Here is a 115,343-nt window from a genome sequence, read left to right on the forward strand (position 1 = left end):
ACCCACGTCGCCGACGTCACCGTCACCACCGGTTACGAGGGCATGACCGGATCGGTCGATGTGGACACGCAGCTCAGCGGCGACGGCGCAGACGTCCGGCTCACCCTGCGCGACGCCGAGGGGGAGGTCGTCGCCCGCGCGGACGGTGCGCACGCACGGTTGACGATCGACGACGTGACGCTGTGGCAGCCGGGTGCGGCGTACCTGTATGAGCTCACGGTCGAGGCGCACGACGGCGGCGGCCTCGTCGACGAGTACACGCTGCCCGTGGGCGTGCGCACCGTCGAGGTGCGTGGCGCCGAGTTCCTCATCAACGGGGAACCCTTCCGCTTCACCGGGTTCGGCCGCCACGAGGACACCCCTGTGCGGGGCAAGGGACACGACAACGCCTACCTGGTCCACGACTTCCAGCTGATGGAGTGGATGGGCGCCAACTCGTTCCGCACCTCCCACTACCCGTACGCGGAGGAGGTGATGGACTTCGCGGACCGGCACGGCATCGTCGTGATCGACGAGGTCGCCGCCGTGGGGCTCAACCTCGGCGTGGCCAGCGGGCTGTTCGGTACGGAGGCGAAGCGCACCTTCAGCCCCGAGTACATCAACGACGAGACGCAGGCAGTGCACAAGGAGCACATCCGCGAGCTCATCGCCCGCGATAAGAACCACCCGTCCGTGGTGATGTGGTCGATCGCCAACGAGCCCGGCTCGCACGAGGACGGCTCGCGGGAGTACTTCGAGCCCCTCGTGACGCTCACCCGCGAACTGGACCCGACCCGCCCGGTGACGTTCGTGAACATGATGCTCGCCGTCGCCGGCCAGGACAGGATCTCGGACCTGTTCGACGTGCTCTGCCTCAACCGTTACTACGGCTGGTACGTCGACACCGGCGACCTGGAGGCCGCGGAGGCCGGCCTGGAGCAGGAACTGTCGCAGTGGCAGGAGATGTACGGCAAGCCGATGATCATGACCGAGTACGGCGCCGACACCATGCAGGGGATGCACTCGGTGTGGGACACCCCGTGGACCGAGGAGTACCAGGTGGCGCTGCTGGACATGTTCCACCGGGTGCACGATCGCATCCCCGCCATGATCGGCGAGCACGTGTGGAACTTCGCCGACTTCCAGACCTCGGCCGGGATCATCCGCGTGGACGGCAACAAGAAGGGCGTGTTCACCCGCGACCGCAAGCCCAAGGCCGCCGCGCACGCCCTGCGCAGGCGATGGACCGGCGGCCCCGCCTGACCCCGACCCGACCCGCCCGATTCCTCCCCGCACCCAGGAGATTCCATGAAGATCGACAAGGCCGAGGTGATCGTCACCAGCCCGGACCGGAACTTCGTGACCCTCAAACTGACCACCGACGACGGCGTCACCGGACTCGGTGATGCGACGCTCAACGGCCGCGAGCTGGCCTGCGTGGCCTACCTCGACGAGCATGTGGTGCCGCTGCTCATCGGCCGCGACCCCGCGAACATCGAGGACACCTGGCAGTTCCTCTACCGTGGCGGATACTGGCGCCGCGGGCCAGTGACCATGGCGTCGATCGCCGCGGTGGACATGGCGCTGTGGGACATCAAGGGCAAGGTCGCGGGCATGCCCGTGTACCAGCTGCTCGGCGGCGCATCGCGCCACGGCCTGATGGCGTATGGGCACGCCTCCGGCAAGGAGACCCCGGAACTGTTCGACTCGATCCGGTCCCACCAGGAGCGCGGTTACCGTTCCATCCGCGTGCAGACGGGGGTGCCCGGGCTGGAATCGATCTACGGCATCGCCTCCAACCACGGCCTGCCCGGCAATGAGGGCGTGCGCTACGACCACGAACCCGCGCAGCGCGGGGCGCTGCCGATGCAGGAGGACTGGGACACCCGCGCCTACCTGCGGCACGTGCCCGGCGTGTTCGAGGCGGTGCGCGCCGAGTTCGGCCCCGAGCTGCCGCTGCTGCACGACGCGCACCACCGGATGACCCCGCTCGAGGCCGCGCGGCTCGGCAAGTCTCTGGAACCCTACGACCTCGTATGGCTGGAGGACTGCACGCCGGCGGAGAACCAGGAGGCGCTGCGCCTGGTGCGCCGGCACACCACCACGCCGCTGGCCATCGGCGAGGTGTTCAACGCGGCATGGGATTTCCAGACGCTCATCACCGAGCAGCTCATCGACTACGTGCGCGCCGCGTCGACGCATTTCGGCGGGATCACGCCGCTGAAGAAGCTCGCCGACTTCGCGGCGATGTACCAGATCAAGACCGGCTTCCACGGCCCCACCGACATCTCGCCGGTCGGGTTCGCCGCGCAGCTCCACGTGGGCATGGCGATCCACAACTACGGCCTGCAGGAGTACATGGAGCACGGGGAGAAGACGAACCGGGTGTTCCGGCAGTCGATGAGGTTCACCGACGGCTACCTGCACCCGGGGCAGAAGCCGGGGCTCGGCGTCGACCTGGACGTGGACGAGGCCGGAAAGTACCCCTACGCCACCGCGTACCTGCCCTACAACCGGCTCGCCGACGGCACGATGCATGACTGGTGACCACGTGACGGTGCCGGTCGCCGAGCTCACCGCCGCCGTGCGACGGGCGGCGGGGCCGGGGCCGCTCGTCGTCGTGATGGGGGTGTCCGGGTGCGGCAAGACGACGATCGGCGCGGGACTGGCCGAGCTGCTCGGCATCCCGTTCCTCGACGGCGACGACCTGCACCCGGCGGCGAACACGGCGAAGATGGCCGCCGGCATACCGCTGGACGACGACGACCGGTGGCCGTGGCTCGATCGGGTCGGCGACGCGCTGGCCCGTGCCCGCGGAACCGGCGTGGTGATCGCCTGCTCGGCGCTCAAGCGCCGCTACCGCGACGCGATCCGCGCCCACGCACCGGAGGTGGTGTTCGTGCACCTCGCCGCGCCGAAAGAGGTGGTGACCGAGCGCGTCGCGGCGCGCACAGGACACTTCATGCCCGCGGCGCTGCTCGACTCCCAGTACGCGGACCTGGAGTCGCCGGGGGAGGGTGAGCGGTGCATCACCGTCGACGTGACGGGGGCGTTGCCGCCGGGGTGGTAGGGGTGAGCCGGTATTCGGCGGTGCGTAATACGCCGTAGTACGATCCGAAGAGGAGTCGGGCCGTTGGATCGCCGCCGCTACAAGAGGGGCCTGATATGACCGAATCCACGCTGGAAGAGCTGATCAACGCCGAAGCGGAGCACGCAGAACAGAACATGGACGCGCAGCCGACGCCGGACACGGTCATCACGCGTCCTGGTCACGCGCGGTCCACTGTGTTTTCAGTGCGGCTGAATCCGGACGAGGCCGCCGCACTGCAGGCCTACGCCAACGACGCGGGGTTGCCCGCCTCGACGCTCGTCCGTTCGTGGATCATCGACCGGCTCCGTGGCGCCGGACCGTCCGACGCGCTGCGCACCGTCGTACGCGAAGAAGTGCGGGCGGCCGTGCGCGAGGAACTCGCCGGCCACCGCCCGGCCGGTTGAGGAACGGCGAAGAGGATCAGGCGTCCCGCAGCCCTTCACCCCTCGCCGAGCACCGACGTCAACCATGCAAGGTCCAGCTCGGCGCGGCGTCGCCTCTCGGCCTCGCGAGTGAACAGATCCAGTGTCTTCGTCAAGACGAGAGTGTGCGGGCTGCCGGTGCGGCGCGTCTGATGCCGCACCGGCAGGTCCGCGTCGTCGATCGCCTGGTGAATCGCCTGGCGTCGCGGTTTCGCCAGCGGCCACTCCAGTGTGCGGGCGCTCGCGGAGTGGAGAAACTCGGCGAGGCGCTGCGCATCGGCATCGTCGCCACCGGACCAGGGGATCGACCAGTCGTCCGGCGCCCTCGGCGTCTCCTGCGTCATGCCGAGCAGTTGCTGCCGGGTGGCCTCGGCGATCGCGGCGAAGGGCTGCTCGTGCAGCGGCACCTCCGAACGCAGGATCTCCATGAGCAATGGAATCGCATTCTCGCCCAGTGCTCGAAACTCCTCGGCGATGGTCGCCGCCGACGCGTCGTCCGTCACCGACAGGACGGCCAATGCTGCCGCGCCGAGCTTCTCGAGTCGTTCGGTCCTGACCAGCCTGTCCCGGAGCCCGGCACGTCCACGAGCCACAGTGAGCAGCCACTCCTGCATTTCGCGGACGATCGATTCGGCGACCACATGCGCGTCGGCGTCCTCGAGCGCGCGGCACAACGGCGGCAGCGTCGCTTCCACCCATCCCGAGTAATCGCGCCAGCCCACGCGGAACCCGTTGGCCCACTTGCGAAGCAATCCACGAATCCAGGGGGTCGGATAGGCGTGTGCGAGGTCGGCGAGCTGCGGTGCAATATCGACCGACACCATCTCCAGTGTGAACGGCGCCAGGATTCGTGACGCGGCGCCACCGTCCTGGACGCCGGCGGCCACGGACAGCGCTTCGGGGAGGGCGTCCGCCGGCAGGTCATCGAAGTAGGGGGCCAGTGCCTCGGCCGCGCCGCGTCCCCGCTCCAGGTCACCGGCCGCGATCGCCTGGCGGACCGTGCCCAGTGCCCACGCGGGGCTCGCCTCGGCGCGCGTGGCGGATGCGTGCGTCCGTGGCCAGACGATGAGGGCGGCGCGCCGGTACCAACGGTCGACCGTGTTGCCGTAGTTGCCCATGAAGCCTTCGTATTCGGAGGCGTACGGCTGCAGCATGGCGGACGGTGTCACCGCGCACACGTCCTCGTCGCGGAGGGGAAGCCGGATTGTGCCCGGGCTCTCGGCGTCGTCCCACCACGTCAGGGTGACGGAGCCGTCCACGCGCTCGCCGAGCTCGTAGTCGTCGTCCCCGCCGTCGAAGTCGTCCGCATCGAAATCGTCGTAGTACCTGTAGCCGCTGCCGGTGGGCCGCGCGTCCCACGTCTCCTGCACCTCGGCGAGCGCAAGCGCGGATTCGCATTCGGCCGCGCTCGCCGCCGCGCGGAGCAATGCCACCCGTTCCGCATCCGCCCCCTTGAGCAGGCCCGGCGTGAGCCCGTGGCGGCTGTACTCGTGGTCGAGCAGGAAGGCCAGGCGGGTCGGAATGCCGAGTTCGCGGCCGTAGGGGCTGCGGACCGGCGTGCTGAAGTGCTCCGTGAGAAGCGCCGACGCCTCATCGGCGGGGCCCGCGAATCGCGGCTTCGACCCGGTCTCCAACACCAGGTTGTACGTCGCGGTGACGCGGTGGCCCGTGCGCACCGGCAGTACCTGGTGGCGGCGGTCCGCGTAGAACGCGACCAGAACCAGCTCGTCGCGCGAACCCTGGAACTGCCTGATCGTGCCGCCGTCGTCGATGGCGAGCTCGCCGCCGTTGTGTGCGGACGGCAGCATCACCACCAGGCTCGCCACCATCCCGTCGTGTTTCTCGGAATCCTGGTGCGGCGCGAAGAACTGCCCTTTGCCATACACCAGCAGTGAGTGGAACTCGGGGCGCAGGCGTGTGCCGTGCTGGAGGCCGAGCGTCTCGCCCAGCCGCTCCAGGGCATCGGCGAGTTCCTCGTCCCACCCCGCGCCGTCGAGGTGCACCAATTCGGCCGGCACCTCCCACGTGTCGCGGACGTCCGTGTCGAGCAGGGTCTCCTCGCCCTTGCCGAAGTGTGCGGGATGGGCGATCGAGATGAGTTTCTTCGCCTGTGGGGCGCGGATCGGCAGAGGCACCACGCCGAGGCCGTCCACCGACAGGGCGAGCGTCCGCGCCGGAAGGCGGAGCGTCGCGGTGTCCTGCGTGTTCGTCTCGGATCCCGCCAGCAGGCGCCGCAGGGTTTCGCGTGGGGGGATGGCCATGGCTTCTCCCTTCGTAGTGGTGCGGGTACAGCGTGCCCGAGCCGCGTCGGCGGCCGCCCCTCACCCCCGCGCCAGCACCTCGACGTGCGGGATGACGAGCACCCCGTCGGGATCCTGCGCCCACCGCAGCCAGGCGGCGGAGATCTCCTCCAACTCGTCGTGCGTCGCCCAGCCGGCGTCGGTGAGCTGGGCGGCGATCGCCGAGTGCAGGATCCGCTCCGCCCACATCCCGCCCCACCAGGCGCGCGACCGCGCATCGGCGAAGCACCACGTGCTGGACGAGACCTGCACGTCGGCGAACCCGGCGGCGCGCGCCCACGCGGGCAGGCGCCGGCCCGCGTCGGGCTCGCCGCCGTTCGCCCGAGCCGCCGGCGGTACAGCTCCAACCAGCGGTCCAGTTCGGGCGGCTGCGGGAACCACGTGAAACCGGCGTAGTCGGCGTCGCGCACCGCCACCACCCCGTCCGGCCGGCACACCCGCCGCATCTCGCGCAGCGCCTGCACCGGATCACCGACGTGCTGAAGCACCTGGTGCGCGTGGACCACGTCGAACGCGTCGTCGGGGAGATCGAGCCGGTGCGCGTCCGACACGACGCACCGCACGTCCACGCCCCGCTCCGCGCAGGCGGCGCGCGTGAGCGACACGGTCTGCTCGGTCGACTCCACCGCAGTGACGTGGCCGGGCGCGACGGCCTCCGCCAGGTCTGCGGTGATCGTGCCCGGCCCGCTGCCCACGTCGAGCAGGTCCATTCCGGCGCGCAGGTGCGGCAGCAGGTAGGCGGCCGAATCCGCAGCGGTGCGCACGTTGTGCGAGCGCAGCACGGACTCGTGGTGGCCGTGCGTGTAGACGGCGGCGTCGGGAGAGTGCTGAGGGTGCGGCACGGGTGCTCCTAGGGTCGGTCGTGCATCCACGACCGACCCTATGGCTACCGATTCAGTATTTGGAACAGCTATCTCAAGATATGAGAAGTAAAGTCAGTCGACGTGAATCGTCCCGTGGCACGTGATCGACGGGAAACCCCACAGCTCGTGATGGTTGTAGGAGTTGAACGTCAGCGCCACGTCACCCGGCCCGCTGTCGATCACGTAGCCCGGCGTCATGTGGGAGCCCGGATTGGCCACCCGCATGGAATCGTGGATCGTCCCGGACGCCCCCGTCTGCAGGTTGGTCCAGTCGAGGGTGAAGTCCGACGTGTAGCCGCCCGCGAAGAACCAGAAGCTGCTGGGGTTGAAGTCCACCTTCGCCTGCCCCGGCGCCTCGGTGTCCTGCAGGACGTAGACCTGGCTGAACGCATACGGTTGGTCGACGATGTACGGGCTGAGTCCGATGCAGGGCTGGTCCATCGGCACCACATCCGAATGCAGCTCCGCGCCGGCGACGCCCGCGCCGCCCACTGTCAACGCGGCCGCGCAGCCGCCCGCCGCAAGGCCCGCACCGATCTTCCTGACGCGTCCCATCATCGCCGCTCCTCCCTCAGTGGTAGCCCGTAAGTCTAAGCCGGTTGGCTCGCTTCTGGAAGAGGAGCGGCGCAACATGGAACGCCGGCCGCTCACTTGACGCCGGCCTCGCCGGTCACGCCGTGCGGAACACCTGCACCACCGACGGCCGGGGCGCCGCGACCTGGCCGGGCTTCGGCGCGCCCGTGACGTAGTCGGGGAACAGCGAGTGCGGCTGGGCGAAAGACCCGTCCTCGCCCGGGTGCTGCACGGCTACGAACACGTTGCCCTCCTCCTCATGGATGAGCGGGCCGCAGGTCTCGGCCTCGCGGGGGACGGCGAGGAACTGCTCGACCCGCCCGCGGCGGTCCCCGTCGAGCGTCACGCGGAACAGCCCGTCGTTGTAGCCGATGGTGCCCGGCGCGCCGTCGGTGGAGATCCACAGGTTGCCCGAGCGGTCGAACGCCAGGTTGTCCGGGCACGAGATCGCCGAGACCTTGTCCGCCGGATAGCCGCTGAAATAGGTTGCCTCGTTCGTCGCCGGATCACCGCACACCAGCAGCAGGTTCCATCCGAACTTCTCCGCCGTGGCGTCGCCGCCCGCCTCCTCGATCTCCACGACGTGCCCGTCGCGGTTCTCGTGCCGCGGGTTGGCCTCGTCGGCGCCGGCCCTGCCGTCCGTGCCGCGCTGGGTGTTGTTGGTGCAGGCCACGTAGACGCGTCCCGTCTTGGGGTTGGGCTCGACGTCCTCGCAGCGATCCATCTTGGTGGCGCCCACCTTGTCCGCGGCCATCCGCGTGAACACGAGCACCTGCTCGACGGACATCCCGGGCACCGCGGATCTGCCGTTCTTGACCAGCGGCAGCCACGTGCCGGAGCCGTCGAACCGGCCGTCGGACGGGAGCGCCCCGCTGCCGTCGATCTGCGCCGGATCCGAATCGCCCTGGAACCGCGCCACATACAGATCCCCTTCGGTGAGGAGCTTCTTATTGTGGGCGCGATCGCCCTCCCGGTACTTGCGTCGGGAGACGAACTTGTAGAGGTAGTCGAAACGCTCGTCGTCGCCCATGTAGGCCACCGCTTTGCCGTTACGCGCCAGCGCCACCGTCGCGCCCTCGTGCTTCATCCGGCCCAGCGCGGTGTGCTTCACCGGCGTCGACGACGGATCGTTCGGGTCGATCTCGACGATGTAGCCGAACCTGTTGGGCTCGTTGCGGAACCCGTCCTGCCGGGCGTCGAATCGGCGGTCGGTCTTCTCCCACCCGTTCGACGTCTCCTCGGGGTTGAGACCGTACCGCTTCTCCTCGGCGCTGGCGCCCTGGGCGCGGAAGTACCCGTCGAAGTTCTCCTCGCCGGACAGGATCGTGCCCCACGGGGTGGTGCCGCCGGCGCAGTTGCCGATCATCCCACGCACCCGCCGCCCGGACGGATCGTCGGCCGTCATCATCATCTCCGAACCCGCTGCGGGGCCGGTCAGCTCGAACTCCGTGTCCGCCGTGATCCGCCGGTTCAGTCGCCCGCCGCGCACGTACGTCCACGGTTCGCGCGCCGACGCGCGCTCGAGCTCCACCACGGAACCGCCGTGTGCCGCCTTCGCGATGCCGTGCCGCTCGGCCTCCGCCGGACCACCGGTCTCCGGGAACATCAGGTCCGGGTTGACGTATTCGTGGTTGCAGTACAGCAACGCCTTGCGCCCGTCCTTGGTGCGTAGGATCTCCAAGTAGTCGTTGTTATAGCCGAACTGGCGCGCCTGGGCCTTCGCGGACTGCGCATGCAGGTTGAACTCCGGTGCATCGCTGAACAACGGGTCGCCCCAGCGCAGGATCGGCCGCCAGTCGTATCCGCCCGGGACGGTGACGGCGTCGACGGACTTGTCCACCGGTGCGATGGGGGCGAACGCCAACGGGCCGCCCGTCGCGCCCGCCCCGCCGCCGGAACCCGCGGCACTGCCGAGCGACCCCGTCGTGGCCGCCCCGCTGGAACCGCACGCGGCGAGCGTCACCGCCATCGCACCCACGGCGCCCGCCCCCAGCAGCCGGCGCCGCGAGAACCCGGCCGAGACGATGTCACGGAAGTACTCGTTGGGCGAGTCGTTGCACACCGGCCGGGTGCAGGCATTCGCGCACTTGTACTGGCAGGTCACCGGGCTGCGCTTGCCGCGCGCCAGCCCTGCCATCGGCAACGATCGCCGGTTCCGCTCCACCATCTGTCGGCTCCCTCTCCACGTGTCGGTGAGGCAACCGTCCCGCGTCCGGGTTTCTCATCGTGATGGTGCGCGTGAACGACGGGTGAAGATCTGCCGTCGGATTATCAGGCCCAGCCGAGCTGGTGCAGCTGCTCGTCGTCGATGCCGAAGTGGTGCGCGAACTCGTGGATCACCGTCACCCGCACCTCGTGCACCAGCTCGTCCTCGTCGTCGCACATCGCCATCAGCGGCGCGCGGTAGATGAAGATGGCGTCCGGCAGCGAACCCGCGTACCAACTGTCACGCTCGGTGAGCGCCACGCCCTCGTACAAGCCCAGGATGTCCGGCTCGTCGGGGTTGCGGTCCTCCACCAGCACGACGACGTTGTCCACTGCCGCGATCAGCTTCTCCGGCAGGGTGTCCAGCGCGTCCGAGACCAGCTCCTCGAAACGTTCCTCGCTCACAGTGATCGGCACGGCGCGCCCTACTCTCCGGCCGACGGCAGCGGAGGGGCCACCGCGCGGCCCGGCGGGGGGAGCGGCTTCGGCTCGGGCACCTTGCCGTCGATCATCAACTCGCCTGTGGCCGAACCCGTGAGCACCGCGTACGCACCCTCCGACGCGCCGGACCCGACGGTGCAGTCCACCTTGCGGCTGCCGGCCAGCCAACTGGGCAGCGACTGCGTGCTCCAGTAGACGGTGAGCGTGGTGTTGTGCAGGGCGTCCTCACCGCCCACGTAGTCCTCGCTGATCTTGCGGCAGGTTTCCCCCAGGAACTCGTCCTGCTTGTCCAGCGGGGGCCAGTCGCCCGGGAACTGCGCGGCCAGGTCCACCTGCCCGGTCACCTCCACGGAATGTTCGGAGGCGCAGTCCACCGGATCCGTCGGCAGCCCGTTCTCGATGCCCAGGCACGTGCCGGGCGGATGCACGCGCGACTGGTCCTGGCCGGCCACGGTGCCCGTGATGGGCTGGAACGAGGCGCCGTCCACCCCCGTCTCCTGCAGCCCGCACAGCACGGTGCGCTCGCCCTGTGCCCAGCCCTTGCCGCCCGGGTGGATCAGGCCCACGGTGAACCGGCCCGACGGGTCCAGCCGCCCGTCCAGGTAGCGGACCACGGCGGGTGCGCACACCGAATCGCGCAGCGTGGCGTACCGCTGGGCGTCGGTGACCTGGGCGTGCGGCCCGAACTCGCTGCTGGGGAAGTCGCTCAGATCCACGCGCTGCGCCACCTCGAACAGGTGCGGCTGGGCGCAGTCCACCTCGGTGATCTCCGGGTTCTCCTGGTCCTGCCAGGTCAAACAGGTACCGGGCCTGGCGCCGCCGAACGCGGGCCCCTCCGCCGAGCCGGTCTTGACGGGCGCGTCCCCCGCGTTCGCCGCCACCGAGGGCTCCGACGAGCCGAAGACGCTGTCGAGGTTGCCGGTGGACACCAGCGTGATCACCGCGGCCGCCAGCGACCCGAGCGCCACCAGGATCAGCGAGCGCCGCATGTTCTGCGCGGTCAGGTGCGGATGGTGCTGCGGCGCGGGCTCGGCCGGTGCGTCCAGCTCTGCGTCCTCGTCGAAGTGCGGGCGGCCGCCGGGCCACGCGTAAGCGGCGCCGGCATCGGCATCGCGTGCGGCGGCGTCGCCGGAAACGGCGTCGTGTGCAGCGTCATCGTGTGCAGCGTCATCGTGTGCTGCGTCATCGTGTGCAGCGGTATCCGGGTGGCTGCGACGGCGGCGGAAGAGGGACATCGCCCACAATGATGCCTGGTGCACGCCGAGAATGCGCACAGGAGCCGCCGATCCGTCGGGCCGCCCGGGCCGCCGCGCGGTATCGCCGCCGGTCGGCGGGGCGGCGGGCGGGACCGGCAAGTAAGGTCATGCGGTGTGATTGACCTGAAGTTCCTTCGCGAGAACCCCGACGCCGTGCGAGAGTCGCAGCGCACCCGCGGCGAGGACCCGGCGCTGGTGGACACGCTGCTGGAGGCGGACGCCGCACGCCGGTCCGCCATCGCCGCGGCCGACGAGCTGCGCGCGGAGCAGAAGGCGCACGGGCGCACGGTCGGCAAGGCCACGCCGGAGGAGCGTCCCGCGCTGCTGGAACGCGCCAAGGAGCTGTCCGACGCGGTCAAGAAGGCCGGCGCCGACGAGTCCGCCGCCAAGGCCGCGCTGGACGAGGCCCACCGCGCCATCTCCAACGTGGTGCAGGACGGCGCCCCGGCCGGCGGCGAGCAGGACTTCGTCGTCCTCGAGCACATCGGCGAGCCGCCCGCCCTCGACGAGCCGAAGGACCACCTGGACCTGGGCGAGGCGCTGGGCCTGATCGACATGAAGCGCGGCTCCAAGGTGTCCGGCTCGCGCTTCTACTTCCTCACCGGCGCGGGCGCGCTGCTGCAGCTGGGGCTCCTGCAGCTCGCCGCGCAGAAGGCCGTGGCGAACGGCTTCACCATGATGATCCCGCCGGTGCTGGTGCGCCCGGAGATCATGGCGGGCACCGGGTTCCTGGGCGCCCACTCGGACGAGATCTACCACCTCGACGAGGACGACCTCTACCTGGTCGGCACCTCGGAGGTCCCGCTGGCCGGCTACCACTCGGACGAGATCCTGGACCTGTCCGCCGGGCCACAGCGGTACGCAGGCTGGTCGTCGTGCTTCCGCCGCGAGGCCGGCAGCTACGGCAAGGACACCCGCGGCATCATCCGCGTCCACCAGTTCGACAAGGTGGAGATGTTCAGCTACTGCCGCCCCGAGGACGCCGACGCCGAGCACCAGCGCCTGCTGGGGTGGGAGAAGGAGATGCTCGCCGCCGTCGAGGTGCCCTACCGGGTGATCGACGTGGCGGGCGGCGACCTGGGCAGTTCCGCGGCCCGCAAGTTCGACTGCGAGGCGTGGGTCCCCAGCCAGGGCGCCTACCGCGAGCTCACCTCCACCTCCAACTGCACCACCTTCCAGGCGCGCCGCCTGAGCGTGCGGTACCGGGGCGAGGACGGCAAGCCGCAGATCGCCGCCACCCTCAACGGCACGCTGGCCACCACGCGGTGGATCGTCGCGATCCTCGAGAACCACCAGCAGCCCGACGGCACCGTGCGCGTGCCCGCCGCGCTCCAGCCGTTCGTCGGCACCGACGTGCTGCGCCCTGCGGGGGCCTGACCTGCGTCCGGCCGCACGCGCCGGCGCCGCCGTGGGCGCGCTCACCGTACTGCTGACGGCGGGCTGCGGCGGCGGACAGGCACCGGAGCCGGCCCCCGCCGCCGATGCCCCCGCTCGCGGTTCTGCGGAGGCCGCCGCCCGCGACGACGGCATGCGCCTGCTCGGCTCGGTGACGGTGCCCGAAGGGACGCGGTTCCAGGGCACGACCGTCGGCGGGCTGTCCGGCATCGACTACGACCCGGCCACCGGGCGGTACGTGGTGATCAGCGACGACCGGGGCGCGCACGGGCCCACCCGCGCCTACACCCTGGACCTGCCGCTGGGCCCCGAGGGCCGGCCCGGACAGCCGCAATTCCTGTCGATGATCCCGCTCGCCGGTCCGGACGGCCCCTACGCCCCGGGCACCAGCGACACCGAATCGGTCCGTTGGACCCCCGACGGGGGAGTCGTCTACGGCAGCGAGGGCGACGCCGCCGGCAGTCTCATGCCGTTCCTCCGCGCGGCGGGCCCCGACGGATCCTTCGAGCGTGACTACCCGCTGCCCCCGTACTACCTCCCGGAGGCGGGGCCCGGCGGAGACCAGGTGCGCGGCATGCGGGAGAACCTGGGGTTCGAGGGGCTGGCGCTCTCCCCGGACGGCCGCACCCTCTCCGCGATCACCGAGAACGCGCTGGTGCAGGACGGGCCGGCCGCGGCCGCGGACACCCCGAGCCCCTCGCGGCTGCTGCAGCTCGACCGCGCCACCGGCGAAGTGGTCGGTGAGTACGTCTACCAGGCGGACCCGCTGCGGACCGCGGGCACGGCGATCGGCCCCACCGTCGCCGGCGTGTCCGCGATGACGCAGGTGGGGCCCGGCGCGTTCCTCACCGTGGAACGGAGCCTGGCGCTGCCCCGCGGGTTCGTCACCAGCATCTACCTGGCCACCACCGACGGCGCCACGGACGTCGCGGGCGCGAGCGCGCTCACCGGCGACGAGACGCCCATGAGCAAGACGAAGCTGTTCGAAACCGAGGGCATGATGGGCAACGTGGAGGGCATCACCCAGGGCCCGGACCTGCCCGACGGTGCCCGCACGCTGGTCCTCGTCGAGGACGACAACTTCGGGCGCGTCGGGTCCACCACGTTCCATGTCGTGCGCGTGGGGGCCTCGCCGGGCTTCTGAGCGCGTACCGCTGCGCGCGGGCCGCACACCCGGGAAGATGGGCGCATGGGCAACGAGAGTGCAGTGGTCGTAGGGGTCGACGGATCCGACAACGCGCGGGTGGCCTTGGACGCGGCGATCACGGAGGCGACAACCAGGAAGACCACGCTGCACCTGGTGGCGGCCTACCACGCGCCGGCCGTGCGGCGGCACAGCGTCGCCGTCGAATACGAAAAGGTGGTGCGCGAGGAGGCCGCCGCGATTCTCGCCGAGGCGGCGGAGCGGGCCCGCGACGCGGGCGCGGACGTGACCACCTCGATGCACTCGGGCGACGCCTCCGGGGTGCTGCTCGAGCAGTCGCGGACGGCCGCGCTGGTGTGGTGGGTGCACGCGGGCGCGGCGGGTTCATGGGCCGGCTGCTGGGGTCGGTGGCCGCGGCGCTGCCCGCGCACGCCGCCTGCCCGGTCCTGGTGGTGCGGCGGCGCGCGGACGGCACTGCCCGGGCGGAACGGGATTACAGTGGCCGGATCGTGGTGGGCGTCGACGCCTCGGGTGCGGCCAACCCGGCCTTGGCTTCCGCCGCGGACACCGCACAGCGGCGGAAGCTGCCCCTGGTGGTCGTGGCGGTGGCGGGCCCCGACTTCGACGCGGATTCCCGGGCGGGCGACGACCCGGACGCCGTGCGCTCGGTCCTGGCGCAGTGCCGGGACTCGGTGGCCGCATCGCACCCCGACGTGCAGGCGACGACCGTGCTCGAGGAGGGGGCGCCCGCCGAGGTGCTCGCCGGCATCTCCGCGACGGCCGAGACCGTGGTGGTGGGCGCGCGGGGCAGCGGCGGGTTCACCGCGATGCGGCTCGGCTCCACGGCGCATGCGCTGCTGGGGCACGCGCAGGGGCCGGTGCTCGTGGTCCGGTGACGCGCCGACCTCTCAGCGCAGGATCATCCCGGTGGTGGTGCCCGAGGCCAGCAGGGCGCCGTCGCTGTCCCGCAACTCGCCTCGCGCAGTGGCGGTGCGCCCGCCCCGGTGCTCCACTTTGCCCACGGCCCGCACCGGGCCCGTCTCCGTGGTGACCCCGCGGATGAACCGGACCGTGAGATCCAGCGTGGTGAACCCCTCGCCGACCTCCAGGGTGGACTGGATCGAGTAGCCCATCGCCGAGTCCAGCCACGCGCTGAGCACGCCCCCGTGCACCGTGCCCACCGCGTTGTACTGGTACTCGCCGGGCACCGCCTCGAGGGTCACGGACCCGCGGGCCAGCGCGGCGATCCGGAAGTCCAGCGCGCCCCCCGACGGCGGGTACGGGATCGCCCCGGAGTGCAGGCGCTCCATGAACTCCAGCCCGGTCAGCCCCTTGCGGGCCTCGGCGATGTCGGCGGGATCGGCCCACGTATGCGTGCGCGAGTGCTCAGCGGTCACCAGGTCTCCTCTGTGCGGGGGCGGATCTTCCCGAAGCGTCTCCCGTACCGTACGACGAATCGCAGCCGAGAGTTGTCCACAGGGCCGCAGGCGCGCGCCGGCCGGTTCGGGCACGCTGGCCGCATGGGGGAGAACGGGGAGGACGGGCGCGCCCGCGGCGCGACCTGGATCAAAACGATGGCGCAGCTCACCGAACACGAATCGCGCAGCACCGTCGCTCGCAGATGCCGCAGCGGCCGCTACGTGCAGGTGCTGCGCGGGGTGTATGCCGACGCCGAGCCGCGCGGGATCGACCGCTGCCGGGCGGTGAGCCTGTGGCGCGCGGACGCCACGTTCAGCCACACCACGGCGGCCTGGCTATGGGGACTGATCGACGAACCGGAGCTGGTGCACGTGACGGTGCCGCCGAGCACCCAACTACGCGGCCCCGGATGGCTCGCGGTCACCAGGAGGGAACTGCCCGGCCCGGGATCGTGGGCGTTCGACCTGCCGGTGGTGGGCATCGCCCGCGCGATCGTCGAGTCGGTGCCATTGGTGGACGCGCAGACCGCCGAGCGCATCGTGGACGAGTACGCACGCAGCGACGAGTGGTATGAGGAGCTGCTCGAATGCTGCCGGCGCGATTCCGGTTGCCGGGGGGTGTCGCTCGCGCGGCGAGTCGTCGAGCGGGCGGCGCGGCGCACCGCATCGGAGGCCGAGCGGGTGGTGGCGCGTGCACTGGGACGGGCCGGATACAACCTCGAGGTGAACAAGGCGATCGGCAGATTCTGGTGCGACCTGGTCGATGAGTGGTCCGGGGTCGTCGTGGAGATCGACGGGCGTGGCCCGCACAGCGAGCGCAGCGTGTTCCGGAATGACCGCCGGCGGCAGAATCGGCTGGTCCTGGACGGTTGGCTCGTGCTCCGCTATGCCGCGGACGACGTTTTCGACGATCTCGATGAGGTCGTGCGCGAGATCATACGGACTGTCGCAACACGGCGGCGAAGCCGGCGCAGGACCGGAGCGCGCTGATCGAACGCGGACGGCCGGTGCGAGGCGGGCGGGCTTGGCACCTGATTCACATTCTGTGGGGGTCGGATGGTGGATCACCACCATCCGACCCCCACAGAATGTGAATCGCGTGTCACGGGGCGCGAGCGTTGTTCAGTCTGCGGCGTTCTCGGCCGAATCCTCCGCGCCCTGCCCGCCCTCGAGCGGCGCGCACCGCAGTTCGTGCCCGCGGGAGGTCTTGCACCGCCCGGTCTCCAGGTCCCACTGCCACCCGTGCATGTTGCAGGTGAGCGTGGTGCCCTCGATGACGCCGAACTTGGACAGGTCGGCCTTCAAGTGCGGGCACCGGCGCTGCATCTGCCAATCGCCGAGCTCGATGGTGTCGGAATCGTCCTTGCCCTCGGCGAACCAGCCGTCCGCGTAAGCGATGCGCTCGTCGGTGAGGCACTTGAAGAACGTGTACAGGTACTCGTTGTATCCGCCGATGCGCCAGGTGCGGAACCGGATGGACAGGAAGATCGAGTTGACCCAGTCGGGCTCGTCGTCGCGCAGCACGGTCCGCACCAGCGAGCGGTCCATGGTGAACCCGTAGCGGAAGCGGCGCTCCACCTCCTTGCGCGGGCGCACGGTGCGCTCGGGGAAGTCGAGGACCACCGTCTCGACGATCTCGCCGTCCTCGGTCATCTGCAGCGCCACCGGGTAGCCGATGCCCTCGCTGATCTGGTCGGTCTGCTTCATGATGGGCTCGAACAGCGCGCGCAGCGGCTCGTAGAGCGACTCGCCCGCGGCGGGGGCCCAGGCGGCCTTCTCCGCCGCGATCACCGGGGCCATCCGGGTGGCCATGTCCTCGATGTAGGCGGCCTTGTCGGTGAAGATCTTCTGCACCTGCGAATCGGGGATCGGGTGGGTGACCGTCACCGAGTCGTGGTCGAACTCCGCGGTGGTGCCCGGGATCATGAGGATTCCGCCGTCGATGCCGTGCTTTTCGAGTTCGCCGAGGAACACCGTCTGGTCCGGGAAGATGTTGGCCGGGTCGCCGGCGTCGTCGTTGAGGAAGCGCAGGTCGTCATCGAGGAACACCGGCGGCCCGGCGGAGGGGATCACGTGCAGGGCGCCCACGGTCTCGACGTAGCTGCGGGCCCGGTCCATCTGCCGCTGGCGCTTCTGTTCGCCGTGGGCGCGTTGGGTGCGCTCGGACATCTCGTACACCCACGGGTACCAGATGGCGCCCGAGTACTGGAGCATGTGCACGTCGATGCGGCCGAAGTTCTCGCCCACCACGTCCAGGTCCACCGGGCGGGCGTCGTTCATGTTGAACGCGGTGGTGGTGCCGTCGGAGACGACCAGCGCCGAGTCGCCCAGCGGCCCGTCGGCGGGCGCGCGCAGGGCGATGATCATGATGTCCAGCACGCCCTTGGGGCCGGTGACCGTGTGCTTGACCGAGTCCTCGGTTTCGTAGAACTTGTGGAAGCCCAGCGCCTCGAGTTCGCGTTTGAGGTCCGGCACCGGGTAGGCCGGCAGCAGCACGGTGGCGTCCTTGTTGACGTGCTCGCGCAGCAGCTGCGGGTCGAAGTGGTCTTTGTGCAGGTGGGAGACGTAGAGGTAGTCGCAGTCGCCCAGTGCGGCCCAGTTGAGCCCGGTGTTGTCCGGGAACGGGAACCAGGATGCGAAGTATGCGGGATTCACCCACGGGTCGCACAGGATCGAGCCTGCCCCCGTCTGGATGTGAAAGCCGGCATGTCCGACGCTGGTGACCTGCACGGTGGAGTACCTCCGAGTTGGATGTTGTTCGGTCGCAAGGATACGGGCAGCGATGCGAAGTTACAGCGGCGGCGGCGGGCTGCGCGCAGGAAGGTGCGCGTGCGACGTGTGGGGAGCGTGCGCAGGGGCGGCGGGGCCGCGGCCGGGGCATGGTCCGGTGCGGGTGCGGCGGATAGGGTGGCCGGGTGGAACCTGTCTACGGCTCGGTCATCCGTCTCGCCAAGGGAGTCTTCGCCTTCGAGGGGCTCCGGTTCACCCGCACCGGGTCGCGGAACATCCCGGCGGACGGCGGCGCGGTGATCACGATCAACCACACCGGCTACATGGACTTCACCTACGCGGGTTACGCGGCCTTCGACGTGCACCGGTTCATCCGGTTCATGGCGAAGAAGGAGGTGTTCGACCACAAGGTGTCGGGTCCGTTGATGCGCGGCATGCGGCATATCCCGGTGGACCGGACCAGCGGGGGCGGCTCCTATGCCGAGGCGGTGGAGCGCCTGCGGGCCGGCGAGCTGGTGGGCGTGTTCCCGGAGGCGACGATCAGCCGCAGCTTCGAGCTCAAGGAGTTCAAGACGGGTGCGGCGCGCATGGCGCTCGAGGCCGGTGTGCCGATCGTGCCGGTGGTCATCTGGGGTTCGCAGCGCGTGTGGACCAAGGGGCACCCGAAGAACCTGGGCCGGACCAACCTGCCGATCCTCATCCGCACCGGGGCACAGATCGCCCCGGAGGGCACGCCGGAGGAGCTCACCGCCCGGGTGAAGGCGGCCATGGCGCGCATCCTCGACGAGCTGCGCGCCGAGTACGCCGCCGAGTTCGGGCCGTACCCGGCGGGCGCCTACTGGGTGCCGCGGTCCCTCGGCGGCGGCGCACCCACGCTGGAGGAGGCCACCGCGCTGGACGAGGCGGACACCGCGGCGCGCACGGCGCGCCGCGAGGCGGAGGCCCGGCGCGCCGCAGGGGACCCTCGGGCGGTCGCCGGACGGTCGGGGCGGGATGATGAGGCGGGTGTGCGGGGTCGGCTGCGCGCGGCGAAGGCGCGCCGCGCGGCCGCGCGCAGGAAGAGGAAGGGCCCGGAAGTCTGGTGAAACGCCCGCTGCTCATTGCGAGCGATGTCGATGGCACCTTGGTCGATGACGCGATGCGGGTGAGCGCGCGCAATCGCGCCGCCGTGGCGGGCGCGGTGGAGGACGGCGCGCACTTCGTGCTGTGCACAGGCCGCCCGCCGCGCTGGATCCGCCAGATCGCGGACCAGCTCGAGCATCCGCCCCTCGCGGTGTGCGCCAACGGCGCGATGGTGTTCGACAGCGCCACCGACCGTGTGCTGGCCGCGCACGTGCTCGAGCCCTCCACGCTGGAATGGGTGGCGGAGGCGGTGGCCGCCGCCATGCCGGGCGCGGCGCTGGCGGCCGAGCGGATCGAGCCGGGCGCGCATTCCGCGATGCACATGGAGTTCGTCACCACCCCCCGCTACGAGCACGCCTGGGAGCATCCGCGCGGCGTGGAGGTGTCCGACGCGGAGATCGCGACCGCGCCCGCGGTGAAGCTGCTGGTCCGTGCTCCGGGGACGCCCAGCGCGGCGATGCGCGACGCGCTGGCGCCGGTGCTGGGCCGGCGGGTGGACCTGACGTTCTCCACGGATGACGGGCTGATCGAGATCGCCGCGCCGGGGGTGACCAAGGCGAGGGGGCTGGCGGACATCACCGGCGGCATGGACGTGGCCGCGTCGGAGGTGATCGCGTTCGGCGACATGCCCAACGACGTGTCGATGCTCTCGTGGGCGCGGCACGGGGTGGCGATGGAGAACGCGCATCCGGAGTTGCTGGCGGTGGCCGACGAGGTCACCGGTTCCAATAACGACAGCGGTGTCGCATTGGTCCTCGAACGCTGGTGGGGCTGAGTACCCGCGCCTATTCATGCAGGTAGAACTACATTCATGTGATTCATGTGGCGCGTGATGTTCGTGTGACAACTGTGACTCGGGTGTGCTTTGCTCGGTGGTGCTGCACGCGGAATAGCCCCTTCGACGAGGAGTACGCCGATGCATCGATCACCGCTGAGGAACACCCTGCGCGCCGTCCGGCGGCCGCTGTCGACCGTCCGTGGCCCGGACGCGTCAGGCCGCCGGCGGAGATCGGCCGCCGCGAAGCTGTCCGCCGCGGCGTCGGCGCCGATGCTGGCAGTGGCCGCCGTCGCGGTGTCGGTGACGGCGGGCGGCGTCGGCGGGACGGGCAGTGCCGGTGGAGCGGTCGCGGACGGCGCCACCGCCGCGCACCTCGAGACGGTCCCGGTGGTCGACGCGCAGACGGTGTTCACCCTGCGCGGGCACGGCCACGGGCACGGCCGGGGCATGGGGCAGTGGGGCGCCTACGGCTACGCCAAGGACCACGGCTGGAGCGCCGAGCAGATCATCGACCACTACTACGGCGGCACCGAGCTGCAACGGATCGACACGGGCGGGATCTCGGTGCGGTTGATGGGGCTCGACGGCGAGGAGCCGTCCGTCACCTCGGACGGGCCGATGACCGTCGACGGCCACGAGGTGCCCGCGGGCGGCGCGGTGACACTGCGCCCCACCCCCGGCGGCGCGGACGTGACCGTCACGCAGGGGTGCGGCGGCGCGCCCACCGACACGTTCGCAGTGGGGAACCCGCGCGTCTCGCCGGTCGGCGGCGGGATGCTCACCGTGTGCGGCGGCAACACCTACCGCGGCGATGTGGGCGTCGCCCTCGACGGCGGCGCACCCCGCACGGTGAACTACGTGGGGATGGAGGACTACCTGCGCGGAGTGCTGCCCGAGGAGATCTCCGCGGGCTGGGCCGACGAGGGTGCCGGCGAGGCGCTCCGTGCGCAGGCGATCGCCGCACGCTCGTACGCGGCGGCCGAGGACCGCTACGGGTATGCGGAGACATGCGACACGCAGGCGTGCCAGGTCTACAGCGGCACCGCCGAGGAGGACCCGCGCACCGATGCGGCCGTGGCGGACACCGCGGGCATGGTGGTCACGCGCGGCGGACAACCGGTGGCCACCGAGTTCTCGGCGTCGACGGGCGGTTGGACCGCGGGCGGCGACTTCCCGGCCGTCGAGGACGCCGGGGACGCGGCATCGCCGGTGCACGATTGGACGCAGACCGTCACCGCGCAGCAGGTGTCGGACGCGTTCGGCGTCGGCCCGCTCAAAGAGATGACGGTGACCGCGCGCAACGGGCTCGGCGCTGACGGCGGACGCGTGGTGACGATGCGCGTGGTGGGCGAGGACAAGACGGTGGAGGTGTCCGGCCCGGAGGTCCGCACCGGGCTGGGCCTCAAATCGGACTGGTTCACGATCGACGGCCAGGACTCGGCGGCCTCGGTGATCCCGCCCGAGTCGTCGGGGCTCATCCCTGACTCGTCGGGCGTGCTGCCCCCGGCCGTCCCCGACTCCGCCGGGCGGGACCCCGAGAGCGGTGACTCCGGACCGTCCGACATCGTCGGCGGAGCGGGGCTGACGGCGGAGGACATCCGGCGCGCGGCGGAGGCGATCTCCGGGGCAGTGGGCGCCGACTCGACACTCGGCGGCGCGATCGACGTGCTCGGCGGCGTAGCGGCCGACGGCCTGCAGGCCTACACGGACGCCCGCGGCGAGGCCCCGCCGGACCGCCCCGAGCCCTGACGGCCGAGCCCGCCGCGCAGCATCCCGCGGCCCGCCGCGCAGCATCCCGCGGCCCGCCGCATGGTGGCATCCGTCACCGTGCGGCGGCGCGCGGTCGACTGCGGGCGTCCCGCCCGGGCGACTTCCGTTACCCTGGGCGTCTGTGTCGAGTGATATTGAGACGAACGCCAACGGGCAAGCGGCCGGCGAGTACGACCTGATCGTCGTCGGCTCCGGATTCTTCGGACTCACCGTGGCCGAGCGCGCCGCCTCCGAGCTGGGCAAGCGGGTGCTGGTACTGGACCGCCGCCACCACATCGGCGGCAACGCGTACTCGGAGGCGGAACAGACCACCGGGATCGAGGTGCACCGCTACGGCGCGCACCTGTTCCACACCTCCAACAAGCGCGTGTGGGACTACGTGAACCGCTTCACCACGTTCACCGGCTACCGGCACCGCGTGGTCACCAACCACAACGGGCAGGTGTACCAGTTCCCGATGGGGCTGGGGCTGATCTCGGAGTTCTTCGGGCGCTACTACTCGCCCACCGAGGCGCGCGCCCTCATCGCCGAGCAGGCCGCCGAGATCGACACCGCCGACGCGCAGAACCTCGAGGAGAAGGCGATCTCGCTGATCGGCCGCCCCCTCTACGAAGCCTTCGTCAAGAACTACACGGCCAAGCAGTGGCAGACCGACCCCAAGGAGCTGCCGGCCGGCATCATCACGCGCCTGCCCGTGCGCTACACGTTCGACAACGGCTACTTCACCGACACCTACGAGGGCCTGCCCACCGACGGCTACACCGCGTGGCTGGAGAACATGGCGGCGCACGAGCTCATCGACGTGCGGCTGGACACCGACTGGTTCGACGTGCGTGATCAGCTCCGCGCGGAGTCGCCGCACGCCCCTGTGGTGTACACGGGCCCGCTGGACCGCTACTTCGACCACAGCGAGGGCCGGTTGGGCTGGCGCACGCTGGACTTCGAGGAGGAGGTCCTCAGCGACTGCGGCGACTTCCAGGGCACGCCCGTGATGAACTACGCGGACGCGGACGTCGCCTACACGCGCATCCACGAGTTCCGGCACTTCCACCCGGAGCGCGACTACCCGACGGACAAGACCGTGATCATGCGCGAGTTCTCCCGTGCGGCCGAGGCGGACGACGAGCCGTACTACCCGATCAACACCGCCGACGACCGCGCCAAGCTCGACGCCTACCGCGCGCTGGCCAAGGCGGAGACGCAGGACTACGCCGTGTTCTTCGGCGGGCGCCTGGGCACGTACCAGTACCTGGACATGCACATGGCCATCGCCAGCGCGATGAGCATGTTCGACAACCAGCTCGTCGATGCCCTCGGCTCCGGGCGTACGGCGGCCGGCAACTGATGGCCGCCGCGCAGTCGCTGCTGCAGCGGATCCTGCTTCCCCGCGGCGGCGAGCCGTTGGACGTGCGGACGCTGTACCTGGAGGAGTCGGAGACCAACGCGCGCCGGGCGCACGCCACCTCGCGCACCTCGGTGCGCCTGGGCGCGGAGTCCGAGGTGTCCTTCGCCACCTACTTCAACGCGTTCCCCGCCAGCTACTGGCGCCGGTGGACGGTGCTGGACACGGTGGTGCTGCGGATCGAGGTCCGGGGCGGCTGCCGCGTGGACGTCTACCGTTCCAAGGCGGACGGCAGCCGGATCCACGTCGAGGGGCAGCGGGCCGACGCGGTCGACCAGGACGGCACCGACCTGGACGACGCGGCCGGCGAGACCCGGGTGCTCGAGTTCTCCGTGTCGCTCGCGCCGTTCGAGGACGGCGGCTGGATCTGGTTCGACGTCACCACGGCCACGAAGACCGACGTGCTCGCGGCCGGCTGGTACGCGCCCACCGCGGCGCCCGGCCGCGCCGCGGTGGCCCTGGGCATCCCCACGTTCAACCGTCCCGTCGACTGCGTGGCTGCGCTGCGCGCCATCGCCTCCGACCCGCTGGTGATGGACGTGGTGGACACGATCATCGTGCCCGACCAGGGCACCGACAAGGTGCGCGACCAGGACGACTTCGCCGAGACGGCGGCCCTGCTGGGCGACCGGCTGCGGATGTACGACCAGCCCAACCTGGGCGGCTCCGGCGGGTACAGCCGCATCATGCTCGAGGCCGTGAAGAACACGGACTGCGAGCAGATCCTGTTCATGGACGACGACATCCAGATCGAGCCGGATTCGATCCTGCGCGCGCTCGCGTTCTCGCGCTTCGCCAAAGTGCCCACGCTGGTGGGCGGGCAGATGCTCAACCTGCAGGAGCGCAGCCACCTGCACACGATGGGCGAGGTGGTGCGGCGCGACATCTTCATGTGGGGCGCCGCGCCGCACGTGGAGTACGACCACGACTTCTCCACGCGCCCGCTGCGCGACCGGGAGGAGTCCCAGGACCTGCACCGGCGCATCGACGTCGACTTCAACGGCTGGTGGATGTGCATGATCCCGCGCTCGGTCGCGGAGGAGATCGGCCAGCCGCTGCCGCTGTTCATCAAGTGGGACGACGCCGAGTACGGCCTGCGCGCCCGCAAGGCCGGCTACCCGACGGTGACGATGCCGGGCGCGGCGATCTGGCACATGGCGTGGTCGGACAAGGACGACGCCATCGACTGGCAGGCCTACTTCCACCTGCGCAACAGGCTGGTCGTGGCCGCGTTGCACATGGACGGCGGGCACCGCGGGCTCATGCAGAACGCGCTCAAGGCCACCGTCAAGCACCTGCTGTGCCTCGAATACTCCACGGTGGCCATCCAGAACCAGGCCATCCGGGACTTCCTCGCCGGACCGGAGCACATCACGTCGATCCTCGAATCCGCGATGCCCATGGTGCGGCGGATGCGCGGCGAATACCCGGACGCGGTGGTGTTGCCGTCGTCCACCGAGCTGCCGCTGCCGTCGCACGCGGATGTGGGCGCGGTGTCGTTGCCGTCGAACCCGGTGTCCAAGGTGGTGCGGCTGGCCAAGGGGCTGGCCCGCAACGCGCGCCCGGCCGACGAGTCGACGCACCGCACACCGCAGCTCAACGTGCCCACGCTGGACGCGCGCTGGTTCCTGCTCTCGCAGGTGGACGGCGTCACCGTCACCACCGCCGACGGGCGGGGCGTGGTGTACCGCCAGCGCGACCGCGAGAAGGCGGCCGCGCTGCTGCGCGAGTCGCTGCGCCTGCTGCGCGAGCTCAACACGCGGTTCCCTGAGATGAAGCGCGTCTACCGCGCGGCGGCCCCCGGCCTGACGAGCCGCGAGCGCTGGTCCCGCGTGTTCGAGGGATGGGAGACCCGTGTCGGCGAAGGATGACCTGGTCGCGGCGGCGGCCGTAGCCGAGACGCCCGTGCTGGCCGCGGTGCAGGACGTGCTCATCGACCGTCCGGGGGTGCTGGCGACGGCCCGCGGCATGTCGCACTTCGGTGAGCACGCGCTGGGCTGGACGGCTGTATCCGTGGTGGGCGCCGCGGTGGACCGGCCCCGGCGCGGCCGCTGGCTGACGGTGGGCGTGGGCGCGGTGGGCGCGCACGCCGCGTCGATCGCGGTCAAGCGCGTGGTGCGCCGTCCGCGTCCGCAGGACCCGATGGTGCGGGTGGGCGTGTCCACTCCGAGCAGGCTCAGCTTCCCGTCGTCGCATGCCACCTCGTCGACGGCCGCGGCGCTGCTGATCGGGAGGGCGAGCGGGGTGCCCGTGGCGGCTGCAGTGGTCCCCGCCATGGCGCTGTCCCGGCTGCTGCTGGGCGTGCATTACCCGTCGGACGTCGTCGCCGGCAGCGCCATCGGTGCGCTCGCGGCGGTGGCGACGGACCGACTCCGGCGTCGGGTGCCGGTGCTCCGCGATCAGCCACCGCCTAGGGTGGCTGGGTCGGAAGGAAACAACAGACGATGAGCGAAAGCGCCGATCACCTGGTGGGGCTCGAGCCGGTCGAGGAGCCGACGGACGCCGAGTCCGTCGCCGCCGCTGCCAAGGTTCCGCATAACGCCCTGGCCGCGCTGGTCAAGGCCATGCGCCCGTGGCAGTGGGTCAAGAACGTCCTGGTGCTGGCGGCGCCCGTCGCGGCGGGGAACGTCTTCGAGTGGGACGTGCTGTGGCCGTCGCTCGTCGCGTTCGTGGTGTTCTGCCTGGCCGCCTCGTCCATCTACCTCATCAACGACGCGCGCGACGTCGAGGCGGACCGCGCGCACCCGGTCAAGCGCTACCGGCCCATAGCCGCCGGGGTGCTGCCGGTGGGCGTGGCGTACGCGGCGTCGGTCGTGCTGGTGGCCGCGGCCATCGGGTTGTCGTTCGTCGCCAACTACCGCCTGGCCATCGTCGTGGCCGTGTACATCGCGGTGCAGCTCGCGTACTGCTTCGGGCTGAAGCATCAGGCGGTGCTCGACATCTGCATCGTGTCGTCGGGCTTCCTGCTGCGCGCCATGGCGGGCGGCGTGGCGGCCGCCATCGGACTCTCGCAGTGGTTCCTGCTGATCATGGCCTTCGGCTCGCTGTTCATGGCCGCAGGCAAGCGCTATGCGGAACTGCAGCTGGCCGAGCGGACGGGCGCGAAGATCCGCAAATCGCTAGAGGGCTACACCACCACGTATCTGCGGTTCGTCTGGACGCTCTCGGCCACCGCGGTGGTGCTCTGCTACGGGCTGTGGGCCTTCGAGCAGGACGCGCTCCGCGGCGGCGTCTGGTATGCGATCTCGATGATCCCGTTCGTCATCGCCATCCTCCGGTACGCGGTGGATGTCGACGGCGGCGTGGCGGGCGCCCCGGAGGACATCGCGCGCCGCGACCGGGCCCTGCAGCTGCTGGCGGTCGCGTGGATCGTGATCGTCGGCGTCGCCGCCTATGTCGTACCGCATATCTGACGAGCCCCGCGCCGGCGCCCCGTCGCGCAGCTCCTGGTCCGTCCGGATGCGGGGCGTGCTGACCCGGTGGGGGGCGCAGGGCGCGGTGACGGCCTGCGGCATCGTCGTCGCGGCCGCGTTGTTCGGCTACGGCGGCTGGCAGCGGCGGTGGATGGCCGACGACGGTCTCATCGTGCTGCGCACCGTGCGCAACCTGCTGGCGGGCAACGGCCCGGTGTTCAACGCGGGCGAGCGCGTGGAGGTCAACACCAGCACCGCCTGGACGTACGTGATGTGGCTGTTCGGGTGGATCACCCGCGCGCGGCTCGAGTACGTCGCGGTGGGCGTGTGCCTGGCGCTGAGCGTCGCCGCCATGGTGTTCGTGATGCTCGGCTCGGCCCGTCTGCTGCGGCATTCCGCGTGGGCACGTCGCGCGAAGGGCCCGGTGATGCTGCTCCCGGGCGGCGTCTTCATCTACGCGGCGCTGCCGCCGGCCCGCGATTTCGCCACCAGCGGGCTCGAAGTGGGGCTGCTGCTGTGCTGGCTGGGCGCGGTGTGGTGGCTGCTGGTGCGGTGGGCGACGACGGAGCGGCCGTCGACGGCGTCGGTGCTGTCGCTGGGGTTTCTCGCCGGCCTGAGCTGGCTGGTGCGGCCGGAGACCGTGCTGGTGGGCGGGCCGGTGCTGCTGCTGTTGTTCTGTGTGCGCCAGTCGTGGCGGCGCAGGGCGGTGCTCGTCGTCGTGTCCGGCCTCGTGCCCGTGGGCTACCAGATCTGGCGCATGGGCTACTACGGGTTGCCGTACCCGAACACTGCGGTGGCCAAGGACGCGGGCGAGGCCAAGTGGGGCAAGGGCCTGATCTACCTGGCGGACCTGGTGCAGCCGTACGTGCTGTGGGTGCCGCTGGTGCTGCTGGTGGTGATCGCCGCGGTGATGCGGGGTCCGGCCGCAGTGCGGACCGCGTCGGCGGGCATAGCCCGGGCCGCAGCGCGGTGGGGCGCAGGCCGGGGTGCGGGTGCCGACGGGGCCGCAACGGGCGCCGCCGCGGCCGGCGCGCCGACCGCGCCGGGGGAGTACCGGCCGCCGCGGCGCATCGCCCGCCCCGCGGCGGCGCGCCTGCGCCGCGCCCAGGACCGGCTGCACTCGCCGGCCACGGTCACCGCGCTGATCGTCGCCGTCGCGCTGGTGTGGCTGGTGTACGTGCTGCGGGTGGGCGGCGACTTCATGCACGGCCGCGTGCTGCTGCCCGTGGTGTTCCTGTTGATCGCCCCGCTGGCGATGATCCCCGTGCCGATTCCGCGCCGGCGCGCCCTGCGCCCGGCCGGCGCCGCGGCGGGGATGCGCGGCATGCTGGCCCCGGCGGCACGCACCGCGGTCCCGGTGCTGGGATGGATCGGCGTGATCGCCTGGGCGTTGACGATCGTCAACGTTCCGGGTGCGGCGCGCCCGGGCACGCTCACCCGCGACGGGATCGTGGACGAGCGTGCCTTCTATGTGACCGCCACCGGGCACGCGCACCCCATCACCTCGCAGGACTATCTGGACTTTCCGCGGATGCGCGCGCTGGTGGACACGATCCGGGCGACGCCGGAGGGCGGGCTGCTCATCCAGAACGGCAGCCTGAACTCCTGGACGGTGATCCCGCCCGCGGTCCCGCCCCCGCCGGGGGAGGCTCAGCACACCGTGTACTTCATCAACCTGGGGATGCCGGGGATGAACACGCCGCTGGACGTCAAGGTGTACGACACCGTGGGGCTGGCCTTCCCGCTGGCGGCGCATACGCCGCGGATCGCCTACGGGCGGATCGGGCACGACAAGAACCTCCCGCCGGACTGGGTGATCGCGCTGCAGGGGCTCGCGGACACCCACGAGGAGGGGATGCCGTCGTGGCTCGACGAGGACTGGGTGCGCCGGGCGGAAACCGCGCTCACCTGCCCGCAGACCGAGTACCTGATCGACTCGTACACCGCCGAGCTGACCTGGGGGCAGTGGTGGGACAACTTCCGCCACGCGTGGTCGCTGGCCGCATACCAGATCGACCCGAATCCGGAGTACGAGATCGAGCGCTGCGACCTGGTGCCGCCGCCGGGCACGGCCCCACGCTGATTCCGGGGCGCGCGTTCGCTCACGCCGGGGCCGCGATGTGAGTAACCTCACTGAATGGGCCCGGCGCGTCGCGGGCGGAGGCTGCGCGGAGTGCGCCGGCGCGGGTGCGTGGCACGATCGCATGCGATTTCAATGCGTGGACGTGCACAGTGTCACGGGCAGGTAACGGATTGCCGTGAACGGTCGATACACAACAGGATCCAGGCGCGTGCGGTGACAGACGCGCGTGCGCCGGTCGCCATCCGGACGGCGAGTTGCATTGCCAGGTCAGGGCGTTTAACTTTGACCGACGATGCAGGCGGGTGTCCACGAGCGGTGACCGACTGGAAGGTCGACACGCAGCAGTGCGGTGAACCGGGTGCATTTCCGATGTTCTCCGAGGCTGCCCACAGGAAGAGGTTCAGGCCGATGACCAATGCGGAACCACGGTTTCTCCGGCGCGTGCGCGCCCGGCTCCTCGGGTTCGCTGCGATCGCGTTCTCGCTGGCGATGCTGACCGGAGTCGCCACCGCCGGCACGGCGTCCGCGTGGTCGTGGAACGACGACGGCCGCATCGTCAAGGAGTACGTGTGGTCGGACGCCATGGCCCGCAACATCCCGGTCTCCTTCATGCCGTCCGCGCGCGGCGGCAACCACGCGCTGATCCTGCTGGACGGCCTGCGCGCCCGCGACGACTTCAGCGGCTGGGACATCGAGACCAACGCCTTCGACAAGTTCCGCCATGACAACATCAACGTCGTCATGCCCATCGGCGGCCAGTCCAGCTGGTACGCGGACTGGAACGCGCCGAGCGCCATCAACGGCCAGGACTTCACGTACAAGTGGGAGACGTTCCTGAGCGTGGAGTTGCCGAACTATCTGGCGAACGTGCACGGCATCGCCCGTGACCACAACGCCATCGCGGGCCTGTCGATGGGCGGCAGCGCGGCGCTCTACTTCGCGGCCAAGTACAAGCCGTACTACTCGTTCGCCGGGTCGTTCTCCGGCTACCTGCACAACTCGATGATCGGCATGCCCGCGGGCATCAGCATCGGCATGCTCGACGCGGGCAGCTTCAACGCCGGCGACATGTACGGCTCGGCGTCGTCGCTCAACCCGGAGTGGGTCTCGCACGACCCGTTCAACTTCGCGCCGGAGCTGCGCGGAATCTCGCTGTACATTTCCGCGGCCAGCGCGCTGCCCAACCCGGATCCGGTCAACGGCGACCGGCCCCAGTCGCTGCTGGACTACTACAACACCACCAACGGCATGGCGCTCGAGGGCCTGGCGCTGGCGAACTCCCGCATCTTCCAGGCGCGGCTGAACTCGCTGAACATCCCCGCCACCTATTCGTTCCCGCCGGTGGGCATCCACTCGTGGAACAACTGGAGCGCGGAGCTGGACAAGGCCAGGCCGCAGATCCTGGACGCCACGAACGGCTGGTGATCCGCCCCGCACACACGTGACGAACGGAGAGGCGCGCGTCCGCTGACGCGCGCCTCTCCACGTCCGGGGACGGCCGACGGTGCTGCACGACCGTCCGCCGCACCACGCCGATGTGACTGATGTTCGGCGTGTGAATGATGTGATTCGCCCTTGTTGGCATTACTGTGACGGTGATCGGGAAACGGTGGTCGGGTCGTTTCCGCTTTTTCGGATCGAAGCGAGGAAGTCTTGATGCGCTCTGACACGTCGTGGAATCGCGGTGAGGCCCACGCCGGGCGTCCGCGGGCGGGGCTGCGCCGCCGGCTCGTCGCGTGGGGCGCGGTGCCGCTCGCCGTGGCGCTGGCGCTCCCGGTGGCCGGGCAGGTGCTGCCCCAGGCGGTGCCCGTGGCCCACGCCGCGCCCGCCGGTGAGGCGGTCCCGGCCGGCGTCAAGGTGACCAAGGTGCAGTGGCTGTCCGCCCGCCGCGTGGCGATCTGGGTGCATTCCCCGGCGATGAACGAGGACATCCAGGTGCAGATCCTGGTGGGGCGCGACTGGCACATCGCCCCGGACAAGGACTATCCCGAGCTGCTCATGCTCGACGGCCTGCGCGCCCGCGACGACCAGAGCGGCTGGACCATCGAAACCGACATCGTCGACTTCTTCGCCGACAAGAACGTCAACGTCGTCCTGCCCGTGGGCGGGCAGTCCAGCTTCTACACCGACTGGGAGAAGCCGGACAACGGCAAGAACTACCAGTGGGAGACGTTCCTGACCGAGGAGCTGCCGCCGATCCTGCACAACGACTGGCGCACCAGCACCGACAAGGCCGCCATCGCCGGGCTGTCGATGGGCGGCACCGCCGCGATGATGCTGGCCGAGCGGCACCCGGACATGTTCGACTTCGTCGCCTCGTACTCCGGCATCCTGTCCACCACCTCGCTGGGCATGCCGCAGGCGATCCAGTTCGCGATGCTCGACGCGGGCGGCTTCCACTCGCAGAACATGTGGGGCCTGCCGTCCGACCCGCGCTGGACCGAACAGGACCCGCTGCTGCACGTGGACAAGCTCAAGGGGATGAGCATCTACGTCTCCAGCGGCAACGGGTTCGCCGGCCCGTACGACCAGCAGTCCGGCATCCCCGGCATCTCCACGAACATCGCGGGCATGGGCCTGGAGATCCTCTCGCGGATGACCTCGCAGAACTTCGCCGCCGAGCTGAACAAGAAGGGCATCCCGGCCAACGTGGTCTACCGGCCGTCCGGCACGCACTCGTGGCCGTACTGGCAGTTCGAGATGCACCAGTCGTGGCCGCAGATCGCGAAGGCGCTCGACGTGGACCCGGACGCGCCGGACTGCCGCGCCACCGGCGCCATCGGCGACCTCGCCAACGGCGTGCCCTGGCTGGGCCGCTGCGTCACGCCCGAATACGACGTGCCGGGCGGCCGTGCGCAGGACTTCGCCGCGGGCCGTGTGTTCTGGAGCGCCGGCACGGGCGCGAAGATCGTGGCGGGCGCGATCGGCGGCCGCTACCAGCAGGTCGGCGGCCCGGGCGGCGACCTGGGTCTGCCCGTGAGCAACGAGCTGGCGACGCCGGACGGGCACGGGAGGTACAACGCCTTCCAGAACGGGTCCATCTACTGGATGCCGCAGACCGGGGCCCACATGGTCAAGGGCGCGGTGCTCGACAAGTGGGGTTCGCTGGGCTGGGAGGCCGGGGTCCTCGGCTACCCGACGTCCGACCCGCGCCCGATGGACGGCGCCTCCGGCACCGTGCAGGACTTCCAGGTCGGCTCCATCTACGTCACCGACAAGGGCGCCTACGAGGTGCAGGGCGCGATCCGCGACAAGTACAACACCATGGGCGCCGAGGGCGGCGCGATGGGCGTGCCCACCTCCGACGAGACGACCACCCCCAACGGCATCGGCAAGTACAACCGGTTCGACAAGGGGATCGTCTACTGGACCGCCGGCACCGGCGCCTGGTCGATCCAGTACGGTCCGATCTTCGACGCCTGGGAGCAGCAGGGCTTCGAGAACGGCCCCCTCGGATTCCCCACGGGCGACCAGCGCGCGGTGCCCGGCGGCGTGGCTCAGGACTTCGAGCACGGCACCATTACAGTGGCGGACGGCAAGACCGAGGTCGCGCAGAAGTGACGGTTCGCCCCGGAACGATGGGATGCGCAGCAGTGACAGGTCGCGTGGGCGCGGCAGGGCAGGTCGAGAGGCGGAGCGTTTCCGCAGTGGTGAGGTCCCGATGAAGAGCACAGCACGCCGCAGCAGGGTCGGCGCGGTGGCGGCTGCGGCGGCGGCGATCGCCCTGGCCGGCGGCCTGTCCGCGTGCGGCGGCAACGATTCGACGGTGAGCTCCACGCCCAGCGCCGCCACCTCGGCGCCGGCGCCCACCGGTACGGCGGAGGCCGGTGCGCCGAGCGCGGACGCGTCGGCCCGGCCGGTGGACCCGCGCCCCACCGCGGTGCCGAAGACCGCGCCGCCGGAGACGCCGCAGGCGCTGCCCAGCGACTACCCCGGGCCCACCGACACGGCGTTGACGCAACGCGACCAGGTGTTCCTCGATGCCCTGCGTAGCCAGAAGATCGGCTTCGCCGATGCCTCCGACTCGGCGGTGAGCACGGGCAACTACGTGTGCGCCGCGCAGAGCAGCAACACCCCGGCCGACCAGATCCACGCGACGGTGCTGGCGACCATCGCGCTCGACGCGCAGTCGCGGGGTGCGCAGGTGGACGCGGAGAAGGATGCCGCCGCGTTCATCGCCACCGCACAGAGCAAGCTCTGCACGTGACGGGCTCCACGCGTTTCGGGGCGGGTTCGAGCGCGCCGCACGTCGGGCGCGCGCGGTGATGGCCGCCCGCAAGTCCCGGCGCCGGCGTGGGCGGCGGTGGCTGTCGGCGCTCGTATTGCTCGCGATCGTGGTCGTGGTCGCGGCCGTCGCCGTGTGGCTGCAGCAGCGGCCGCCCGCCCCGCCGCCGCCCGGGCCGGGGCCCTCGCCCACCACGCCGCCGCCGCAGGCGCAGCCGGCGTCGTGCCCCGACGTGCAGATGGTGGCGGTGCCCGGCACATGGGAGAGCGCGCCCGACGACGACCCGCATCACCCGTCGTTCAACCCGAACGCGCTGCTGCTGAACGTGACGCAGCCGGTGCAGGAGAAGTTCGGCGAGGGGGCCGGGGACGAGGACGGCGGCCGGGTCGACGTCGTGACGGTCCCGTACGTGGCGCAGTTCGCGCGGCCGTTCGCGCCGCCGGAGGCCACATACGACGCCAGCCGCAAGGCGGGCACCGAAGCCACGCGGCAGATCCTGGCCGACCGCTACTCCGAGTGCCCGTTGACGAGCTACGTGCTCATCGGGTTCTCGCAGGGCGCGGTGATCGCGGGGGACGTGGCCGCGCAGATCGGGCACGGCAACGGGCCGGTGCCGGCGGACCTCGTCCTGGGTGTGGGACTCGTCGCCGACGGGCGCCGGGACGCCGGGGCTCCGGGCTCCGCGACGACGCAGCTGGGCGTGCCCACAGGTGTCGGTGCCGAGGTGATGCTGGGCGGCCTGCACGACGTGCCGGGCTTTCCGGGCACCACGATGACCGGCGCCCGGCCCGACGGTTTCGGCGTGCTCGCCGGCCGCACCGTGCAGATCTGCGCGCCGGGCGACCTCATCTGCGACGCGCCCGCGAACCTCGCCGGCGACCTCATCGGCACGCTGACCAAGCTCGGCGCCGCCGTGTCCGCCCCGGTGCACGCGCTCTACGACTCCAACCCGATCCTGCCCGGCGGGCAGACGGCCACCCAGTACCTGACCGGCTGGGCGGAGGACCTCATTGAGGGCGCGCCGCATCCGGCGCACGACTAGGCCCGCCTCCGACGCGGTGGGCGCGCGGTGGGGCCGGTATGGTGACCACGGGCTTCGGTCGTGCTCCCGCGGGGGCGGCGCAGGTTGTGGCGCGGAGCCGCCCGCACCGGCGTGCTACACGGCGTCGCGGGTACTGGCTTCGCGCACGTGCGGACGCTTCAGTAACATGTTCGTGATCTGCGTCGGCTACCCGGCGCGGGCGTGCGGCGGGGGTCGTCCCGGTGCACGCGCGCCGAGGGTGGCCGGCGGCGGAACCGAGGGCGCGGCGGCGCAGGAGGGCGCCGGGGTGTCCGCGTGCCTCGAGCGGGACTGACAGGAGTAGGGATGGAACTGATCGGCGACTTCTACGACGACAACGGGCAGGTGAGCCTCGACCCGGGGCGCACGCTGGTCGACTACGTCGAGGAGAACACCGTCACCTCCGCGGGGACGCTCGCCTACCGGTACATCGACTACTCGACGTCGCGGGACGGCGAGGTGCACGAGCTCACCTGGGAGCAGTTCGGGGTGCGGTCGCGTGCCATCGCCGCGCGCCTGCAGCAGGTCACGCAGCCGGGCGACCGCGTGGCGATCCTCGCGCCGCAGGGCCTCGACTACGTCATCTCCTTCTTCGCCGCGATCTATGCGGGCACCATCGCGGTGCCGCTGTTCGACCCGGACGAGCCCGGCCACGGCGATCGGCTCGAGGCAGTCCTGGGCGACTGCACGCCCGCCGCCATCCTCACCGCCACCGGCTCGGCTGCCGGCGTGCGCAAGCTGTTCCGGCACCTGCCGGCCAAGGAGCGCCCGCGGATCATCGCCGTCGACGCGATCCCCGACGATGTCGCGGACACCTGGACCCGCCCCGCGGCCGGACTGGATTCCATCGCGTACCTGCAGTACACCTCCGGCTCGACGCGCACGCCCGCCGGCGTGGAGATCACCCACCGCGGCGTGCTGACCAACGCGGCGCAGATGGCGGACGGCATCGGCCTCACGCTGGAGTCGCGGGGCGTCACCTGGCTGCCGCTGTTCCACGACATGGGCCTGCTCACCGTGATCCTCCCCGCTGTGGGCGGGCGGTACGTCACCATCATGTCGCCGCGCGCGTTCGTGCAGCGGCCCGGCCGCTGGATCCGCGAGCTGGCGGCCTCCGGCGACGGCGCCCCCACGTTCGCGGCGGCCCCCAACTTCGCCTTCGAGCACGCCGCCGTGCGCGGCCTGCCGAAGGACGGCGAGACGCTGGACCTCAGCAACGTGATCGGGCTGATCAACGGCTCCGAGCCGGTCACCACCACGTCCATGCGCAAGTTCAACGAGGCGTTCGAGCCGTACGGGCTCTCGCCGACGGCCATCAAGCCCAGCTACGGCATGGCGGAGGCGACGCTGTTCGTGTCCACCACGGAGGCCGCCACCGAGGCGCACGTGGTGTACGTGGACCGGACGGAGCTGGGGCGCGGGCGCATGACGCCGGTGGCCCAGGACGCGCCGGGCGCCGTGCCTCAGGTGGCGTGCGGGCATGTGGCGGTGAGCCAGTGGGCCGCCATCGTCGACCCGGACACCGGCGTGGAACAGGCCGACGGCCACGTGGGCGAGATCTGGCTGCACGGCGACAACATCGGCTTGGGGTACTGGGCCCGCCCCGGGGAGACCGAGCAGACCTTCCGCAATCGTCTGGTGAAGCGCATCGAGGACGGCACCCACGCGCAGGGCGCGCCCGACGACGCCCAGTGGATGCGCACCGGCGACTTCGGCGTGTACTTCGACGGACAGCTGTTCATCACCGGCCGCGTCAAGGACCTCGTCATCGTCGACGGCCGCAACCACTACCCGCAGGACCTCGAGATCACCGCCCAGGAGGCGTCCGCGGCCATCCGCCCCGGCTTCGCGGCGGCGTTCGCGGTGCCGCTCAACCAGCTGCCGCCGGAGGTGTTCGGGCACGCCGGCAGTGGGCTCACTCCGGACCGCGACGACGCTTCCGAGCAGCTCGTGGTGGTGGCCGAGCGTGCACCCGGCAAGGGCAAGGCCGACCCGGTCCCCATCGCGGACGCGGTGCGCGGCGCGATCTCCACCCGGCACGGCGTCACCGCCCGGGACGTGCTGCTCGTTCCGGCGGGGTCGATCCCGCGGACGTCGAGTGGCAAGATCGCAAGACGGGCCTGCAAGGCGGCCTACATCGAGGGCACGCTGCGCGGCGGCTACACGCAGCAGGCCTTCCCGGACAGCCACGAGTAGCAGCGGGCCCGGTGGTACGGCACCACCGCAGCGGTGCCCGGCGGGGCCCCGCACACGCACGACACCCGACGAACACATGAAGCAGGTGGCATGACGGACAGCCGGTCGGACAACACCGCAGGGCCAGTGCAGGGCGCGGGGGGTGACAGCGCCGTGCCGATGACGGTGGGCGAACTGCGGGCCTGGCTGGTCGACTGGGTCGTGGAGGCCACGGGCCTGGCGCGCGCCGAGGTGGACGAGCACCGCCCGATGGAGGAGTTCGGCCTGTCGTCCCGCGACGCGGTGGCGCTCAGCGGCGAGATCGAGGACCGCGTGGGCACCGTCCTCGACGCCACCATCGTCTACCAGCACCCCACCATCGCCTCGCTGGCGCAGCGGATCGTCGACGGCCCGGCGGCGGACGAGGCGCTGCCGCTGGACGACGCGTACTTCCTGCAAGGCGGCGGCATCGGCGGGGCCGACGCCCACGACGTCGCCATCGTGGGCGTGGCCACCCGGTTCCCCGGCGCCGGCAGCACCCCGGGCGAGATGTGGGAGATGCTGGCCGCGGGCCGCGACGGCATCGGCGACCTGCCGGACGGCCGCTGGGACGAGTACCGCGCGGACCCGGCGGTGGCGGCCGCCATCGCCGCGGCGAACACCCGCGGCGGTTACCTGGACGACGTCAAGGGGTTCGACGCGGAGTTCTTCTCGATGTCGCCGCGCGAGGTCGAGCACGTGGACCCGCAGCAGCGCCTGGCGATGGAGCTCACCTGGGAGGCGCTCGAACACGCGCACCTGCCGGCGAACGAGCTGCGCGGCGAGCGCGTCGGCGTGTTCGTGGGCACCTCGGCCAACGACTACGCGCTGCTGGAGGCCGCCGATCCGGCGGTGTCGCACCCGTACGGGATCACCGGCAACTCCACGGCGATCGTCGCCAACCGCATCTCCTACTTCTTCGACTTCCGCGGCCCCTCGGTGGCGCTGGACACCGCGTGCTCGTCGTCGCTGGTGGCCGTGCACCAGGCGGTGCGTGCGCTGCGCTCGGGCGAGGCGGGGCTGGCAGTGGCCGGCGGCATCAACATGCTCGTCGCCCCGCCGGCCAGCCTCGGCTTCTCCGAGCTGGGCGTCATGGCCCCCGACGGCCGCATCAAGGCGTTCTCCGACGACGCCGACGGCATGATCCGCTCCGAGGGCGGCGGCATGCTGGTGCTCAAGCGTGTCGCGGACGCCGAGCGCGACGGCGACAGCATCCTCGCGGTGATCGCGGGCAGCGCGGTCAACCAGGACGGCCGCTCCAACGGTCTCACCGCGCCCAACCCGGAGGCGCAGGTGGACGTGCTGCGTCAGGCGTACCGGGACGCGGGCATCGTGCCCGCCCGGGTGGATTACATCGAGGCGCACGGCACCGGCACCGTGCTGGGCGACCCCATCGAGGCGGGCGCGCTGGGCCGGGTCGTGGGCGCGGGCCGCGCCGCCGATGCGCCGGCGCTGCTCGGCTCCGCCAAGACCAACTTCGGGCACCTCGAGGCGGCGGCCGGCGCGGCGGGGCTGATCAAGGTGGCGCTGGGCATGGCCCACGGCACCATTCCCGCGTCGCTCAACTTCCGCGCCCCCAACCCGCACATCGACTTCGACGCCGCGCACCTGCGCATGGTCACGGAGAACACCCCGTGGCCGCGGTACGGCGGCACGGCGGTGGCCGGCGTGTCCGGGTTCGGCTTCGGCGGCACCAACGCGCACGTGGTTCTCCGCGAGTACGTCCCCGCCGACGATGCGGCGGCAGGTGATGCGGCTCCGGACAATGCGGCTCCGGACAATGCGGCTCCGGACAACGCGGAGTCGGGCGAAGCAGCACCGGCCGGCACTGCGGACGCGGACACGGCGGAGACCGTGCTGCTGGCGGTGTCGGGCCCGATGCCGTCGCGTCGCCGCCGCGCCGCCGCCGAGCTGGCCAACTGGCTCGAGACGGCGGAGGGCAGCCGTACCCCGTTGGCGGACGTCGGTCGTACCCTGTCGCGGCGCAACCACGGGCGTTCCCGTGCCGTGGTGCTCGCCGCCACCCGCTCCGAGGCGATCGCCGGGTTGCGGGCCGTGGCGGCCGGCAAGCCCGCGCCCCACGTCCTCGTCGCCGATGGACCCGCCGCGGAGGGGCCCATCTGGGTGTACTCCGGTTACGGCTCGCAGCACCGCAAGATGGCCAAGCAGCTGTACCAGGCCAACGCGGTGTTCCGCGCCGCCATCGACGAGATCGACGAGTACATCGACGCCGAGTCCGGCTTCCGGATCGGTGAGATGATCATGGACGACGCCCAGGACTACGGCATCGAGACCTCGCAGGTGGGGATCTACGCCATCCAGGTGGCGCTGTCGATGCTGCTGCGTCACCACGGCGCGGAGCCGGCCGGCGTGCTGGGGCACTCGATGGGGGAGGCGTCCGCCGCCTACGTCTCCGGGGGGCTGTCCCTCGAGGACGCCACACGGGTGATCTGCGTGCGCTCACGGCTCATGGACGAGGGTGAGAAGACCGTCACCGGCGACGACATCCGCAAGATGGCGATCGTCGAGTACAGCGCGGCCGAAATCCACGATGCGCTCAGCGAGTTCCCCGACCTGGAGGTGTGCGTCTACGCGGCACCGGAACAGACGGTGATCGGCGGGCCCGAGCCGCAGGTGCAGGCGATGGTGGCGCGGTGCGAGGAACTGGGCAAGTTCCACCACGTGCTCAAGACCAACGCCGCCAGCCACACCTCGCAGGTGGACCCGATCCTCGGCGAGCTGGTGGCCGAGCTGGCCGGGCTGGAGACCTTCCCGCTCACGACGGCCCTGTTCTCCTCGGTGCACGAGGGGCAGCGGTTCCCCGCCGGCACCGACGGGCTGCACGACGAGGCCCACTGGTCGAAGAACATGCGGCACAGCGTGTACTTCGATCAGGGCGCCAAGAATGCGCTGGCCGCCGGGCACACGACGTTCGTCGAGTTCGCGCCCAACCCGGTCACGCTCATGTCCATCGCCATGACCTCCTTCGACGCGGGCGTCACCGAGCCGCAGCTGATCCAGACGCTCAAGCGCAAAGAAGACGAGCCGCTGAACGTGCTGCGGGCGCTGGCATCGCTGTACGTGCACGGCCACAAGGTGGACCTGACGACACTGTTCGCGCCCGGGTCGTATGCCGACCTGCCGCGGACGCCGTGGCTGCGCAAGCAGCTGTGGGTGGACGTGCGCGTGGGCGGCGGGGGAGCCGGACGCATCCCCGGCACCCACGTGGCGCTGCCCGACGGCCGCCACGCCTGGGAGATCGCCGCGTCGGCGGTGCCCGACGCCAACGGCCTGGTGCTGGCCGCGGCCGGGCAGCTGCTGTCGGAACCGGCGCTCGGGGCGGTGCAGCACCACGGCGACATCGACGGCGCGGACACCCTGACCACCACGCTGACCCCGCACCTGGGCGGCGCGTCGGTGCAGGTGCACGCGCGCGGCGCGGACGGTGCCTTCCGGCTGCTCACGGAGGCGGTCGTCACCTCCCCGGCGCCGCTGCCCGAGCGGGCGGTGCTCGCTCCGCAGGCGGTGACGGGCGCGGCGGGGGCCGTGGATGCGGCGGACGACGAGTTCGCCGACGACGAGTCCGCGCCCGAGCGGTGGGATCCGGACGGGCCGGTCGGCCTGGAGGACAGGCTCACCCAGATCGTCGCCGAGTCCATGGGTTTCGCGGCCGAAGACCTGCCGCGGGAGATCCCGCTCATCGAGCTGGGCCTGGATTCGCTCATGGCCGTGCGCATCAAGAACCGCGTGGAGTACGAGTTCGACATCCCCCAGCTGCAGCTGCAGGCGGTGCGCGACGCCAACCTGCAGGAGGTGGCCGGCTACCTGCGGTACGCGGTGGACAACCGCGACGAGGTGGCCGCGCTGGCCGAGCAGCAGCAGCGCGAGGCCGAAACCGCGGCTGAAACGGCCGAAACCGCAACAGGCACGGACGGAGCGGCGGCTGCAGAGGGGGCCGAAACCGCGGCAGCTCCGGCCGCCGCGGCGCCCGCCGCCGACAAGGCCCAGGACGTGCCCCCGCGCGACGCGGCCGAGCGGCTGACCTTCGGCACGTGGGCCCTGGTCGTCGGGCGCTCCGCGAAGGGCATCTTCACGCCGCTCGAGACGCTCGACGACGCGGCGGCCGAGGCGCTTGCCGCGCGGCTCACCGAACGTGCGGGCGGGGAGATCACCGTGGAGCAGGTCCGCTCCGCCGGCACCATCGAAGACCTGTCGAACCCGGGTCCGCGAGCATCTCGAGGGCGGCGACGTGGGCCTGGTGCGCACGCTGCGTGCCCGTCCCGAGGGCGGCGACGCGACCCCCGTGTTCGTCTTCCATCCGGCCGGCGGCTCCACCGTCGTCTACGAGCCGCTGCTGCGCCGGTTGCCCGAGGGCACGCCGATGTACGGGTTCGAGCGGGTCGAGGGCGAAATCGCCGAGCGCGCCGAGCAATACCTGGCACCGCTGCGGGAGATCCAGCCGCACGGCCCGTACGTGCTCGCGGGCTGGTCGCTGGGCGGCGTGCTCGCCTACGCGGTGGCCAAGCTGCTGCGCGACGCCGGTGAGGAGGTGGCGCTGGTGGGGCTCATCGACGTGGTCATGCCCGGCGAGCCGATCCCCGACACCGAAGACGAGCGTCGCGCCCGCTGGAACCGCTACATCGCCTTCGCGGAGAAGACCTACGGCGTCGAGGTGCCGTTGCCGGTGGACGAGCTGGCGAAGACCGACGACGAGGGCGCGGTGAAGATCCTCATGGACATGCTCTCGGGCGTGGAGCTGCCGATCCCCGGCGGCGTCATCGAGCACCAGCGCACCTCGTTCCTGGAGAACCGGGCGCTGGCCCGGGCGGCGGCGAACCTCACCGAGTACGACGGCCCCGCCGTGCTCTACATGGCGGACAGCTACCACGAGGGCGCCATCGAGCTCGAACCCGCGTACGCGACCCGCGCCGCGGACGGCGGTTGGGGCGGCGTGCTGCCGGACCTCGAGGTGGTGCAGGTCGGCGGCGACCACCTCGCCATCGTCGACGAGCCCTACATTGCGAAGGTCGGCGCCCACATGGGGCGGCGACTGCGCGAGATCGAGTCGCGCCGCGGCGCGGCGGACGGCCAGAAGGAGTGAACGAGTGGTGACCACGACGGCGGACAAGCTGGCCGAGCTGCGGGAGAAGCTCGACAAGGCGCGTGAGCCCGGCAGCCCCCGCGCCATCGAGCGTCGCCGGTCGGCGGGCCGGCCCAGCGCGCGCCAGCGCATCGAATCGCTGCTCGACCCCGGGTCCTTCCAGGAGATCGGGGCGCTCGCGAAATCGCCCGGCAACGCCGACAACCCCTTCGGCGACGGCGTCGTCACGGGGCACGGCACGGTGGAGGGCCGCCCCGTCGCGGTGTTCTCGCATGACCAGACCGTCTTCGGCGGCAGTATCGGCGAGGCGTTCGGCCGCAAAGTCGTGGCCACCATGGAGCACGCCGCCAAGGTGGGGTGCCCGATGATCGGCATCAACGATTCGGGCGGCGCGCGCGTGCAGGACGCCGTCACCTCGCTGGCCTGGTATGCCGAGATGGGCCCGCGGCACGCGCAGCTGGTGGGCGTGGTGCCGCAGATCTCGATCATGCTGGGCAACTGCGCGGGCGGCGCGGTGTATTCGCCCATCAACACCGACGTCGTCGTGGCCACGGCCGAGTCGCACATGTTCGTCACCGGGCCCGAGGTCATCCGTTCGGTCACCGGCGAGGACATCACCCTCGAGGAGCTCGGCGGCGCCTACCAGCAGCTCAAGAACGGCAACGTCCACCACGTGGCCAAAGACGAGGCCGAGGCGTTCGCGTGGGTGCGCGAATACCTCAGCTATATGCCGTCCAACGCCTTCGAACAGCCGCCCGTGGTCAACCCGGGGCTCGAGCCGGAGGTCACCGACAGCGACCTCGAGCTCGACGCGATCATCCCGGATTCCGACAACTCCGGGTACGACATGCACGACGTCATCGTGCGCATCTTCGACGACGGCGCCTTCCACGAGATGGCCGCCCAGACGGCGAACAACGTCATCACCGGGTTCGCGCGCATCGACGGCCGCCCGGTGGGCGTGGTGGCCAACCAGCCGATGTTCCTCTCCGGCGCCCTCGACGCCGAGGCCGCGGACAAGGCGACCCGGTTCGTGCGGCTGTGCGACGTGTACTCGATCCCGCTCGTGTTCCTCGTCGACACCCCCGGGTTCCTGCCCGGCGCGGAGCAGGAGCGCATCGGCGTCATCCGCCGCGGCGGCCGGTTCCTGTTCTCGTTCGTCGAGGCGACGGTGCCCAAGGTGACGGTGGTCATCCGCAAGGCGTACGGCGGCGGATACGCGGTGATGGGCTGCAAGCAGCTCGGCGCCGACCTCAACTTCGCCTGGCCCACCGCCCGCATCGCGGTGATGGGGGCCGAGGGCGCGGTGACCCTGCTGCGCAAGCGCGAGATCGAGGCGGCCGGTGAGAAGGGCGAGGAGCTCAAGGCGCAACTGATCAAGATGTACAACGAGTTCATCGCCACCCCGTATGTGGCGGCCGAGCGCGGGTACATCGACGGGGTCATCGAGCCGTCGTCCACCCGGCTGGAATTGCGCAAGGCCTTCCGGCTGCTGCGCGACAAGCACGTGGTCGAACCGCAGCGCAAGCACAAGCTCATGCCGGTGTAGCGGCGGCCGGCGCGACAGGACCCGCGCGCCGGTTCTCCCGCCGATCGCGGGTGAACCGGCGCGCGGGCTTTTGGTGCGTGCGGGGGCGCCGTCGCTACACGGCGGGCGCGAGGACGCGCCCGATCCGCCCGCGCGCCCGCGAGAACAGCAGCGCATCGACGCTGATGCGCCCGGCCCCGGCGGCTGCGAGCCCCAGTGCGCCGGCCCCCAGGGCCAGCGCGAGCTCGTATCCGCCGTCGCCCACCCAGAGCCCGTTGCCGATGTGGGCGACGAGGATCGCGCCGATCATGTCGGCGGCCAGCAGGATTCCGGCGAGCGGTACGAGCAGCCCCGCGATGAGGGTCGCGCCGCCGAGGATCTCCACCCAGGTGGCCAGGAACGCCGTCACGTCCGGCAGGGGCGCCCCCATGGAGTCGAAGGCGGCGGCGGTACCGTCGTGGCCCCAGGTGTTGAGCTTCTGCAGTCCGTGGGCGAGGAAGACGGCTCCGATGCCCACGCGGGCGAGCAGGAGCACGATCGATCGGACGGAGCCGGTGGGTCGGTTCATGGAGGTGGATCCCCTCACGTTGCGGTCCGGCGGGGAGGGAACCGGCGGCTCCGCGGCCTCGCGCCGAGAATTGGTTGATGCTTCATCTAACTAGGGCGAGCGTAGAGGTTGAAACTTGAAGCGTCAAGTGATCCGCCGTAGTCTGGGCCCGTGGAACACACGGAGCGGCAGGACGCGGAGACGGCCGGGGCGGGGGCCGGCGAGCCACGCTGGCTCGACGCCGAGGAGCTCGAGGCGTGGGTGCAGGTGGCCATGCTGATGATGCACCTGCCCGGCGAGCTGGACGCGCAGCTCCTGCGCGATTCGCACCTCACGCACTTCGAGTACGAGGTGCTGTCCCGGCTCTCGGAGGCGCAGGAGCGGAGCCTGCGCATGAGCACCCTCGCGACGCTGGCAGGGGGTTCGCTGTCCCGGCTCTCCCACGTGGTCAAACGGCTGCAGGACCGGGGATGGGTGGAGCGTCATCCGTGCCCCGAGGACCGGCGCGTCACCTTCGCGTGCCTCACCGATGCGGGCTACGACGTGGTGGTGCAGGCGGCTCCGGGGTACGTGGAGAACGTACGCCGCCTGGTCGTGGACAAGCTCACGCGCGCACAGCTCGGTGAGCTGATCGGGATCGGCCGGCGGCTCAACGACACGATCGAACGCATCGTCTGACCGAGCCGACGCGAACCGCCCCGCACTCCGAAACCGGGGTGCGGGGCGGTTCGCGTCGGAGGCGGGGTCAGCCCCAGCCGTGCCGGATCGGACCCGGCGACCAGAGTCCGGAGCGTGTCGCGGTGCCCAGGTCCAGCTCCGCGACCGTGCTGTCCGGCACCCGCAGCGAGAACTTCTCGAGCGAGCCCCAATCGCGGCCCCAGTCATTGTCCTGGTACGCAGGCACCGTCTCCGCGGTGAGCAGCAGTCCCGTCCAGCCGAGCGGACCGCCACCGTAGGCGTCCTGCCAGGTGTTGGTGGAGCTCACGGCCAGGCCCCTGTCGGGCAGCACGCGGAACTTCGGGATCTCCGCGATGCCGTTGAGATGGTTGAACGGCCGCAGGCACGGGAACGCCAGTGCCACCGCCCAGTCCAGCAGCACCGGAGTGGTCGAGCCGACATAGCTCTGCATCGTCTCGAGCTGCGCGATGCGCGGCGGCGTGAAGGCCAGCCACTCGTTGAGCGCCGGGTTGGAGTCGTACGCGAGGATCTGCACCGCGTCGGCCCCCTTGGGCGCGCGTTCCATGGGCAGCCGGAGGTTGCGCCACGACGGGTCCGGGCCGGTGTCCATCATCGCGATGGGCGAACCGACCGCGGTGACGGAGCCATCCGGATTCGTGGTGCCGAAGAGCACCTGGAAGTTCGCGGGGTTGATGCGCCCGGCCGCGGAGATCACCAGCAGCTGGTCGTCGGCCCGCGGCGGCAGCTGGTACCACGACGACACCGCATGCGAAATGGGCTGGTCGGCGGTGTGGAAGCTGCCGATGACCGGCGTCGTGTCCGGGTTCAGGCCGAACGGCAGCCGCGCCAGCGAGCCGTTGATGCCCGGCTCGGCGATGAGGCCGCCGCCGGTGCCGGCGCTGTTGGACTTGGTGTTGGACTGCTCGCCGGTGCCGACCACGCCCGGCTGCACGTACTCCTTGTCCGAGGTGAGGTCGGTGGGGATGCCGTTGGGCCCGAAGTTCTCGTTGAGGAATCCGCTGAGGGCGGCGGCCGGCTCCGCGCCGATGGGCGTGAGCATGCCGGCGTTGGCGTCCGGTTCGACCAGGATCTGGTCGCCCTGTGCACAGGGATTGCCCGTGAGCGCGCGCAGGTTGCCCTTGCCGACCGTGTACGCCGGATACTGGATGGCCATCCCGGCGGCCATCGACAACGTCTCGATGAGCACCATGAACGCGGCCGTCACCGTCAGCGGGGCGGCCAGGAGCCCGTCGAACCTGCCGCGCAGCAGCCGGCGAGTCCGCGGCTCCTCTCCGCGTGCCCGGGCGGCGAGGATGTACGGCTCGCGGTAGTGCAGGTACAGCGCCACCAGCAGGGAGAGCACCGTGAGCGCGATGAAGACGTCGGCGAAGGCGATGCCCGCCAGCTGCGGCTTCTCGCCGCCCCACGGTATGCCGTAGTTCGAGACGTACCACCAGCTATTCGATGATTCGAAGCTGATCGCCATGACGAACATCAGGGCGGCCACGAACAGGGCGCGGTTGCGGCCCGACCGCAGCGCGGACGAGAGGATGGCGAGCGTCGTCAGCGCCGCCAGCGCCCCCGCGAGGCCCGCGTACACGCCGAAGTGGTGGCTCCACTTGGTGGGGTTGAACATCATCAGCGCCAGCGACATCGCGGTGATGCCGACGATGCGGCGGCTCGGCCCCAGCGCCACCCCGGGGATGGCGCGCTTGCGGTAGAGCATCGCCGCGCAGACGATGAGGCACAGCAGCATCGAGAACACGGCGAACCGGCGGGAGATGGAGCCGTCCGGCGAGAACGTCATCAGCGCCTCGTACCGCAGGTACTCCATGTACCACTCCTCGGACGGGCCGAGGTCGGTCTTCATGTCCGTCGCCTGCAATACGGACTTGATGGTGGTGTCGCCGAAGACGAGCACCAGCACCACGGTGCCGGAGGCCAGCAGCGGCCCCAGCGTGGCCAGCCAGCCCACCTGTTTGGCGCGTCCGATGATGATCTGCAGCATCGGGCGCGAGCCGGCGATGAGCGCGGCGATGCAGATGGTGCCCGTCGGGCCGACGGACAGCGTGAACGAGGCGATGAGCAGCGCGGCCGCGATGGGCAGCACGCGGCGGGTGGCGATCGCGCGCTCCACCGAGCACCAGGTGAGCAGCGCGCCGAGCGCGATGTAGGGCTCGGGCCGCAGGCCGTTGTTGAACGGCATCCAGAAGGCCAGGAACACCAGGCCCGCCGTCCACGTGACGAGGCTGCGGCGCCGCGCAAGCCGTCCCAGTCGCGGGATCACCTCCCGGCTGATGACCATCCAGCATAGGATCCCGGCGATCAGGGCGGGCAGGCGCAGCAGCGGGCTGGCCGTGGAGATGTGCGAGAGCGCCGTGAACATGTAGTACGACATGCCGAACGGGGCTTCCGGGGCGGCGAACCACCGGTAGTAGTTCGACATGTAACCGGAGTGCTCGGCGGCGCGCGCCATCGTCATGATGTAGCCGTCGTCGGCCGTGTTGGCGCCGATGAAGTGCCAGATCACGAGCACGCCGATGACGAGCAGGTCCTTGAGGTCGAAACGCCACCACCGGGATGGCAGGAAACGACGGTGCTTGCGGCCGTCCACCGCGTCGAAGCGGCTCAACGCCACCAGCGACGAGATCGTCAGCAGCACGGCGAAGATCATCGCCAGGCCCTTGAGAAGGGTGGGCGTGGTGGAGTAGCGGCTATCGATCTCGGCGCTGAAGTGCAGACCCTGGGGCACGGCGCCGGTCAGATCGGTGTACACGCCGACGATCTGCGGGCGCACATCGCCGGACACCGTGCCGGTCACGGGGGTGCCGTCCGCGTTCGTCAGCCCCGTGAACGTGCCCACGGTGCGCTCGGGGTTCGAGTCGATGGTCAGCTCGGAGCAGGCCCCCGGCGCGGCGACGGCGTCGACCGGCGCCTGGACGACCAGGTGATTGCGGGTGCGCACCTGCACCGAGCCGTCGTCGACCGTGACGAACAGTCCGCGCGCATGCGCGTCCGCACCCGCCGAGGCGGGCGCGGTCGACAGCGCCACCGCGGTGCCGTCGCGCTCGGCGAGGTCGGCGATGGCGGTGCACGGGATCGTGGTGTCGAGCGTGATCGGCTGGTAGCCGACGGCGGGCGCGCTCACCGGGTTCAGCGACGCGTTCTGTGGCCAGTTCAGGTGCACCGTCGTCTGCGTGACCGGCAGCAGCGGGATGAGCAGGGCGAGCACGAAGCCCGCGAGCCCCGTGACCGCTGCGAGGAGCCTGGCGGTGCGCAGTCGGCGGCGCGCGTCGGCACGCGGTTCGTCGCTGGGCGGCTTGTCATTATCGGTCACGGCAGTGGGCACGTCCTGGCATCCTAGTCGGCCCGAACCGGCGCGGGCCCCGTGGTGGTGCGGGCCGGTTCAGGGGGTGGAACGGTCATTTCCTCACGATGACGGTGAACGGTCCGATCTCCGTCGTGGTGAACTCCGGGCTGTCGAACAGTGTGCGGGGGAATGTCACGGTGAAAACCTTGACGTTGGGGTCGTTGGGGTAGACGTCCGCGGACAGGCGGAGGGTGTAGCCGTCGGCGGAACTGCGCATGATGAACGCCTGCGGCGGCCGCCATGGGACGGAGTCGAGTGCGCTGATGAGCTCCGCGGCACTGTCCGCCCGGGACCACTGCTTGATCGCGTCGGTGCGCGCGGCGAAGTCGCCCAGCGGGTTGGCGTAGTGCGACGTGATCGCCTGGAACCCCAGGTACGGGTAGTAGCTGAGGAACGGGAAATCGGTGGTGAGCACGACAGTGTCGTCGCGCGGCGTGTCGACCTGGTCCATGATCGCGGCGTCGACCTCGTCGAAGTAGGCGGCGGCGCCCGGCGGGTACCGGTCGGCGCGTTCGCCGTAGCCGTCGGTGTCGGAGTACGCGATGGAGATCTCCGTCTGCAGCACCTGCGGGATGTTCTGGGCGAACATGATGGCCGCGACGACGCCGAGCACGGTGATCACGGTGCGGGTGCGGCGCGCGCGCACGTCGGCGACGGGGGCCGGCTGGTAGAGCCGGGCCCGGGCGACGGCCCACCGGGCGATGTCGAAGACGGCGAACACGCCCGCGGCGCCGAGCAACAGCAGCAGCACCGGTTCGAGGCGGAAGCTGAGCAGCGTCGAACCGAGCACCGTCCACGCCATCGACAGCAGCGTCCACAGGTAGATCGCCGCGACCGCGATGCCCAGCGCCTGGGCGCGCACCGAGGACCGGAACTTCAGCACAGTCCACAGCAGGCCCAGCAATGTGAGCGCGCCCAGCAGGCTCACGTTGAACATCGGCAGCGGCAGCAGCGCGCCCGACTCGGGGAGGTAGTGCATGGCCGTCGAGTCGACGGACGGATGGTCGAGCATCCGCAGCAGGTAGGGGGCCCACACGAGGAGGGCGATGAGCCCCGCGATCACCCCGGCGGCGACGAGGCGCGCCAGCGGCGACACGGCGCGGCGCAGGGCGGCGGGCGCGAGCATGCGGCGCCACAGCGGCACCGCGGCGGGGCCGGGTGTCGCGTCCCGGCCTTCCGCCTGCGCGTGCCGGTAGGCGGCGGCGACCGCGGCCGCCAGCGCCATGAGCACCACCGCGAAGGCGGCGAACGCCGTGTACAGCGTGTACATGCAGGCGGAGACGCCGAGGAACACCCCGGTGGCGATCACCGCGGCCCAGCCGGTGCGGCGGCGCGCCCCCGGGCGCAGCGACGCCCGCAGGCCCGACCAGGCGAGGACCATCACAGGGGGGATGAGCACGGCGACGATGGCGCCGTAGGCCTCCGGTGAGCCGTAGGCCAGCACGATCGCCGCCTGCGCCGTGGCGGTCATGACGGCCAGGTCGGCGCGGATGAGGCGCGACCACAGGGCGGCGGCCACGACGATCGCCACCGCGAGCGAACCGATGGCGTACGGCTTGTAGAACTCCCAGCCGGGCATGCCGAGCAGGTCGGCGAGCCGGCCGCCCACCCAGAACCAGCCGGCCGGGTAGTAGGAGGGCAGGTCCGCGTAGTTCATGTCGTGCAGCCCGGCCGTCGCCGTCATGCGCGTGAGGAACTGCGTGCGGAACTCCTGGTCGACGGAGATGCCGAACAGGTACAGGCGGGTGGCGGACAGCGGCACGGCGAGCGTGACGGTGGCGAACGCGGACAGCCCGGCCCAGGAGAGCAGCCGGCCGCCGCGGCTGCGCGCGTCCCGCCGCAGCAGCAGCACGCCCGCGGTGACCACCAGCAGCGCGGCCACCTGCAGCAGCGTGGTCAGCGCCTGCGCCATGTTGGAGGTGGTGAACGCGGGCAGGTTGGTGCGGTCGATGACGACCAGCCCGGCGCCCGTGACGACGGCCGCGACGATTCCCGCGCCCGTGAGCGTGCCGAGCGCGCCCCGCACCGGTCCACTCCCGCGGCGCGACGGCGTGCGGGAGGGCGCACCGGCAGGACCGGCGCCGCCGCTGTCGGTGGCGCCGGCCTGATGGTCGTCGCTGGTGGTCGCCGTCACGGCATCACACCGGGAGGCGCCGGAAGATCTTGCGCGGCACGTGCCGCAGCACCATCATCACGTAGCGGAAGGTGCCGGGCGCCCAGACGATCTCCTTGCCCTTGGCGGATGCGGACACGGCCAGCTTGGCCACGTCCTCCTTGTCGACGGTGAGCGGGGCTTCGTCGATGCCCGCGGACTTCCAGTAGTCGACGGTGGTCTGCGTGCGCACCTGACCGGGGCGGATGACGGTGACGTGCACCCCGCTCGGCGCGAGCGCCTCGCCCAGGCCCAGATAGAACCCGTCGAGCCCGGCCTTGGTGGAGCCGTAGACGAAGTTGGAGCGGCGCACGCGCTCGCCGGCCACCGAGGACATGGCGATGATGCGGCCGTGCCCCTGGGCCTTCATGTGCTCGCCGAGCAGCACGCCCACCGACACCGCGGCCGTGTAGTTGACGCCCGCGATGCGCACCGCCTTCGGCTGGCTCTGCCACAGCTCCTCGGCGTCGCCGAGCAGGCCGAAGGCCACCACCGCCACGTCGATGTCGCCGCCGTCGAACGCCTCGTCCATCATCGTCGGGTGGGCCTCGGTGTCGAGGGCTTCGAAGTCGACGATGCGCACGTCGGTGGCGCCCGCCGCGCGCAGGGCCTCGGCGGCCTCCGCACGGGGGGCCTCGGGCCGGTCGGCCAGCACCACCCGCAGCGGCGCCGTGGCCAGATACTCGGTGGCGATCGCCAGCGCGATCTCCGAGCAGCCGCCCAGCAGCAGCACGGACTTGGGGTTTCCTACGGCGTCGATCACTTGAGCTCCAGCCTCCTGGCCATATCGGACATGAACACCCCGGTCGGATCCACCTCGCGGCGCACGGCGATCCACTCGTCGATCCGCGGGTACATCGCGTGGAAGGTTTCCGCCGAGGTGCGCGAATCCTTCGCGGTGTACAGCCGGCCGCCGAACTCGAGCACCCGCCGGTCGAGCTCGGTGACGAACTCGTGCAGGCCCGGCTTGATGCGGAAGTCGACGCAGATGTTCCAGCCGGGCATGGGGAAGCTCAGCGGGGCCTTGTTGCCCTCGCCGAACAGCTTGAACACGTTGAGGAAAGAGTGGTGGCCGGAGGCCTGGATGTCGCGGATGATCCGCTTGAACTCCTCGACCGCCTCGGTGGGCACCACGAACTGGTACTGCAGGAACCCGGAGGGACCGTAGGCGCGGTTCCACTCCCCGAACAGGTCCAGCGGGTGATAGAACTGGGTCAGGTTCTGCACCTTGCCGCGGTAGGTGCCGGCCTTGCGGAACCACACCTCGCCGATGGCGCTGAAGGTGTACTTGTTGGCCAGCCCGTCGGGGAACACGTCCGGCAGCGTGAGCAGCGTCGGCGCGTCGAACTTCAGCGGATCCTTCTGCAGCTTCTTCGGCAGCTGGTCCAGCGTGGCCAGTGATCCGCGGGACACCGCCGCGCGGCCCAGCTTGGGCGGGGCGGCGATCGCGTCGAACCAGGCCGACGAGTAGTCGTACTGGTTTTCGCTGCCGTCGCTGTGCAGGGCGATGGTCTCGTCGAGCGTCTCGGTGCGGTCGCCGTCGGCGATGAAGTACGCCGTCTCCGTGCGCGTCATCCGGATGGTGGCACGCAGGATGATGCCGGTGAGCCCCATGCCGCCGACGGTCGCCCAGAACAAGGCGCCCTTGGGATCGTTCTTGCCGCCGCGGGGGGTGAGCCTGCGCACCTGGCCGTCCGCAGTGAGCAGGTCGATCGCCGTGACGTGGTCGCCGAAGCTGCCCGCACTGTGGTGATTCTTGCCGTGGATGTCCGAGCCGATGGCGCCGCCCACCGTCACCTGGCGCGTGCCCGGCAGCACCGGGACCCACAGGCCGAACGGCAGCGCCGCCTTCATCAGCTGGTCCAGAGAGACGCCGGCGTCCACGTCCACCAGGCGGGTGTCGCTGTCGATCCGGTGGATGCGGTTGAGCGGGGTCATGTCCACCACCAGGCCGCCCGCGTTCTGCGCCGGGTCGCCGTAGGAGCGGCCCAGGCCGCGGGCGATGACGCCGCGGCGCAGGTGCGGCGGCTTGTCGGCGGACCGGTCCGCGGCCTCTGCCACGGCGCGCGCGATGACGTCGACGTCGGGCGTGCTCAGGACCTGCGCCGTGCTGGCGGCCGTGCGGCCCCAGCCGGTGAGGCGGCGCGGCGTGGTCGAAAGCCGGCGGGAACGGGCGGCCTCCGCGGACGCGTCCGCGTCGCCGGTGGTGCTGCTGTCAGCGGTTGTGGACATCGGGTAGAGGCTACCGCGTGGTCACGAGGCGACGGCGGCACGTGGGGTGACGCACATGGCGGGCGGGGGCCCTGCGGCTACCCTGTCCCACGTGTCCGAAACCAGTCCGAGCGCCCGGGACCCGCATGCGCACGAGTACCCGATGCCCGCGGAGATCCCCGTCACCGACAACGTGGGCGCCACCGACCTGGGGCTGAAAACCCAGATCGTGCGGTTCATCATCACCGGAGCGCTGTCGGGGATCGTCGACTTCGGCCTCACCGTGCTGCTCATGCAGCTCGGCATGGGGCACACGCCCGCCAAGGCCGTCGGCTTCATCTGCGGCACCACCACGGCGTACCTGATCAACCGGCGCTGGACGTTCCAGGCGCCGCCGTCGACGGCGCGGTTCATCGCGGTGGCGGTGCTCTACGCGGTCACCTTCGTCGTGCAGGTGGGTCTGTTCGACGTGATGTTCACGGTGCTGCCGGAGGGGATCCTCTACACCTTCATCGCATACTGCGTGGCCCAGGGCACGGCCACCGTCATCAACTTCGTGGTGCAGCGGGTCGTCATCTTCAACATCAAGTGAGCAATCAGCCGTACAGCGACGGCGGGAATCGGCAGGGCCGGCGGACGGACCCGGAAGACGAGTGAGGCGACAGAGTGCAGACGGCGAACGCGCGCAGGCTGGTGCAGCGCAACCACTTCGCGGGACCCGAGGACTGGGTCAGCGAGGATCTCTACAGCAAGGTGACGCGTGGCGTGGCCCGCAGGCTGCGCTCCGAGATATCCCTGCAGCCCGGGGCGGTGGCCCACACCAACGCCTACTTCGGGCGCTTCGAGGCCTCCTACTGGCAGCGGTGGACGGGGGTGACCGCCGTGCGCGTGCGCGCCGAGGTGCGGGTGGGCCGCCCGGACTCGGCGGAGCCGGTGGGAGCGCACGGGACCGTGCGGGTGCGGGCATCGGACATCGCCGGCCACGAGCGCACGGTGGACTTCGCGCCCGTCGACGCCGCGCCCGGTGACGGGCCCGTCACCGTCGAGTTCGACGCGCCGATCGACAAGTTCCTCGACGGCGGGGCGATGTGGCTGGAGTTCCGCGCGGGCGACCTGCCGCTCACCGTCGCCGGCGTGCGCTGGACGGTCGGCGCCGACGACGCGCGCGAGGGGCGGCTGCCGAACGCCGTCGCGATCTGCACCTTCAACCGCGCCGACGACTGCGCGGCCACGGTGGCGGCCCTCGCGTCGGACCGGGAGGTGCTCGGCGTGACCGACCACGTCTACGTCACCGACCAGGGCGCCGACACCGTCGACTCGCGGCCGGCCTTCACCGGGGCCGCCGCCGTGCTGGGTGAACGCCTGCACTACCTGCGCCAGCCCAACCTCGGCGGCGCCGGCGGATTCAGCCGCGGCATGTACGAGGTGACCGGGCGCGCCGGCCAGGCGAACGTGCTGCTGATGGACGACGACGTCCGCGTCGAACCGGAGACGGTGCTGCGCATGACCGCGTTCGCAGACCACACCGCGTCGCCGATGCTCGTCGGCGCCCAGATGCTGTACCTCTACAACCCCGACTACCTGCTGCTGTCCGCGGAGGGCGACGACCTGTCCGTGCTCAAGGCCGGGCTGCCCGCCGACCCCGAGGCGCTGCACGACCAGTCGGTGATCGACAACGTGCAGGAGCGCCGCATCGACGCCCCCTACAACGCCTGGTGGTCGTGCCTGATCCCGGCGTCGGTGATCCGCGAGATCGGCCTGCCGATGCCGTACTTCTTCCAGTGGGACGACATCGAGTACGGCATCCGCGCGCGGGGGCGGGGCTTCCCCACCGTGACGCTGCCCGGGGCGTCGGTGTGGCACGCCGACTTCTACTGGAAGGACGGCGACGACTTCGGCCAGTTCTTCGGCCTGCGCAACTCCCTGATCACCGCGGCGGTCCACAGCGGCTTCGACGTGCGGGAGCTGAGCAAGGAGCTGTCGCGCCGGGTGCTCAGCACGATCGTCGCGATGCAGTACGGGTTCGCCGAGACGCTCCTGGCGGCCATCGACGCGTTCCTCGAAGGGCCGGACGTGCTCGGGGACGGCGGCCAGGAGCTGCTGGCACGCGTGCGCGAGCTGCGGGCGGGCCATCCGGAGACGCAGCGGCTGCCGGTGTCGGCGATGCCCGCCGCCGCCCCGATGCGCCGGGTCGTCGGGCCGCTGGACGAGGGCAAGGCGGACCTGGTGCTGGCCAAGAAGGCGGCGCGTCAGCTGTCCGGGCGCGTCGAGGCCGGCCCGGTGGCGATCCCGTACGAGGATGCGTTCTGGTGGCACGTGTCGGCGTTCGGCGAGGTGTATGTGACGGACGCGTCGCAGGCAGGGGTGCGCCGCAGGCGCCGGGACGCGGCGCAGGCGAAGGCCCTCACCAAGCGGCTGGCGTCCACCTTGCGGCGCTTCGTCGCGGAGGGGCCTGCCGCGCAGGACGCGTACCGTGCCGCCGTCCCGGAGCTGACGAGCAGGGAGAACTGGGCGCGCCTCTACGGGATCGGCCCCGCGGATACTACGGTATCGTGACCTGTATCACGGGGCGTGCGCGGCGCGCACCGTGAGCCGGTCGGCCCGTTCAGCAGCGTGATCCGTTCAGCGGCGTGATCCGTTCCGCGGCGCGGCCGGCCGAGCAGGGTGGCCAGTGAGTCCGGTGCCGTGGGTCTGCGCGGCTCCCGCGCCGGAGTGCGTCGTCGACGGGCAGGGTGTGTGATGCCAGATCGTCCACTCGGGGGTTCCGCCTCCTGCGGGGCGCAGGACCTGCGCGCGGATATCGCGCGGTCGTGGCAGCGCTCGGTCATGTGCGGGTTGGAGCCGGACCACGCGATCACAGCGTTCACCGGCGGCCCCGGATCGGCCGCCGTCCGGCGCGCGGCGGGCCCGGTGCTCGACGCGCTCGCCCGGCACACCGCCGGCACGGGGGTGACACTGCTGCTGGGCGACCGCGACGGCGTCATCGTCGACCGCTGGTCCGACACCGGGGCCGCCGAGCGCGCGCTGGAACGGCGCGGCGTGATCCCCGGCATGCTCTACAGCGAGGAACAGGCCGGGACCAACGGCCTCGGGACCGCGCTCGAGCTCGGGCGCGGCGTGGCCATCCACGGGGCCGAGCACTTCCTCGAATCGCTGAAAGGCTTCAGCTGCTACGGCCATCCCATCCGCCATCCGCTGACCGGTCGGGTCGAGGGCGTCGTCGACATCACCGGAGTCCAGGCCACGGCCAATCCGCTGTACCTGCCGCTCGTGGTCCGCGCGGTCGAGGAGATCGAACGCCGGCTGGTCGAGGGCGCGCGCGTCGAGGACCTCCGGCTGATGTCCGCGTACCAGCAGGCCCGACGACGCTCACGTTCCGATGCGGCCGTCGTCGGGTTGGGCGACGAACTGGCGCTCGCCGACCCGGCCGCGCTCGACCTCGTGGACCCGCGCGACCACCCGATGCTGCGCGGACTGGCGCGGGGCTTGGCCGCCGGCCGGTCGTCGACGACGGATGCGGTGCTCGTCTCGGGTGCTCCCGTGCGGGTCGAGATGACGCGGGTCGAGGGCGCCGGGGCGGGCACGGTGTTCCGGATCGACGCGGTGGCCGTGGCGTCGCGGACCGCGACCGGCCCCGCGGCGGGGCACCCGGAAGCGGGGAGCTGGGGGTCCGGGCACGTGGCACCAGGGGCGGGTTCCGTCGCGGTGGTCGGGGAGCCGGGGAGCGGGGTGACGACCGCCGCGCTGCGTCTCATCGACGGTGCGGGCGGGGCGGGGGAGCCCGTGGCCGTGGACGTGCCGCGGCTGACGCTGCTCGACGCGGTGGAGGTGGACGCGGTGGAGAACGGCGCGGTGGAAAACGGCGCCGACGGCGAGCGCGTCTGGGGCGGCCGGTTCGCGGACGCCCTCCGTGACGCGGAACGCGACGACGCCGCGGCGGTGCTCGTCGAGCACGCCGATCTGCTGCCGGAACCGCTGCTGCGCCGGGTCTCGCGGGCGCTCGCGGGCGGCGCCGGCCGCGCGCGCCTCGTCGTCACCGTGCGTACCGGAACCGGCGCCGGGGAGGCGCTGGCCGCTCTGTGCGAGCGCAGAGTGGCGGTACCGCCACTGCGCGAACGGCAGTCGGAGTTCCCCCGGATCGTCGCCGGCGTGCTCGCGGAGCTCGACCCGGACGGCGGCACCCGGGTGCCGCCCGGCGTGGCGACGGTCCTGGCGTCGTACCCGTGGCCCGGGAACATCACCGAACTGCGCGCGGTCCTGGCCGCCGCTCTGCGCAGCAGCGGCGGCACGGTGACCGTCGACGACCTTCCGGAGCACGTGCGGCGGGGTGCGACGGCGGCGCGGCTGACCGGGATGGAACGCGCCGAACGCGCCGCCATCGTCGCGGCGCTCGCAGCGAAGGGAGGCAACAAGAGGCAGGCCGCGGAGGAACTCGGGATCAGCCGCACCACGCTGTACGCCCGGATGCGGACGCTGAAGGTCTGAGGCCGGCCGGTCACGGCGCTGGACGGTCGCCCATGTGCGGTGTCCAGAGTCTGAACACCCGCGGTCGCCGTTCGCGATCGACGATGGGTGTGTTGCAGAACACATCCAGTCGAGGAGGTTTCATGACCGCGCTCATCGAACACGGCACGCAGTCGGTGGTGCCCGCAGTACGGCGATTCCTGTCCGGCCGCAAGCAGATGCTCATCGGCGGCGAATGGGCCGACGCGGCGTCCGGGCGCACGTTCGGCACCGAGGACCCCGCCACCGGCGCCGAACTCGCGCAGGTGGCGCACGGCGAGGCCGCCGACGTGGACCGGGCGGTGCGCGCGGCGCGGCGCGCATTCGACGAGGGTCCGTGGCCGCACATGAAGCCCAACGAGCGTGAGCGGCTGCTGTGGCGGATCGGCGACATCCTCAGCGAACGTGCCGAAGAGTTCGGCCAGCTCGAAGCGCTCGACAACGGCAAATCCGTGGGCATCGCCACCGCCGTGGACGTGGCGTGGGCGGCCGACGTGTTCCGCTACTACGCGGGGTGGGCCACCAAGATCGAAGGCTCGACGGTCAACGTGTCGATGCCGTTCGCCCCCGGCGGGCAGTTCCACGCCTACACGCTGCGCGAGCCGGTCGGCGTGTGCGGGCTCATCGTCCCGTGGAACTTCCCGATCCTCATGGCCGCCTGGAAGCTGGCGCCGGCGCTCGCGGCGGGCAACACGGTGATCCTCAAGCCCGCCGAGCAGACGCCGCTGAGCGCGCTGCTGCTGGGCGAGGTGTTCACCGAGGCCGGATTCCCGCCCGGCGTCGTCAACATCGTCACCGGCTTCGGCGACGCGGGCGCCGCCCTGTCCGGCCACGACGCCGTCGACAAGATCGCGTTCACCGGCTCCACCGAGGTGGGCAAGAAGATCGTCGACGCCGCCAAGGGCAACCTCAAGAAGGTCTCGCTCGAACTGGGCGGCAAGAGCCCCAATATCGTGTTCGCCGATGCGGACCTCGAGGCCGCGGTGCCGGGCTCGCTCAACGCGTGGCTGTTCAACCACGGGCAGTGCTGCGTCGCCGGCACGCGGATGTACGTCGAGGACACGATCTTCGACGAGTTCACCTCTGCGGTCGCCGAGGCCGCCTCGCAGGTGCGGATCGGCCCCGGCATGGATCCGGCCACCGAACTCGGCCCGCTGATCTCGCAGGAACAGTTCGACAAGGTCACCGGCTACCTGCGCGACGGCCTCGCCGACGGCGCGCGCGCACTCTCCGGCGGTGGGCGTTGGGGCGACAGCGGCTACTTCGTCGAGCCCACGGTGCTGGTGGACGTGCAGCCGGACTTCTCCGTGGTGCGCGAGGAGATCTTCGGGCCCGTGGTGGCGGCGCTGCCCTTCAACGCCGACGAGGGCGTGGTGGCCGCGGCCAACGACTCGATCTACGGGTTGGCCGCCGGGATCTGGACCCGAGACGTCTCCAAGGCCCACCGCACCGCGCGCCAGATCAAGGCCGGCTCGGTGTGGGTCAACCAGTACAACGGCTTCGACACGGCCATGCCCTTCGGCGGCTACAAGCAGTCCGGCTGGGGACGCGAACTGGGCGCGGGCGCCCTCGACCTCTACACCACCACCAAATCCGTCAACATCGCGCTGTGAGCACCCCCGTGCTCTGACAAGGAGGACACCATGAAGACCAAGGCAGCAGTGCTCCTGGAGGCCGGCAGGCCGTTCGAGATCATGGAGCTCGACCTCGACGGGCCCGGTCCCGGCGAGGTGCTCATCAAATACACGGCGGCGGGGCTGTGCCACTCGGACCTGCACCTGACCGACGGCGACCTGCCGCCGCGCTATCCCATCGTCGGCGGCCACGAGGGCTCCGGGATCATCGAGGAGGTCGGCCCCGGCGTCACCAAGGTCAAGCCGGGCGACCACGTGGTGTGCAGCTTCATCCCCAACTGCGGCACCTGCCGGTACTGCTCGACGGGGCGCCAGAACCTGTGCGACATGGGCGCCACCATCCTCGAGGGCTACCTGCCGGACGGCACCTTCCGTTTCCACGGCGACGGCAAGGACTTCGGCGGCATGTGCATGCTGGGCACCTTCTCCGAGCGGGCCACGATCTCGCAGCACTCCGTGGTCAAGGTGGACGACTGGCTGCCGCTGGAGACCGCGGTGCTCGTCGGCTGCGGCGTGCCTTCCGGTTGGGGCACCGCGGTGAACGCCGGCAACCTGCGCAACGGCGACACGGCCGTCATCTACGGCATCGGCGGACTCGGCATCAACGCGGTGCAGGGCGCCGTGGGCGCCGGGTGCAAGTACGTCGTCGTCGTCGATCCGGTGCAGCTCAAGCGGGAGACGGCGCTGAAGTTCGGCGCCACCCACGCGTTCGCCACCGCGGAGGAGGCGGCGGCCAAGGTCAACGAGCTGACCTGGGGTCAGGGCGCGGACGCCGCACTGATCCTGGTGGGCACGGTGGACGAGCAGGTGGTGTCCGCGGCCACTGCGGTCATCGGCAAGGGCGGGCGGGTCGTCATCACCGGCCTCGCCGACCCGGCCAAGCTGACGGTGCACGTCTCCGGCGCGGACCTGACGCTGAACCAGAAGACGATCATGGGGACGCTGTTCGGTTCGATGAACCCGCAATGGGACATCGTCAAGCTGCTGCGGCTGTACGACTCGGGCGACCTCAAGCTGGACGAGCTCGTCACCAAGCGGTACACCCTCGAGCAGGTCAACGAGGGCTACCAGGACCTGCGCGACGGCAAGAACATCCGCGGCGTCATCATGCACGACGCTTGACAGGGCCCACCTGACCGGGCTCCCACCTGACGGGCCCCATGCCCGGCGGGCGCACGCTGCGTGCGCCCGCCGGGCATGATGGTGCGCAGGAGGTGCATGCCGTGAAATCCGAGACGTTCTCCGTCCACACCGGTGCCGACGAGGTGGTGCACGACCTCACCGGCCCCTGCCGCGAGTTCGCGGCAGGGGAGGGCGACGGCCTGCTGCATGTGTTCGTGCCGCACGCGACGGCGGGTGTCGCGATCATCGAGACGGGTGCGGGCAGCGACGACGACCTGCTGGCAGCGCTGCGCGACCTGCTCCCGGCAGACGGCCGATGGCGGCACCAGCACGGCACGCCCGGACACGGACGGTCGCACGTGATGCCGGCGCTCATCCCGCCGTACGCCACGGTGCCGGTGATCGGCGGCCGGCTGCTTCTGGGCACGTGGCAGTCCATCACGTTGGTGGACCTCAACGTCGACAACCCGGATCGGGAGGTCCGGCTGTCCCTGCTGCGCGGCTGACGGGGCGCGCCGGGCGTCACGTCCTCGTCGCGACCGAACTTCGAGCGCGACGACAAGGCCGGCGCCCACGCCCACCGTCGTCCGAAGCGCGGAGGCCCAGTCGCTACGGCTTGGTGAACCGTTCGCGCCGTCCGAGCCCGCGCAGCCGCATCCACTCGCGGAATCCGGCGACGTCGCGCCGCTGCACCAGGAAGAACCACCCGAACCGCGCGTACTCCTGCGGCAGGAGCCGCCGCATGCCGGGCTGTGCCATGAGGTATCCGCGGTTGCGGTAGGTGAAGAACCGTTTTCCGGGATTGTCCGGGTACTGGGTGTGCATGCGGCCGCCGAGGATCGGTTTGAACTCGTCGGCGCCGTCGGGGTGCAGGTACGCGGCGTCCAGGCAGGTGCCGAAGGGCAGCCCGGAGCGCACGAGTCGCCGGTGCACGTCCACCTCGTCGCCGCGGACGAACAGGCGCAGGTCGGGCACTCCCACCGCGTCGATGGCCGCCGCGGTGAACAGGGCACCGTTGAACAGAGACGCGATGCCGGGCAGCAGATCGGAATCCGGGTCGTCGGGTTGCCGGAGCTCGTCGCGGTGCCGTCGCCAGGTGAGCCCCCGGCGCAGCGGGAAGGCGAGCTTGCCGGGCTCGTTGATGTCGCACACCACGGGCGAGACTTCGGCCAGCCCGTGCCGGCGCGCGCAGTCGAGCAGGGTGGCCAGCACGTCGGGGCCCTCGGGGCGGCCGTCGTCGTCGGCCAGCCACACCCTGTCCGCGCCCAGTGCCAGGGCGTGCAGCATTCCCAGCGCAAAGCCGCCTGCGCCGCCGAGGTTGTGCCGCGACCCGATGCATGTGGCCGGGATCGGCTGCGATTCGACGAGCGCGCGCACTTCCGGCTCGTCGGCGTTGTCGATCACGACGAGGTGGTCCAGCGGGCGGGTCTGCGCGGCGAGCACGCGGAGCGACTCGGCCAGCAGCGCGCGGCGCCGGTGGGTGACGACGACGCCGACGATCCGCTCGGTGTCAGGCCGCGTTCCGCCGGGGTCAGACACCGCCATGGCCGCCCTCGGTGGCCTGCTGTTCGCGGCGCATCTCGGCCATCACGGTGCGGACATGCTGGGCGGCCTCGGGGCCCTCGTAGGCTCCGACGATCTCGTCGATCCCGCCGCGCTGGCGGATCTCGCCGCGGTCGATCCACATCGCGGTGTTGCACAGCTGCGCCAGGAACTCGTTGGAGTGGCTGGCGAAGACGAGGATCCCGGAGCGCGCGACGAGCTTCTGCAGCCGGATGCGCGCCTTCTTCATGAATTCCGCGTCGACCGCGCCGATGCCCTCGTCCAGCAGCAGGATCTCCGGGTCGATGCTGGTGACGACGCCCATCGCCAGGCGCACCCGCATGCCCGTCGAGTAGGTGCGCAACGGCATCGCCAGATAATCGCCCAGCTCGGTGAACTCGGCGATGTCGTCCATCCGGTCGTTCATCTGCTTGCGCGTCATGCCCAGGAACAATCCTCGGATGATGATGTTCTCGTAGCCGGAGATCTCCGGGTCCATGCCCACGCCGAGGTCGAACACGGGCGCCACCCGGCCGCGGACGTCCGCGGAACCGCGGGTGGGCTCGTAGATGCCGGACAGCAGGCGCAGCAGCGTGGACTTGCCCGCACCGTTGTGGCCGACGAGGCCGACGCGGTCGCCCTCGCGGAACGACACGGTGATGTCGCGCAGCGCCTCGATCGTCACCACATTCGAGTCGGTCTTGCCGATGGTGCCGCCGGCCCTGCCCAGCACGGACTTCTTGAGCGACCGGGTGCTGGCGTCGAAGATGGGGAAGTCGACGCAGGCCCCGTGCGTGTCGATGCTGACTGTGCTCATAGGGACGTTCCTGTGCTCATGCGGCTGATCCAGTGCTCATGCGGCTCCGATGGTCGTGTGCGGTGTTGCATTGCCGCGGGCTCACACCCAGTACGGCACGCGTGCGCGGTACTTGCGCATGGCCAGCAGCGCCGCCGCCCAGCCGACGACGGTGAGCCCCAGCACGATGTACCAGTGGTAGGCGGCCGCGGACTCGCCGAGCATGGGCGCGCGGACGATCTCGAGGTAGTGGAACAGCGGGTTGATCTCGGCGAGTTTGGCCCGCTCGGCGGCGCCGGGACGATCCGCGAACACCTTGGTGGTCCACACGATGGGCGTGACGTAGAACAACAGCTGGGTGAGGCTGCCGAGCAGCGGTGCGATGTCACGGAAACGGGTGGCGACGATGCCGAACAGCATCGTGACCCACACGGCATTGACGATCAGCAGCAGCATCGCCGGGATGGCGAGCAGCGACGCCCAGTTCAGGTCCAGCGACGTCCAGAACACCGCGAGCAGGATCACGTAGATGATGAGGTTGTGCGCCAGCAGCAGGACCTGACGCCATACCAGCCGGTAGACGTGCACACTCAGCGGCGCGGGGAGCTGTTTGATCAGCCCCTCGTTGGCGATGAACACCTCCGAACCGTCCACGATGGCGCCCTGGATGAGGCCCCAGATGATCAGGCCGACGGTGAGGTAGGGCAGGAAGTAGGCCAGGTCCTGGTCGAGGATCAGCGAATACAGCAGCCCCAGTGCGGTGGCCATGACGCCCGTGGCGATGGTGATCCAGAACGGGCCGATGACGGACCGGCGGTATTTCTGCTTGATGTCCTGCAGGCCCAGCATCAGCCACAGTTCGCGCTGCGACCAGCCGAGCCGCATGTCCGCGAACGCGCGTGCGAACGTGCGCGACCCCGTGATGCGCGGGGCGGGATCGTGCGGGGCGGTGGTGACGGGATCGGACACGGGAGCCAACAGTACTAGTCGCCCGCCGCGGCGGGCCCGTCGCCGTTCGCGTCGCGGCGGCGGGTCACAGGTACTGGCCGGTGCCCGGCATTTGTCCACCGTGCGGCCCCTGCTGCGGCGCGGCGCCCGGCGGCAGCGCGTGCCGCATCTGCTTGAGCTGCGCCTGCGCGGCCATCTGCTGGGCCATCAGCGCCGTCTGGATGCCGTGGAACAACCCCTCGAGCCAGCCCACCAGCTGCGCCTGGGCGACCCGCAGCTCGGCGTCCGAAGGTACGGACTCGTCGCCGAAGGGCAGGGTGAGCCGCTCGAGCTCGTCGCGCAGCTCGCCGGACAGGCCCTGCTCGAGCTCGCGGATGGAGGTCGCGTAGATCTCGCGCATGCGGCTGCGGCTGGCGTCGTCGAGCGGCGCCGAGCGAACCTCCTCGAGCAGCTGCTTGATCATCGTGCCGATGCGCATGACCTTGGCGGGCTGCTCGACCATCGAGGTCAGGGCGTTGCCGTCGTCGTCTTCGCCGCCGTCGGCCGCCGCGTCGGCGGAGTGCGCCTCGTCCGCTCGCGACTCGGCGTCGCGCCCGATGATGACGTAGCCGTTCTCGGAGCCGTCGCCACGGGGGCCGTCGCTTCCGGTTCCGGCGCTGCCGCCTGCGCTCTCACTCATGCGTTTCCCGTCCTCACTCGTGTGCTGCCCATTGTGCCCGTCGGGTCCGATTGTGCCCGCCCGGTACGACAGCGCGCCGCAGGTTCGGGCGGCCGCCCCGTCCGCCCGACGCGGCTGTCGTCGGGCGGACGGCTGTCCACTACTCTGTGCACGTGGTCGGTGTACATCGAACGGATGAGGTCCGTGCAGCCCGGGGTGCGGGTCAGTACTCGGGCATGGGCGCGATCGGCCGATCGCGCGCGGGTGGAATCAGCGCCCCGCTGACACATAGTCTGTACGGCATGGAATACGACGTCTGGGGGGTGCGCGGGCTGTTCCCGTCGTTGGGGGACGGCTGGATCCACCTGGACGCGCAGGTGGGGATGCAGATCGCGGACTCGGTGGCCCGCACCGTGTCGACGGCGTTCCGCACCTCCGTCTCCGACCCCTCGGGGGCGTACCCCTCCGCGCGGCGCAGTGCGGGGATCCTCGACACCGCGCGTGCCGCGGTCGCGGACCTAGTGGGGGCGGACCCGGCCGGCGTGGTGCTGGGCCCCAACCGTGCGACGCTCCTGGCGCGGCTGGCGGAGGCCTCGCGACGACGCCTGGGGATCGGCACCGAAATCGTGCTCTCCCGGGTGGACGACGAGGAGAACATCACCCCCTGGCTGCGCGCCGCCCACCTCTACGGCTCGTACGTCAAGTGGGCGGAGGTGGACATCGAGAATTTCGAGCTGCCCACCTGGCAGTATGCGGACCTGATCGGCGAGGCCACGGCGCTCGTCGCCGTCACGGCCGCCTCGTCGACGCTCGGTGTCAAGCCGGAGGTGGCGGCCGTGGCCAAGCTCGCCACCGCGGCGGGCGCCCTCACGGTGGTCGACGCCGCATTCCTGGCGCCGTACGAGCCGGTGGACATCCACGAGCTCGGCGTCGACGTGCTGGCATTGGACTCCGCCATCTGGGGCGGGCCGCCCGTCGGCGCACTGGTGTTCCGCGACCCCGCGATGATCGACCGGCTCGAGCGCGTGGCGATCGACCCGACGGCCACCGGCCCGGCGATGCTCGAGGTGGGGGCGCACCAGTATGCGATGCTGGCGGGCATGGTCGCCTCGATCGAGGTGCTCGCCGGCCTCGCCTCGTCCGACTCGCCGGGGCACCGCGGCGCGACGGCGTCGGCCCCGCGGCGCGAGCGCATCGTCCGGTCCATGACCGCGCTGCGCGCCCACCAGGCCGGCTTGTTCGACCATCTGGTGGGTTCGTTGCGGTCGCTGCCGCTGGTGATGGTGCTGGGCGCGCGGTCGGCCAGCGTCCCGATGCTCAGCTTCACCGTCGCAGGGGTGCCCGCCCACCGGGTGACGCAGCGCCTGGCCGACAACGGCATCTGCGCGCTCACCTCGCGCGGTGGGTCGCGGGTGCTCGAGGCGATCGGCGTCGGCGAGGTCGGCGGCGCGGTGACGGTGGGCCTGGGCCACTATTCGACGGTGCACGAGGTGGATCAGCTGGTGCGGGTGGTTGCCTCGCTGGGGTGAGCGCACATCACAGCTCCCATGCGTGCACCGGCGTGCCCTCGCCCATCAGCGTGAGGTAGTCGGCCAGCATTCCGGCCAGGGCCGCGGGCCGGTCCTCACCCGCCCGTTCCCGCTGCGCGACCGCGCTGCGCTGCCAGTCCGCGCCGGTGCGTCCGGCCAGGCACCGCGCCTCGATGACGCCCAGGTACTTCTCGCGCACCTCCGCCGCCACGCCGTAGGCGGCGAGCCCGGCGTGCGCCATCGGCAGCAGCCGGCGCAGCACCAGCTCCTGCGGGCTGACCCATCCCACCTCCGGCCAGTACAGCCGGGCCGCGAATCCGCTGCGCGCCGCCGATTCGAGGTTCTCGCGCGCCGCGTCGAACGACATCTGCGACCACAGAGGGCGATCGGCGTCGACGAAAGCGCGGACGGTGCCGTAGAAGAACAGCGCGTCCGCGATGGTGTCGACGACGGTGGGGCCGGCCGGCAGCACCCGGTTCTCCAGGCGGATGTGGTGGCCGCCGTCGGTGGTGTCGTAGATGGGCCTGTTCCACCGGTAGATGGTGCCGTTGTGCATGCGCAGCTCGGTGAGCGCGGGGTCGCCGCCCGCGTCGAGCACGGCCAGCGGGTCCTCATCGCTGACGATGGGCAGCAGCGAGGGGAAGTACCGGGAGTTCTCCTCGAACAGGTCGAAAATGGAGGTGATCCAGCGCTCGCCGAACCACACCCGCGGCCGCACGCCCTGGTTGACCAGTTCCTGCGGCCGGGTGTCGGTGGCCTGCTGGAAAAGCGGCAGCCGCGTCTCGTGCCACAGGGCCTTGCCGATGAGGAACGGCGAGTTGGCGGCCAGCGCCACCTGCACGCCGGCGATGGCCTGCGCCGCGTTCCAGTGCGCCGCGAACTCGTCCGGCCCCACCTGCAGGTGCAGCTGCAGCGAGGTGCACGCGGCCTCGGGCAGGATCGAGTCGAAGACGGTCTCCAGCCGCTCGGGGGCGGCCGCGCCCGGCAGGGCGGTGCCGACGATGCGCAGCTCGATGTCCTCGCCCCGCGTCTCCAGCATCCGGTTGTTGAGCAGCGCATAGCGCGGGTTGGCGGAGATCGACTGGGCGGTGAGGTCCCCGGCCCGCAGGGTGGGCAGGATGCCGACCATGGCCAGGCGGCTGCCGGAGCGGGCGGCGCGGTCGTCGGCGGAGTTGAGCGACGCGCGCAGCGACTCCTCCAGGCCGAACACGTGCCGGTCGCGCAGCCGGTGCGGAGGGACGTTGATCTCTATGTTGAACCGGCCCAGCTCGGTCTGGAAGGCGTCGTCCGCGATGGCCTCGAGCACCTCGGTGTTCGCCATCGCCGGGCGCATCGCGGCGTCGACCAGGTTGAGCTCCACCTCCATGCCTATGCGCGGCTCGGACAGCTCGAACTGGTCGTCGGCCAGCATGCGGGCCATCGCGTCCAAGCACAGCTGCACCTTCTCGCGGAAAGCGCGGCGGTCCTGGCGGGTGAAGACGCGGTGCCCGACGTCGTCGCCCATGACGGCCCCTTCCGTCTGTGCCCGGCCTTCGGCCCGTGCCGACCCTGCCTACGGTGCCTCCACACTGGCACGGCCGGCGTCGCGCCGCAGCAGGATCTTGCCGAAAACCCCGCCCGATTCGAGAAGCCGGTGCGCCTCGGCCGCGTCGGCCATGGGGACGGTGGCGTGCACGATGGTGCGCACGCGCCCGTCGGCGTACATCGGCAGCACGTTCCGGGTGACCTCGCGGACGATCTCCGCCTTGCCCGCGGGGCCGTCCAACGGCCGGCCGCGCAACCCCATGGCCGTGATGCGGGCCCGCTTGGCGAGCATCGCGCCGATCGGCAGCTCGCCGGTGGCACCGGCCTGCATGCCGATGATCGTCAGCCACCCGTCGGGGGCGAGCGCCTCGAGGTTCTTGCGCAGGTACTTCGCGCCCATATTGTCGAGGATGACGTCGGCGCCGCCCACCTCGGCCAAGGCTGCGACGAAGTCGCCCGTGCGGTGGTCGACGGCGATGGCGGCGCCTAGTTCGCGGCAGCGGGCGAGCCTGTCGGGGGACCCCGCGGTGGTGGCCACCGTGGCCCCCAGCGCCGACGCCACCTGGATCGCGTGGGTGCCGATGCCGCCGGAGCCGCCGTGCACCAGCAGCGTCTGCCCCGCGGACAGGCCGGCGCGCATCACCACGTTGGACCAGACGGTGCAGGCGACCTCCGGAATGCCGGCCGCCTCGACCAGCCCGACGCCCTCGGGCACCGGCATGAGCTGGGTGGCGGGCACCACAGCCCGCTCGGCGTAGCCGCCGCCCGCCAGCAGTGCGCACACCCGCTGCCCGGGCTCCCAACCGGTCACCCCGGCGCCCAGCTCGGCGATCGTGCCCGAGCATTCGAGCCCCGGCACGTCGGACACCCCGTCCGGCGGCGGGTAGTGGCCCTGACGTTGCAGAAGGTCGGCGCGGTTGACGGCGGAGGCGGCGACGTCGACGAGCACTTCGCCCGGGCCTGGGGAAGGGTCCGGCACCTGCGCCCACCGCATCGCGTCCGGACCGCCGAAGGAGGGAAGCGTGATCGCGTACATCCCTCGACGGTAGCGCCGGCGGGCAGGCTCGGTGGTGGGGATGGGTGCGGTGATTCGGGACCCGGTAGGCTACGGGGCGCTGCGGGCGGCCTCGGCCGTCGGCGGCGGGGAAGCGTGGCAGAGCGGCCGAATGCACTCGCCTTGAAAGCGAGCGTCCTTAACCGGACCGGGGGTTCAAATCCCTCCGCTTCCGCAGTCGGACTGCACGGCGCGCTTCGATCCGCGCACCGCGTGCACGGTCCGAGCGCCGATTCCCGAGCGGTCCTGTACAAAGGGTGCGCGGCTCGCCGAGAACCGCGGCTACCCTGGTCGGCGTGGCGGCGATGGCGGGCAGGCGACCGGATTCCCAGTGGCGATTCGCCGGATCCGACGGCATCCACCGATTGCACGTGGACCAGTGGGAGCCGGCGGGGGAGCCGCGGGCCGTCGTGCAGATCGTGCACGGCATGGCCGACCGGATCGCGAGGTACGGGGAAATTGCGGCGTACCTCACCGCCCATGGCTACGTGGTGCTCGGCGCGGACCTCCTCGGCCACGGCGAGACGGCGCTGGGCCCGGGCGAACTGGGCTTCTTCGCGGCCGAGGGCGGCTGGGAGACGGCGGCCCGCGACGTGTGCGCACTGCGCAGGATCGGCGCGCGGCGATTCCCGGGGGTCCCGTACTTCCTGCTGGGCCACAGCATGGGCTCGATGCTGGTGCGTCAGCACGTCGACGACCATCCGGCGGGGCCCGATGCCGTGGACGGCGCGATCCTGTCCGGCACCACCTACATGAACAAGCCGATGGCGGCGGCCGGCATCGCGGGGCTCACGGTGGCGATGCGTGCGCGCGGCCGCAGGGGGAGCCGCGCCGTCAGCCCGCTGGTGGAGCACCTGGGCGGTCGCCTGGGCAGGAAGTTCGCGCCGCAGCGCACCGGCAGCGACTGGCTCAGCCGCGACCCGGAGTACGTCGACGCCAACCTGGCCGACCCGCTCTGCGGCTTCCCGGCGACGCTCTCGCTCTCCCGGGACCTCATGGTGGGGTGCCGCAACGTGGGCGGGGTGGCGGCGCTGCACCGGCTGTGCACGCCGGTGCTGTTCGTCTCGGGATCCGAGGACCCGCTGGGCGGACGTCCGGCGCTGCGGCGGATCGTGCACGAGTTGGAGGCGGCGGGCCACCCGGACTTCACCGCGCTGGTGTACCCGGGCGGGCGGCACGAGATGTTCGGCGAGATCAACCGGGCCGAGGTGTTCGACGACGTCGCCGCCTGGCTCGACGCGCGCTCGTCCGCCCCGCTCACCGGACGGTGATGCGGCCCCGCTCCGGCGGCATGACCGGCGAGCGGTCGCGCAGATGGTCTGCCAGTGCGTCGGTGTCGAGGGGGCCGGTGACCGGGTCGGTGCCGGCGGCGAAGGCGTTGAACCCGTCGCCGCCCTCGGCGAGGAAGGCGTTGACGGTGACCCGGACCGGGGTGTCCGAAGCAAGGGTGTCGCCGTGGAGACGGATGTCGCTCACCCGGTTGCCGATGGGGGCCGCCGAGTCCACGGCGTAGGTGAGGCCGGCGGACGGTTGCAGCATGATCCGCGTGCGGCCGTTGCCGTCGGGGTCGTCTCCGCCGGAGGGCCGGAACTGCTGTTCCAGTGCCTCGTCGAGCTGCGCGCCGGTGAGTGTGAACGTGCGCAGCCGATTGCGGAAGGGCTGGGCGGAGAACACATTCGAGTAGGTGATCCGCCCCGCGGGCAGGTCGGCGCGGATGCCGCCCGGGTTGGTGAGCGCCACCTGCGCACCGGCGCCGCGGGTGGCGGCCAGCTGGGCGTCTGCGATGACCTCGCCCAGCGTGGACTCGCCGGCGGCGTCGGTCTTGCGGGTGAGCGCGACCGGGGCGGCGCCCACCGCGCGGCGCCCCTCCTCGGCGGCCATCGCCGTGGCACGGTCGACGAGGGCGACAGCGGCCGGATCGGGGGAGATGTCGTGGCGCACCACCTGGTTGAAGGCGCTGACGCGGTCGCGGAGGACGTCGCCGGTGGCCGGGTCGATGGTCACGTCGGCGACGGCCACGCCGGTGCCGCCGGGCGTCGCCTGGATCACGCTGCGCGGGCGGTTGTCCGGGTCGAGGAAGGTGCACGAGAACGACTGTGACGAGCCCCCGGTGAAAATGATGTCCACCGCGGGCGAGGCGTTGTCGATGATGGGGCGTGCCGGTCCTGTGGCGCGGGCGCACCCGTCGGTGGTGTCAGCCGGGACCTCGAGATCCTCGTGCATGAGCAGCACGATGGTGCGCACGCCCAGGAACTGCAGCAGTTCGGCAGTGCGGTTGACCGTCTGCAGCGCGTCGGCCACGGTGACGTCGGCGATCCCGGCGGGGGCGACGCGCGTCGCCAGGTCCTTCTGGGTGATGGCGATGGTGCCGACAGGCGTGGACCCCGCGAAGCTCACGGCGAACGGGAGCGTCGCGGGAAGGCCGTTGTCGAGCTTGAGGTTCGAGCCGATCATGGGGAACGCGGCCCCGGAGAACCGCGGGGTGAAGCGGCATCCGTCGACGGGATGGCATCCGCCCGTCTGGAGCCGGCGCAGTTCTGCGAATCCGTGGTCGAGGTCGTGGTTGCCGATCGCCGACGCGGTGAGCCCCTGGGCGTTGAGGAATTCGATCGACGGCTCGTCGTGGAAGAAGGCCGATTCGAACGGGGTGCTCCCGACGTTGTCTCCGGTGGAGAACAGCAGCGAGGCGTCGGCCGCACCGCGCAACTGGTCCAGGTAGGAGGAGAGGTATCCGGCGCCGCCCGTGTCCCCGGGCGGGCGGAGATTGCCTTCGAAGCCGTTGATGGCCATCATGCGGACCTCGGTGTGATCCGCGGGTACGGCGCCCGCGGCGGGCATGACGGCCGACGGCGCGACGGCCGTCACGGCCAGTGCCAGCGCGGCGGCGGCTGCGGCGCGTAGCGGACGGCCGATGCGTCTGCGCCTGCGGCCTGCCGTCACGTCGCTCCTGTACTCCTGGATCCCGGGGTCCGCGCGGACGGCGGACGAACCTCAACCACCATGCACTGTCGAGGTCACGAACTGGTCACCGATCGTACGTCCGTAGAACACGTTTCGGTCACGTTTTTCGGGTCCGATGAATCGTGGCAGGTGCGGCGCGGCGAGGGTTGCTCGCGCCCCGGCGATACCCGTCCCTCACACCCCGGCGATGCCTCGCGCCTCGGCCCCGGTGGCGAACGCGAGGAAGGTGTCGTTCTCCTGCGGGGTGCCCACGGTGATGCGCACCCCGTCGTCGCCGTAGGGGCGGATGATCACCTTGGCGTCGGCGCTGCGGTCCGCGTATTCGGATGCGCGGGCGCCCAGCGGCAACCACAGGAAGTTCGCGGCGCTCGGGGCCACGCGGTAGCCGGCGTCGGCCAGCGCCGTGGCCATCCGTGCGCGCTCCGCCACGACGTGCCCGGTGCGCTCGAGCAGCTCCTCCTCGGCATCCAGGCAAGCGAGGGCGGCGGCCTGCGCGAGCGTGGACACGCTGAACGGCACGAAGACCTTGCGCAATGCGCCGATGAGGGAGGGGTGCCCGATCGCGTAGCCGACGCGGACCCCGGCGAGGCCGTACGCCTTGGAGAAAGTGCGCAGGACGACCACGTTGGGGTGCCGTCGTGCGAGGGCGAGCGAGTCCGGCACGGCAGCGTCCGGCAGGGCGGGATTCGGCGCCGCCGGCAGGTCGGTGCGTCCGTCGCCGGGCCGGGCGTACTCGATGTAGGCCTCATCGAGGGCGACCACCACGTGCGGCGGGATCTTCGCGAGGAACTCCTCGATCGCGCTCTCACCCACGAACGTCCCCGTGGGGTTGTTGGGGTTGCAGACGAACACGACGCGCGTGCGTTCGGTGACCGCCGCGGCCATCGCGTCAAGGTCGTGCGCGTCGTCCGCGTCGAGCGGCACCGGCACAGGGGTGGCCAGCGCGACCTGCGTGACGATGGGGTACGCCTCGAACGAGCGCCACGCGAAGACGACCTCGTCGCCCGGGTCGCAGGTAGCCTGCACGAGCTGCTGGCACAGGCTCACCGAACCGCATCCCACCGCGACGTTCTGGGGCGGCACCCCGGCGCGGGCCGCCAGCCGGGCGGTCAACTCGGCGGCGCCGCTGTCCGGGTACCGGTTGGCGGTGGCGGCGGCCTCGGCGATCGCCCGCGCCACGCTGGGCAGCGGGCCCGCGGTGGTCTCGTTGCTCGCGAGCTTGACCGCGCCCGGCACGGTGCGCCCGGGGACGTAGGCGGGCAGCGCGTCGAGGTCGGGGCGGGTGCGGGGCAGTGCGGGTTCAGTCACGGCCGGTTCAGTCACGTCTCCCAGTATGTCCGACCCCGTCCCGCGGCGTGTCCGACGCCGTTCCGCAGCCCCGTCGGGAGAGCGCTGCCCGGGCGTTTTGCCAAGCGTCGGGCGTGCTGTGTAGGCTCTCGTGCTGGTGGCCGTGCGGTCACCGCGGGGCCCGCGGGGCCTCAGGAGGCGTGCCAGAGCGGCCGAATGGGACTCACTGCTAATGAGTTGTCCTCTATCCGGGGACCGGAGGTTCAAATCCTCTCGCCTCCGCGGGGCCGGTTTCGTCACCGGCCACCGGCTGGACTATAGTTCTTCACGGAACTCCGGTTCGGATCCGTGCGGGGATACAACTGTACGGACACAACAAAATACGCGCCCGTAGCTCAACGGATAGAGCATCTGACTACGGATCAGAAGGTTAGGGGTTCGAATCCCTTCGGGCGCACAATCCGCAGAAACCCGGACGGTTGCCGTCCGGGTTTCTGCGGTTCATCGCGCGTCTACCTCGGGCGCGTCGCGACGAGTGAGGCAAAGACCACGATGTTGTCTTCGTAGTCGCGGCTTTGCGTGTCGAATGCCCCGCCGCACGTGATCAGCCGTAATTCCGGGGTCTCGGTGTTGCCGTACACGTGCAGCGTCGGAAACTCCGCCTTGGCGAACTGCCGCACTCGCGTGATGTCGAAGACCGCCACGGTGCCGTCGGCGCGGGTGACGTCCACGGTGTCGCCGGGCCTCAGTGCTCCGAGGTCGAAGAACACGCCCTCGCCCTGCTCGGCCGAGTCGACGTGCCCGACGATGATGGCGGGTCCGGGCGCGCCGGGTTCGGGCGAGAGGGTGTCCCACCCGGGCACGTCCACCCGGTCGAGAGGCGGCACCTGCAGGGTGCCGTCCGGGTTCCGGCCCAGTCGCATCAGCGTGTGGTGCACGCCGATGGCGGGGACGTCGATCGCGACCGGGGCCGGCACAGGCGCGGCCGGCACAGGCGCGGCCGGCGCAGGCGTGACCGGAGCGGGCCGAGCCGGGGATGCGGCGGACGACGGTGCAGCGACCGATGCCGCCGCGGTCGGCGGCTGCGGAGGCGATTCCTGCAGCGTCGCACCGACGGCGGCCGCCGCGATCCCGATGGCCGCGAGGAGGGACGCCAGCGGCCGCCGCGGCCCGCCGCCGCCGTCGTCCTTGTCGGTCCGTCATGGTGACGTCACTTGCGGCGTGCGCCGTCGCGCCGCCTGCTCACCGCGAACGCGCCGCCTGCCGCCACGAACGCTGCGCCGCCCACACCGAACACCCAGCCGTACTCGACGCCGGACGTCGCACCGCCGCCGGTGTCGACACCGCCTCCGGGCACCTGAGTCATCTGAGAGGCGGTGATCGTCCCGCACAGCGCGGGGGCGGTCGCGGCCAGAGGCAGTTCCGGCACGAGATTGCTCTTCTCGCCCTGCGCTTGCGGCGACAGGGTGGCGGGGTCGAGCCCGTGCACCACCGCGACGGCGCTGCCGTCCTTCATAGCGTTCAACGTCTCCGGTGAAAGCGTGATTGTCCGTTCGTACTTGAAGCTGCCACCGCTGGGAGCGGTCGTGATGTCGGTTGCGGCCTTCGCGCTGGTGTCGCCGGTTGTCGTCAGAGTGGTGTTCACGGCGCCGTAGGCCGGTTTGCCCTCGGCGGTGTCCACGATGCCGTCGCCGTTCGTATCGGCGCCCGGAGCAGGGCACGTCCCCTGACCTCCGATGTGGATGTGCTGGACGTGCGGGTACGGTCCATTCTGAAATGTTGCGGCGAGCCCCTGCACGTTCTCCGACACCCAGGCCTGATCGCCCTGCACTTTGATCATCAGCTGCCCCTTGCCGCCGGAGCCGTTGATGGGGTTGAGGATCGCCTGGTAGTACGTGCCGTCCACGCCGCTGTCGGCGGGCGTATCAGCGGCGGCTGTCGCCGGGATGCCGATGGCCAAGGGGACGGCCGCGAGTGCCGCAGTGGCGGACAGCTGCAGCGTTCTGCGCATGGTTTCGTTCGTGTGCATCGTTACCAACTCCTCACACTCGGGGCGAGAGGTCTTCCCGTCCGTCTGGTACGAGGTATTCGTTGCGACGTGGCTCACGGATCGGTGGAGATAGTGTGGGATCCATGGCAGCGGGCTCCGGAGTCGATCATGGCGATCCCGGCGGTGGGGGCAGCGTGGGGCAGGGCCTGACCGTCTGCACCGTCGGGCATTCGACGCACGCCTCCGAGGAGTTCGTGGCGTTGCTGCGCGCGCACCGGGTGGAGCGGATCGTGGACGTGCGCACCATCGCCAAGTCGCGCCACAACCCGCAGTTCGGTGAGGACGCGCTGGCGGCGACGTTGCGTGACGCGGGAATCGACTACGTGCGGATGAAGGAGCTCGGCGGGCTGCGCCACACGACGAAGGCGTCGGTCAACGGGGCGTGGCGCAACGCCTCGTTCCGCGGCTACGCGGACTACATGCAGACCGCCGCGTTCGCCGAAGGCATCGACCGTCTGCGCACTCTCGCGGCGCGGGCGAGCACGGCCGTGATGTGCGCGGAGGCCGTCCCGTGGCGTTGCCACCGTTCGCTCATCGGCGACGCGTTGCTGGTGCGCGGCGACACGGTCCTCGACATCATGAGCCCTACGCAGGCCAAGCCGCACCGGCTGACGGGATTCGCGGTGGTGGACGGTCTGACGATCACCTACCCGCCGGAGGACTAGGCCCGTCTCAGCCTCCGACGGCGAGCCCGAGTCCCAACGCGATCGCCTCGGCGGGGTGGGTGCCCGGGATCCTCTCCCCGCCCGGCGGCACGCCCAGCCCGGCGAGCTGGATCCCGGCGGGCAGCCCCGGGGCGTCGGGCGCGGGGACCGACACCGCGGGGATGCCGAGCATGTTGAACGGGATGCACATCCGCAGCAGTTCGGAGCGCACCGACAGTCCGGCGCGGCCGTCGGCCCGCGTCGTCGTGTCCTGCCCGACGGGGGTGGCGCGGATCGGCGTCGTCGCGCACACCAGTCCGTGCAGGCCCTGCTCGTGGCGGAGGGTGTGCAGCGCCTCGTCGCGCATAAGCCGCACCGAGCGCAGCGCGCGCAGGTAGTCGACGGCGGGCCTGTCGGCCTGGGCCCGCACGCGGCCCGCTACGCCCGGCGTGTACCGGTCGATGGCGCCGGCGGGGAGCGGGCCGTGCGGGTCCGTGTGCGTCTCGTAGGCCTCCGCCCCGACGATCACCGGATATGCGGCGGACAGTTCGGCGGCGTGCGGCAGCGCGACGTCCACGACCTCTGCGCCGGCCTCGGTCAACGCCGCGCACGCCCGGTCGACGGCGTCGGAGATCACCGGGTCGTGCGTGTCGAAGACCGCGCCGCGCAGGCGTCCCACCCGCATGCCGGCCACCGGCCACGGCGTGCGCGCGACGCCGGGGATCGCACCCCAGGCCAGGCCGGCATCCACGACGTCGCCGGTGAAGAGCCCGATGTGGTCCAGCGTCGTCGACAGAGGGAACACACCCCGGGTAGGGAGGGCCGCGACGCCCGGCTTGAACCCCACCACGCCGCACAGCGCGGCCGGGGTGCGCACGCTGCAGCCGGTGTCGGTCCCGACGGCCAACGGCACGGTCTTGCGCGCCACGAGGGCGGCCGAGCCCGAGGATGAACCGCCCGTGATGCGCGCCGGGTCGTGCGGGTGGGCGGCGGGGCCGTCGACGTTCTCCTCGCCGGTGCAACCGTAGGCGAACTCGTGCAGGTGCGACTTGGCGACGACGATCGCGCCGGCTTCGCGCAGGCGGGCGACGATGTCGGCGTCGCGTTCCGCCGGCGGCGCGTCCGCCAGTGCGGCGCTGCCGCAGCGCGTGGGCAGCCCGGCCACGTCGATGTTGTCCTTGACCACGACGGCCACCCCGTGCAGGGGACTGCGCCAGCGGTCGGCGGCGATCTCCGTGTCCAGCAGCGCGGCCTCCGCCAGCGCGGCGTCGTCCCTGCGCGCCGGCACGAGGTTCTCCCACGGGGTGCCGGAGAGCCCGTCGAGCGCGCGCAGAACCTGTTCCACGTGTGCGGTGACGGTGACCTCCTTGCGCGCCAGAGCGGTCGCCAGCTCGCGGAGGCTCATCGGCGGACGCCTCCGCGCTGATCGGCGCCGTCGGGGCTGCTCCACACGCCGCCCGCGCGTCCCGCGTCGCGGAGCTGCTCGATCCACCCCGGCACTCCCGGCTGCAGCCCGTCGATGCGCGAGCGGCGGGTGTGCTCGTACTCGCGTCGCGCCACGTGCCCCCGGCCCGCCAGGTCGGCGATCCCGTCCCCCGCCGCCAGCGCGTCCCGCGCCGCGGCGAGCAACGCCAGGGTCTCGTCCAACGCCGCCGTCAGGGCGTCCGCGTTGCCTTCGCACATCGCGCGCACCAGCAGCGGGTCCGTCGCGGCGACGCGGGTGCCGTCGCGGAACGACCCGGCGGCCAGCGACAGCGCAAGCTGGTCGCCCGCCCCGGAGACCGCGAGGGCCTCGGCGAGGACGTGCGGCAGGTGCGAGATGCGGGCGACGGCGGCATCGTGCTCCGCGGAACCGGCCGGCACCACCACCGAGCCGCAGTCCTGGGCCAGATCGGCCACCCGGGTCCACACATCGGGGTCGGCGCCGTCGTCGGCCGCCACCACCCACACCGCTCCGTCGAACAGCGCTCCGTCTCCGGCGGTCCACCCGGACTCCGCTGTGCCGGTCATGGGATGGCCGCCCACGTAGTGCGCGTCGAGACCGTGGGCGGCCAGCGCGTCGGCCATCGGCTGCTTGACGCTGACCACGTCGGTGATCGGACAGTGCGGGGCGTGCTCCGCGATGGCGGCGGCGATCCCGTCGACGGCCGGCAGCGGCACCGCGATGACGATCAGCGCCTCCGTGGCGGCGGCGCGGTGCAGGACCGCGGGCAGGTCGCCGGACACGTCGTAGCCCGCCTCCGCCGCCTCGCGCACGGTCTCCGCGGAGCGGTTCCACCCCCACACGCTGCGGCCGGCCGCAGCGGCCGCACGCAGCAGCGATCCGCCGATGAGGCCCAGCCCCAGCACGCACACCCCGGGGCGATCCGGGGATCCGTCGGCCGGGTCGGGGGCGCCGGCCGCGTGGCCGGCGACCGGCGGCGTGCCGGCTTGCGATGGCGTCGTCACCGTTCCAGGTTGGCACATCCGAGGCGGGGGTCGTAAACGGTGCCATCAGCGGCTACCGTTGCGGCATGGCTGCACAAGGTGTGGACACGGACTCGGTACGCGGGTCCGTCGACGGCGCGGGGGACTCCGCGGACGGTTCGGACGAGCTGTACGGCTTCGCCGTGGCGGTGGTGTACGACGACGGCCGCTGGTCGTGCACGCCGATGGGCGACGAGGCGCGCGAGAGCCTCGATGCCGCCGTGGCCGAGCTGCGTGGCATGCGCGCCGCGGGGCCGGTGTTCGGCTTGCTCGACGTCGACGAGTCCTTCTTTGCCATCGTGCGGCCCGGCCCGGAGACGGTGCATCTGGCGTTGTCCGACGCGGTCTGCGCCATCGACTACGACCTGGCTGCGGACATCCTCGAGGTGCTCGGCGTGGACGTTCCCGACCTCACCCCCGACGAGGTGGACGACGCGGACCCGTGGCCGGAGGGCGACCTCGCCGTGCTGGCCGATCTGGGCCTGCCGGAGCCGGTGCTCAGCGTGATCATGGACGAGGTGGACCTGTACCCGGATGAGCAGCTGGGCACCATCGCGCAGAACCTCGGTTTCGCCGACGAGTTCGCCGCGGTGCTCGACAGGATCGACCGCTGAAGGAGTCGACGCCGGCGGATCGCGCCCCCCGGCGGCGCGACGAGGCGATGATGCGTGCCGCGCTGGCCGCGGCGTGCGCCCCGGGAGCTGTCGATGGCAGTGGTGCTGTGAGCGGCGCCGACGTCCCCGTCGGGGCCGTCGTCTTCGACGCCGACGGGCGGGAACTGTCGCGCGCGGTCAACGCGCGCGAGGCGTTGGGCGATCCCACCGCGCACGCCGAGGTCCTCGCGTTGCGGGAGGCGGCGCGCGTGCACGGCGACGGATGGCGCCTGGCCGGTGCCACGCTCGCCGTCACGCTGGAACCGTGCACCATGTGCGCGGGGGCACTGGTGCTGGCGCGGGTGGACCGCGTGGTGTTCGGGGCGTGGGAGCCCAAGACGGGGGCCGTCGGCTCGCTGTGGGACGTGGTGCGCGACCGGCGGCTGACGCATCGCCCCGAGGTGCGCGGCGGAGTGCTCGAGCGCGAGTGCGCCGAAGTTCTCGAGCGCTTCTTCCACGCGCGCCGCTGAGGCAGGGTGCCTAGACGGCAGTGTCTATGCAGGTCACGGCGGCGGTTGTGTGATGACCCCTGTGTCCGTGTACAGTACTTCCCGGTGGCGTGACCGAGCGGCCGAAGGAGCTCGCCTCGAAAGCGAGTGAGGGGCAACCCTCCGTGGGTTCAAATCCCACCGCCACCGCGCTGAAGGTGCCGGGGCCCCGTGCGGACGGGGCCCCGGCACCTTTTTGTTCCATGCTCAGGGCTCGAGGTCGTTGCCGGCTCCGGTGATCGAGGCCGTGCCAGCACCACTTGAACCTAAGCGCCGGATCCCGGGGTGTCCGCGGGGGACGGTGCTCAATGCCGCGCAGTTAGTGGTGTGGCTGGTGTGGCAAGTGTGACTGCGGCGTGTCGGGCGAAGAGCAACGGAACTCCACGGTAGGCAAGGGGTGTCCTCACAAGACGCCCTGCTACCAAAGGAGTTCCGTTGCCGTCCCAGTCTGTCATCCCTGCCCCGCTGCCCGCGCCGGCGGATCCCTTCGCCGCGGGTCATCTCGGCGAGTTGACCCGGATCGTGTCATTCGATCTGGTCGACGCGGCGATCGAGGCTGCCGGAGCGGCGCAGAAACGGGTGCGCCGCCTGCCCACCCGGGTGGTGATGTACGTGCTGCTCGCGGGGGTGCTGTTCACTGGCGTGGGCTACCAGCAGGTACTGGCGCGCCTGGCCCGCGGCGCCGGCCTGAGCCTGACCACGCCCGGTAGCTCGGCGTTGTCCCAGGCGTTCCGGCGGATCGGCACCGGCCCGCTTGCCGAACTGTTCGACCTGGTCCGCGGCCCGGCGGCCGGGTCCTCGCGCTGGCGGGGCCTGCTGGTGTGCGCGATCGACGGCACCACGATGTTCGTGGCGGACACCGGCGCCAACACCGGCGCGTTCGGCCGCCAGTCCGGCCGCCCTGACGCACCGGCCGGATACCCGATGCTGCGGCTGGTGAGCATCGTCGCATGCGGCACCCGCACGGTCATCGACGCCGTGTTCGGCTCCTACCGGGCCGGGGAGACCACCTACGCCCCCGCCCTGACGAACAGTCTGCGCCCCGGCATGCTGCTGCTGGGCGACCGCAACTTCGCCGCCGCCGCCCTGATCGAGCAGTTCGCCGCCACCGGCGCAGACCTGCTCATACGGTGCAAGAACGCCCGCAGGTTCGAGGTCCTCGAGCGCCTGGACGACGGCACCCAGATCGTGGCCATCGGCGATCTGCGGGTGCGCCTGATCGACGCCCAGATCACCGTCGATCTCGACCCGGCCGGCGGCCGGCGCACCGGCACCTACCGTCTGATCACCACGCTGACCGACCCGGACCGCTACCCCGCACGGCAGATCGTGCAGCTCTACCACCAGCGATGGGAGATCGAGACCAGCTACCGGGAGACCAAAGCGACGATCCTCGCGGGCCGGGTCCTGCGAGCACGCACCCCGGCCGGCGTCGCCCAGGAGGTCTACGCCGTCCTGATCGTCCACCAGGCGCTGCGCACCGCGATCGCCGACACCGCCCTGGCCGCCGGCGACATCGCTCCCGACCGGCTCAGCTTCACCATCGCCCTGACCACCGCCCGCGACGCTATCCACGATGCGGGTCTCATCCTCGCCGGGCCCTGCACCGACCTGACCGGCCGCATCGGGCGAGCAGCACTGGCAGCGGTCATGCCCGCCCGCCGATCACGCTCGAGCCCCAGAGTCACGAAACGGGCCATCTCCAAACACCGCGCGAAAGGCAACGTCGACCGCACGAACTATCGGACCCGCATCACGACACACCTACCGGGCATCATTGACACCAGACACGACAACTAACTGCGCGGCATTGGGACGGTGCTCGGACCGGGATGCTCATCCGCACAGCGGCTGTCTGGGCACCCCGGGCAGGTAGCGGCCCCATTCTTCGGCGGTCAGCGGCGTGCCGCGGGTTGCGCAGATCTCGCCCGCGGCCGCGTCGGGGTCCGTCGACCACAGCCGCACGGCGCCGTCGGGCCCGCCCGCCGCGAGCAGCCCTCCACGGCCGAACTGCGCGTCGAACGTCCGGCCCTCGTAGGCGGTGAGCTTCGCCGCGATGGTGGGCAGGGCGGTGCCATCGACGTTCCACATCCGCACCGTGCCGCTGCTCGTCGCTGCGACCAGCCGGGTCCCGTCCGCGTTGTAGTCGAGCGAATACACGGCGCCGCCGGTGTCCGGGAGCGTGCCGATCTCCCGCGGTGCGTCGATGTCGCTGACATCCCACTCGCGCACGGTCTGGTCGGCGCCGCCCGCGGCGAGCAGCGCACCGTCCGGGCTGAAGGCGACGGCCTGCGCGTACGTGGTGAAACCGGTGAGGACGGTGCGCAGCACGGGGTCCGCGGGCGCGGTGATGTTCCACAGCTCCACCGTGTTGTCGGCGGTCGCGACCGCAACCGTGCCGCCGATCGGGGAGAATGCGATGGACTGCGGGTAGTTGGCGGCGTCGAACCGCCCCACCGGCCGCGGCCGGGCCGGGTCGGTCACATCGAGCAGGTGCACCGTCGTCGCCGACTGGTCGGACACCGCCAGCAGCCGGGCGTCGGGGCCGAACGACACCACGGCCACGATGCCGTCGACCACGCCGCTCAGCCTGCTGAGCTTCAGCGGGGTGTCCGGCGTGGTGACATCCCACAGGTACACCGCGCCGGTGGCGGCTCCCGCGGCGGCGAGCCGGCGCCCCGCCGCGGTGGTGCCCAGGGCGGTGGCGCCGGTGAACCGGTCCTCGCCGTCCGGGGTCAGATCGGCGAGCCGCCGCGCCGCGTCCGGCACGGAGATGTCCCACAGGTGCTGACCGTCGTCGTGAGCCCCGGCGCCGACCAGCAGCACGGTGCCCGTCGCATCGATGGGTGCGGTGAAGATCGTGTCCTCCGCGCCCCCGAGCACCGGACCGGGCAGCGGCCACAGGCGGGTCACGCCGTCCACACCGGCGCTCAGCAGCCGCGTGCCGTCGGACATGAACCGCGTGGAGGTCACGACGGACCGTCCGGAGAGCGTGTCGGTGAGCGTGTCGTCCGCGGTGGACCAGATCCGGATCGTGTTGTCGGAACTGCCTGCCGCCACCTGCGCGCCGTCACCGCTGACGGTGACGGAGTTGACGTAGCTGGTGAAGCCCGTCAGGGGCGGCAGGGGCCGCGGGTTCCGCGGATCGGCGACGGACCAGCGTTCGACCCGCCGCGCGGTGGTCCCCGCGAGCAGGGTGGAGCCGTCGGGGGTGAATACGAGCGACAGCCGGGCGTCGGTCGACTGCGGATCGGGCGGAATCGCGAAGAGCGGAGCCCCCATGTCCGGCTCCGCGATGCGGGTGGCGTCCCAGATGCGCAGCGTGTCATGCGTGCCCCCGGTGGCGAGGAGCCGGCCGTCGGCGCTGACCGCCAGCACCTCCCGCCCGCTGCCGGGAACGGTGACCGCGGGCAACGCCCGGGGGCGGGCGGGGTCGGTGATGTCCCAGCGCAGCAGCGCGGAGCTGCTCGTGCCCGCCAGCAGGTGCCGGCCGTCGGGGGTGAACGCGAGGTCCTGGACGGACCCGTCGGCGGGCGGGTCGAAGGCGGCGAGCAGCCGCGGGGACGCGAGGTCGGACACGTCCCACAGTTGGGTGCCGCCCTCGCCGCCCACAGCGGCCATGGCGCCCGCCGGGCCGACCGCCAGCGCATACGGCGGCGCCGCCGCGTCGAACGCATCGAGCACGGACAGCGGCGCGGGGTCGGTTCCGCTGTCGGCCGTACGGTAGATGCGCACACCGCCGTCGGACGTCGCGGTGGCGAACCAGGTGCCGTCGGGCGAGGGCACCGCCTTCGTCCCTCCGGCCGTGCCCACGATGCGGGTGGCGGAATGCACCGCCGTGGCGTCGAGAAGCGCGGACCGTGCCTCGAGCACCGGCGCTACCCGGTACGACGCGAGCGCCATCTGGGCGGCCAAGGCCGGATCCGCGGAGCGCAGCTTCTGCGACTCGGTGGCGATCTGGCGGGCCATCGCCTCGTTGCGCGCCGTGACGGCCGCGCCGCGCGCGCTGTTGGCCTGGTATTGCGACACTCCGGCGACGACAGCGGCCGTGACGGCGACGATGGAGACGACCGCCAGGGCGACGACCAGCCTGCGGAGCACCCGGAAGCGGCGGTGCTCCTGATCGGCGCGTGCGCGCTCCTCGGCGGTGGACGCATCGAGGTACGCGCGTTCGGCGGGGCTGATGACCTGTGCGGAGCCCACCGCGTCGGACCATTCGCGCATGATCGCGAGGCGGTTGCCGGACAGCAGCGTGCCCGGGTCGCGGCCGGAGTCCAACCACAGCCCCGCCGCCTCGGTCAGCTGGCGGCGGACGACGAGGCCCGCCCTGTTGTCGTCGATCCAGTTGTGCAGGCGCCGCCACGCGGTGAGCAGGACCTCGTGCGAGAGCTCGATCGTGTCGTCGCCGACGGTGAGCAGCCTGCGCTCGACGAAGGCGTCGATCACCACGTCGGAGTCATCGGACTCGAGCTCGCCGCGGGTGGCGCGCCTGCGCAGCGCGATGTCGGCGTCTTCGCCGATGGTGACCAGGCGCAGGAACACGCGTTGCGCCGTCACCCGTTGGGCTCGGCTCAGTGTGGCGTAGACCGACTCGGCGCTCATCTCGACTGCGCCGCCGATGCCGCCGGAGGCGAAGTAGTCGGCGACGGTGAGCGTCTTGTGCCGTGACCTCGTCCAGGTGGTCAGCAGCGCGTGCGACAGCAGCGGCAGCATGCCCGCCCGCGCGGCCCCGGGACCGGACCCCGGCGGGCGGGACTCGTCGATGAGCAGCCGCACCAGTGCCGGATCGACGGTGGCGCCGGCCTTGCGCGCGGGTTCGGCGATGATCTCGCGGAGTTGGTCGTCGGTCATCGGACCCACGACCACCGGCGATTCGAGTGCGGGCACCAGTGCGGGCTCGGCGGCGGCGTTGCCGTAGAAGTCGGCGCGCAGGGCCATCACCACGTGCACGGGGGATCGGTCGGACACTGCGGTGAGCGCGCTGATGGTCTCCGCGCGTGCGGCCTCGGACTGCCCGAGGGTCCAGAGTTCCTCGAACTGGTCGACGATGAGCACGGGGTCCGTGACCGTAGCGTTCGCGGCCCGCGGCCCGGCCTGCAGCCCGGCCAGGGCCGCGAGGGCGTGCTGCGGCGTCGTGACCGTCACCGCCGGGGCGGTGACGGTGTCCGGGTGGCGGAGGGCGGGCACGACGCCGGCACGCAGCACGGACGACTTGCCGGAGCCGGACGGGCCGATGACGACGACCGGGGCACCGTCGCGCGCAGAGCCGCGGAGGCGGTCGACGATCGTCCGCGTGAGTTCCGCACGGCCGAAGAACCACTCGGCGTCGGTATCCTGGAACGGTTCCAGCCCGCGGTACGGCAGGGTCGGCGGCGGCGCCCGGTGCGCACGACTCCCGCGGGCGCGCGCGACGGCCTCATGCCATCGTGCCTTCCCGGCCTCATCGGTGACCCCGCACGCGCCGAGCACGGCGTCGAACATGGGGAAGCTCGCCTTGTTGGGCAGGTGCTGACCGGACAGCCACCCGGAGATGGTGCCGTGCAGCCCACCGGAGCGGGCGACGAGCTCCCGGACGCTCAGCCCCGCGGAGGTCCGCAGCGTGGTGAGGGCCGCGGCGAGGTCGGACCGCGACGCGACCTCCTCGGGGGCGGTGGGGACTCCGCGGTGCGCGCCCGCGGACGTATTGCCATGCGACGTCACCCGTTCAACGGTAGAGAATTACCGGCGGGTACACCAATGAAGGCGCTGGTCCCGGCGGTGTATGGGGCTGGGGGCCGTATGGGGTTCGTACGGGTGCGCCGCATGGTGCCGAACTTGTCACCCCCGTGGGTCACGATGAAGGCGTCCGCCTTTGAATCCGGTGAATTGTCGTGATCCGGTGAATTGCAGATGCGCCCGCTGGGCGGGCCGTGGGGCGGGAGGGATGGGAGTGGGCATGACTGTGAACGGATCGATCGCACGCGGCGGGGCGTCCGAAGCGGATGGCGTCTCCGTCGAGGTGGGTGCAAACACCGGAAATGAGGAGCGGCGGCTGCGACTGGTCAGCGCCGGCGCCGATGCCACGGCCGCGCCGGCGCTGTCAGCGCGTGAGGTGGAGGTGCTGCTGGCCTGGTTCCGGTCGGAGTCCAAGTCGGAGGCCGCGCAGGAGCTGTACATCTCGGTGGGGACGCTCAACACCCATCTGGCCCGGGTGCGCGCCAAGTACGCGAAAGCGGGGCGCGTCGCCTCCACCAAGGCCGCGCTGGTGGTGCGCGCGTTGCAGGACGGCCTCGTCTCGCTCGACGACTGGTGACCGCGAGCCGGGGCAGGAGCGGGAAGTCAGGAGCGCACGAGCCGCCGGATGGCGGCGGTGGCCTCGTCGAGCTTCTCGTCGGCGTCCTCGCCGGAGGAGATCGCGTGCGAGACGCAGTGGTGCAGGTGGTCGTCCAGCAGCGCGAGCGCGACGGATTCCAGGGCGCGATTCACCGCGGAGATCTGGGTGAGGACGTCGATGCAGTAGGTGTCCTCCTCCACCATGCGCTGGATGCCGCGCACCTGCCCCTCGACGCGGCGGAGGCGTGTGCGCACGGCCGCCTTGTCCGCCGCGTAACCCGGGGTGCCGGCCATGCCGGGGGCATCGGCCTTGTCCGGGGTGCCGGGGGCGTCGTCGGCGCCGGCCGTGCCGGTGGAGTGCGTCATGTCGTTGCCTGGCCTTCCGTCCGGTCCCCGGGGCGGTGCTCCGCGGTGGGTATCCTGTCTGCCTCATGGTACCCACAGGGGGTATGGTCGGCCACTCCCGCGGACGTCGTCGGCCGGGCGTTTGGTTTGATGTCCCGGTGACCGACACCGGCGATTTCTTCAGCGTCCGTACCCGGATGGAATCGGGCCTCGGCCGCACCGGCAGGTTACGCACGCCGCACGGCGACATCCGCACGCCAGCCTTCATCGCCGTCGGCACCAAGGCCACGGTCAAGGCGGTGCTGCCGGAGGCGATGACGGAGCTCGGGGCGCAGGCGGTGCTCGCCAACGCCTACCACCTCTACCTGCAGCCGGGGTCGGACATCGTCGAGGAGGCCGGCGGACTGGGCGCGTTCATGAACTGGCCGGGCCCCACGTTCACCGACAGCGGCGGCTTCCAGGTGCTGTCTCTGGGGGCGGGGTTCAAGAAGGTGCTCGCCATGGAGTCGGTGGCGATGCAGGCCGACGACGTCATCGCCGCGGGCAAGGAACGCCTGGCGCACGTCGACGACGACGGGGTGACGTTCAAGTCGCATCTCGACGGGTCCCGCCACCGGTTCACCCCCGAGATCTCGATGGGCATCCAGCACAGGCTGGGGGCCGACATCATCTTCGCCTTCGACGAGCTGACCACGCTGATGAACACGCGCGGGTATCAGGAGGAATCGGTGGAGCGCACGCGGCGGTGGGCGCAGCGGTGCCTCGACGAGCACCACCGGCTCGCCGCGGAGCGGCCCGGCAGGCCGCGGCAGGCCCTGTTCGGGGTGGTGCAGGGCGCGCAGTACGAGGACCTGCGACGGCAGGCGGCCAAGGGTCTCGTCGCGCTGGAGGACGCCGACGGCGGCGGATTCGACGGATACGGGATCGGCGGTGCGCTGGAGAAGCGGAACCTGGGCACCATCGTCGGCTGGGTGAGCGAGGAGCTGCCGGAGGACAAGCCGCGGCACCTGCTGGGCATCAGTGAACCGGAGGACCTGTTCGTCGCCGTCGAGAACGGGGCCGACACCTTCGACTGCGTCCAGCCGTCGCGGGTGGCGCGCAATGCCGCACTGTACGCGCCCGACGGCCGGTTCAACATCACCACGGCGCGCAACCGCCGCGACTTCGGCCCTATCGACGCCGACTGCGACTGCTACACCTGCGCGCACTATTCACGTGCCTACCTGCATCACCTGTTCAAGGCGAAAGAGCACCTGGCGGCGACGCTCGCGACGATCCACAACGAGCGCTTCACCGTGCGGCTGGTCGACGGCATCCGCACCGCCATCGACCGCGGCGAGTACGCGGAGTACAAGCAGGACGTGCTCGGGAGGTTCGCCGGCGGGGACTGACGGGTCACCCGTCGACGCGGGGCCGGACGGCGTAGCTGGGCTCGCGCGCCTTGAGCGCCGCGATCACGCGGTAGGTGACCGGCATGAGCAGCACTTCGATGGCGGTCTTGTAGACGAAGCCGAGCACCACGTAGGTCGTCATGTCGCCCGCCCCGCTGAGCCCGATGGCGCCCGCCGCGATGAGGCAGAACACCAGCGTGTCCGCGAGTTCGCCCACCACGGTGGAGCCGATCAAGCGTGCCCACAGGTGGCGCTCGCGCGTGACCTCCTTGATGCGGACCAGGACGTAGGCGTTGAGCGTCTGGCCCACCAGGTATCCGGCCAGGCTGGCGGCGAGGACCTGGAAGTACGCCTGGGTGACGGTGTCGAAGGCGTCCTGATTCTCATAGAAGTCCGCGGCGGGCAGGATCGACGTCACCCAGAAGGCCAGCGCGCCGAGCGCCGCCACGCCGAACCCGAGGAGGATGGCGCGGCGTGTGGCACGGAAGCCGTAGACCTCGCTCAGCACGTCGCCCAGCACGTACGCGAGGGGGAACAGGAAGAAGCCGCCGTCGGTGATGATCGACCACTCGCCGACGACCGGGCCGAACGCGACGCCCTTGGTGGCGCAGAGGTTGGAGATCAGCAGCAGGGGGGCGAAGATCGCGATGATCGCCGGGTAGTACGAACGGGTGACCGCGGCGAACGCCGCCCCGTCTGCGGCGCGGTCCGCGGGGCCCGCCTCGGCCGGGGTCGTCGGGGGGATGCGGTCGGAGGATGTCACGTGGTCAATTGAAACACCTGTCAGGCCGGGTGATACACCCACGGCCCGCGGGGGAGCGACGACGGGGAGAAGCGCGTGCGCAGCGTCTCCGCGGTGACCGTCTCGCGGGGGTCGGCCAGGCGCAGGGACACGGCGATGGCGGACAGTGCCCGCGCGGCGGCGCCCGGCCCTGCGGCGGCGAAGTCGGCGAGGGTCACGGCGCCGTCACGCTTGGCCAGACGCTTGCCCTGCGGCCCCAACACCAGCGGCACGTGCGCGTACTCGGGCACCGCAAGCCCCAGCGTCGCGGCGAGGTAGGCCTGGCGCGGGGCCGAGCTGAGCAGGTCGTCGCCCCGCACCACCTGGTCGATGCCCTGCGCGGCGTCGTCCACCACCACCGCGAGGTTGTAGGCCGGGGTGCCGTCGCCGCGGCGCAGCACCAGGTCGTCGACCATGCCGGTGTACTCGCCGTGCAGGACGTCGGTCACCGTGCACTCGGCGACCGTCGACCGCAGCCGCAGTGCGGGGCTGGGGCGCGCCGCGCGGCGCTCCGCCCGCTGCGCCGGGGTGAGATCGCGGCAGGTCCCCGGGTACGCCCCGCCCGGCGCGTGGGGCGCGGACGGCGCCTGCAGGATCTCCCTGCGTGTGCAGTAGCACTCGTAGACGAGACCGGCCGAGGCCAGCCTGCCGATGGCTTCGTCGTAGCCGGCGCGACGCTGCGACTGGTGCGATACCGGCCCGTCCCAGTCTAGCCCCAGCGCGCGCAGGTCCGCGAGCTGGCGGTCCTCGGCGCCCGGGCGCACGCGGTCGAGGTCCTCGACCCGCAGCAGGAACCTGCGGCCGGTGGTGCGGGCGAACAGCCACGCCAGCAGCGCCGTCCGCAGGTTGCCCAGGTGCAGGTCGCCGGACGGGCTGGGGGCGAATCGGCCGGCGGCGGGTCCGTCGTGCCCGTCGGGGAGGGGTCGGTGCGCGGTCATCGCCCACGATTGTGCCTCTGTGGAATGCCCTGCACGGAAAGCCCCGTGCAGAAAGCGCCTGTGCCCTGCGGCGCGTCGCACAGGTGATCCGTCCAGTTTGACAATACGGTGTGAACTGCCGGGACGTACGTCGCCGGCCGCCGGGCCGCGATCCTCCGGCTCGGCGAACCCGTTCGGGCGGCAGGAGGCCGGGTATGGATCCGAGAAAGCTGTTGGCGGAGGCGCTGGGCACAGCGCTTCTGGTGTTCGTCGGTGTCGGAGTGGCGACGCTGTCGTTCGGCTTCGGGCTCACCGGGCAGTCCCCGGCCGCGGGGATCGTGGCGACCGCGCTGGCGTTCGGTCTGATCATGCTGATCATGGCCTACGCGATCGGCCCGATCTCGGGGGCGCACATCAACCCGGCGGTGACGCTCGGCTTCTTCGTGTCCGGCAGGATGCGCATCACCGAGGCGGTCGCGTACTGGGTGGCGCAGATCGCGGGCGGCATCATCGGCGCGGGCGTGCTGCGCGGGATCTTCGCCACCACGGACTTCTACAGCACCGACAAGGTGGGGCTGGGCACCAACGGGTGGGGCGAAGGCGTCTCGTTCATCGGGGTCGACTGGGTCGGCGCGTTCTTCATCGAGATCGTGTTGACGTTCATCTTCGTCGCGGTGGTCCTCGCGGTGACGACCAAGCTGGGCTCCACGGCGGCGTCCGGCGCGGCGATCGGCCTGGCGCTCGCGACGGTGCACCTGGTCGGCGTCGCGGTCACCGGCACCTCGGTGAACCCGGCCCGCAGCATCGGCCCGGCGATCTTCGTCGGCGGAGACGCGCTCAACCAGCTGTGGCTGTTCATCGTCGCCCCGCTGATCGGCGGCGCGCTCGCCGCCGTCGTCGTCTGGTTCCTGTACTCGGGCAAATCCGAGGAGGTCGGCGAGGACCTCATCGAGCCGGACGTGGTCGAGGGGCCCGCGGCGGGGCAGGCGTAGGTGTAGCGAGAAGCGGACGAGCAGGGCGCCGGGGCGTGCGTGTCGCCCCGGCGCCCTGCCGCATCCGTGGACTTCCGTGTATGCAGGCGCCGTCAGTCGCGCAGTGCGCTGAGGTCGGTGCGCAGCAGCATCACGTTGTAGTCGGACCACGTGGTGCCGGTGAAATACAGGTGCCTGCCGCCGGAGTCGCTCGACTCCGGATGCATGAACGCGCCGTAGAAGGCCGGCACCTGGAGCGGGCTGATGAGCGTGGTCGTGCCGCTCCACGGCCCGGTGAGGCTGTCGGCAGTGCGCACGACGAGACCCTTGACCGGATGGGTGTACATGGCGATGTACTTGCCCAGGTAGGTGTTGAAGGCGACGGAGAGTTCGCTCACCTTGCCGTCGATCACCACCGCCGCCTGCTCAGGCGTGGCGGCCCAGCCGGAGCCGTCCCAGTAGGTGTAGGCGGCGGCGTTCTCGATGTCCTTCTGCTGCACGCGCGACAGGCGCGCCGAGCCGCTGCGCCCCGACGGGGTGCCGAAGAAGTACACGTAGCTGCCCGGATCGCCCACGTCGGCGTCGTGCGTGCGGACGAACGCGCCCATCTGGAAGTTCGCGTTGCCGCCGGCGTTGAGCCGCACGGACGACAGCGCCGCCGTGGCGGTCTTCAGCGCCGTGGCCCCGGTGCCGGGCGCGACGGCCTCGCCCACCATGTCCTGCACGGAACCGAAGGTGGGCGAGACCCAGTTCTCCCCGTTGTCGTCCGAATAGGCGATGGCCGAGTAGTTGGTGGTCCACTCGCCGGGCGCGCCCCAGCTCTTGACCGACATGAACTCGATGTACTGGCGGAAGCCACCGGCGGCGCCGGCATGCGGAACGGCGATGCCGGCGGTGGGGATCACGGTGTGCTCGACACCGGGCACCTTGAGGCTCGGAAGGATCTCCTTGGCCTGGCCGGGGGAGGCCATCGCCGCGCTGTCGATGCTCATCCCGTCGGAGAGGTCGTCGTCGTCGCTGCGCAGCAGCACGTTCGAGCGCCAATGCCCGACGAGCCCGTTGCAGACGGGATCATCGTTGGCGCCGGTGGTGTCGCCGAAGGCGAGCATCGTCTGCCCGTTCCCGTTGTCCCACATGATGCCCAGGTCGGTGCCGATCACGTTGAACCGGGGCACGGTGCTGTTGGCGCCGGAGGGCCCGGTGATGTGCGCGACGGCCTCGGTGGTGCCGTTCACCTGCGGCAGCATCCCGTCCTGCCCGTTGAGCCAGGGCACCGAGTGCATCGGGCCGCCTGAGGAGCCGACGCTGCCGCTGCCCGTCACCCCGGTGCTGCCGAGCGCGCAGCCGAGCGAGCCGCCGCCGAAACTGTCGCTCAGCCCGGTGCTGGCCAGGCTGGACAGGCTGCCGCCGCCCTCGAGCGGGGCGGTGAGTGCGCCGAGGGCGCTGCTGCCCGCGGTGCTGAGGCTTCCGGCGCTGCCGAGGCTCTGCGGGCCGTTCTCGCCGAGCGGGGTGCCGTCGAGGCTCGATTGGTCGGTGACGCTGCCCATGGAGCCGTTGTCCACGGGGGCGGCACCGGCGGGCGCCGCCGGCAGGGCCGCGCAGGTTCCGAGTGCGACGGCGCCGGCGAGCAGTGCGGCCGGGCGGGGGACTGTGCGGCGGGGTGGGTACGGATGATCCGGCATGGAAGCCCTTCTTACTCGGAGGTACGTCGGCGGCGATAATCCTATGGGCCGGAACTGTCAGCTCCGGAATCGTCAGGATCGCACGCGCGCAGGCGGTCCGGAGCTGAGAATGAGAAAACGCCCGCGGACCGTGTGCGCGGTCCGCGGGCGTATCCCGTTGGCGGAGGATAGGGGATTCGAACCCCTGAGGGCGTTAACCCAACCCGCGTTCCAGGCGAGCGCCATAGGCCACTAGGCGAATCCTCCGAGAGAAGCATAACCGGTGGGCCCCTGCGGATGCACATCGCCCCGCGCCGCCCTGTCCACCTGCGGCTATCGCGCAGAAGGGGGTGCGAGTGGTCGCGCGCGCAGGGGGTCGTTAGACTGTCCTCGGACCCCGCGCGGCGTCCATCCTGTGAACTCCCCCAGGGCCGGAAGGCAGCAAGGGTCAACGGGCTCTGGCGGGTGCGCGGGGTCCTTGACTTTGTATGCTTCTGCCCCCTCAGTCCGGGTGCTGACGGCACTCGCCTCGCGGTACGCATGTGTGTCGGGCCCCGGGAAAGGCTCCCCATGTGGATCGATTCACTCGGTCGTGACGAACTCGTCGTCGAGCATCAGCGCCAGAGCGCGAACTACGAGGCCCTCGTGGACGCCGCGCTCACGCTGAACCTCACCCGGGGCAAGCCGTCGCCGGAGCAGCTGGACCTGGCCAACGGCCTGCTCGCGCTGCCCGGTGAGGAGGGCTACACGGATCCGGACGGGACGGACTGTCGCAACTACGGCGGCGTCGAGGGGCTTCCGGCGCTGCGCGCGATCTTCGGCGAGCTGCTGCACGTGCCCACCGCGAACATCATCGCCGGAGGCAACGCCAGCCTGGAGATCATGCACGATATCATCGTGTTCTCCCTGCTCAAGGGTACGCACGATGCGCCGCGCCCGTGGTCGCAGGAGCCGGGTGTGAAGTTCCTGTGCCCCAGCCCGGGGTACGACAGGCATTTCGCCATCTGCGAGCAATACGGGATCGAGATGATTCCGGTGCCCATGCTCGAGGACGGCCCCGACATGCACCGCGTCGCGGGGCTGGTCGCCTCGGACCCGTCGATCCGCGGCATGTGGGCCATCCCCAATTACTCCAACCCCACCGGCGCCGTCTATTCCGAGGACGTGGTGCGCGAGCTCGTGTCGATGCCCGCCGCCGCGCCGGATTTCCGGCTGTTCTGGGACAACGCGTACGCGGTGCATTCCCTGGTGGGCCAGCCCGCGCCGGTGTTCGACGTGCTGGGCATGGCCGCCGAGGCCGGCAACCCCGACCGCCCCTACGTGTTCGCATCCACCTCGAAGATCACCTTCGCCGGTGCGGGTGTCGGGTTCTTCGCCTCGTCCACCGCCAACCTGGAGTGGTATCTGGGGTTGGTGGGCAAGAAGACGATCGGTCCGGACAAGGTCAATCAGCTGCGGCACCTGAAGTTCTTCGGCGACGCCGACGGCGTGCGGGCGCACATGGCGCGGCACCGTGAGCTGCTCGCGCCCAAGTTCCGTGCCGTGATCGAGATCCTTGACGACCGGCTGGGCGACAACAAGGCGGCGTCCTGGACGACGCCGGAGGGCGGCTATTTCGTCAGCGTGGACGTCGCCGACGGCACCGCCCGGCGCGTCATCGAGCTGGCCGCGGAGGCGGGGATCGCGCTCACCGCGGCGGGGTCGGCCTTCCCGTACAAGAACGACCCCACCGACAGCAACATCCGCCTGGCGCCCAGCTACCCGTCGCTCGGCGAGCTGCGGACCGCGATGGACGGCGTGGCCACCTGCATCGTGCTGGCCGCGGTGGAGAAGGCGCTGGCCCGGCACGACGAGGGCTGATTCAGCCGCTCAGGCAGTCCCTGCCGGCCGTCACACGCCGAGCGGGTCGACGCGCAGGAGCATCGAGCGGGCCGAGAGGAAATCCGCGAGCGTCGTCCTGTGCTCGTCGCAGGCGGCCCAGATCTTCTCGCGGTCCGGGGTGTGGATCCGGGGGTTGTTCCAGATCACCGCCCACCGCGCGGCCTGCCGGCAGCCGCGTGCGGAACAAAGGGGCTCCGGCCCGGAATCGGTGATGTGTTCGGAATCGGAGAGGTGTGCCACGGGTTCCAGTCTGGACCCTCGGGGCCGTCGAATGTGACACATGGCCGGTTCGGTTCGGGATCCCGACCGGTGGAATTCCGGGCGGGTCGGTAATCTTGTCCGGTAAGGCGATCATCCCGGCGACGCCGGGCGGTGTGCGGGGGCACCGCTCCTGTCCGGGGTGGGTGCTGCGTGCGATAGCAAGTGCGGGCGCCGCCGAGCGCAGTGCGCTGCGCCCAGTGGGCGGACCGCGGGCGAGGAGTGAAGATGCGGGCGTCCCGACGGATGTTTTTCGGGCTCGTGTGCGCACTGTTGGCGGTGGCGACGCTGGCGGGGTGCACGATCGGCGGAGCAGGCGGTGGCGGTGGAGCCGCCGGTACCACCCCGGCGCCGCCGCCGACCAGTGACGCGCGCATCACGGTCACCCCGGGGCCGGACACCCCGGTCAACCCCACCGATCCCGTCGCGGTGACGGTGGAGAAGGGGACGCTCACCGACGTCGTCATGACCAACCCGGAGGGCGAGAAGGTCGAGGGGGTGATGACCCCGGACAGGATCTCCTGGAAGACCACGGAACCGCTCGGCTACGCGAAGAAGTACACGATCAAGGCGACCGCGGTGGACGCGAAAGGACTGACGACGGACATCACCAAGACCGTCTCGACGCTCACGCCCAGCAACAAGACCAAGCTGTACTTCGAGACGACGGGCGGCGGGGCGATGCGCGACGGCGCCACCTACGGCGTCGGGATGGTGATCGTCGCCCACTTCGACGAGCCGATCGAAGACAAGGCCGCCGCGCAGAAGACGCTGACCGTGACGACGAGCCCGCATGTGGACGGCGCGTGGAACTGGGTGAGCGATTCCGCCGCGCACTGGCGCCCGAAGGACTTCTACGCGCCCGGCACCAAGGTGACGGTGGACGCCAAGCTGTACGGCGTCGACGTGGGCGGCGGGATGTACGGCCAGGAGGACGAGTCGATCTCGTTCACCATCGGCGACGCCCACATCTCTGTGGCGGACGACAACACCAAGATGGTCACGGTCAAGAACAACGGCCAGGTGGTGCGCACCATGCCGACGTCGATGGGCATGGGCGGCACGCAGACGATCAATGGCCAGACGCTGTCGTTCTGGACCCAGCCGGGCACCTACACGGTGTTGGGCAAGGCGAATCCGGTGGTGATGGACTCGTCGACCTACGGCCTGCCGATCAACTCACGCCTGGGCTACAAAGAGTCGATCAACTGGGCCACCCGGATATCCAACGACGGCATCTACCTGCACGCGCTCGCCTCCACCATGTGGGCGCAGGGCAACACGGACACCAGCCACGGCTGCCTGAACCTGTCGCCGGTCAACGCGGAGTGGTTCTACAACTTCTCCCGCATCGGCGACGTGGTGAAGGTCATCAACACCGGCGGTTCGCCGCTGCAACTGTGGCAGAACGGCGACTGGTCCGTGCCGTGGGACACCTGGGTGGCCGGCAGCGCGGTCTGAGCCCCGGAGCTCACGCGTCGTTGGCGCAGCGGAAGCCCAGGTTGGCCGACGCCGAGTCCGGCGTGTTCGCCGAGCGCGCCGCCACCCGGTAGCGGTTGCAGTACGAGTCGTGGCACAGGAACGATCCGCCGCGCATCACCTGCGCGCCGGTGGCCTCGAGCGGGCCGTGCGGGTCGTGCCGGGGCGCCCGCGCGTAATAGCCGGGGTCGAAGTGGTCCGCGCACCATTCCCACACGTTGCCGGCCGTCCCCCAGAGCCCGTAGCCGTTGGGGCGGTAGGACTTGACCGGGGCGGTCGTCAGGTATCCGTCGTCGCGCGTGTTGACGTCGGGGAACCGGCCCTGCCAGATATTGCAGCGCCATTCGCCCCGCGGGGTCAGCTCGTCGCCCCAGGCGTAGCGGCGCCCGGCGAGCCCGCCGCGCGCGGCGTACTCCCACTCCGCTTCGGTGGGCAGGCGTTTACCGGCCCACGCCGCGTACGCTGCGGCGTCGTTCCAGGACACGTGCACCACCGGATGGTTCGACCGCTCGCCGATGGCCGATCGGGGCCCCTCGGGATGGCGCCAGTCGGCACCCCGCACGGCGACCCACCAGGGGGTGGTGTCGAGCCGGTGCATGATATCTTCCGGTCCGGCTTCGACCGCGAGGTGGAAGACGGCGGACACGCCGAAGCGCTCGGATTCGGTGATGTATCCGGTGGCGCGGACGAACCGGGCGAACGCCCTGTTGGTGACGGCGGTCTCGTCGATGTGGAACGGCGCGATCTCCACGGTGTGCACGGGCGTCTCGCCGTCGTCGGGATATCCCTCGTCGAAGTGGTCGCCCATCGAGAACACGCCGCCGGTCAGGGGCACCTGCCCCTTCGTGCTGCGCGGATTTCGGGCGACGCCGTCGGCGGGGCTGCGGGGGGCGGGCCCGCCGGCGACGGGAGCGGGCCCGGGCAGCGCGCTCGCCGCGCAGCAGGGGCGCGGCTCCGCGGTCGCGGGGGTCGGGTCGGTCATGGGTTCGCCTCCTTCTCCGGAGCGGTCAGTGCGGCGAGCAGGTCGGCGATACGGTGCTCGAACTCGTCGCGGCGTTCCTCCTCCACGTCGAAGGCGGAGAGCATCTCGCGGCTGAACACCGACCAGCCGTAGATGACGGTGAGGGCGATCATGAGCCGGGCATCACGGTCCGGCTCGGGGGACGGTGCCCCGCGCACTGCGGCGATGGTGCGGTGCGGGGCGGACGTGAGCGGCGACGCGCCCTCGGGCCCGCTCTCGAGAGCCATCCACGCGATCATCCGGACGAAGTCGGTCTGCGTGGTGGAATCGAGGAACATCGACCGCACGGCCCCGTCGGCGGCGACGTGCCGCGTGCTGGATTCCAGCGTGTCCTCGATGACCTCGTCGATCAGCTGCTCTTTGCGGCCGAAGTGCCGATGGATGAGTCCGGCGTTGACTCCGGCGGTGGCGGCGATGTCGCGCAGTGAGGCGCGGCACCCCTCCCGGGCGAAGTGGTGCCGCGCCGCGCGGAGGATCGACCGTCGGACGGCGTCCCGGCCGGTCGGTCGCTCCGGTTCGGATTTCGGATGCACGCCTCCGACTGTAGTCGATCGGCTACAGTGGTTGTCGTCGCACTTGTAGTCGACCGACTACAGTGCCGTGCTCCGCAGATCCGACGTCCCCGTCCACGACACGAAAGCGAGTCGCCGTGGTCAACCGGTACTCCATCCCCATCGAAGAACCCGCGTCGACGACCCCCGCCGCCGTCGACTACCGCAGCCAGAACCCGCCCTTCCGGCGGCCCGACCCGATCCGCCCGCCGGACGGCGCCCCGAACGTGTTGTTGGTGATGATCGACGACGTGGGCTTCGGCGCCGCATCGGCCTTCGGCGGCCCGTGCCGGACCCCCGCCGCGGAGCGGCTGGCCGAGGACGGGCTCACCTACACCCGATTCCACACCACCGCGCTGTGCTCGCCCACGCGCGCGGCGACGCTGACGGGGCGCAACCACCACAGCGTCGGCTTCGGCGTCATCGCGGAGATGGCGGGCCAGGCTCCCGGATACAACGGCACCCGGCCCGCGTCCGCCGCCACCGTGGCCCGTGTATTGCAGGGCAACGGCTACGCCACCGGCGCTTTCGGCAAGATGCATCAGACGCCGCCGTGGGAGATCAGTCCGGCCGGCCCGTTCGACCGTTGGCCGCTGCGTGAGGGGTTCGAGAAGTTCTACGGGTTCCTCGGGGCGGAGTCCGACCAGTTCGAGCCGGTGCTCTACGACGGTTTCCGCACCGTGGACCCGCCGGCCACGCCCGAGCAGGGGTACCACCTGTCCGAGGACCTGGTGGACCGTGCGATCGAATGGATCGACTCGGTGGAGACGATGGACCCCGACAAGCCGTGGCTGTGCTATCTGCCCTTCGGCGCATGCCATGCCCCCTTGCAGGTGCCCGACGCGTACCTGGACAAGTACCGCGGCGCCTTCGACCACGGCTGGGACCGCCAGCGGGAGATCACCCTGGCCCGGCAGAAGGAGCTGGGCGTGGTGCCGGAAGACACGGTGCTGGCGCCGTGGGCCCCGGGCCTGCCCCACTGGGACGAGCTGGACGATGACCAGCGCACCGTCGCGGCGCGGTTCATGGAGATCTACGCGGCGTTCCTCGAGCACACCGACGATCAGGTGGGCCGCATGGTGGATGCGCTGCGCGAACGCGGCGATCTCGACAACACACTGGTCATCTACATGATCGGCGACAACGGCGCCTCCGCCGAGGGCGGCATGGAGGGGGCGTTCAACTATCTGGCCAACCTCAACGGCTACCGCAGCGGCACCCAGGAGTCGCTCGAGCGTATCGACGAGATCGGCCGCCCGTCGAGCTATGCGCACTTCCCGTCGTCGTGGGCGCTGGCGCTGGATACGCCCTACCAGTGGGCCAAGCAGGTGGCTTCCCACTACGGGGGCACCCGCAACGGACTGATCGTGCACTGGCCGAAGGGGATCGCAGAACCGGGGCTGCGGCACCAGTGGCACCACTGCGTCGACATCACGCCGACGATTCTCGAGGCTGCGGGCATCCCTGTGCCGCAGAGCGTGGACGGGGTACGGCAGAAGCCGATGGAGGGCACCGCGATGAACTACTCGTTCAATGCGCCCGACGCCGAGGACCGGCACGTCACCCAATACTTCGAGATCTTCGGCAACCGGGGCATCTACGACCACGGCTGGACAGCGGTGACCGCGCACCGCGCCCCGTGGCTGATGGCCACGCCGGTCAAGGATCTGCCTACCATGGACGAGGACCGGTGGGAACTGTACGACACCACCGTGGACTGGTCGCAGGCCCGGGACCTGTCGGCCGAGCATCCGGGCACGCTCGCCGAGCTGCAGGGCAAGTTCCTCGCCGAGGCGGCGCGCCACCAGGTGCTGCCGCTCGACGACCGCACCGTGGGCCGCTACCCGGACCCGGCGTCCGGCCCGCCGCACCCGATGCGCGGCCGCACCGCGATCACTCTGTACCCGCACATGGACGGGCTGGTGGAGAAGGCGGCGCCGAACTTCTTCAACCGCTCGTTCACGCTCACCGCGGCCCTGGCGCCGGACTTCGAAGGCGGCGCCGGCACGGAGGGGCTGCTGGCGAGCATCGGCGGCCGGTTCGCCGGATTCGCATTCTACGTGCTCGAGGGACGGCCGGTGTTCTGCTACAACTTCGTCGGCCGCGAACTCACCCACATCCGGGGCGACGACGTGCTGCCCGCGGGCGCGCGGACCGTGACCGCCGACTTCGTCTACGACGGAGCCGGATTCGGCAAGGGCGGCGAACTGACGCTGTCCGTCGACGGCGTGGCCGTCGCGTCGGGCCGGATCGCGCGGACGGTGCGCGCCATGTTCAGCATGAACGAGCAATTCGATGTGGGGCGCAATCGCGGCAGCGCGGTGAGCCCCGAGTACGCGGGCCGCGGGCCGTTCGCCTTCGGCCCGGCGCTGCGGCACGTGCACGTGGAACTGCCGCAGGCGCGCGACATCCCGCCGTCCGAGAAGGCGCGGATCGCGATGGCCACCCACTGATCGGATGTGCCGCCACCACGGCATCCTGTGGGCGTCCGAGGTGGACTGAGCGCCGGGACAAGCGAAGGGCGGGTGCTCTCCGTGAGGAGAGCACCCGCCCTTCGCTTCACCGGAACCCGGTCAGAACCGGGTCACTTCTGGATCCAGGTGTTGCCCAGCAGCATGATGCCGTCGTTGCTGGGCATCGCGCCGTACACGTTCGGCTTCCAGGCGACGAAGTTCGCGCCCCAGCCGAGGCTCAGGAACGGCACGTCGTCGTGGATCTTCTGCTCGATCGCCTGCAGCGCGGCCTTCTCGGCGTCGTCGGTGGTGGCGTGCTGCGCGGTGTCGAGGAGCTTGTCCATCTCGGGGTTGTCGTAGCCGAGGATGTTGTTGGACGAGTCGCTGCGCAGCGCGGAGTCCAGGCGCATGAACGGCACCGCGTCCGAGATGCTGTACGAGCCGTAGGTCAGGTCGAAGTCGTGGTCGACGTAGAGACGCTTGACCATGTCGGTGATCGTGGCGGTGTACTGGACGTCCACGTTGAAGCCCACCGCGTTGAGCATCGCCTGGGTGGAGGTGGCGATGGCCTGCGAGACGGGGTTGTTCACCGTGACGTAGGTGATGTTGCCGTCGAACCCGTTCGCCTTGGCGGCGTCGACGAGCTGCTTGGCCTGCGCGGTGTCCTGCGTGAACGCGGGCACGTCGTTGTGCCACTTGGACCACTCGGCGAAGATCTTGGTGGTCGGGTGTGCGTCGCCGCTGAAGGCCCGCTGGTTGATCACGTCGGGGTCCATGGCCAGCGCGATGGCCTTGCGGATGTTCGGATCCGCGCCCGGGTGGCCCTCACGGTTGTTGATCTGCAGCACATCGGCCACGTTGAGCGGCTCGTAGTAGCCGGGGTACTTGTCCGTCGCATTGGCGACCCACTCGGCGGAGCGCAGGAACGTCATCTGGACGCCGCCGGAGTCCATCGCCTGGATGCGCGGCTGGCCGCCGGCGATGTTGACGAACTTGAGGCTGTCCAGGTACGGCTTGCCGTCCCAGTAGTCCTCGCGCGGCGTGAGCTCGAGCGACTCGGCCGGCGCGAAGTTGGCGACGGTGTACGGCCCGGCGCCGATGGGCTTGAAGTTGTTCGGGTCCGCGTAGGCGGCGGGGGCGAGGATCATGCCGTAGCCGAAGGTGAGGACCGCGGGGAACTCCCTCCACGGCGCGTTGAGGGTGACCGTGACGGTCTGCGGGTCGGTGGCCTCGATGCTCTTGACGCCGGCCTGGAACTGCTGGCTGTTGGCGCCGCGGTTCTTCGTGAACCGGTTCATGCTGTCGACGACGGCCTGGGCGTCGAGCGGGGTGCCGTCGGAGAAGGTCACACCCTCGCGCAGGCCGATGGTCCAGGTGAGGTGGTCGTCGCTTTCGGTGAGCGACTTCGCGAGCTGCGGCACGTACTGCTGCTTGTCGGCGTCGTAGCGCACGAGCAGGTCGTAGATGTTGGCCATCTCGGTGCCGCCGGTGGAGCCGGCGGGCTGGGTCTTGGTGGGGTCCAGGCTCGACGGCATCGAATAGCCGGCGAAGCTCAGCGTGCCGCCGCTGACCGGCTGGCCGGGCTCGGCCTGGTCGCCGATGACGCCGGCTTTGGTGATCTGCGCGCCCTCACTGCCGCCGGATCCGCCGGAACCCGATCCGCCGCCATTGCTGGCGCAACCGGCGAGCAGCGCGGTGCTGGCGAGCATCGCGGCGGCGGCCACTCCTATCCTTCTGGCCCGAATCGTGCGTGCCATGGGTTCCTCCCGATCGCCTGAAACTTCGACGGACGTGTCGACCGTCTCCGATGTCACAGTCTGTGACGAGGTGCACAGCGATACGGGTCGGGTCCCACTGGCCGGGAATTGTCTGTCGACGACGCACGCCGGCGTGGCGACGGGGGGTTTCCCGATCGCCACGCCGGCGGAGGCGACTGCTGCGCGGTCAGCGTGGTGTCACTTTTTGATCCAGGTGTTGCCCAGCAGCATGATGCCGTCGTTGCTGGGCATCGCGCCGTACACGTTCGGCTTCCAGGCGACGAAGTTCGCGCCCCAGCCGAGGCTCACGAACGGCACATCGTCGTGGATCTTCTGCTCGATCGCCTTCAGCGCCGCCTTTTCCGCGTCCTCGGTGGTGGCGTGCTGCGCGGTGTCGAGCAGCTTGTCCATCTCGGGGCTGTCGTAGCCGAGGATGTTGTTGGACGAGTCGCTGCGCAGCGCGGAGTCCAGGCGCATGAACGGCACCGCGTCGGAAATGCTGTACGACGAGTAGGTGATGCCGAAGTCGTGGTCGACGTAGAGGCGCTTGACCATGTCGGTGATCGTGGCGGTGTACTGGACGTCCACGTTGAAGCCCACCGCGTTGAGCATCGCCTGGGTGGAGGTGGCGATGGCCTGCGAGACGGGGCTGTTGACGCTCACGTAGGTGAGGTTGCCGTCGAACCCGCCCGCCTTGGCGGCGTCGACGAGCTGCTTGGCCTGCGCGGTGTCCTGCGTGAACGCGGGCACGTCGTTGTGCCACTTGGACCACTCGGCGAAGATCTTGGTGGTCGGGTGGCCGTCGCCGCCGAAGGCCCGCTGGTTGATCACGTCGGGGTCCAGAGCCAGCGCGATGGCCTTGCGGATGTTCGGATCCGCGCCCGGGTGGCCCTCACGGTTGTTGATCTGCAGGACGTCGTTGACGTTCAGCGGTTCGTAGAAGCCCGGGTACTTCGCCTCGGCGGCGCTCACCCACTCCGGCGAACGCAGGAACGTCATCTGGACGCCGCCGGAGTCCATCGCCTGGATGCGCGGCTGGCCGCCGGCGATGTTGACGAACTTGAGGCTGTCCAGGTACGGCTTGCCGTCCCAGTAGTCCTCGCGCGGCGTGAGCTCGAGCGACTCGGCCGGCGCGAAGTTGGCGACGGTGTACGGCCCGGCGCCGATGGGCTTGAAGTTGTTCGGGTCCGCGTAGGCGGCGGGGGCGAGGATCATGCCGTAGCCGAAGGTGAGGACCGCGGGGAACTCCCTCCACGGCGCGTTGAGGGTGACCGTGACGGTCTGCGGGTCGGTGGCCTCGATGCTCTTGACGCCGGCCTGGAACTGTTGGCTGTTGGCGCCGCGGTTCTTCGTGAACCGGTTCATGCTGTCGACGACGGCCTGGGCGTCGAGCGGGGTGCCGTCGGAGAAGGTCACGCCGTCGCGCAGGCCGATGGTCCAGGTGAGGTGGTCGTCGCTTTCGGTGAGCGACTTCGCGAGCTGCGGCACGTACTGCTGCTTGTCGGCGTCGTAGCGCACGAGCAGGTCGTAGATGTTGGCCATCTCGGTGCCGCCGGTGGAGCCGGCGGGCTGGGTCTTGGTGGGGTCCAGGCTCGACGGCATCGAGAACCCGGCGAAGCTCAGCGTGCCGCCGCTGACCGGTTCGCCCGCCTCCGGCTGATCGCCGATCACACCGGCCTTCGTGATGTCGCCGGAGCCGCCTCCGGAGCTTGATCCCTCGCCTCCGGACCCGGAGTCACCGCTGCTGGAACAGCCGGCGAGCAGCGCGGCGCTGGCGAACAGTGCCACTGCCACGGTGCCGAGCCTTCTCCGCCTTGATTGAGCCATCGACTTCCTTCCGGTTCCGCCGCAGGAGCATCCACAGACCCCGGCCTGAATGCCCCGCAGCATTGAATTCGATGGAGTGATTTATAGCACAGACGAGCGACATTGTGGACCGCATCTCGTCTGTTGGAGATGCGGAAAAGGGGCGTACGAGTACGACTCGTACGCCCCTTGTCGCGGGGACGGGCCCACCGGGGGCCCAATCCTTCTCAGCCCTGCGGCCTGCCGGATGCGCGGGTGGCCCGGCGTCGGCCCTGTCCCTGGCGGGACGGACCCTGCCCCTGCCTGGAGGGACTCTGCCCCTGGCGAGGTCGACCCTGCCCCTGGCGGGCGGCGGTCTGCTCCCCGCTGCGCCCTGCACCGCCGCGCGCGGTCCGGGCGCTGGCTCCTCGGCCACTCGTGGACCGGGCGCCGCTGCGCCGGCGGCCTCCGGGGCGGCTCCCGGCGGCCCGGCCTGCCGAGGAGTTCTGCGCCGGATTCTGCGGCGCGACGGGTGCCGCCGGTTCACGGTACGGCGCGACCTCGCCGACGAGTTCCACGACGGCGGCGGACGAGGCGCTCACCGGCTGCGGCTTCGCCGTGATGCGGGCCTTCCGGAGGAGCTGCGCGACGTCGCGGCGCTGCTCGGGGAGCACGACCGTGACCACATCGCCGCTGTGGCCCGCGCGGGCGGTGCGGCCTGAGCGGTGCAGGTACGCCTTGTGTTCCGCCGGCGGGTCGACGTGGACCACCAGCTCGACCTCGTCCACGTGCACTCCGCGTGCGGCGATGTCCGTGGCGACGAGGACCCGCACGTCGCCCGTCGTGAATGCGGCGAGGTTGCGGTCGCGTGCGTTCTGCGAGAGGTTGCCGTGCAGGTCGACGGCCGGGACGCCGGAGGCGGTGAGTTGCTTGGCCAGCTTCTTGGCCTGGTGCTTGGTGCGCAGGAACAGGATTCGGCGCCCTGTGCCCGAGGCGAGGTACCGCACCAGTTCCTTCTTGGCGTCGGCTCCGGCGACCTCGTAGACGTGGTGGGTCATCGCGACGACGGGCGACTCGGCGGGGTCCACCGAGTGGTGCGTGGGCTTGTGCATGAACCGCTTGACCAGCTTGTCCACGCCGTTGTCGAGGGTGGCGGAGAACAACAGGCGCTGCCCGGAGGGATCGGTGGCCGAGAGGATCCGCGTGACGCCGGGGAGGAAGCCGAGGTCTGCCATGTGGTCGGCCTCGTCGAGGACGCTGATCTCGACGGAGCCCAGATTGACGTGGCCCTGCCGCATCAGATCCTCGAGGCGCCCGGGGCAGGCGACGACGATGTCGACCCCGGAGCGCAGTGCGTCGACCTGGCGGCCCTGTTTGACCCCGCCGAAGATCGTCGTGACGCGCAGGCCCGCGGCGGAGGCGAGCGGTTGCAGCGTGTCGGTGATCTGGGTGGCCAGCTCCCGGGTGGGCGCCAGGATGAGGCCGCGGGGCCGGCCCGGCTTCGTGCGGGTGCCGCCGAGCGCCAACCGCGCGGCCATCGGGATGGAGAAGGCGAGGGTCTTGCCGCTGCCGGTCTTGCCGCGCCCCAGCACGTCTCGGCCGGCGAGGGTGTCGGGGAGCGTGTCCGTCTGGATGGGGAACGGACTCGTGATCCCGGCGGCGGTGAGGGCGTCGACGAGTGCCGCGGGCACGCCGAGGGCGGCGAAGGACTGCGGCGGGGCGCCCGCGGAGTCCTCCCGCGCAACTGCGGGTGCGGTGGTGACGGTCATGGATAGGCCTGCCTTTCACTGGCATTCGGGCGCACGGCAGGTGGATGCGCCCGCCGTGGAAGGGCGGGCCTCGATGCACCGTGCGCTGGGGCGAGATCGCCTGGAGGCGAAATCGATCGCCGCGAGAACCGCTGGTGCCGGAGTGAGCACTGTCGATCAGGTTCCGGCGGCAGTGCAGCGACCGGCCCGTGGGTCCGGAAGGCGGCTGGCGATCGCCGGAGTGAAAGAGCATTCCACGACGTATCCGGCGGGACTGCGCCTCTGCGGGCGCCCGCGTCCGCGCCGGGCATTGACAGTCTAGCGGTTCGCCGCAGCACGGGCCGACTGCCGACGACGCGGGCAGCGCCGCCGATCAGCAGCGGAAAGGGCAGGTCAGGCGGGGCGTGGGGGGCGGCGTTCCGGGTGGGCGGTGGGCGCCCTCGTGGTGAAGATCACGGGTGTGTGCAAACCGGGGTCGCGCAATCGTGTCGCAACCGCGGAGGATGTGGTTAACTTGGAGACGGTCGCCGTGTTTGTGTATGTGTTTCCACGCTCGCACATTTTTCAAGGGCGTGATGGATTTCCTCTTGTGGAGCCGTCAACATCGCCGTGTGACACCGGCCCTGGGGTTCGATGGACGAGCCTCAGACGTGGACACTGTAAGAGGAGTAAGGCATGGCAGAAGGCACTGTGAAGTGGTTCAACGCTGAAAAGGGCTTTGGTTTCATCGCCCCCGACGACGGCACCGCCGACGTGTTCGTCCACTACTCGGAGATCCAGACCAGCGGTTTCCGCAGCCTGGACGAGAACCAGCGTGTGAGCTTCGAGGTGGGTCAGGGCCAGAAGGGCCCGCAGGCCACCGGCGTCACCCCGCTCTGAGGGCAGGTGCCAGCAGGACCCACGGCCGCGTGAGCGGCCGCCGGGAGGACGAGCTTCCGTTCCACCGCTAAGGTGAACGAGTTCGGAGCGAAGGCCCCCACTCCAACGATGGAGTGGGGGCTTTCGTGACGTCCGGGGCCCGGCAGCCGGCGGCTACTGCGTGGCCGCGCCCATCCGCCGGATCGCATCCAGCATGACCGCCGGTGCGTCCGGCGCGTGGTCGCCCGGGCGGTAGACGATCTGCTGCCACGGCCCGGTGTACGGGAACATGCCGCGGCGACGGTAGAGCTCCCAGGAGACGGGGGAGCGGTGCATCGTGCCCGCGCTCAGCCCGCTGAACGGCACCAGCCACGAGAGCTGCTGCATTGCGACCGCCTCGCGCACGACGGTGTCGTCGATGGCGAGCGCTGCGATCCACCGATGCTTGCCGGGCGCCTCGACCCGCAGACTGATGCGGCGGGAGCCGGTGGGCACGGGTGCAGGCTCGGCCGTGATGGTCCGTCCCCACGCGTTCTGCTCGAGGTGCACGAGGCCGTGCTCGATGTAGAGGACGTACCCCGCCTCCTGCCCTCCATGGGCGACGAGCACACCCTCGTCGCCCTGGCGGTAACCCCCGGCGTCCCCGGGCCCGTCGCCCAGCTCGATGTCGACTGTGAACGAGCGGCCGTCGATCAGCTGCGAGGCCCGGAACCGTTCCAGCGGAGGGGTCTCGGGCAGCAGGACGGTCTCGCAGGCCAAGCGCTCCTCTGCGGGGTCGCGCTGCAGGAAGTGCAAGGGGCTGCCGTTGGACATGGGATGGACCATGTTGGCGGCGGCCGCGTCCTCCCAACGCGAGACGAGATCCGCGACGGTGCCGGGGTGCTCGCCTGCCACGTCGTCGAGCTGGACCGGGTCCCGCTCCACCGCGTAGAGCGCCCACGTGTCGTCGGCGAAGGGCGTCAGCGGCGTGCGCTGTGCGACGGCCTCGTATTCGCCTGCGTAGTAGGCGCGTTCACCGAGGCATTCGTAGTATTGGTCGCCGTGTGCCCCCGGTGCGTCACCATCGCGCAGGGCCTGCACCATGGACGTGCCGTCGAGCGGGCGTGCCGTGGCGCCGCCCCTGGTGGTGGGCACCCGCACCCCCGCGAGCTCCGCGAGCGTCGGCAGCAGGTCGGTCACGTGCGCGTACTGGTGCCGGACGGCCCCGCGCCCGGAGTTCTCCTCGCCGAGTCCGCCGAGCCCGGCCGGCCAGGACATGACGAACGAGACCTGGTGCCCTCCGCGATAGGTGCTGAACTTGTGCCGCCGGAACGGGGTGTTGGCCACTGTGGCCCACGCGGTGGAGTACTGCGGCCACGTCGTGGGGCCGCCGAGGTCGTCGACCCGGCCGATCTCCTCAGCGACCCGCTCGTCGGTGGTCGGCGAGTGGGTGCGGTCGAGGTTGGAGAGGTGGTTGACGATCCCGACGTCTCCGCCTCCGCCGCCGGAGGCGCCGTTGTCCGAGAGGAAGACGAACAGGGTGTTCTCCAGGCGCCCGAGCCTGCGCTGGATGTCGCGGATCCGGCCCACCGATTCGTCGATGCTCACGATCATCGCCGCGTAGTTCTCCATGTGGCGGGCGGCGAGGCGCCTGCCGTCGTCGGAGAGCGAGTCCCACGCGGGCACGTCGGGGCCGGTCTCGTCGTCGAGCGGCGCGGTGCCGACGCCGGCCGGCACCACCCCGAGCACGTCCTGGCGCTGCCGGCGCTCCGCGCGGATCCGTTCCCACCCGGCGTCGTACCGCCCGCGGAAACGGTCGGCGGCGCCGGCCTTGATGTGCATCGGCGTGTGCACCGCGGCGTGGGCGAAGTACATCATCAGCGGCTTGCCCGGGTCCGAGGCGTGCGATTCGGCGATCATGCCCACCGCCCGGTCTGTGAGGTCGTCCGTGAGGTAATACCCTTCGGGGTACTCGGTGACGTGGACCGGGCTGTTGCCCTCGTACAGCTGGGCGGGGGCGTGCAGATTGGCCTGCGCCTCGAGGAAGCCGTAGTACTGGTCGAAGCCGCGCTGCAGCGGCCAGGAGTTCCGATCTCCGGCGGCGTGCATGTCCTGCTCGCGGCACAGGTGCCACTTGCCGATGGCCATCGTCGCGTACCCGGCGTCGCGGAACGCCTCGGCGATGGTCGGCTGGTGGGCGGGCAGCTCGGCCGCGTAGCCGGGGAACCCGTCGTCGACGTTCGCGACCGCGCCCATCCCGACCGCGTGCGAGTTGCACCCGGTGAGCAGCGACGCCCGGGTGGGCGAGCATGTGGGGGTGACGTGGAAGTCGGTCAGCCGGGCGCCCTCCGCGGCCACCGCGTCGAGGTGCGGCGTGGGGATCTCCGAGCCGAACGGGCCGATGTCCGAGTAGCCCATGTCGTCGACGAGCATGAAGATGACGTCGGGCGCATCTGCGCCGGGGCGGGGTTTCCGCGGCCAGGACGGGGTGGCGGCGGGGAGGCTTTCGGTCACGATGCCCGTGAAGCCGCGCGGGGAAGGGAGAGAGGGCTCGCCGGGACTCCCCGTGGTGCAGGAAGGGCCGGGACGGCCGATGTCGTCAGTCATCTGCGTGACGATAGTCACCGGCCGTCCGGGCCCGAGGCGGCGTTCTGTCCACCGGGATGTCAGACGAACGGCACCCCGTCACGCTTGGCCTGCACGATGTCCTTGACCACGCCGACAGTGAGCATCACCAGGACGACGGCAGCCATCGCAGGCCACATCAGGATGTAGATCGTCATCATCACTGTGGTCACTTGTCATCTCCTCCAAGGGCTTCGGTGTCGTTTGTGGTTTCGGAACCGTCGGCTCCGGACTCGGCCGTGGCGGCTTCATCGCGCTCCAGCGTCGCGACGGCGGTCCCGCCCGCGGCGGCCTGGGGAGTCGCTTCGGGGCGCGCGCCCGACGCAGCGGCACGGACCGCGTCCTCGCCCTGCTTGCGCATCTCCTCCTGCTCCTGCTGGAACAGCACCACGCGCTCATCGATGACGTCGAAGTCGAACAGCTCCTTGTTCCGCATGCTGATGGCGCTGCACACGATCGCACTGACCCCGTAGGAGACGAGCGACCCCAGCAGCACCTCGTAGTCGCGGAGGAACCCGATGAACAACGGCAGCATCGTCAGGAGCATGACGGTGCCGGAAACGAATCCTGCGATGCGTCCGAGCATGCCGAACACCAGCAGGCCCACGACGACGGCGGCACCGGCGGCGGCCAGGATCTCGAACAGCACCGCCTGCGCACCGACCATGGGGATCAAGGTGAAGCGGGCGATGAGGAAGAACACGAGCGCCACGACCACCGACACCGTGAACGCGACATTGGTCATGCGCCGCCAGTAGAAACTCACGATCACCGGGAACACCAGCGCACCCCACAGGGCGCCGACGAACACGAGCAGGTCCAGGATGTCGAAGCTTGCGAACGCGAACATCACGCCGGCCGCGGTCGCCGCGACCATCGTCAGACGGCCGATGAGCAGCATCGTGCCCGGGTTGACCTTGCCGCGAGCGAGGTTCTTGCCGTAGATGTCGGCCATCGTGATCGAGGCGAGGGCCGAGAGGTCGGAGTCCGCGGTGGACGCGAGCGAGCCGATCACCATGATGAACAGCGCGGCGATGAGGACGCCGGGAAGGAATTCCACGGCCATGTCGGGGATGAGGTTGTTGGTGTCCCCGTCGGTGGGCTTGAGCCCGATCATCGCGGCGAGCATGCCCAGCATGCCCAGACCGATGACGGTGCCGGCGTAACCGAAGGTGGCGGTGACGAACGTCGATTTGATCTTGTCCTGGCGTACCGCGAACAGTCGCTGGGCGATGGTCTGGTTGCCGATCGCGTAGGCGAGCACGGCGACCATGTAGGGCGCGCCCTGGTACAGGAAGGCGTCCATGGAGAAGAAGTTCGCCATATCGGGGTTGCCCGCGTCGTAGAACGAATCAAGCCCGCCGCGGAGCATGTCCGGGCCGCCCGCGGCGAAGAAGATCACCGGGATGATGACGACCGCGGCGCCCATCAACGCGACGAGCTGCGCGGCATCGGTGAGCACCGCGGCGCGGAAGCCCGACCAGATGCTGTACGACAGGATGCCGATGGCCACCACGAGAACGCCCGTGGTGAAGCTGAACGGCGTGAGGATGTAGACCAGCGCGCCGGCGGCGGTGAAGTTGGCGGTGATGCTGATGATGCTGCCGACCACGTTGGACACCGCCAGCAGGAGCTGACTGGAAGTGCCGTGCCGTGCGTGCATCACCTCGGCCAGGGTGTGCGCGTGCGGCGCGATCTTGCGGAACCTCTTGCCGAACGGGTAGATGCACAGGATCATCAACGCGCCCCACAAGCCGTAGTGGATGGGGCCCGAGATTCCGTACTTGTAGCCCGCGGTGGCGGCGGCGTAGAACGATGCCGCCCAGATCCACGTCGCCGTCATCGACGACGACGAGAGCCCGAAACCGACGGCGCCGTTGGACACCATGAATCCGTCGGCGTTCTCTTTCTTTTCGCGGATTGTCAGGGTGAGCAGAAAGGTGATTCCGAAAAATGCTACGAGCAATAAGATCGTTGTTGTCGCGCTGAGTGGGTGCACATGTCCTCCGTCAGGGGGCGCCGCTGCCGGGCGCGCCGCCCCCTCGGAGGGGATGCGGGCACCGGTCGGCACCGGTCTGTGCGGGGCAAACGGGTTGCCTCGCGCAGATCGGTGCGCGCGTGAGCGGCCCCGGGCCAATAGGGTCCGTGCAGATGCCGCCCGGATTCCCGCGGCGACCCTTCCGGTTCACGTGTCCGAATAGGCGGTCGCCGACGGTCCGGCGGATGCACTGCATTCGGACTGTATCAACTGTCGACTTCCGGTCGTCCTTTCCTGACGACGCAATTTGTGGAGGCGTGTTACTGCATGGTACGGTATGCGGTTTCGATCGTTCGGAATCCATTTGTTGAATCCGCACCGTGTCCGTGGTTTCCGGCGGAGAACTCGTCGATGGACGGATATGCTGAGCATCACATGGTCGGTGCTGGCGCGCGGGAGTCACGTGATGTACTGCGGCCGGGGAGGGGAAGGACGGGTGACGGGGTTGACGGGCACGCCATCGGCGGGCGGAGACGGCGCAGTCGTGATCATCGGCGGAACCGGCGGGATCGGCAGCGCCGTCGTCCGGGCGTTCCTGCGGGACGGCGCACCGGTGTGCCTGACCTACCACCGCAACAGGGGACGGGCGGACACGCTGCTCGCCGAGGCCGGTGCGGCGTCGGGTGCAAGCGCGGAATCGGCCGCGTTGCCGCTCGACCTCGCCGACCTCGACGCGGTGGCGGCGTTCGCGGAGGATGCGGGTCGCAGGTTCGCCGCGATCCGCACAGTGGTCTATGCGGCAGGCCCTTTGGTGCGGCAACGGCATCTCAGCCGCGTCGCACCGGCGGAGATGCGTGATGTGCTCGTCGGTGACAGTGCCGCGTTCTTCGCCGTCGCCCACGCATTCCTGCCGGCGCTGCGCGAATCGGGCGGATCGATCGTCGCGGTGACTTCGGCCGCAGGCCGGCGCTTCGCCGTCCGTGACGGCATGTCGGTGGTGCCCAAGGCCTCGGTGGAGGCGATCGTGACAGGGCTGGCGGTGGAGGAGGGCCGGTTTGGTGTGCGTGCCAACTGCGTCGGCCCGGGCATGCTGTCGGACGGGATGGCGCAGGCCCTGGCCGCCGCGGGCGACCTGGACGACGCCGCCCTGGAAGCGGCCCGCGTCAACACCCCTCTGCGCCGGTTCGGCACGTGCGCCGACATCGCGGAGGCCGTGCGGTTCCTCGCGTCGGACCGTGCCGGCTTCATCACGGGGCAGAAGCTGGACGTGGACGGCGGGTACGGAGCCTGAGCGATGTCGGCGGCGGCCGGTAGTCTCAGCGCGTGGCGCTTTACCGGAAGTATCGACCGGCGGCCTTCGCGGAGGTCGTGGGACAAGAGCACGTCACAGAGCCGCTCAGCGCGGCCCTGGAGTCGGGGCGGATCAACCATGCCTATCTGTTCTCGGGGCCGCGCGGCTGTGGCAAGACGTCGTCCGCGCGCATCCTCGCCCGGTCGCTGAACTGCGTGGAGGGCCCGACGGCCACACCATGCGGCGTGTGCCGGTCGTGTGTCGCCCTGGGGCCCGGAGGGGCGGGCAACCTGGACGTCGTCGAGCTCGACGCGGCCAGCCACGGCGGCGTGGATGACACCCGAGACCTGCGTGACAAGGCCTTCTACGCGCCGGCGGAGTCGCGTTACCGGGTGTTCATCGTCGACGAAGCCCACATGGTCACCAATGCCGGTTTCAATGCGCTGCTCAAGATCGTCGAGGAGCCGCCGGAGCACCTGATCTTCGTGTTCGCCACCACGGAGCCCGAGAAGGTGCTGCCGACGATCCGGTCGCGCACCCACCACTATCCGTTCCGGCTGCTGCCGCCGATGGTGATGCGCGGACTGCTCGACCGCATCTGCGAGCAGGAGCATGTCACCGTGGAGGACGCGGTGTATCCGCTCGTCATCCGCGCGGGCGGAGGTTCGCCGCGTGACACGCTCAGCGTGCTCGACCAGTTGTTGGCGGGCGCCGGGCCGGAGGGCATCACCTACGGTCGTGCGCTGGCTTTGCTGGGGGTCACGGACGTCGCCTTGATCGACGACGCCGTGGACGCGCTCGCGGTGGACGATGGAGCGGCCATCTTCGAGACGGTCAACCGGCTGATCGAGGCCGGGCTCGATCCGCGTCGCTTCGCGTCCGACCTGCTGGACCGACTCCGGGATCTCATCGTGCTGCGGGCGGTGCCCGACGCCGGGGAGCGCGGGCTCGTCGACGCCCCGGGGGACGCGCTGGAACGCATGCGTGAGGAGGCCGAGCGCATCGGTCCCGCCACGCTCACCCGGTACGCGGAGGTCGTCCACGATTCGCTCACGGACATGCGCGGCGCCACCGCCCCGCGCCTGTTGCTGGAGGTGATGTGCGCGCGGCTGCTTCTGCCCGCGGCGTCCGACGAGTCGTCGGCGATGTTGCAGCGGATCGAACGCCTCGAACGCGGAGGGGGTGCCGGTGTCGCGGCGCCGGCAGGTTCCGCGGGTGCGGGTGCGGCAGCCGTGTCCGGTTCCCCGGCCGGGGGTGCTCCGGAATCGGGCGGTAGCGGTGAGGAGCGGCCGGTGCCGCGCTTCGTCCGCCCGTCGCAGCGCCGGGCCACTCAGGAGACCGCGCCGCCGCGGCACGACCCGCCGCAGGAGAAGAGCGCAGTCCCCGAGCCCACGGCACCGCAGAACACGGCACCCGCTCCCGTGCCCACGGCGCCGGTCATCGAGGAGCCGGCAGTCGCGGAACCGGCTGTCGATGAACCCACCAGTGCGGTCGCGACGGCCGAGCAGCCGGATGCACCGGATCCGGCCCCCGTGCAATCTGCTCCCGCAGGGCAGGCCGATGCGCCCGGTCCCGTCGTCGAGGACGAGCCGCAGGCGCCTGAAGCGCCACAGCCGCCCGAGGAGCAGGCTGCGGCGGGAGGCCGTCCCGACGCGGTGGCCGTCCGCGCCGCATGGCCGGAGGTGCGCGCGGCGATCCGTTCGCGCAGCCGCACCGTCGAGGTGATGCTGGCGGAAGCAGTGGTCAAGCGCGTGGACGACGACGTGGTGGTGCTCGCGCACCCGTCCCCGCCGTTGGCCACCAGGCTTGCCGAGCCGCACAACGCACAGCTCATCCGCGAGGCGATCGGGCACGTGTACGGCGGCGAATGGCGGCTTGCCGTGGAGAACGACAGCGGGCCGGCACAGGCCGGGGGGCCGCCGCAGACCACCCGTGCACAGCGGGCTTCGCGGCAGGCGCAGGCCGGTGCGCAGGCGCCGCAGGGTTATTCGCGGCCGAGTCAGGCGGCGCGCGCCGAACCCGCTCCCGTGCGGGGCGAGGGAGCCGCACCTCAAGGCTCCGCCGGCACACACCACGGCCCGGTCCGCGGAGGTGGCGGCCACGCCGGCCGGCACCGGCGGTTCGACTCCTGTCGAACCGGGGGACGGTCCGCAGGACGCGGGCGCCGCGGCTCCGCGCGACGAGGACGCCCCGCCGGAGGAGGGCTCTGCACCGCCCTTCGACGAAGCGGCGGCCGAAGAGGAGATGATGGCCGAAGCGGCCGCCGGACCGGGGGTGACCGCAGAGCGCCGGGACCCTGAGGAGGCGGCGGTGGAGTTGTTGCGCGGGACGCTCGGAGCCACGCCGATCGACGAGTGAGTCGTCCCGACACCGCTGCGCTGCACCGGGATCGAGTGCAGTTCCGAGATTCCGGAGGCTGGACGATCGAATGCGTGTACTATAGAACACATGAACGGGGTGGGGTTCGGGGGGCTTGAGCGCGGCGCTGCCGGGGTGGTCGAAGGCCGCATGGAGGCGATGCTGCCGGAGTGGTGTCGTGAGTTGATGCTGACGCACCAGCGTGACGAGAATGCCGCAGCGGCACGACGTCTGCTCGGTGTGCGTGATCTGGTCGATACGCGCTGTGCGATGCTGCAGCGCTCCGGCACGAGCGCGGGGCGTGCCCGCCGCACAGCGCTCTCGGAGGTCGCCGCGGCGTCGACGTGCACGATGCACATGGCGGAGGTGCATTACGGGATCGCGGCGCTGCTGCAGCTTCACCTCACCGCGGTGCGGGACGCGGCCCTCGCCGGCCTGATCGACTATGCGCATCTCGCCGTGCTGTATCACGGGTTCGCCCAAGTGGATCCGGACATCATCGAGGCTCTCGACGAGGAGATCGCCGCTTCTGCCCGGCTGCTTGCGCCCGGTGCGCTGACGCTCGAGGTCGAGCGGCTACTGATGGAACGCGACCCCCGGATGGCGGAACGGCTGCACGCGCGTGAGCGTTCGCGCCGCCGCGTCACCGTCGCACGGCGCACCAGTGGAATGGCGGACGTCCGCGCGTATCTCGCCGCCGATGAGGCGGTCGTCGTCGACGAGGCCATCGACGCTCTGGCGAGTTCGGTCTGCGCCACCGACCCTCGGGATCGCGCCACGCGGCGGGCCGATGCGGTGGTCGCGATGGCGCTGGGAGCCGACAGGCTCGAATGCAGGTGCGGGCGGCCGGAGTGCAAGGAGGCCAGGCGTCCGGATCCATGCGTGGGACCGGCTGAATCGGTCCGTTCCGAGGTTGCGCCGGCGGATCGCGATGCCGCATGCGACGCGGAGCCCGCTTCGCCGACCCCGGAGAGCACCGGCGACGTCGCTACTGCGGGTGGCCGGGTGGGAGCGCAGCGCCGCGTTCACGTGTATGTGCATGTGGACCTGGCCACGCTCGCACATTTGACGGACACCCCGGGGCATCTCGAAGGGTACGGCCCCATCTGCGCAGAGTACGCACGCATGCTGTCTGAGAGCGCGACGTGGCAACTGGTGTTCGCGGAGGCGAAGCACCTCGCGGAACACTGGCTGGCGCACAACCCGCAGCCGGGATGCGGCGGCGGCCGGAACCCGTCGGACGCCGGCGGCCGCGCGGCGGATCGCAGTGACGGGGGAGAAGACCGTCTCGAGGGTGCCGGCGGCCAGGACCGGGTCGATCAGGATGGGGGAGATGAACCCGACGACGGCTCTTACGATCCAGAGCTCGAGGACCCCGAGTACATCGCTTTCATCGAAGCGGCCTACGAGCGTTGGCAGGCAAAGGAGAACCGCCTGCAGCGCGAGATCGATTCCATGGGCGAGCGGACTCTCCCCGCCACGGCGGGCGCTGCGGCAGGGCTTCCGCGTCCGGCACCGTCGACTCCGCTTCGGCATGCGCGGATCCCCGCGCTGAGGACCGTCCCGGTCATCGGTGACGGGCGGCTCATCGACACGATCCGTTGGCGCGTGGCGGCGTGCCGTGGCATGGGTTCCGGCATCCACCCGGACGGGCACGGCGGATACTCCACGCCGCCGCCGGGCGCGCTCACCTACAAGCCTGCCCGTGGCATCGCCCGCGAGGTGCGCACGCGTGACGGGCACTGCCGGCATCCCGGCTGTGTTGTGCCGGCACGGCGGTGCGAGATCGACCATGTGGTCCCCTTCGACCACGACGCTCCGGAACGAGGCGGCTGGACGGTGCCGCAGAACCTGCACTGCCTGTGCAAGATGCACCACCAGCTCAAGACATGGCGCCTGTGGGACGTCGCGGTATTGGCGGGCTACGCGGAATGCTGGTCATCGAACGTGACCGGGCAGTGGCTGATCAGCGTGCCGGGAGGGTTCCGCACGCGGCCGGTGCCGGCGGACGACGAGATGGAGCCGGAATCCGATCCAGGGCACGGCCCCGGCGGACGTGCGGCCGTGTCCGCCGAGGACATCGCCTTCGGCGCAGCGGATCCGGACGCGGACCCATCCGAAGACCTGCCATTCTGACCATCAGCCCAGGTGCGCGGCCAGAAACTCGCGGGTGCGGATGCCGGCGTCCTCGGCGGCCTCGCGCACGTGCTTCGGCGACGACGGGTCCGAGGCGAACGCGTGCCCGGCGCCCGGGTAGCGCACGATCTGCGTCGGCGCGTTGACCGGCTCGATGGCAGTCCGAAGCCGCTCCACCTGCGCCGGAGGGATGGACCGGTCCGCGTCGCCGTAGAAGCCGAGCCACGGGACACGCACACGCGCCGCCGTCTCCAACCCCGACTCGAATCCGGGCCACCGGGGCTGGTCGATGCCGCTGCCGTAGAAGGTGACGGCGGCATCGACGTCGGCGTGGGCGGCCGCCCACAACGCGATCGTCCCACCCATGCAGAACCCGATGATCCCGACCCGCGGGGCACCGGCCTCCCGCAGGAAACCGGTGGCGTTGTCGACGTCGGCGGTGATGGCCGCGCCGTTCAATGAGGCCATCACCGGCCTGGCTTTGGCGAAGTCGTGGTCTTCGATCACCACGTCACCGCGGCGGTGGTACAGATGTGGCGCGACGGCGACGTATCCCACGTCGGCGAACACCCGCAGCAGCCACTCGATGTACCCCGTGACCCCCCAGGCCTCCTGCACCACGACGATTCCGGCGCGCGGCGCACCGTCCGGTTGCGCGACAGTGAGCGGAGTGCCCCCATGGTCGACGCGTTCGAGTGGACGCTGCGCGGTGTCCTGGGGGCCGCGCGGCAGAGGCGGCAGGTCGCGGTCGTTCCCCGTCACGGAATCACCAACTCCACCAGGGTTGCAGCGGCACGCCGGCGTCGCCGTCCGGGAACGGCTTCGCCGCCAGAACCTGGTGCAGCTGGATGATGTTGGTCTCGAACCCCAGGCGCGAGCCCGCCATGTAGAGCCCCCAGATCCGCGCGGTCCCCTCGCCGACCTCGCTCACGCAGAAGTCCCAGTTGTCCACGAGGTTGCGGCACCAGTCGCGCAACGTCATCGCGTAGTGCTCGCGGATGTCCTCCTCGTGTCGCACGTTGAACCCGGTGTCCTGCATGATCCGGATGATCGTGCCGGAGCCGGTGAGCTCCCCGTCGGGGAAGACGTAGCGGTCGATGAACGCGCCGGCCTTGGCATTGCCGGCGTTTCCGGGGCGGGTGATGCAGTGGTTGAGGATCCGGCCGCCGGGGCGCAGCTTGGAGTACAGGAACTCGAAGTAGGCGGGGTAGTTCTGCACGCCGATGTGCTCGGTGAGGCCGATCGACGAGACGCGGTCGAAGCCGGTCTCGGGCACGTCTCGGTAGTCGCAGTGGCGCACCTCGGCGAGGTCTTGCAGACCTTCCTCCGCGATCGCCTTCTGCGCCCACTCCGCCTGGTTCTTCGACAGTGTGGCGCCGATGACCCGTACCCCACGCCGCGCCGCGTAGCGGACCATGCCGCCCCAGCCGCAGCCGACGTCGAGGAGCCGCATCCCCGGTTCCAGGCCCAGCTTGTC

86 protein-coding genes, 5 tRNA genes, 1 other RNA gene and 3 pseudogenes (2 of these 95 only partly in view) are annotated in these 115,343 nt (G+C 71.0%); 53 read left to right on the forward strand and 42 right to left on the reverse strand.

Annotation, left to right across the window (positions count from 1 at the left end):
- The 4 genes from uidA to H4F70_RS02705 all read left to right on the forward strand — a co-directional run.
- Positions 1 to 1,242 carry the 3' portion of a beta-glucuronidase gene (uidA, locus tag H4F70_RS02690; RefSeq protein WP_182358947.1) on the forward strand. 546 nt of this gene lie to the left of the window's left edge, so the window shows 1,242 of its 1,788 coding nt (coding positions 547–1,788); its start codon lies beyond the left edge, outside the window; its stop codon occupies positions 1,240 to 1,242.
- Positions 1,243 to 1,287: 45 nt separating this feature from the next.
- Positions 1,288 to 2,526 carry a D-mannonate dehydratase ManD gene (gene manD / locus H4F70_RS02695; RefSeq protein ID WP_182358948.1) on the forward strand — a complete coding sequence of 413 codons (1,239 nt, stop codon included), beginning with the start codon at positions 1,288 to 1,290 and terminating at the stop codon, positions 2,524 to 2,526.
- The gene (locus H4F70_RS02700) at positions 2,516 to 3,049 is read left to right on the forward strand and encodes a gluconokinase (RefSeq protein ID WP_182358949.1); all 534 of its coding nucleotides are present in this window, start codon (positions 2,516 to 2,518) and stop codon (positions 3,047 to 3,049) included. Before manD ends, H4F70_RS02700 begins: the two co-directional genes overlap by 11 nt.
- A gap of 95 nt (positions 3,050 to 3,144) precedes the next feature.
- Positions 3,145 to 3,474, forward strand: a complete 330-nt coding sequence (locus H4F70_RS02705; protein ID WP_182358950.1) for a hypothetical protein — start codon at positions 3,145 to 3,147, stop codon at positions 3,472 to 3,474.
- A gap of 35 nt (positions 3,475 to 3,509) precedes the next feature.
- On the opposite strand, the gene H4F70_RS02710 is transcribed toward H4F70_RS02705, so the two are convergent.
- From H4F70_RS02710 to H4F70_RS02735, 6 genes and pseudogenes are all read right to left on the reverse strand, one after another.
- On the reverse strand, positions 3,510 to 5,753 hold the full coding sequence (locus H4F70_RS02710) for a 2OG-Fe(II) oxygenase (protein ID WP_182358951.1): 2,244 nt from the start codon (positions 5,751 to 5,753) through the stop codon (positions 3,510 to 3,512).
- A gap of 60 nt (positions 5,754 to 5,813) precedes the next feature.
- A pseudogene (locus H4F70_RS02715) lies at positions 5,814 to 6,634 on the reverse strand (methyltransferase domain-containing protein).
- A 93-nt stretch (positions 6,635 to 6,727) separates the two neighbouring features.
- Complete coding sequence (locus H4F70_RS02720; protein WP_182358952.1) at positions 6,728 to 7,213, reverse strand: hypothetical protein; 486 nt, start codon at positions 7,211 to 7,213, stop codon at positions 6,728 to 6,730.
- A gap of 112 nt (positions 7,214 to 7,325) precedes the next feature.
- Positions 7,326 to 9,395, reverse strand: coding sequence for a PhoX family protein (locus H4F70_RS02725; protein ID WP_182358953.1), 2,070 nt, complete (start codon positions 9,393 to 9,395; stop codon positions 7,326 to 7,328).
- A 104-nt stretch (positions 9,396 to 9,499) separates the two neighbouring features.
- Complete coding sequence (locus H4F70_RS02730; RefSeq protein ID WP_182358954.1) at positions 9,500 to 9,850, reverse strand: metallopeptidase family protein; 351 nt, start codon at positions 9,848 to 9,850, stop codon at positions 9,500 to 9,502.
- A gap of 8 nt (positions 9,851 to 9,858) precedes the next feature.
- Positions 9,859 to 11,109 (reverse strand): septum formation family protein, encoded by a 1,251-nt coding sequence (locus tag H4F70_RS02735; protein WP_182358955.1) that lies wholly within the window; start codon positions 11,107 to 11,109, stop codon positions 9,859 to 9,861.
- A gap of 135 nt (positions 11,110 to 11,244) precedes the next feature.
- On the opposite strand from H4F70_RS02735, the gene serS reads away from it, so the two are divergent.
- The 4 genes and pseudogenes from serS (at position 11,245) to H4F70_RS02755 (ending at position 14,565) form a co-directional block, all read left to right on the forward strand.
- The gene (gene serS / locus H4F70_RS02740) at positions 11,245 to 12,507 is read left to right on the forward strand and encodes a serine--tRNA ligase (RefSeq protein WP_182358956.1); all 1,263 of its coding nucleotides are present in this window, start codon (positions 11,245 to 11,247) and stop codon (positions 12,505 to 12,507) included.
- Positions 12,508 to 12,538: 31 nt separating this feature from the next.
- Entirely contained in the window at positions 12,539 to 13,669 is a 1,131-nt protein-coding gene (locus tag H4F70_RS02745) for an esterase-like activity of phytase family protein (protein ID WP_182358957.1), read from the forward strand.
- A 45-nt stretch (positions 13,670 to 13,714) separates the two neighbouring features.
- A pseudogene (locus tag H4F70_RS21055) lies at positions 13,715 to 13,990 on the forward strand (universal stress protein); the annotation flags it as partial.
- A gap of 38 nt (positions 13,991 to 14,028) precedes the next feature.
- Entirely contained in the window at positions 14,029 to 14,565 is a 537-nt protein-coding gene (locus H4F70_RS02755) for a universal stress protein (RefSeq protein ID WP_182358958.1), read from the forward strand.
- Between the two features lie 12 nt (positions 14,566 to 14,577).
- On the opposite strand, the gene H4F70_RS02760 is transcribed toward H4F70_RS02755, so the two are convergent.
- Positions 14,578 to 15,066 (reverse strand): PaaI family thioesterase, encoded by a 489-nt coding sequence (locus H4F70_RS02760; protein ID WP_182358959.1) that lies wholly within the window; start codon positions 15,064 to 15,066, stop codon positions 14,578 to 14,580.
- 123 nt (positions 15,067 to 15,189) lie between these two features.
- Here H4F70_RS02760 and H4F70_RS02765 point away from each other — a divergent pair, with 123 nt between their 5' ends.
- A complete protein-coding gene (locus H4F70_RS02765; RefSeq protein ID WP_182358960.1) occupies positions 15,190 to 16,077 on the forward strand; it encodes a DUF559 domain-containing protein in 888 nt (295 codons plus the stop codon).
- 132 nt (positions 16,078 to 16,209) lie between these two features.
- Here H4F70_RS02765 and H4F70_RS02770 read toward each other — a convergent pair whose 3' ends face one another.
- The gene (locus H4F70_RS02770; RefSeq protein WP_182358961.1) at positions 16,210 to 17,817 is read right to left on the reverse strand and encodes a Rieske 2Fe-2S domain-containing protein; all 1,608 of its coding nucleotides are present in this window, start codon (positions 17,815 to 17,817) and stop codon (positions 16,210 to 16,212) included.
- Positions 17,818 to 18,002: 185 nt separating this feature from the next.
- Between H4F70_RS02770 and H4F70_RS02775 the strand changes: the two genes are divergently transcribed.
- The 16 genes and pseudogenes from H4F70_RS02775 (at position 18,003) to H4F70_RS02850 (ending at position 42,534) form a co-directional block, all read left to right on the forward strand.
- Positions 18,003 to 18,902, forward strand: a complete 900-nt coding sequence (locus tag H4F70_RS02775) for a lysophospholipid acyltransferase family protein (RefSeq protein WP_182358962.1) — start codon at positions 18,003 to 18,005, stop codon at positions 18,900 to 18,902.
- Positions 18,903 to 18,955: 53 nt separating this feature from the next.
- Entirely contained in the window at positions 18,956 to 19,714 is a 759-nt protein-coding gene (locus H4F70_RS02780) for an HAD family hydrolase (protein ID WP_182360119.1), read from the forward strand.
- Positions 19,715 to 19,855: 141 nt separating this feature from the next.
- Positions 19,856 to 21,466, forward strand: coding sequence for a SpoIID/LytB domain-containing protein (locus H4F70_RS02785; RefSeq protein ID WP_235681302.1), 1,611 nt, complete (start codon positions 19,856 to 19,858; stop codon positions 21,464 to 21,466).
- 142 nt (positions 21,467 to 21,608) lie between these two features.
- Positions 21,609 to 22,832 carry a UDP-galactopyranose mutase gene (glf, locus tag H4F70_RS02790; RefSeq protein WP_235681303.1) on the forward strand — a complete coding sequence of 408 codons (1,224 nt, stop codon included), beginning with the start codon at positions 21,609 to 21,611 and terminating at the stop codon, positions 22,830 to 22,832.
- On the forward strand, positions 22,832 to 24,760 hold the full coding sequence (locus H4F70_RS02795) for a glycosyltransferase (protein ID WP_182358963.1): 1,929 nt from the start codon (positions 22,832 to 22,834) through the stop codon (positions 24,758 to 24,760). Before glf ends, H4F70_RS02795 begins: the two co-directional genes overlap by 1 nt.
- Positions 24,744 to 25,337: a phosphatase PAP2 family protein gene (locus tag H4F70_RS02800; protein ID WP_372497633.1), complete on the forward strand. Its 594-nt coding sequence runs from the start codon at positions 24,744 to 24,746 to the stop codon at positions 25,335 to 25,337. The genes H4F70_RS02795 and H4F70_RS02800 overlap by 17 nt, the downstream gene beginning before the upstream one ends.
- Entirely contained in the window at positions 25,334 to 26,302 is a 969-nt protein-coding gene (locus H4F70_RS02805) for a decaprenyl-phosphate phosphoribosyltransferase (RefSeq protein ID WP_182358964.1), read from the forward strand. Before H4F70_RS02800 ends, H4F70_RS02805 begins: the two co-directional genes overlap by 4 nt.
- A gap of 46 nt (positions 26,303 to 26,348) precedes the next feature.
- Positions 26,349 to 28,385: an arabinofuranosyltransferase AftB family protein gene (locus H4F70_RS02810; protein WP_372497632.1), complete on the forward strand. Its 2,037-nt coding sequence runs from the start codon at positions 26,349 to 26,351 to the stop codon at positions 28,383 to 28,385.
- 408 nt (positions 28,386 to 28,793) lie between these two features.
- On the forward strand, positions 28,794 to 29,810 hold the full coding sequence (locus H4F70_RS02815; protein WP_182358966.1) for an alpha/beta hydrolase: 1,017 nt from the start codon (positions 28,794 to 28,796) through the stop codon (positions 29,808 to 29,810).
- A 231-nt stretch (positions 29,811 to 30,041) separates the two neighbouring features.
- Positions 30,042 to 31,946 (forward strand): alpha/beta hydrolase-fold protein, encoded by a 1,905-nt coding sequence (locus H4F70_RS02820; RefSeq protein ID WP_182348832.1) that lies wholly within the window; start codon positions 30,042 to 30,044, stop codon positions 31,944 to 31,946.
- A gap of 100 nt (positions 31,947 to 32,046) precedes the next feature.
- Positions 32,047 to 32,592: a DUF732 domain-containing protein gene (locus H4F70_RS02825; protein ID WP_182358967.1), complete on the forward strand. Its 546-nt coding sequence runs from the start codon at positions 32,047 to 32,049 to the stop codon at positions 32,590 to 32,592.
- A gap of 58 nt (positions 32,593 to 32,650) precedes the next feature.
- Positions 32,651 to 33,652, forward strand: a complete 1,002-nt coding sequence (locus H4F70_RS02830) for a cutinase family protein (RefSeq protein WP_182358968.1) — start codon at positions 32,651 to 32,653, stop codon at positions 33,650 to 33,652.
- Positions 33,653 to 33,818: 166 nt separating this feature from the next.
- Positions 33,819 to 33,965: a hypothetical protein gene (locus H4F70_RS02835; protein WP_182358969.1), complete on the forward strand. Its 147-nt coding sequence runs from the start codon at positions 33,819 to 33,821 to the stop codon at positions 33,963 to 33,965.
- Between the two features lie 11 nt (positions 33,966 to 33,976).
- On the forward strand, positions 33,977 to 35,866 hold the full coding sequence (fadD32, locus tag H4F70_RS02840; protein ID WP_182358970.1) for a long-chain-fatty-acid--AMP ligase FadD32: 1,890 nt from the start codon (positions 33,977 to 33,979) through the stop codon (positions 35,864 to 35,866).
- A 159-nt stretch (positions 35,867 to 36,025) separates the two neighbouring features.
- Positions 36,026 to 40,985, forward strand: a pseudogene (gene pks13 / locus H4F70_RS02845) (polyketide synthase Pks13).
- 4 nt (positions 40,986 to 40,989) lie between these two features.
- Complete coding sequence (locus tag H4F70_RS02850; protein ID WP_182358971.1) at positions 40,990 to 42,534, forward strand: acyl-CoA carboxylase subunit beta; 1,545 nt, start codon at positions 40,990 to 40,992, stop codon at positions 42,532 to 42,534.
- A 94-nt stretch (positions 42,535 to 42,628) separates the two neighbouring features.
- On the opposite strand, the gene H4F70_RS02855 is transcribed toward H4F70_RS02850, so the two are convergent.
- On the reverse strand, positions 42,629 to 43,081 hold the full coding sequence (locus tag H4F70_RS02855; protein WP_182358972.1) for a DoxX family protein: 453 nt from the start codon (positions 43,079 to 43,081) through the stop codon (positions 42,629 to 42,631).
- 252 nt (positions 43,082 to 43,333) lie between these two features.
- Here H4F70_RS02855 and H4F70_RS02860 point away from each other — a divergent pair, with 252 nt between their 5' ends.
- Positions 43,334 to 43,738, forward strand: a complete 405-nt coding sequence (locus tag H4F70_RS02860; RefSeq protein ID WP_182360122.1) for a MarR family winged helix-turn-helix transcriptional regulator — start codon at positions 43,334 to 43,336, stop codon at positions 43,736 to 43,738.
- Between the two features lie 67 nt (positions 43,739 to 43,805).
- Here H4F70_RS02860 and H4F70_RS02865 read toward each other — a convergent pair whose 3' ends face one another.
- From H4F70_RS02865 to H4F70_RS02880, 4 genes are all read right to left on the reverse strand, one after another.
- Complete coding sequence (locus H4F70_RS02865) at positions 43,806 to 47,087, reverse strand: arabinosyltransferase domain-containing protein (protein ID WP_182358973.1); 3,282 nt, start codon at positions 47,085 to 47,087, stop codon at positions 43,806 to 43,808.
- A 73-nt stretch (positions 47,088 to 47,160) separates the two neighbouring features.
- Positions 47,161 to 49,134 carry an arabinofuranosyltransferase gene (locus H4F70_RS02870; protein WP_182360123.1) on the reverse strand — a complete coding sequence of 658 codons (1,974 nt, stop codon included), beginning with the start codon at positions 49,132 to 49,134 and terminating at the stop codon, positions 47,161 to 47,163.
- 112 nt (positions 49,135 to 49,246) lie between these two features.
- Positions 49,247 to 50,023 carry a decaprenylphospho-beta-D-erythro-pentofuranosid-2-ulose 2-reductase gene (locus tag H4F70_RS02875; protein WP_182358974.1) on the reverse strand — a complete coding sequence of 259 codons (777 nt, stop codon included), beginning with the start codon at positions 50,021 to 50,023 and terminating at the stop codon, positions 49,247 to 49,249.
- A complete protein-coding gene (locus H4F70_RS02880) occupies positions 50,020 to 51,492 on the reverse strand; it encodes a decaprenylphosphoryl-beta-D-ribose oxidase (protein WP_182358975.1) in 1,473 nt (490 codons plus the stop codon). The genes H4F70_RS02875 and H4F70_RS02880 overlap by 4 nt, the downstream gene beginning before the upstream one ends.
- 91 nt (positions 51,493 to 51,583) lie before the next feature.
- Here H4F70_RS02880 and H4F70_RS02885 point away from each other — a divergent pair, with 91 nt between their 5' ends.
- From H4F70_RS02885 to H4F70_RS02910, 6 genes are all read left to right on the forward strand, one after another.
- Entirely contained in the window at positions 51,584 to 52,063 is a 480-nt protein-coding gene (locus tag H4F70_RS02885; RefSeq protein WP_235681307.1) for a GtrA family protein, read from the forward strand.
- A gap of 74 nt (positions 52,064 to 52,137) precedes the next feature.
- Complete coding sequence (locus tag H4F70_RS02890) at positions 52,138 to 54,027, forward strand: glycosyltransferase (RefSeq protein WP_182358976.1); 1,890 nt, start codon at positions 52,138 to 52,140, stop codon at positions 54,025 to 54,027.
- 183 nt (positions 54,028 to 54,210) lie between these two features.
- The gene (locus H4F70_RS02895; RefSeq protein WP_182358977.1) at positions 54,211 to 55,956 is read left to right on the forward strand and encodes a sigma-54-dependent Fis family transcriptional regulator; all 1,746 of its coding nucleotides are present in this window, start codon (positions 54,211 to 54,213) and stop codon (positions 55,954 to 55,956) included.
- A gap of 122 nt (positions 55,957 to 56,078) precedes the next feature.
- Complete coding sequence (locus H4F70_RS02900; RefSeq protein ID WP_182358978.1) at positions 56,079 to 57,587, forward strand: aldehyde dehydrogenase family protein; 1,509 nt, start codon at positions 56,079 to 56,081, stop codon at positions 57,585 to 57,587.
- A gap of 30 nt (positions 57,588 to 57,617) precedes the next feature.
- On the forward strand, positions 57,618 to 58,730 hold the full coding sequence (locus H4F70_RS02905) for an NDMA-dependent alcohol dehydrogenase (RefSeq protein ID WP_182348821.1): 1,113 nt from the start codon (positions 57,618 to 57,620) through the stop codon (positions 58,728 to 58,730).
- 101 nt (positions 58,731 to 58,831) lie between these two features.
- The gene (locus H4F70_RS02910; protein WP_372497640.1) at positions 58,832 to 59,236 is read left to right on the forward strand and encodes a YjbQ family protein; all 405 of its coding nucleotides are present in this window, start codon (positions 58,832 to 58,834) and stop codon (positions 59,234 to 59,236) included.
- A 103-nt stretch (positions 59,237 to 59,339) separates the two neighbouring features.
- On the opposite strand, the gene glfT1 is transcribed toward H4F70_RS02910, so the two are convergent.
- From glfT1 to H4F70_RS02930, 4 genes are all read right to left on the reverse strand, one after another.
- Positions 59,340 to 60,275, reverse strand: coding sequence for a galactofuranosyltransferase GlfT1 (gene glfT1, locus H4F70_RS02915; RefSeq protein WP_182358980.1), 936 nt, complete (start codon positions 60,273 to 60,275; stop codon positions 59,340 to 59,342).
- The gene (wzt, locus tag H4F70_RS02920; protein WP_182348818.1) at positions 60,262 to 61,089 is read right to left on the reverse strand and encodes a galactan export ABC transporter ATP-binding subunit Wzt/RfbE; all 828 of its coding nucleotides are present in this window, start codon (positions 61,087 to 61,089) and stop codon (positions 60,262 to 60,264) included. Before wzt ends, glfT1 begins: the two co-directional genes overlap by 14 nt.
- Before the next feature lie 81 nt (positions 61,090 to 61,170).
- On the reverse strand, positions 61,171 to 62,037 hold the full coding sequence (wzm, locus tag H4F70_RS02925; RefSeq protein ID WP_443735774.1) for a galactan export ABC transporter permease subunit Wzm/RfbD: 867 nt from the start codon (positions 62,035 to 62,037) through the stop codon (positions 61,171 to 61,173).
- Positions 62,038 to 62,101: 64 nt separating this feature from the next.
- Positions 62,102 to 62,695 carry a bacterial proteasome activator family protein gene (locus H4F70_RS02930; protein ID WP_182358981.1) on the reverse strand — a complete coding sequence of 198 codons (594 nt, stop codon included), beginning with the start codon at positions 62,693 to 62,695 and terminating at the stop codon, positions 62,102 to 62,104.
- Positions 62,696 to 62,976: 281 nt separating this feature from the next.
- Here H4F70_RS02930 and H4F70_RS02935 point away from each other — a divergent pair, with 281 nt between their 5' ends.
- Positions 62,977 to 64,203 (forward strand): cysteine desulfurase-like protein, encoded by a 1,227-nt coding sequence (locus H4F70_RS02935; RefSeq protein ID WP_182348816.1) that lies wholly within the window; start codon positions 62,977 to 62,979, stop codon positions 64,201 to 64,203.
- Between the two features lie 7 nt (positions 64,204 to 64,210).
- Here the strand turns inward: H4F70_RS02935 and H4F70_RS02940 are convergent, their stop codons facing one another.
- Both H4F70_RS02940 and H4F70_RS02945 read right to left on the reverse strand, forming a co-directional pair.
- Positions 64,211 to 65,707 carry a glutamate-cysteine ligase family protein gene (locus tag H4F70_RS02940; protein ID WP_182358982.1) on the reverse strand — a complete coding sequence of 499 codons (1,497 nt, stop codon included), beginning with the start codon at positions 65,705 to 65,707 and terminating at the stop codon, positions 64,211 to 64,213.
- Positions 65,708 to 65,755: 48 nt separating this feature from the next.
- Positions 65,756 to 66,763, reverse strand: a complete 1,008-nt coding sequence (locus H4F70_RS02945) for an NAD(P)H-quinone oxidoreductase (RefSeq protein WP_182358983.1) — start codon at positions 66,761 to 66,763, stop codon at positions 65,756 to 65,758.
- A 108-nt stretch (positions 66,764 to 66,871) separates the two neighbouring features.
- On the opposite strand from H4F70_RS02945, the gene H4F70_RS02950 reads away from it, so the two are divergent.
- Both H4F70_RS02950 and H4F70_RS02955 read left to right on the forward strand, forming a co-directional pair.
- Positions 66,872 to 66,956: transfer RNA gene (locus H4F70_RS02950), tRNA-Ser, on the forward strand.
- A 130-nt stretch (positions 66,957 to 67,086) separates the two neighbouring features.
- Positions 67,087 to 68,052 (forward strand): alpha/beta fold hydrolase, encoded by a 966-nt coding sequence (locus tag H4F70_RS02955; protein ID WP_235681468.1) that lies wholly within the window; start codon positions 67,087 to 67,089, stop codon positions 68,050 to 68,052.
- Here the strand turns inward: H4F70_RS02955 and H4F70_RS02960 are convergent.
- Both H4F70_RS02960 and hisC read right to left on the reverse strand, forming a co-directional pair.
- Positions 68,039 to 69,721 carry a bifunctional metallophosphatase/5'-nucleotidase gene (locus H4F70_RS02960; protein WP_182358985.1) on the reverse strand — a complete coding sequence of 561 codons (1,683 nt, stop codon included), beginning with the start codon at positions 69,719 to 69,721 and terminating at the stop codon, positions 68,039 to 68,041. The two genes, H4F70_RS02955 and H4F70_RS02960, sit on opposite strands and share 14 nt — an antisense overlap.
- A 195-nt stretch (positions 69,722 to 69,916) precedes the next feature.
- A complete protein-coding gene (gene hisC, locus H4F70_RS02965) occupies positions 69,917 to 71,050 on the reverse strand; it encodes a histidinol-phosphate transaminase (RefSeq protein ID WP_182358986.1) in 1,134 nt (377 codons plus the stop codon).
- 173 nt (positions 71,051 to 71,223) lie between these two features.
- Between hisC and H4F70_RS02970 the strand changes: the two genes are divergently transcribed.
- Together H4F70_RS02970 and H4F70_RS02975 are read left to right on the forward strand one after the other, a co-directional pair.
- Positions 71,224 to 71,311: transfer RNA gene (locus H4F70_RS02970), tRNA-Ser, on the forward strand.
- 102 nt (positions 71,312 to 71,413) lie between these two features.
- Positions 71,414 to 71,486: transfer RNA gene (locus H4F70_RS02975), tRNA-Arg, on the forward strand.
- A 55-nt stretch (positions 71,487 to 71,541) separates the two neighbouring features.
- Here the strand turns inward: H4F70_RS02975 and H4F70_RS02980 are convergent.
- On the reverse strand, positions 71,542 to 72,006 hold the full coding sequence (locus H4F70_RS02980; RefSeq protein ID WP_220471760.1) for a class F sortase: 465 nt from the start codon (positions 72,004 to 72,006) through the stop codon (positions 71,542 to 71,544).
- Positions 72,007 to 72,239: 233 nt separating this feature from the next.
- Positions 72,240 to 73,058, reverse strand: coding sequence for a hypothetical protein (locus H4F70_RS02985; RefSeq protein ID WP_220471761.1), 819 nt, complete (start codon positions 73,056 to 73,058; stop codon positions 72,240 to 72,242).
- Positions 73,059 to 73,162: 104 nt separating this feature from the next.
- Between H4F70_RS02985 and H4F70_RS02990 the strand changes: the two genes are divergently transcribed.
- On the forward strand, positions 73,163 to 73,744 hold the full coding sequence (locus H4F70_RS02990) for a DUF488 domain-containing protein (RefSeq protein WP_182358987.1): 582 nt from the start codon (positions 73,163 to 73,165) through the stop codon (positions 73,742 to 73,744).
- A 7-nt stretch (positions 73,745 to 73,751) separates the two neighbouring features.
- On the opposite strand, the gene H4F70_RS02995 is transcribed toward H4F70_RS02990, so the two are convergent.
- Complete coding sequence (locus H4F70_RS02995; RefSeq protein WP_182358988.1) at positions 73,752 to 75,128, reverse strand: amidase; 1,377 nt, start codon at positions 75,126 to 75,128, stop codon at positions 73,752 to 73,754.
- Complete coding sequence (locus H4F70_RS03000) at positions 75,125 to 76,078, reverse strand: prephenate dehydrogenase (protein WP_235681469.1); 954 nt, start codon at positions 76,076 to 76,078, stop codon at positions 75,125 to 75,127. The genes H4F70_RS02995 and H4F70_RS03000 overlap by 4 nt, the downstream gene beginning before the upstream one ends.
- Before the next feature lie 158 nt (positions 76,079 to 76,236).
- Between H4F70_RS03000 and H4F70_RS03005 the strand changes: the two genes are divergently transcribed.
- The 4 genes from H4F70_RS03005 (at position 76,237) to H4F70_RS03020 (ending at position 79,130) form a co-directional block, all read left to right on the forward strand.
- Positions 76,237 to 76,803: a tRNA adenosine deaminase-associated protein gene (locus H4F70_RS03005; protein WP_182358990.1), complete on the forward strand. Its 567-nt coding sequence runs from the start codon at positions 76,237 to 76,239 to the stop codon at positions 76,801 to 76,803.
- A gap of 47 nt (positions 76,804 to 76,850) precedes the next feature.
- Positions 76,851 to 77,312, forward strand: coding sequence for a nucleoside deaminase (locus H4F70_RS03010; protein WP_182358991.1), 462 nt, complete (start codon positions 76,851 to 76,853; stop codon positions 77,310 to 77,312).
- A gap of 83 nt (positions 77,313 to 77,395) precedes the next feature.
- Positions 77,396 to 77,480, forward strand: a tRNA-Ser gene (locus tag H4F70_RS03015).
- Between the two features lie 285 nt (positions 77,481 to 77,765).
- On the forward strand, positions 77,766 to 79,130 hold the full coding sequence (locus H4F70_RS03020) for an IS4 family transposase (RefSeq protein ID WP_220471713.1): 1,365 nt from the start codon (positions 77,766 to 77,768) through the stop codon (positions 79,128 to 79,130).
- A 36-nt stretch (positions 79,131 to 79,166) separates the two neighbouring features.
- Here H4F70_RS03020 and H4F70_RS03025 read toward each other — a convergent pair whose 3' ends face one another.
- Positions 79,167 to 83,030 carry a WD40 repeat domain-containing protein gene (locus H4F70_RS03025; protein WP_182358992.1) on the reverse strand — a complete coding sequence of 1,288 codons (3,864 nt, stop codon included), beginning with the start codon at positions 83,028 to 83,030 and terminating at the stop codon, positions 79,167 to 79,169.
- A 235-nt stretch (positions 83,031 to 83,265) separates the two neighbouring features.
- Here H4F70_RS03025 and H4F70_RS03030 point away from each other — a divergent pair, with 235 nt between their 5' ends.
- Positions 83,266 to 83,622 (forward strand): LuxR C-terminal-related transcriptional regulator, encoded by a 357-nt coding sequence (locus H4F70_RS03030; RefSeq protein ID WP_308317126.1) that lies wholly within the window; start codon positions 83,266 to 83,268, stop codon positions 83,620 to 83,622.
- Between the two features lie 26 nt (positions 83,623 to 83,648).
- Here the strand turns inward: H4F70_RS03030 and H4F70_RS03035 are convergent, their stop codons facing one another.
- On the reverse strand, positions 83,649 to 83,936 hold the full coding sequence (locus H4F70_RS03035) for a metal-sensitive transcriptional regulator (protein ID WP_182360128.1): 288 nt from the start codon (positions 83,934 to 83,936) through the stop codon (positions 83,649 to 83,651).
- A 248-nt stretch (positions 83,937 to 84,184) separates the two neighbouring features.
- On the opposite strand from H4F70_RS03035, the gene tgt reads away from it, so the two are divergent.
- The gene (gene tgt / locus H4F70_RS03040) at positions 84,185 to 85,378 is read left to right on the forward strand and encodes a tRNA guanosine(34) transglycosylase Tgt (protein WP_235681470.1); all 1,194 of its coding nucleotides are present in this window, start codon (positions 84,185 to 84,187) and stop codon (positions 85,376 to 85,378) included.
- Positions 85,379 to 85,382: 4 nt separating this feature from the next.
- Here tgt and H4F70_RS03045 read toward each other — a convergent pair whose 3' ends face one another.
- Complete coding sequence (locus tag H4F70_RS03045) at positions 85,383 to 86,141, reverse strand: queuosine precursor transporter (protein ID WP_372497645.1); 759 nt, start codon at positions 86,139 to 86,141, stop codon at positions 85,383 to 85,385.
- Between the two features lie 20 nt (positions 86,142 to 86,161).
- A complete protein-coding gene (gene gluQRS / locus H4F70_RS03050; protein WP_182358994.1) occupies positions 86,162 to 87,097 on the reverse strand; it encodes a tRNA glutamyl-Q(34) synthetase GluQRS in 936 nt (311 codons plus the stop codon).
- Between the two features lie 194 nt (positions 87,098 to 87,291).
- Between gluQRS and H4F70_RS03055 the strand changes: the two genes are divergently transcribed.
- Positions 87,292 to 88,068 (forward strand): MIP/aquaporin family protein, encoded by a 777-nt coding sequence (locus H4F70_RS03055; protein WP_182358995.1) that lies wholly within the window; start codon positions 87,292 to 87,294, stop codon positions 88,066 to 88,068.
- A gap of 92 nt (positions 88,069 to 88,160) precedes the next feature.
- Here the strand turns inward: H4F70_RS03055 and H4F70_RS03060 are convergent, their stop codons facing one another.
- Entirely contained in the window at positions 88,161 to 89,729 is a 1,569-nt protein-coding gene (locus tag H4F70_RS03060) for a DUF4185 domain-containing protein (protein ID WP_235681308.1), read from the reverse strand.
- Positions 89,730 to 89,887: 158 nt separating this feature from the next.
- Positions 89,888 to 89,975: transfer RNA gene (locus H4F70_RS03065), tRNA-Ser, on the reverse strand.
- 122 nt (positions 89,976 to 90,097) lie between these two features.
- Here H4F70_RS03065 and ffs point away from each other — a divergent pair.
- Positions 90,098 to 90,192, forward strand: an RNA gene (gene ffs, locus H4F70_RS03070) — signal recognition particle sRNA small type.
- An 86-nt stretch (positions 90,193 to 90,278) separates the two neighbouring features.
- The gene (locus H4F70_RS03075) at positions 90,279 to 91,568 is read left to right on the forward strand and encodes an aspartate aminotransferase type Ic (protein WP_182358996.1); all 1,290 of its coding nucleotides are present in this window, start codon (positions 90,279 to 90,281) and stop codon (positions 91,566 to 91,568) included.
- Positions 91,569 to 91,598: 30 nt separating this feature from the next.
- Here H4F70_RS03075 and H4F70_RS03080 read toward each other — a convergent pair whose 3' ends face one another.
- Positions 91,599 to 91,829 (reverse strand): hypothetical protein, encoded by a 231-nt coding sequence (locus H4F70_RS03080; RefSeq protein WP_220471762.1) that lies wholly within the window; start codon positions 91,827 to 91,829, stop codon positions 91,599 to 91,601.
- A 246-nt stretch (positions 91,830 to 92,075) separates the two neighbouring features.
- Between H4F70_RS03080 and H4F70_RS03085 the strand changes: the two genes are divergently transcribed.
- Complete coding sequence (locus H4F70_RS03085; RefSeq protein WP_182358997.1) at positions 92,076 to 93,308, forward strand: L,D-transpeptidase; 1,233 nt, start codon at positions 92,076 to 92,078, stop codon at positions 93,306 to 93,308.
- A 10-nt stretch (positions 93,309 to 93,318) separates the two neighbouring features.
- On the opposite strand, the gene H4F70_RS03090 is transcribed toward H4F70_RS03085, so the two are convergent.
- Together H4F70_RS03090 and H4F70_RS03095 are read right to left on the reverse strand one after the other, a co-directional pair.
- Positions 93,319 to 94,308, reverse strand: a complete 990-nt coding sequence (locus H4F70_RS03090) for a formylglycine-generating enzyme family protein (RefSeq protein WP_182358998.1) — start codon at positions 94,306 to 94,308, stop codon at positions 93,319 to 93,321.
- Complete coding sequence (locus H4F70_RS03095; protein ID WP_182358999.1) at positions 94,305 to 94,880, reverse strand: TetR/AcrR family transcriptional regulator; 576 nt, start codon at positions 94,878 to 94,880, stop codon at positions 94,305 to 94,307. The genes H4F70_RS03090 and H4F70_RS03095 overlap by 4 nt, the downstream gene beginning before the upstream one ends.
- A gap of 116 nt (positions 94,881 to 94,996) precedes the next feature.
- Here H4F70_RS03095 and H4F70_RS03100 point away from each other — a divergent pair, with 116 nt between their 5' ends.
- Positions 94,997 to 97,351, forward strand: coding sequence for an arylsulfatase (locus H4F70_RS03100; protein ID WP_182359000.1), 2,355 nt, complete (start codon positions 94,997 to 94,999; stop codon positions 97,349 to 97,351).
- A 131-nt stretch (positions 97,352 to 97,482) separates the two neighbouring features.
- Here the strand turns inward: H4F70_RS03100 and H4F70_RS03105 are convergent, their stop codons facing one another.
- The 3 genes from H4F70_RS03105 to H4F70_RS03115 form a co-directional block, all read right to left on the reverse strand.
- Entirely contained in the window at positions 97,483 to 99,075 is a 1,593-nt protein-coding gene (locus H4F70_RS03105) for an ABC transporter substrate-binding protein (RefSeq protein WP_235681309.1), read from the reverse strand.
- A gap of 231 nt (positions 99,076 to 99,306) precedes the next feature.
- The gene (locus H4F70_RS03110; protein ID WP_235681310.1) at positions 99,307 to 100,902 is read right to left on the reverse strand and encodes an ABC transporter substrate-binding protein; all 1,596 of its coding nucleotides are present in this window, start codon (positions 100,900 to 100,902) and stop codon (positions 99,307 to 99,309) included.
- 239 nt (positions 100,903 to 101,141) lie between these two features.
- Entirely contained in the window at positions 101,142 to 102,662 is a 1,521-nt protein-coding gene (locus H4F70_RS03115; RefSeq protein WP_182359003.1) for a DEAD/DEAH box helicase, read from the reverse strand.
- Positions 102,663 to 103,316: 654 nt separating this feature from the next.
- On the opposite strand from H4F70_RS03115, the gene H4F70_RS03120 reads away from it, so the two are divergent.
- On the forward strand, positions 103,317 to 103,520 hold the full coding sequence (locus H4F70_RS03120; protein ID WP_143906065.1) for a cold-shock protein: 204 nt from the start codon (positions 103,317 to 103,319) through the stop codon (positions 103,518 to 103,520).
- 153 nt (positions 103,521 to 103,673) lie between these two features.
- On the opposite strand, the gene H4F70_RS03125 is transcribed toward H4F70_RS03120, so the two are convergent.
- The 3 genes from H4F70_RS03125 to H4F70_RS03130 are packed head-to-tail and all read right to left on the reverse strand — an operon-like array spanning position 103,674 to position 108,069.
- Positions 103,674 to 106,085 carry an arylsulfatase gene (locus tag H4F70_RS03125; RefSeq protein ID WP_182359004.1) on the reverse strand — a complete coding sequence of 804 codons (2,412 nt, stop codon included), beginning with the start codon at positions 106,083 to 106,085 and terminating at the stop codon, positions 103,674 to 103,676.
- Between the two features lie 59 nt (positions 106,086 to 106,144).
- Positions 106,145 to 106,276: a putative transporter small subunit gene (locus H4F70_RS20145; protein ID WP_220471763.1), complete on the reverse strand. Its 132-nt coding sequence runs from the start codon at positions 106,274 to 106,276 to the stop codon at positions 106,145 to 106,147.
- Positions 106,273 to 108,069 carry a sodium:solute symporter family transporter gene (locus H4F70_RS03130; RefSeq protein ID WP_308316937.1) on the reverse strand — a complete coding sequence of 599 codons (1,797 nt, stop codon included), beginning with the start codon at positions 108,067 to 108,069 and terminating at the stop codon, positions 106,273 to 106,275. The genes H4F70_RS20145 and H4F70_RS03130 overlap by 4 nt, the downstream gene beginning before the upstream one ends.
- 433 nt (positions 108,070 to 108,502) lie before the next feature.
- Between H4F70_RS03130 and H4F70_RS03135 the strand changes: the two genes are divergently transcribed.
- From H4F70_RS03135 to H4F70_RS03145, 3 genes are all read left to right on the forward strand, one after another.
- Complete coding sequence (locus tag H4F70_RS03135) at positions 108,503 to 109,372, forward strand: SDR family NAD(P)-dependent oxidoreductase (RefSeq protein ID WP_235681311.1); 870 nt, start codon at positions 108,503 to 108,505, stop codon at positions 109,370 to 109,372.
- Positions 109,373 to 109,404: 32 nt separating this feature from the next.
- Positions 109,405 to 111,672, forward strand: a complete 2,268-nt coding sequence (locus tag H4F70_RS03140) for a DNA polymerase III subunit gamma and tau (protein WP_182359005.1) — start codon at positions 109,405 to 109,407, stop codon at positions 111,670 to 111,672.
- 148 nt (positions 111,673 to 111,820) lie between these two features.
- Positions 111,821 to 113,866, forward strand: a complete 2,046-nt coding sequence (locus H4F70_RS03145; RefSeq protein ID WP_182359006.1) for an HNH endonuclease signature motif containing protein — start codon at positions 111,821 to 111,823, stop codon at positions 113,864 to 113,866.
- 3 nt (positions 113,867 to 113,869) lie between these two features.
- Here H4F70_RS03145 and H4F70_RS03150 read toward each other — a convergent pair whose 3' ends face one another.
- Complete coding sequence (locus H4F70_RS03150) at positions 113,870 to 114,628, reverse strand: dienelactone hydrolase family protein (RefSeq protein ID WP_182359007.1); 759 nt, start codon at positions 114,626 to 114,628, stop codon at positions 113,870 to 113,872.
- Between the two features lie 4 nt (positions 114,629 to 114,632).
- Positions 114,633 to 115,343: the 3' portion of a class I SAM-dependent methyltransferase gene (locus H4F70_RS03155; protein ID WP_182359008.1), read on the reverse strand. Its footprint extends 573 nt past the window's final position; 711 of the gene's 1,284 nt are visible here — the last part of the coding sequence; the start codon falls outside the window, past its right edge — the gene reads right to left on this strand; it ends in the stop codon at positions 114,633 to 114,635.

The organism is Tomitella gaofuii (assembly GCF_014126825.1).
Lineage (GTDB): Bacteria > Actinomycetota > Actinomycetes > Mycobacteriales > Mycobacteriaceae > Tomitella > Tomitella gaofuii.

Coding starts and splice junctions, on each gene's coding strand:
- H4F70_RS02805 (WP_182358964.1), top strand. CDS start 25,334: ATGAGCGAAAGCGCCGATCACCTGGTGGGGCTCGAGCCGGTCGAGGAG.
- H4F70_RS02930 (WP_182358981.1), bottom strand. CDS start 62,695: ATGAGTGAGAGCGCAGGCGGCAGCGCCGGAACCGGAAGCGACGGCCCC.
- H4F70_RS03005 (WP_182358990.1), top strand. CDS start 76,237: ATGGCTGCACAAGGTGTGGACACGGACTCGGTACGCGGGTCCGTCGAC.
- H4F70_RS02935 (WP_182348816.1), top strand. CDS start 62,977: ATGGAATACGACGTCTGGGGGGTGCGCGGGCTGTTCCCGTCGTTGGGG.
- H4F70_RS02720 (WP_182358952.1), bottom strand. CDS start 7,213: ATGATGGGACGCGTCAGGAAGATCGGTGCGGGCCTTGCGGCGGGCGGC.
- H4F70_RS03120 (WP_143906065.1), top strand. CDS start 103,317: ATGGCAGAAGGCACTGTGAAGTGGTTCAACGCTGAAAAGGGCTTTGGT.
- H4F70_RS03010 (WP_182358991.1), top strand. CDS start 76,851: ATGATGCGTGCCGCGCTGGCCGCGGCGTGCGCCCCGGGAGCTGTCGAT.
- H4F70_RS02795 (WP_182358963.1), top strand. CDS start 22,832: ATGGCCGCCGCGCAGTCGCTGCTGCAGCGGATCCTGCTTCCCCGCGGC.
- glfT1 (WP_182358980.1), bottom strand. CDS start 60,275: ATGGCGGTGTCTGACCCCGGCGGAACGCGGCCTGACACCGAGCGGATC.
- H4F70_RS02830 (WP_182358968.1), top strand. CDS start 32,651: ATGGCCGCCCGCAAGTCCCGGCGCCGGCGTGGGCGGCGGTGGCTGTCG.
- H4F70_RS02855 (WP_182358972.1), bottom strand. CDS start 43,081: ATGAACCGACCCACCGGCTCCGTCCGATCGATCGTGCTCCTGCTCGCC.
- H4F70_RS02860 (WP_182360122.1), top strand. CDS start 43,334: ATGCTGATGATGCACCTGCCCGGCGAGCTGGACGCGCAGCTCCTGCGC.
- H4F70_RS03075 (WP_182358996.1), top strand. CDS start 90,279: ATGTGGATCGATTCACTCGGTCGTGACGAACTCGTCGTCGAGCATCAG.
- H4F70_RS02895 (WP_182358977.1), top strand. CDS start 54,211: ATGCCAGATCGTCCACTCGGGGGTTCCGCCTCCTGCGGGGCGCAGGAC.
- H4F70_RS03125 (WP_182359004.1), bottom strand. CDS start 106,085: ATGACTGACGACATCGGCCGTCCCGGCCCTTCCTGCACCACGGGGAGT.
- H4F70_RS02955 (WP_235681468.1), top strand. CDS start 67,087: ATGGCGGGCAGGCGACCGGATTCCCAGTGGCGATTCGCCGGATCCGAC.
- manD (WP_182358948.1), top strand. CDS start 1,288: ATGAAGATCGACAAGGCCGAGGTGATCGTCACCAGCCCGGACCGGAAC.
- H4F70_RS03030 (WP_308317126.1), top strand. CDS start 83,266: ATGACTGTGAACGGATCGATCGCACGCGGCGGGGCGTCCGAAGCGGAT.
- H4F70_RS02700 (WP_182358949.1), top strand. CDS start 2,516: ATGACTGGTGACCACGTGACGGTGCCGGTCGCCGAGCTCACCGCCGCC.
- H4F70_RS02765 (WP_182358960.1), top strand. CDS start 15,190: ATGGGGGAGAACGGGGAGGACGGGCGCGCCCGCGGCGCGACCTGGATC.
- H4F70_RS03135 (WP_235681311.1), top strand. CDS start 108,503: ATGCTGAGCATCACATGGTCGGTGCTGGCGCGCGGGAGTCACGTGATG.
- H4F70_RS03060 (WP_235681308.1), bottom strand. CDS start 89,729: ATGCCGGATCATCCGTACCCACCCCGCCGCACAGTCCCCCGCCCGGCC.
- H4F70_RS03035 (WP_182360128.1), bottom strand. CDS start 83,936: ATGGCCGGCACCCCGGGTTACGCGGCGGACAAGGCGGCCGTGCGCACA.
- H4F70_RS02985 (WP_220471761.1), bottom strand. CDS start 73,058: ATGCACACGAACGAAACCATGCGCAGAACGCTGCAGCTGTCCGCCACT.
- H4F70_RS02785 (WP_235681302.1), top strand. CDS start 19,856: ATGCATCGATCACCGCTGAGGAACACCCTGCGCGCCGTCCGGCGGCCG.
- H4F70_RS03090 (WP_182358998.1), bottom strand. CDS start 94,308: ATGACCGACCCGACCCCCGCGACCGCGGAGCCGCGCCCCTGCTGCGCG.
- H4F70_RS02735 (WP_182358955.1), bottom strand. CDS start 11,109: ATGTCCCTCTTCCGCCGCCGTCGCAGCCACCCGGATACCGCTGCACAC.
- wzt (WP_182348818.1), bottom strand. CDS start 61,089: ATGAGCACAGTCAGCATCGACACGCACGGGGCCTGCGTCGACTTCCCC.
- H4F70_RS02780 (WP_182360119.1), top strand. CDS start 18,956: ATGCGGGTGAGCGCGCGCAATCGCGCCGCCGTGGCGGGCGCGGTGGAG.
- H4F70_RS02945 (WP_182358983.1), bottom strand. CDS start 66,763: ATGTACGCGATCACGCTTCCCTCCTTCGGCGGTCCGGACGCGATGCGG.
- H4F70_RS02905 (WP_182348821.1), top strand. CDS start 57,618: ATGAAGACCAAGGCAGCAGTGCTCCTGGAGGCCGGCAGGCCGTTCGAG.
- fadD32 (WP_182358970.1), top strand. CDS start 33,977: ATGGAACTGATCGGCGACTTCTACGACGACAACGGGCAGGTGAGCCTC.
- H4F70_RS02995 (WP_182358988.1), bottom strand. CDS start 75,128: ATGAGCCTCCGCGAGCTGGCGACCGCTCTGGCGCGCAAGGAGGTCACC.
- tgt (WP_235681470.1), top strand. CDS start 84,185: ATGGAATCGGGCCTCGGCCGCACCGGCAGGTTACGCACGCCGCACGGC.
- H4F70_RS02990 (WP_182358987.1), top strand. CDS start 73,163: ATGGCAGCGGGCTCCGGAGTCGATCATGGCGATCCCGGCGGTGGGGGC.
- H4F70_RS03055 (WP_182358995.1), top strand. CDS start 87,292: ATGGATCCGAGAAAGCTGTTGGCGGAGGCGCTGGGCACAGCGCTTCTG.
- H4F70_RS02815 (WP_182358966.1), top strand. CDS start 28,794: ATGACCAATGCGGAACCACGGTTTCTCCGGCGCGTGCGCGCCCGGCTC.
- H4F70_RS02825 (WP_182358967.1), top strand. CDS start 32,047: ATGAAGAGCACAGCACGCCGCAGCAGGGTCGGCGCGGTGGCGGCTGCG.
- H4F70_RS02725 (WP_182358953.1), bottom strand. CDS start 9,395: ATGGTGGAGCGGAACCGGCGATCGTTGCCGATGGCAGGGCTGGCGCGC.
- H4F70_RS02705 (WP_182358950.1), top strand. CDS start 3,145: ATGACCGAATCCACGCTGGAAGAGCTGATCAACGCCGAAGCGGAGCAC.
- H4F70_RS02810 (WP_372497632.1), top strand. CDS start 26,349: ATGCGGGGCGTGCTGACCCGGTGGGGGGCGCAGGGCGCGGTGACGGCC.
- H4F70_RS02820 (WP_182348832.1), top strand. CDS start 30,042: ATGCGCTCTGACACGTCGTGGAATCGCGGTGAGGCCCACGCCGGGCGT.
- H4F70_RS02900 (WP_182358978.1), top strand. CDS start 56,079: ATGACCGCGCTCATCGAACACGGCACGCAGTCGGTGGTGCCCGCAGTA.
- H4F70_RS02940 (WP_182358982.1), bottom strand. CDS start 65,707: ATGGGCGACGACGTCGGGCACCGCGTCTTCACCCGCCAGGACCGCCGC.
- H4F70_RS03085 (WP_182358997.1), top strand. CDS start 92,076: ATGCGGGCGTCCCGACGGATGTTTTTCGGGCTCGTGTGCGCACTGTTG.
- H4F70_RS02710 (WP_182358951.1), bottom strand. CDS start 5,753: ATGGCCATCCCCCCACGCGAAACCCTGCGGCGCCTGCTGGCGGGATCC.
- H4F70_RS03115 (WP_182359003.1), bottom strand. CDS start 102,662: ATGACCGTCACCACCGCACCCGCAGTTGCGCGGGAGGACTCCGCGGGC.
- H4F70_RS02880 (WP_182358975.1), bottom strand. CDS start 51,492: ATGTCCACAACCGCTGACAGCAGCACCACCGGCGACGCGGACGCGTCC.
- H4F70_RS03145 (WP_182359006.1), top strand. CDS start 111,821: ATGAACGGGGTGGGGTTCGGGGGGCTTGAGCGCGGCGCTGCCGGGGTG.
- gluQRS (WP_182358994.1), bottom strand. CDS start 87,097: ATGACCGCGCACCGACCCCTCCCCGACGGGCACGACGGACCCGCCGCC.
- H4F70_RS02835 (WP_182358969.1), top strand. CDS start 33,819: ATGTTCGTGATCTGCGTCGGCTACCCGGCGCGGGCGTGCGGCGGGGGT.